Source organism: Streptomyces sp. NPDC014734 (assembly GCF_043083325.1).
GTDB lineage: Bacteria > Actinomycetota > Actinomycetes > Streptomycetales > Streptomycetaceae > Streptomyces.
On record NZ_JBIBYN010000019.1, the window covers coordinates 109,524 to 197,246 of the forward strand.

The window sequence follows — 87,723 nt, forward strand, 5'->3', positions numbered from 1 at the left end:
GACGCCGAGCCCGCGCTCGCCACCTCCTGGAAGCGCGACGACGACCGCACCTGGACGTTCACCCTGCGCGACGCCACGTTCCAGGACGGCGGCAGACTGGCGGCCTCCGACGTCGTGCGCTCGCTGGGCGCCGCCGAGTCGGCGTCGCCCAGGCCGCGGGTCCTCAGCGACACCCGGCTCACCGCCACGGCCCCCGACGCCCGGACCGTCCGGATCGTCACCGCCGCCCCCGACCCGCTGCTGCCCCAGCGCCTCGCCAACCCCTCCCTCACGATCCTCTCCGCCGCCGCGTACGCGGGCGGCAAGGTGAACCCCGCCGGGCACGCCACCGGCCCGTTCACCCTGACGAAGGTCGGCGGCGCGGTCAGCGCGACCCTGGAGCGCAACGACGCCTACTGGGGTGCCAGGGCCAAGGCGCCCGGCGTCGACGTGAAGTTCGTCGCCGACGGCACCGCCCGCGCCAACGCCCTGCGCACCAAGGCCGTCGACGTCGCCGAGTACGTCCCCATCTCGCAGGCACCCGTCCTGGGCGACGGGCTCGTCCACGAATTCCCCTCCGCCCGCACCAACGGCCTCTCCCTCAACACCGCGCGCGGGGTCTTCGCCGACCCGGCGATGCGTGCCGCCGCCCGCGAGGCCATCGACTCCGAGGCCCTGGTCAAGGGCGTCTACGAGGGCCGCGCCGACAGCGCGCGGGGCCTGCTCGGCCCCGGCGTGCCCTGGGCCGCCGCCGACCGCACCGCCCCCGTGAACCGGGCGAAGGCCGCGAGCGAGGACCAGGTGGCGAAGACGAAGGAGATCGTCCTCGCCACCTACACCAACCGGCCCGAACTGCCCGAGGTCGCCACCGTCGTCCAGCAGCAGCTCACCGCCCGCGGTTTCACCGTCAAGCAGGTCGTGCGCGACTACGCCCAGCTGGAGGCCGACGCGCTCGCGGGCAAGTACGACGCGTTCATCCAGGCCCGCAACACCATCCTGGACACCGCCGACCCCGTCTCCTACCTCGCGTCCGACTTCACCTGCGACGGCAGCTTCAACATCTCCCAGCTCTGCGACAAGAACGTCGACGCCGCCGTCGCCAAGGCCGCCGGGACCGCCGACACCGGCGCCCGGCACCACGCCGAGATGGCCGCCGAGGCCCGTGTGCTGGGCACCGACGCCCTCGTTCCGCTGCTCCACGAACGCTTCACCCAGGGCTACGACGACAGCCGCGTCCGGGGCGTCGCGCTCGACCCGATGGAACGCACCCTGATCACCGCCGACACCCGCGTCGGGTGACCGGGTGAAGTACCTGGCCGGGCGGCTCGGCACGCTGCTCGCGGCCGTCGTCGCCGTCGGGCTGCTGCCCCGGCTGACCCGCACCGACCCGGCGCTGACGATCCTGCACGCCCGGTACGCCGACCGCCCGCCGACCCCCGAGACCCTCGACGCGATCCGCGCCGAGACCGGGCTCGACGGCGGCCCCCTCCACGTCCTGGGCGGTTGGTTCGGCGGGCTGTTCCGCGGCGACCTCGGCACCTCCTGGGTCTCCGGGCAACCCGTCGCCCCCGACGCCACGGCCGCGCTCGGCGTCTCCCTCACCCTGATGGGCGCCTCGCTCGCCGTCGCCCTGCTCCTCGCCGCCGTGCTCGCCGCGGGCACCCTGAGGCGCGGGGCACGGCGCCGGATCGTCACCGCGCGGGCCGGGGCGGTGGCCGCCGTTCTCGCCGCGCTGCCGGAATTCCTCCTCGCCGCCGTGCTCGCCACCGTCGTCGCCGTGCAACTCGGCGCGCTCCCGGCGATCGGCTGGGGCACCCCCGACCAGGCGGTACTGCCCGCGCTCGCCATGGGCATCCCGGCGGGCGCCCTGCTCGGCCGGCTGCTGGACGACGCGCTGCCCGCCGCGTTCGCCGAACCCTGGGCGCGGGCCGCCGCCGCGGGCGGACTGCCCGGACACCGCGTGGCCCTGCACGCCCTGCGCCGTACCCTGCCCGGACTGCTGCCCCAACTCGGCCTGATCGTCGTCGGCCTCACCGGCGGCGCCGTCGCCGTCGAGACGCTGTTCGCCGTCCCGGGGCTCGGCGGCACGGCGCTGAGCGCGGCCCTCGCGCAGGACCTCCCGGTGCTCCAGGCCTGTGTCCTGCTCCTGCTGCTCCTCGGCGTCGTCGCGGGCGCCGCCGCCCGCCTGGCCACCCGTACCCTGCTCGGGCCCGCCCTGCGCGACGGGGCGCTTCCCGCACTCGTCCCGCCGAACCTGCCCGCCCGACGGCTCCTCGCCCTCGGCGCGGTGGTCCTGGCCGCCCTGTTCGTCGCGGTGACCGTCGCCGGACTGCTGCGCGACCCGCTCCACGTCGACGCCGCCGCCCGCCTCGCCGGACCGTCCGCCGCGCATCCCCTCGGCACGGATTCCCTCGGCCGAGACGTCCTCGCCCGGCTCGGCCACGGCGCGGCCCGCACCGTCCTCACCGCGGTCGCGGTCGGCGCCGCCACCCTGGTCCTGGGCCTGGTCCTCGGCACGCTACGGGCCGGGGCCGTCACCGAGACCGCCAACGCGCTGCCCGCGATCCTCACCGGACTCGTCGTCGCGGGCGCCGTCGGGCCCGGTCCCCGGGGCGCCGCCGCGGCCGTCACCGCCGTCGCCTGGGCCCCGCTCGCCGCCCACACCGCGGCCCTGTACGCGCAGGAGCGGGCCGCCCCGCACATCGCGGCGGCCCGCTCGCTGGGCGCCGGCCGGTGGCACCTGGCCCGCCGCCACCTGCTGCCCGCCGTGGTCCCTCCGGTGCTGCGTCACGCGGTGCTGCGCGTCCCCGCCGTCGCGCTGGCCCTTGCCTCCCTCGGCTTCCTCGGCCTGGGCACGCAGGCACCGGCGCCGGAGTGGGGCCGGATGCTGTCGGAGAACATGCCGTACGCGGAACGGGCCCCCTGGGCCGTCCTCGCCCCCGCCGCCGCGCTCGCCGCCCTCGGTGCCCTGGCCGTCCTCACGGCGGCGGCGGTACGCGGCCGTGCCCGGCGAGGCGCCGCGTGAACACCCCAGCCGAAGCAGCCAAGGCAGCCACCCCGACCACCCCGACCACAGCAACCACCGCAACCGCACCAACCACCGCAGCCAAGGCAGCCAAGGAAACCAAGGAAACCGCACCAACCACAGCAACACGGGGCGCCCCCGGCACCTCCGGCGCCCCCGGTGCGGCCGGCAAGGCCGGAACCACCCCCTACCTCCGCCTCCTCACCGCCACCCAGTTCGCCTTCAACATCGGCTTCTACGCCGTGCTGCCCTACCTCGCCACCCACCTCGGCGCCGGTCTCGGCATGGCCGGCTGGCTCGTCGGCCTCGTCCTCGGACTGCGCACCTTCAGCCAGCAGGGCCTGTTCGTCGTCGGCGGTGCCCTCACCGACCGGTACGGTCCCCGCCCCGTCGTCCTCGCCGGGTGCGTCCTGCGGATCGTGGGCTTCGGCTGGCTCGCCCTCGCCGACTCCACCGTGACCGTCGTCGCCGCCGTCGTACTCATCGGATTCGCCGCCGCGCTGTTCTCACCGGCCGTGGAGTCCGAGACCGCCCGCGAGGCGGTCCGGCACGAACGGGACACCGGCACCCCGCGCGCCCAGGTGCTCGCCGTGTTCTCCGCCGCCGGGCAGGCCGGCGCCTTCATCGGCCCGCTGCTCGGCTCGCTGCTCCTGCTCCTCGACGCCGGATTCCGGGCGGCGTGCCTCGCGGGCGCGCTGGTCTTCGTCGGGGTCCTCGCCGGACACGCCCGGCTGATGCCGCGCCGGGCCCCCGCCGTCCGTCCGGACGACCGGTCCCGCCGCTCCCTGCGCGAGCCCCTGTGCGAGGTGTTCGGCAACGGCCCCTTCCTCGTGCTCTGCCTCGCATACAGCAGCTACCTGATCGCGTACAACCAGCTCTATCTGTCCCTCCCCGACGAGGTGGAGCGGGCCACCGGCTCGCAGGCCGCCCTCGGCTGGCTCTTCGCGCTCTCCTCGCTCCTGGTGGTCTGTGCCCAGCTTCCGCTGACCCGCTGGTCCGCGCGCCGCATCACCCCGCGCACCGCGCTGGTCACCGGCCTGGCGGTGGTCGCCACCGGTTTCGCCGCCGTGCCGCTCACCCCCGGCGGCCCCGCCGGACTGCTGCCCGGCGCCGTGCTCGTCGTCCTGCTCACCGCCGGGCAGATGCTGCTGGTGCCGGCCGCGCGCGGCCTCGTGCCGGACCTGGTCGACGACCGGCGCCTCGGCCTGGCCACCGGAGCGATGTCGTCCGTCTCCGGGGTCGCCGTACTCGGCGGCAGCGCCGCCACCGGGGCCCTGCTGGACGCACCCGCGCCGGTCCGCTGGGCGGCCCTCGCCGCCGTACCGCTCACGGGCGCCGTTCTCGCCGCGTTCCTCCGTACGGGCCGCGACCGGAAGCAGTTCCTCCGTACGGACCGGTGACCGGTGACCGGTGCGGGAAGTGATTCCTCCGTACGGGCCGGTACGGGGACCGGTTCCTCCGTACGGGCCGCAGCGGGAAGCAGGAGGAGGGAGAGTGGGTTGGGATACGCACAGGAGCACCACCGACCCCCATCCGGAGGACGCAACGCCATGACCGCCGCACTCTCCGACGAACTGAAGGCGCTTCTCGACACGCCGGTCTTCGTCACCGTCGCCACCATTCAGCCGGACGGCAGCCCGCAGCTCTCCCCGGTGTGGGTGAAGCGCGACGGCGACGACATCCTCATCTCCACGACCGTCGGCCGCCGCAAGGAGCGCAACCTGCGTCGTGACCCGCGGGTCTCCGTCGTCGTGCAGCCCTTCGCCGCCCCGTACACCTACGCCGAGATCCGCGGCAGCGCCACGCTCGGCACCGAGGGCGGGCAGGAGCTGATCGACGAGCTGTCCGTGAAGTACACCGGCAAGAAGTACGCGGAGTTCAACGCGGCGGCGGCCGACGACGACGAGCGCGTCGTCGTCCGGATCACCCCGCGCAAGGTCGTCGGACGCATCTGAGGAACCCCCGGCGCACACCGCTTCCCACGAAGTAGTCCCCGCGATCCCCAGAGGGGTCGCGGGGCACTGGTGCGCGCCCACTACCCTTGTGGCGTGACTATTCGCCTGTACGACACCAGCGCCCGGCAGATCCGTGACTTCGTCCCGCTCACGGCGGGTTGTGTCTCGATCTACCTCTGTGGTGCGACCGTCCAGGCAGCCCCGCACATCGGGCACATCCGGTCCGGGCTGAACTTCGACATCATGCGCCGTTGGTTCGAGTACCGCGGCTATGACGTCACATTCATCCGGAACGTCACCGACATCGACGACAAGATCATCGCGAAGTCGGCCGAGCAGGGACGCCCGTGGTGGTCCATCGGGTACGAGAACGAGCGGGCGTTCAACGCCGGATACGACACGCTGGGCTGCCTCCCGGTCACGTACGAACCGCGCGCGACCGGGCACATCACCGAGATGATCGAGATGATGCGCGGTCTGATCGAACGCGGTCACGCCTACGCGGCCGACGGCAACGTCTACTTCGACGTGCGTTCCTTCCCCGGCTATCTGGAGCTCTCCAACCAGGACCTGGACGATCTGCGCCAGCCGTCCGGCGAGGGCGAGACCGGCAAGCGCGACCAGCGCGACTTCGCCATGTGGAAGGCGTCCAAGCCGGGCGAGCCGAGCTGGGAGACCCCCTGGGGCCGCGGCAGGCCCGGCTGGCACCTTGAGTGCTCCGCGATGGCGCACAAGTACCTCGGTACCGCCTTCGACATCCACGGCGGCGGCATCGACCTGGTCTTCCCGCACCACGAGAACGAGATCGCCCAGGCCAAGGCGTACGGCGACGAGTTCGCGAAGTACTGGGTGCACAACGGCTGGGTCACCATGTCCGGCGAGAAGATGTCGAAGTCGCTGGGCAACTCCGTGCTGGTCAGCGAGATGGTCAAGGCGTGGCGCCCGATCGTGCTGCGCTACTACCTCGGTACTCCGCACTACCGGTCGATGATCGAGTACAGCGAGGAGGCCCTGCGCGAGGCCGAGTCCGCCTTCGCGCGGATCGAGGGCTTCGTGCAGCGCGTCATCGAGAAGGCGGGCGGCGAGGTCGCCCCGGCCGACGAGGTGCCGCCGGCCTTCGCCGAGGCGATGGACGACGACCTGGGCGTCCCGCAGGCGCTCGCGATCGTCCACACCACGGTCCGGCAGGGCAATTCCGCGCTGGCCGCCGACGACAAGGAGGCCGCCGTCGCCAGGCTCGCGGAGGTCCGGGCCATGCTCGGTGTCCTCGGGCTCGACCCGCTGGCCCCGCACTGGGCCGGCGAGGCCGACCGGGGCGAGGACCTGCACGGGGTCGTGGACACGCTCGTCCGCCTGGTCCTGGACCAGCGCGAGGCGGCCCGCGCCCGCAAGGACTGGCCCGCCGCCGACGCCATCCGCGATCAGCTCGGCCAGTCCGGGCTGGTCATCGAGGACAGCCCGTCCGGCCCGCGCTGGACTCTCGGCCCGCGCCAGTAGGCCGCCCGTGTGCCGTCCGGCGTCCCGGGCGGCACACTTCATATACGTACGCATGTCTGAGCAGCAACGAAACAGGTAGGTCATGGCCGGGAACAGCCAGCGCAGGAACCGCCGCACGTCCAACAAGAAGGGCGCGCAGGTCGGCAGCGGTGGGCAGCGACGCCGTGGCCTGGAGGGCAAGGGCCCGACACCGCCCGCCTCCGCCCGCAAGGGGCACGCGAAGAACCGGATCGCCAACGCCCAGGCCAAGCAGGCCGCCCGCCGCCGCCCCGCCCCGCGCCGCGGCGGCGCCAAGGGCACCTCCGAGATGGTCGTCGGCCGCAACCCGGTCTACGAGGCGCTGCGCGACGGCGTCCCCGCGACGACCCTGTACGTCCAGCAGTACATCGACAACGACGAGCGGGTCCGCGAGGCGCTCCAGCTGGCCGGCGAGCGCGGCAACATCAACCTGATGGAGGCCCCGCGCGCCGAGCTGGACCGGATGACGAACGGCCTGAACCACCAGGGCCTCGTCCTCCAGGTTCCGCCGTACGAGTACGCGCACCCGGAGGACCTGACCGCCGCCGCGTACGACAACGGCGAGGAACCGCTGATCGTCGCACTCGACGGTGTCACCGACCCGCGCAACCTGGGCGCCATCGTCCGTTCCGTCTCGGCGTTCGGCGGCCACGGCGTGGTCGTGCCGGAGCGGCGCGCGGCCGGGATGACGGCGGGGGCCTGGAAGTCCTCGGCGGGCACCGCCGCCCGTACCCCGGTCTCCCGGGTGACCAACCTGACCCGTGCCCTGGAGGGTTACCAGAAGGCCGGTCTCACGGTCGTCGGGCTCGCCGCCGACGGCGAGCACACCGTCGAGGACCTGGAGGCGCTCGGCGGCCCGGTCGTCGTCGTCATCGGCAGCGAGGGCAAGGGCCTGGGCAGGCTCGTCGGCGAGACCTGCGACTACCGGGTCCGCATCACGATGCCGGGCGGCGCCGAGTCGCTGAACGCCGGAGTCGCGGCCGGGATCGTGCTCTACGAGGCCGCGCGGCGCCGGGCCTGAGGCGGTTTCGGCGGGGGCCGGGACTCTTTCGGCGGGAGGCTGAGGCTCTTTCGGCGGGGCCGTCCGGCCCCGCCGGACCGGCCCGGCCACCGTTGACGGGTCTCGGACACATCGGGCCCGTCAAGGCAGTGTCCTAACCACTCGTCACTCGGTTAGATGAGTGTGGACACCAGAACGCCTCGGTTCGACGAACTACCCGCCCTGAGCATGACCAAGGTGGACTGCGACCCAGCGCAGGTCATCGTCAACCACGCCAGCTTCCGGGTGCAGCTCGCGCCCGGCCAGCGCGCACGGCTGCGCGGGCTGGCCCCCGCGGGCGTGCCCAGGATCCCCGCCATGAGCCGCCCCGCCGGAGTGGGCCGCGGCCGGCGCGCGCCCGTCGTGTGGAGCGGCAGGTCCGCTCCCGGTGATCCCGGCGCCACCGGACTCCTCCAGGCCGTGCGGGACTCCACCGTGGGCCGACAGGCCACCGCGTACGACGCCTTCGACGCCTCCTTCGAACGCTACGCCGACCGGCCCGGCGACTCCGGTCGCCCCGGTTCGTCCGGCCGCGAGTTCGACGGCGGCCCCGGCACGGTCGGGACCCAGCTCATCGAGTGCCTGGAGGAGACCCAGCCCAACCCCGTGGTCACCGGGCCCCAGCGGCCGGGCCGCCACGGTGACGGCCCCCTGCTGCCGCCGATGCGCCGGGCGGTCGGCGCTTACGACCCGGTCGACCCCGGGCCGTACGACCGCGACGTGTCCGGGTACGGGGGTGCGGGCGGGGACGCGTACGGGGACGCGTACGGGGAGAACGCGCACGACGACACCGAGGCCAGGGACCGGCGCCAGGGCGGCGACGCCGTGCGGCACGCGTACTACCCCGGGCGCCGTATGAACCTCGGCGTGGTGCTGCTGCCGCTGCGGGTCTTTCTCGGCTTCATCTCCATCTACGCCGGCATGGGCAAGCTGTGCGACCCGCTGTACTTCGACGGCGGCGAGCGCGGCTCCATGGTGAAGTGGCTGAACTCGCTGCACCCCTGGGCGATGGCCGAGCCGCTGCGCGAATTCGCGCTCTCGCACCCCGTGGGCGCCGGGCTCACCGTCGCCTTCCTCCAGGTCGTCGTCGGTGTGCTCACCGTCCTCGGTCTGTGGCAGCGCGTCGCCGCCTTCGTCGGGGCGCTGCTCTCCGCCGCCCTGCTCGTCACCGTCAGCTGGCGCAGCGTCGCCGTCTACGACGCGCCCGACATCATCTACCTCGCCGCCTGGAGTCCACTGGTCATCGCGGGCGCCCCCGTGTACTCCCTCGACGGGCGGCTGGCCGGCGAGGCGTGGCGGACGCTCGGTCCGCGCTCCCCGATCTGGGACCTCCGCCGCCGGGTGCTGCGCCGGGGTTCGGCCGTCGCCACCGTGGTCGTCGGCCTGACCCTGCTGGTGGGTTCGATGCTCGGCGGCGCGGTGCGCTCGTCCGGGGTCGTGACCGTGCCGGGGCCGAACTCCAACCCGACGAACCAGCTTCCCGGTTCCCCGCTGCCGGAGGAGTCCCGCAGTGGTGGGGCCTCCCGAACCCCCGAGGGACACCGCCCGTCGCCGTCCAGCAGCGGCGCCGCCGCCTCCCCGACCGCGGGGGCGTCCACGCCGCCCACCGGCTCCGGGCGCGAGCCGGGTCAGTCGGCGGCCGGTGCCGGGCAGCCCAGCGAGACCCAGGGCACCGTCCAGCAGGTTCCGCGTCAGACGACCCCGCAGCAGCCCCCGTCCAGCGGCTCCGGCCCGAGTTCCTCGGGTTCCACGGGCACCGGAGGGGGCCCCACGGGCGGCGGCTCGGACGACGGCGACTCGACGCCCGGTGATACGTCCGGTGCCGGGCAGAACCCGATCGGCGGGCTGCTCGGCTGAGCGACCCGCCCGCCGCTCACGGCGTGGGGGCGGCCACCGGAATACGACCGGTGACCGCCCCCACGCGCGTCCGGGGCTGTCCGCCCGACGACCGTCGGATTCCTGATGGCCGTCGGGTTTCCGATGCCCGTCGGGGTTCTGGTGGCCGCCGGGTTCCTAATGACCGTCGAGTTCCTTGGCGGCCTCGGTCAGGTCCTTCGCCGTGTCGATGGCCCGCCAGTACGCCCCGTGCGGAAGCGGGTATCCGGCGAGCCTGCGTTCACGGGCGAGCTTCGGGAACGTCGTACGTTCGTGGTCGCCGAGATCCGGCAGCAGGGTGGTGAAGGCCGGGGAGAAGACATAGACGCCGGCGTTGATCAGGTACGGCGACGGCGGCGCCTCGATGAAGTCGGTGATGTGGCCGAACGCGTCCGTCTCGACCGCACCCCACGGGATGCGGGGGCGGGCCAGGGCCAGGGTGGCGGTCGCGTCGCGTTCCGCGTGGAAGGCGGCCATCTCGCGGAGCGAGAAGCGGGTCCAGATGTCGCCGTTGGTGGCGTACCAGGGCTGGCCCGGATCGGGCAGCCGGGCGGCGGCGTACTTCAGCCCACCGCCGCGGCCCAGGGGCTCGGTCTCCACGACGGTCGTCACGTCCAGCGGCAGCACCGCCGCGTCGAGCCACTCCTGAAGCACCTCGGCCAGATGACCGCACGACACCACGACATCGGTCACGCCCTCGGCGGCCAGCCAGGAAAGCTGATGGCCGATGATCGGCGTCCCGGTTCCCGGGATTTCGACCATCGGCTTGGGGCGGTCATCGGTGTACGGGCGCAGCCGCGATCCCTGGCCACCTGCCAGGATCACGGCCTGCGTCGGATACGTATGCATACCAGGCACGATAGGTGGTGCCCGGTGGTGTGGTGTTCGGTGCTTGTGGTGTCCGGCCCGGTGCTCTGCGGCCCGGTGGTGTGCGCCGGTGGTGTGCGGGCCGATGGTATGCGCCGGTGTCGTGCGGGCCGGGGGTGTCCGGCCCGGTGGTGTGCGGGCCGACGGGTCAGCTGAACTGTGCGACGCCCGAGGCGAACGACGTGTCGCAGACGGGGCGGGAGAACCGGTGGGCGCGCGTCGGGCCGTAGTGCTCGACCGCCGCACGACCCAGCGCCTTCGCGATCGACATGCAGTGCCGGGCGAGCGAGGGGCGGCCCTCGACGGAGCGCTGGAGGTCCGTCAGCGCGACGCCCGGGTCCTTCTCCCGGAGCTCCAGGAGCAGACGGTCGCGGAGCACGTCCTGCGGAGTGCGCGTCTCGGCACGCTTCGAGACGTCCTGGGCCGACGCGGCCAGGACCTGCGGCTCGGAGTCGCGCGATGCCCACGGCACGCTGGTGACGGCGAGGGTTCCGGAGAGGACCATCACGACGGGCAGTACGAGGGCGAGGGATCGGCCGATGCGGCGAGCGGTGTGGGTCACGCAGCGAGCGTAGCGGGCAGTAATGACGAGGCGACACCTTGTCACCCTTCAGGGGGACGGTTCTGGGGTGTTTTTCGAATTCCGCGTTGACGCCGAGCGGTGGTGCGCCCGGGACGGAAGCGAAAACACCACCCCACGACTTCAAACCCGGAGCCGGTCCCGTGGCATGCGAACGGCCCCGCACGAGGAACGTGCGGGGCCGGTCGTGGTGCCGAGGTGCGCGGGCGTCAGCTGCTGAGGCGCGCACCCGTCGAGGTGGAGAAGACGTGCAGCTCGTCCGGGCGGGGCACGACGTGCAGCTCGGAGCCCTTCTCCGGGACGGCGCGGCCGCCGACGCGGACGACCAGGTCCTTGTCCTCGCCACCGACCTGCGCGGAGCCGTAGACGTAGCCGTCGGCGCCGAGCTCCTCGACGACGTTGACCGCGACGGCCAGACCGGCCGGAGCGTCGGTGCTGTCCTTCGAGAGGGCCTTCGCGGCGGCGCCGCCGTGCTCGACGATGTCGAAGTGCTCGGGGCGGATGCCGATCGTGACGGTCGTGTCGCCCTTCTCCGCGGCGGCCGAGAGCGCCTCGCGGGAGACCGGGACGACGCTGTTGCCGAACTTCACGCCGCCGTCGGTGATCGGGACCTCGACCAGGTTCATGGCCGGGGAGCCGATGAAGCCGGCCACGAAGAGGTTCGACGGCTTGTCGTACATGTTGCGCGGGGAGTCGACCTGCTGGAGGAGGCCGTCCTTGAGGACCGCGACACGGTCGCCCATGGTCAGGGCCTCGACCTGGTCGTGCGTGACGTACACGGTCGTGATGCCCAGGCGGCGCGTGAGCGAGGCGATCTGCGTACGGGTGGAGACACGGAGCTTGGCGTCGAGGTTCGACAGCGGCTCGTCCATGAGGAAGACCTGCGGCTCACGCACGATGGCGCGGCCCATCGCGACACGCTGGCGCTGACCACCGGAGAGCGCCTTCGGCTTGCGGTCCAGGTACTCGGTGAGGTCCAGCATCTTGGCGGCCTCTTCGACCTTCGCCCGGATCTCGGCCTTGTTCACACCGGCGATCTTGAGCGCGAAGCCCATGTTGTCCGCGACGGTCATGTGCGGGTAGAGCGCGTAGTTCTGGAACACCATGGCGATGTCCCGGTCCTTCGGCGGCAGGTGCGTGACATCGCGGTCGCCGATGCGGATGGCGCCGCCGTTGACGTCCTCAAGACCCGCGAGCATGCGCAGGGAGGTCGACTTGCCACAACCGGAAGGACCGACGAGGACGAGGAACTCACCGTCCGCGATGTCGATCTCCAGCTGGTCCACGGCCGGCTTCGTGGAGCCGGGGTAGACGCGGGACGCCTTGTCGAACGTGACACTGGCCATGCTGAATCTTCTCCTCCACCGGCAGGAACGTGCCGGACGATCCGAGTAGGGAGTGGAGTGGTCTGGTCCACTTGGGTGAATCCCCAGCGACGCTACCTGGACATCCGGAATCTGTCAGCAGTTCGAGGGGTGGGAAAATCCAGGACCGGGCACGGCGCGGTGTTGGTTACACTGCTCCGGCACGCCTCCTTAGCTCAGCTGGCCAGAGCAACGCACTTGTAATGCGTAGGTCGTCGGTTCGAATCCGACAGGGGGCTCCGCGGGAAGCCCAGGTCAGATCTCGTCTGACCTGGGCTTCTTTCGTTCAGCGGACGCGGCGGCGACGGCGGGAGCGGGCCGCGCGGGCGTCCGTGGTCTCAGTTCTAGTCTCAGTTGGGGCTTCGGCCAGGGGGCCTGCGGCGGCAGTACGAAGACCTTGCCCATACGCCGCATCGCATCCTTTGCGGTGGGCGATCGACGCACGTGGCAGCGGTTTTTCACGGCAGTGCCGGCAGTCGCGGACCTCCTGTCATCCGTTCGGGTTCAGTCGGCTGCCATCGGTTTCGGTCCTGTTGCCCCTGACCAGGATCCGTCCGGTGACGCCTCCTCGGGCGTTCTGACCTTCCAGGAAAAGGGCGGTTCGTATGACCACAGCAGATGGAGAGCCGATCGCGTCGATCACGGACGCGACACTCGCCGACATCGCCGCCAACGGCATGTGGCGCAGCGGCGGCCTGGACATCAACCCGTCGGTTCTCACTGTTGCCAGGGCTCTGCTCGCGGCGGTGCGGGGGACCGCGCTGGCCGGCACGCTCCCCGAGGAGCTGCAGGAGCTGGTGAACCGTGTCCTGCGGGAGGCCGGGATCACCTTCCCGCGCGTTGCCGTGACGGAGGAGATCTCCCTCTCCGCGTTCGCGATCAAGCAGAAGACCTCGGAGCCGCGCCCGGTGGTGATCGTGCCCGCCGGGTGGAACCCGTACGGCTGGATGCCGTTCATGGCCGGCTACCTCGCGCTGGCGGCGCGCGGATACCACGTGCTGGCCTACACCCCGCGGGGAATCGGTAAGCCGGACCTGCCGTACACGTCCGAGGGGTTCATCAACATCGCCGGGCCGGACGACTGGGCGGACGGCTCGCGCGTGATCGACCATGCCGAAGAGCAGTTCGGGCCGAGCAGGGTGGGGTTCCTGGGCCTGTCCTACGGCTCCGGGATCAGCCAGCTGGTCGCCGCGCACGACCCGAAGAACCGGGTCGCCGCCGTGGCCGCGCTCAGCACCTGGGGCAATCTGGCCACCAGCCTCTACGACAACGGCACCCGGCACGAGGCGGCCGTGCAGACACTGATCGACTTCACCGGCGACACGGAGGACAAGAAGTTCGACGAGGAGACGCGGCAGATCCTCCGTGACTTCCGGGACGGCCGGAACATGGAGCGCGTGGTGGCCTGGGGCACCGAGCGTTCCCCGGAGACCTACGTGGACACCACCAACGCGCGGGGCATCCCGACCTTCTACTCGAACACCTGGCACGAGAGCCTGTTCCCGGTCGGCGAGGCGGTCGCCACCTTCGAGAAGATCACCGCCCCCAAGCACCTGAACCTGTGGATCGGCGACCACGGTGCCCCGGAAGGCGCCGGCATCACCGGCCTGGCGACGGGCATGCCCTTCCCTGGCCTGCTGACCCCGATGCGGGAGGCCTACGCCTGGCTGGACCATTTCCTGCTCGGGAAGGCCGACGAGGTGCCGGACTGGCCGGTGGTCAACAGCCAGGTCATGTTCACCTACGAGACCGCCCCGGCCGTCATCGGCCGACGGATCACCGTTCCGGCGCGGCGTGAACCGCTCCGCTCCTGGGCCGGGGCCACCACCGGCAGCGAGTCCTGGTACCTGAGTGGCGATGGCAGCAACGACGTCAACGGAGGCAACGGGGGCAACGGCGACGGGGCCCTGTCCGACAAGCCGTCCACGGGTTGGAGCCGAGCCTTCACCGCCGGATACGAGACCGCCGCCACCGCCATGGACGACATCATGGATACCGGGCAGAAGGAGTGGTTCGGCAACCCCAAGAGCTACGAGCCGGCCGACTTCGAGCGGAACCGACTGCTGCTCTGGTCCACCGAGGCACTGGCGGGCGGCCGTCGGATCCGCGGTGCCGCCACCGTCCGGCTCGCGGTCCGGTCCGACGAGGCAGACGCCGCGACCCTCGTCGCCTACCTCTTCGACGTGGACGCGGACGACAGCGCCCGGCTCATCACCCACGAGCCCTTCACCGTCACGGACCTGCGCCCCGATACGGACCGGACCGTCAACTGGACGCTCCAGCCCGCCGCCTACGACCTGCCCGACGGACACCGCCTCGCCCTGGTCGTCAACAGCCGCGACAAGCTGTACGCGTTCACCGGCAAGAAGGACAGCGCCACCACCATCACCTCCCTGACCGGGGAAGAAGCTGTCCTGGAGCTGCCGCTCGGCTGAGCGGGCCGCCTACGTGACCGGTCGGATGAAATGGGGTCCGGCGGTGTCGCCCAGTACCGGCCGATGAACTCGCGGGCCCTCGTCACACGTAGGCCGTCGGTTCGCATCGGGCGAGGGGAAGCGGAGGGGGCTCGACGGGAAGCCCAGGTCGGATGCGCTCTGACCTGGGCCTCTTTCGTTCGGCGGACGCGGCTGCGGTGCGTGTGTCCGCCAGGGGCGACGGGGCGGCCCCCACCCTCGGCAGAGCGGCGGGACGCCGTGGGCACGGATCCCCGCGACATGGCCGTCGCCGGTGCGGGGCGGGCGGTCCTCAGCCCCGGGCGGAACGGAAGCGCCTGACCGTCGAGGCCGCGCCCGTGACGAGGACGATGAGCGCGACGGCGTCGTAGAACGCGTTCGGAGCCGTCCAGTCCCGGTTGAAGTCGGTGAGGAAGTCCTGGTCGAGGAGCGCCTGGTGGTGCAGCAGCCAGGCGAGGGGCAGCGTGACCGCGGCCTGGGCGGCGGCGTACCAGCCGGCCGTCCGGACCGTCCAGCCGCGCGTGGCGATCCGTACTGTCTCGACGATCACGAGGCCGGTGAGCCCGGCCAGGACCGGCCAGATCCAGCCGGACCACAGGCCGGGGTCGAGGATCTGCATGTGCTCGCCCGTCCTGCCGGCGCCGCTCGCCCGGTACGGCTCCGTGACGTGCTGCCAGACGATCGCTCCGGCCAGCAGGGCGTGCCAGATCACCGAGACGCGGGCCCTCGCACTGCTCGTGTCCTGTCGCCGGGGTTCGGGCAGGTCGTCGGGGGTCCAGGGCCTGGTGCCCGCAGCCTTGAGCCCGTTTCTGCCCCGGCCCCTCTCGACCAGGGCGAACACCAGGGTCGGCCAGGCGATCATCTGGCCGCCGACCACGACCACTGTGCCGATCCCGGCGCCGATGGCCGAGCCGAGGCCCCTGTCGTCGGCTATGTCGAGCAGCACCGTGATCACGGTGACCACCGGTAACACGGTCGACAGCAGCAGCGTCACCAGCCGCACGTAGGCCGGGTAGAACTCGGCCCCGATCAGTGCGAGTGGTCGGCCCGCGTACCGGGCGGCCTGACGGATCGGGTCGCCCATCTCCGTCAGCACCGCACGCTCCACGGCGTCGGTACGGGGACCGGCTTCGGTACGGGGACCGGCTTCGGCACGGGGACCGGCGTCGGTGTCGGCCGAGTTCCGTGCTTCGATGGTGTCGGCGATCGTGGTGCGCAACTCGTCGGCCATGTCGTCGCGTTGGTCGGCCGGAACGCGCCGGACGACCTCCTGCACATAGCGTTCGGTCAGCGAGGTCGTACTCATCCGTTCTCCTTGGTGAGTCGTGCGATCGAGGTGACGAGGTCCTGCCACTCGCGTACGAGTCCGGCCTGTACCTGAGTGCCCTGCGGGCTCACCCGGTAGAACTTCCGGGGCCGCGACTCATCGGTGTTCCACTCGCTGGTGAGCAGGCCCTGTTTCTCCAGTCGGCGCAGCAGCGGATAGAGCGTGTTGCCGTCGACGGTGACCCCGGCGTCGTTCAGCGTCACCAGGAGCGCGTAGCCGTACTGCGGTGTCCGGAGCAGCGTCAGGCAGGCCAGTACGACCGTGCCGCGACGCAGTTCCTGGGCCTGGGCCTGGACCAGGGTCGGTTCTTCGGTAGGCACGAACCGCACGATAGTGTGTGGCACACAGTGATGTCACGTGCCTCGGTCAGGTGTCTCGGTCGTGGACGAGGGGTGCCTCGTCCCGCCCCGGAGGCGATCGGACGGGCCGTCGACGAGAAGAGGTCAGGCCCAGAGGGCGTGGGCGAGTGCCGCGCCGGTGAACGCGGCCCCGAGTCCGGCCGCCACGCTCATCCCGACGTTGATCGCCGCGTAGAAACGCGCCCCGTCCTCGGCCAGGCGCAGCGTCTCGTAGGAGAAGGTCGAATACGTCGTCAGGGCCCCGCACAGGCCGGTGCCGAGCAGGAGCTGCGTGTGGGAGGAGGCTGCCCCGGCGGCGGCAGCGCCGGTGACCAGTCCGAGGATGAGGCAGCCCACGACGTTGACGGTGAAGGTGCCCCAGGGGAAGAGGCTGTCGTGCCGGGACTGGACGGTGCGGTCGGTGAGGTAGCGCAGCGGGGCTCCGACCATGGCGCCCGCGATCACGAGCAGCCAGTTCACCGTTCCCCCTTGTCACGGCCGGTGTAGCGGATGACTTCGCAGTCGTCGAGGATGACCAGGCCCTGCGCGACGAGTTCGTCGAGCTGGGGCAGGAAGGCCCGGATCCGTTCCTCGGTGTCCACGATCACGACGGCGACCGGCAGGTCCTCGCTCAGGGACAGCAACCGGACCGTGTGGATCAGGGAGGACGCCCCGAACCCCTCGATGCCGCGGAAGACGGAGGCGCCGGCCAGACCGGCGCGGCGGGCGCGGTGGACGATCTCGGTGTAGACGGGTTTGTGGTGCCACATGTCCGTCTCGCCGACGAACACGGTCACGCGCAGTGCGGAACCGGTGAGCCTCATGGCTGCCTCCAGGTGAGGACGCGGCGCGTCGCCGCGACCGCGGTCCAGACGGCTGCCAGGGCGGCGAACACGGTGAGGACCAGGTAGGCCAGGCCGGTACCCGTCTCCCGCCCGTCCACCAGGCGTTGGATGTCGACGGCGTAGGTGGAGAAGGTGGTGAAGCCGCCGAGAACACCGGTGCCGAAGAAGGGGCGTACCAGCCGGTGTGCCGCCCAGACGTCGGTGATCACCACCATGAAGACGCCGATGACCGCGCAGCCGACGGTGTTGACGATCAGGGTCGTCCAGGGGAAGGCGCCGGACGCGGTGGGCCACAGCAGCGATGCCCCGTAGCGTGCGGTCGCGCCGACCGCGCCGCCGAGTGCGACGACCGCGATCACCGGCCCCTGACGCAGTCGTGCGGGTCCGTGCGGGTGGGGGACGCGGACACCGGCGTCGGGATCAACGGTGTCGGGATCAACGGTGTCGGCGTCGGGGTCGGCGGGGCCGCGATCGGGATCGGCAGGGCCGGGGCCGGGATCGGGATCGGCGGGGTCGGCACGGCCGATGGGTTCGTCGGGGTCGACGGGTTCGTTCAGCATCGGGGTCCGGGGCTCTTCCACGTGCGTCTCCTACTCGCCGGGCACGGGACCGTACGGGAACGTACGGCGCGCGTCGCAAGTAGGGACCGTTGGCGGCGTCGTCGCCGCGGTTCGGGTACGGCGGGCCCCACCGCCGTGCGATGACCGCGAGGCCACCGCTGAGACCAGGTTACCGGGTGCCGCCGCCGGTAACCTCCCGGGCCGTACGAGGGGGGCGCCGCGAGGTGGCGGGGTTCACGCGCGGGTGCCGGTCGGTCCGGTGCCTCCGGCGCTCGCGTCCCGGGCGAGGGCGCGTTCGCGGGATGCCTCGATCTCCGCGTAGGCCGAGTCCCGGCCCTCCCAGTGGGATCCCTCGACGGACTTGCCGGGTTCGAGGTCCTTGTAGACCTCGAAGAAGTGGGTGATCTCCAGCTTGTCGAACGTGGGGATGTCGTCGATGTCCTGCACGGCGGCGTGGCGCGGATCGTGGGCGGGGACGCAGAGGACCTTTTCGTCGGGCCCTTTCTCGTCCCGCATGATGAACACACCGACGGCCCGGCACTCGATGGTGCAGCCGGGGAACGTCGGTTCGCCGACCAGGACGAGGGCATCGAGCGGGTCGCCGTCGCGGCCCAGTGTTCCCTCGATGTAGCCGTAGTCCGCCGGGTACTTGGTGGACGTGAACAGCATCCGGTCCAGCCGGATGCGGTGCAGCGTGTGGTCCATCTCGTACTTGTTGCGGGATCCCCGGGGGATCTCCACCACCACGTCGAACTCCATGACCGCCTCCTGGGCCGTGCCGGCCGTGATCGTACGGGGTGTGCCGGGCGTGCGCACCGGTTCTCACGGTCGCGGCACGACGGCCGGGGCCCGTCGGGGCCGGCGGTCCGGGTCGTGCCGGGGTGAGCGCCGTCGCCGGCACGCGAGGCGCACGTTTCCGGTGTGCGCCCCCGTACATCGTCGGCCGCCCCCGGGTTCCCGGCAGCGCGGCAGGGGCGGGGTACGCCCGATCGGGGCAAGCGAGCGGTCCCGCGCGCCCGGACCGACGGGAAGCGGGCAGCCGGCGGACGGGAAACGCCGGGGGCGGGGACGGTTGAGGTGCGGGGGACGGTTGGGGGCGGGAAGGGGCGAGGGGTGGGGCCGTCGCCCCCGGAGCCGGTCGGCGGGCCGTGGGCGGTGACCGGTGGTCGGTGGTCGTCGAGGACGGTGCCGTCATGACAGATCGGGGCGGCCCAGCCAGGCAGGCCGCACGGGTACCCCGTCCGCGTCCCGTTCCACATGCTGTTCCGCGGGAGGGGCCGCGGGGCGGCCCGTACCACGTCGGGCGGGCGGCGGTACGTCGGCGGACCCGGCCACGGGTTCCGGTTCCCGCGCCGGTTCGGGCTCGGGCTCGGGCTCGGGTTCCGGCGCGTCGCTGTCCTCCAGGAGCTCCGCCACCGTGAACCGGGTGCTGAACGATCGCCAGGCGCCGTCGAGCACCAGGAGGAAGCCGTCGTCCTTCCGGAAGAGCCGACGCCGCTTCGGGCTCCAGGGGTGATCCGGCGTATGGTTCCGGGCGCGTCGCTCCAGTTCCAGCAGGGCTTCCTCCCGCGTTCCGTCCACGTGCGCGAGCACGTACGCCTCGGTGTGCTTGCGCTCGGCGGAACCCACGGTCGTCTCCATGACCAGTCCCCAGGTCGTCATGCGCCCCCCATCTCTACTTCTCTTCGTTCTTTTCTTCCTCCCGCGGCCGGTCTTCTTCCTTCCGCGGTCGCGGGGCCGGTCTTCCGGGTTCCGGAAGTCTTCCCGGTGCCGGAACCGCGGTGTGCCTTTATGTCGTCCTTACGCGCGCGGGTCACCGCGCGGGACTGTACCGAGTGCCGCGCGTGCCCTGTCGCACACCCCGGATCCAAGGAGCAGCATGAGTGTCCATGACAGCACGCAGGCCCTGAGCGCCGAACCGGAAGACGGCGCCCTCGTGCGGCGGCGCGGTCCTCGTCGGGCTCTTCGGAGGTGCTCGAAGGCGGCGCTGCTCGTCGCGCTCGTCGTCGGGGCCGCCACGGCCTGCAACGGGACGGACTCCTCGGCGTCCGGCGGCCACAAGGCCAAGGAATGGAAGGTCGGCGACTGCGCCGGGCCCGACGAGAAGGAGTCGAAGGACGCCTACCAGGCCCTGGACTGCGACGACTCCAAGGCGACGATCAAGGCCCTGGAGATCAAGAGCGGTGCCATCTTCGCCGATTCGATCCAGTGCCCGGCCGGGACGGACGTGATCATCTCGGTGAAGGTGTCCTTCGGGTCCAGTGCCAGCGCCGGCATACCCAGCAAGACCGTCTGCGGCCGGAATCTGACCGGCGACCACCCCGGTGACGCGGGGGCGGGCGGCGGCCAGTTGGTGAAGGGCGACTGTGTGGACGACAACGCCAAGGAAGTGCCCTGCGGCAGCGGGGGCAGTGGCGTGCACAAGGTGCTCGCCCTGACGAAGAAGGCCGAGGAGTGCCCCTCCGGCACCGACAACCCGATCGAGCTGTTCCCGAGCCCCGGCCGGCCGTACGACGCGATCTGCACCACCAAGGCGTGAACGGGCCGCCGGTGGGCCTGGGTTCCGGTGGCTGTCGCAACACCCCGGCTCAGGGGATGCGACGGACTTCAGGATCCGGAACCGGGCCGATGCCCGGGGCATCGCCCCGCGGGCGGAGAGCCTGCCCCGGGCCGGTAGCGGCATCGGCACTCAAGTGCCCCGCCTGAAAGTCGGGTTATCCGTTTGATCGCCCTGTTGGCGTGAGCCGTCATTCGGATGCGTACGCCGGATGTAGGGCGGCGGCCGGACACGGAACGTGTCACGTCCGGTCGCCGCCCCGCATCCCTACCTTTCCGGGCATGAGACCGAGACATTTCCGTGCCACGGGCGGAAGCCGTGCGCCCAGCAGGCTGAGCCGGTTGACGGCGGGCGGGATCGGCGTCCTCGCCCTGGTCGCGGCCGGGCTGGGGCTGCCGGGCCAGACGGCCGCCGCTCAGCCCGCGGGCGTGCCACTGGTGGACGAGACGTTCACCGGGGCCGAGGCGAACGCCGAGTTCGAGGCGTTCGGCCCCGCCTGCCTGACCGGTGCGCCCCAGGCTCCCGCCCCCGGCCCCGGCACCCATCCGCTCACCGGCTGCCCGTCCGGCGCGACCGGCCCGGTCCCACCGGACGACGCCGCCCCGCACGGCTACCTGCGACTGACGGACGCGTCCAACGACCAGTCCGCGGCGGTGCTGTACAACCACGCGCTTCCGGCCAACCAGGGGCTGGTCACCACCTTCGATCAGTGGCAGTACGGCGGCACGACCAATCCGCCGGCCGACGGCATCTCGTTCTTCCTCATCGACGGGGCCGCCTCGCTGACCGCGCCCGGAGCCTTCGGCGGCAGTCTCGGTTACGCGCAGAAGCTTCCCGACGACGACCCGAACGCCACGTTCCTGCCGGGCGTCGACCACGGCTACCTGGGCGTCGGCCTGGACGTGCTCGGCAACTACTTCGGGGACTGGGAGCACCGCGGCAACGGCTGCGCCACCCGTTCCCCGGCCGGCACGTCCTTCCACATCCCGGCGCCCGGTCCGAACATGGTGACGCTGCGGGGCCCGGGCAACGGCACCGAGGGCTACTGCTTCCTCACCGCGACGACCAGCAACTTCTCGACGACGGGGCCCTGGCCCTCCACTCTGCCGGGACAGTTGCAGGGGCCCACGACGTCCCTGCCCCCGGGCTCCACCCCCGAGGAGGCCGAGGCGCTGCTGGAGCCGTCGCGCCGCACGGTGACCGTCGAGGTGTCCCCGTCGCCCGACCCGGTGGTCACGGTCTCGATCGACTTCCACGACGGCCACGGCGTCCAGCAGGTCCTGTCGACCCCGGCGCCACAACCGGTGCCCACCAGCTACAAGTTCGGCTTCGCGGCGTCGACCGGCCTGTTCACCGACGTCCACCTGATCCGGAACGTCAGCGTCCATCCGGCGGCTCCGCTGCCTCAGCTCAACCTGGTCAAGCAGGTTTCGCTGGACCCGCCGCTGCCGACTCCGCTGACGCCGGGCACGGAGGTGCCCTACGAGTACGTGGTCACCAACAGCGGCAACGTTCCGCTGACGGACGTGCGGGTGGCCGACGACCGGGTCACCGGCATCAGATGCCCGCAGACCACACTCGGAGTCGGCGAGACGATGACCTGCACCGGCAGATACACCGTCACCGAAGCGGACGCGCAACGGGGTTCGGTGACGAACGCCGCCACCGCACACGGGCAGGCCGATGGAACGCCGGTCGTCTCGCCCCCGGACGAGGTCACTCTCCCCGTGCAGTCCGGCCCCGGGATCCGGCTGGAGAAGTCGGCCGACGAGAGCCGCGTGTACGTGCCCGGTGACGAGGTGACGTACACGTACACCGTCACCAACACCGGCCCCCAGGAGCTGACGGACCTCACCGTCACCGACGACCACGTGAACGACGTGCGCTGCGAGACGACCACCCTCGCACCGGCCGGGCAGCCCGGCGACAGCACCACCTGCACCGGCACGTACACGATCACCGACGCCGACGCGCAACTCGGCTCGGTGACGAACACCGCCACCGCACACGGCCGGTCGGGCGGAACACCGGTCGTGTCGCCACCGGACGACGTGACCCTGGTCGTCGTCTCCGAACCGGCGCTGCGCCTGGAGAAGTCGGCCGACGACAGCCGGCCGTACCGGGTCGGTGACGAGGTGACGTACACGTACACCGTCACCAACATCGGAGACGGGCCGTTGACCGACATCGGCGTGACCGACGACCTGGTGACGCAGGTGACCTGCCGGGACACGACGCTCGCCCCCGGCGCCACCACCACCTGTACGGGTACGTACACCGTCACCGCGGCCGACGCCGCGCGGGGCAGGATCGTCAACGTGGCCGTCGCGCACGGACGGTCCGGCCGCACGGACATCCAGTCGGAGCCCGACGACGTCACCCTCCGGGTCGAGGGCACGCAGGCGCTGAGCCTGAGGAAGTCGGTGGACGACTCGCGCCGCTACGCGGTGGGCGACGAGGTGACGTACACGTACACCGTCACCAACACCGGCACCACGGAACTGACCGGCATCACGGTGACCGACGACCGTGTGACGGGTGTGACCTGTAGGGCGACCACCCTCGCACCCGGTGCCAGTACCACCTGCACCGGCACGTACACCGTCACCCGCGCCGACGCGGAACACGGCAAGGTCACCAACACCGCGGTGGCCACGGCCGAGGGCGGTACCGTTCGGTCTCCTCGGGCCCAGGCACACATCGATGTCGAGAAGAAGCAGCCGTGTCACGGGAAGCACTGCTCCAAGCCGAAGCCCGAGCCGTGTCATGGGAAGCACTGCTCGAAGCCGAAGCCCGAGCCGTGTCACGGGAAGCACTGCTCCAAGCCCAGGCCCAAGCCCGAGCCGTGTCACGGGAAGCACTGCTCCAAGCCCAGGCCCAAGCCCGAGCCGTGCCACGGGAAGAGCGCCTGCCACGTTGAGTGAGGTGACTCCCTCAGGCTGACCGTTCGGTTCACGGCCCCCGTCACCACCCGGTGGCGGGGGCCGTTCCGGCTGCCCGCGCCGCCGGGTCAGTGCCGGCCGGCCAGCCGGTCCGCGGCCTTCGCCACGGGGTCGGTGCCGGGCCGGGACGAGGTGAGTTCCCTGCGGTCGGCGCCGCGGTAGGCGGCATACATGCTGTGCACGCCGAGCCAGCGGAAGGGTTCCGGTTCCCACTTGCGGACCTTGTGGTTCACCCACGGCAGCGTGGTCAGTTCGGTGGGGCCGGACTGGCCGGAGTCCTGCTGGATCAGGTCACGGAGGGTGCGGGCGGCGAGGTTGGTGGTGGCGACGCCGGAGCCGACGTAGCCACCGGCCCAGCCGAGACCGGTGGTGCGGTCGAGGGCGACGGTGGCGCACCAGTCGCGGGGGACGCCGAGGACACCCGACCAGGCGTGGTCGATGCGGACGCCCGCCGTGACGGGGAAGAGGCGGACGAGGATGTCGCGCAGTGCCTCGATGGTCGCGCGCTGGGTGCGTCCGTCGTTGTCGGTGGCCGAGCCGAAACGGTACGGGACGCCGCGCCCGCCGAGCGCGATGCGGTTGTCGGCGGTGCGCTGGGCGTACATGTAGGCGTGGGCCATGTCGCCGAGGGTCTCGCGGCCCTCCCAGCCGATGGCGTCCCAGACGGACGGGGGAAGCGGTTCGGTGGCGATCATCGAGGAGTTCATGGGGAGCCAGGTGCGTCTCTGGCCCTTGAGGTTGGCGGTGAAGCCCTCGGTGCACCGCAGGACGTACGGGGCGCGGACGGTGCCGTACGGGGTGCGGGCATGCTTGGGCTCGATGGCGGTGACGGGCGTCGACTCGTGGATGGTGACGCCGAGCGCCTCGACCGTCGCGGCCAGGCCCTTGACGAGTTTGACCGGGTGCAGGCGCGCGCCGTGCGGGGTCCAGGTGGAACCGACGGCTCCGGTGACGTTGACACGTGCACATGTCTCGCGTGCGCCGTGCAGTACACGGTCCGTCTCGCCGAAGGCGATCTCGACCGAGTGGAAGTCCTTGAGACGAGCCAACTGGGCCGGGGTGTAGGCGACTTCGAGGACTCCGCCCTGATGGATGTCGGCGTCGATGTCCTCCTCGCCGGCGATGCGCACGACCTCGTCGACGGTGTCGTTCATCGCCTGCTGGAGCCGGACGGCGGCCTCGTGGCCGTGGAGCTTGGCGTACCGGTCGCGCCCGGCGATGCCGTTGTAGAGCCAGCCGCCGTTGCGGCCGGAGGCGCCGTAGCCGCAGAACTTGGCTTCGAGGACGGTGATGTTGAGGAAGGGGACGGCCTTCTTGAGGTAGTACGCCGTCCACAGCCCGGTGTAACCGCCGCCCACGATGCAGACGTCGGCGGTGCTGTCGCCGGGCAGCGGCTCCCGGGCGGGGGGTGTGCCCCGGTCCGCGTACCAGAAGGATATGCCGCCGTTGACGGTGCTGACGGTGCTCATGCTGCCCCTGCTTCGTCCGGTGTGAAGGCCAGTGGTGACGTCTGGATGTGGTGATGTGGGGGGTGTGGTGATGTGGGGGTGGTTGTGGGGCGTCGGGGTGGGCGGGGCGGGCGGTGACGTGTGTGTCGCCGGTTCCTCCCCGGGTTTTCTCTGGAGCGGGACGTTACTGCGCCGGAGGCAATTTCGTCCTGTGCCGGTTCCGGCGCACGGGCCGCGACCGGGCGGCCGCGGCCCGGCCCCGGTGGTCGGGCCGGTCCCGGGTCAGCGGGTAGCAGGCGAGGCCGATGAGTACGGCGGTGAAGTGTCCGAGGTCGGTGAAGGAGCGACCGGTGATGAGCGGGACGCCGTAGAAGACGAGGACGGCGAAGAGGTACACGTACCGCCAGAGCGCCGGAACCCGGTAGGTGAGGACGGCGACGACCCCCGCGAGCGCGTAGCTGATTCCGATGTCGAGCGTGTTGGCCGCGGACTGCTGTACGTATCCGTGCCGGATGGCCCAGGCCAGGACGCCCTCGCTGAAGAGGGAGGCGAGGACGTGCGCGGCGACGACCACGACGAGCCAGCGCAGGGTGCCGAGCCAGTGTTCGGCGCGGGCGTGGAAAACGGTGTAGAGCACGGCGCACGGGAGCCACCGGCCGCCGTCGATCCAGAAGGCGCTGGCGATCAGGACGCGTACGGGGTCCTGGGAGAGCTCATGGATGTTGGTGGACCGCTGACGCAGGAAGTCCTCCTCGAAGTCGGGTGACATCTGGTGGACGATCACGGTGGTGACGAAGAGCGCGGTCAGCCAGAGGTACGTGCCGGGCGCGCTGCGGATCCATGAGCCGATGCCGCGGAGCCGTGAACCGGTGCTGTCGGCCGACCGGGCGGGCGGGGCGGGGCTGCTGGGGGGCATATCCGATTGACGCACGGTTCTAGGATTGTCCGCGTGATCGACATTCCGGACGCACTGATCGCCACTCAGTCCAAGTACAACGGGGCGGCCGGGCGGGCCTTCCTCGCGGCACTGCCGGGGCGGGCGGCCGAGTTCCTGGAGCGGTGGGGTCTCCGGCGCGACGGTGCGGCGTTCCACGGGGTGTGCGCACTGGTGCTTCCGGTGGTGCGGGTGGCGGACGGCCGCCGTGCGGCTCTGAAGCTTCAGCCGGTGGACGAGGAGACGGTGGGGGAGCCGGTCGCGCTGCGGGCGTGGGGTGAGGCGGGCGCGGGGGCCGTGGCCCTGCTCGACCATGACGCGGCGACGGGGACGTTGCTGCTGGAGCGGCTGGACGGGCGGCGATCACTGGAGGAGGTGGCGGACGGGCGGGCGGCGGTGCGGGTCCTGGCCGAGGTCCTTGCCGGGCTGTCGTCCGTGCCCGCTCCGGCGGGGTGCGGGCTGCGGCGGCTGGAGGATGTGGTGGCGCGGATGGCGGCCCGGGCACCGGGGGCGATGTCGGCGCTGGCGGACGCGGAGGAGCGCCGGCTGCTGGCGGACTGCGCGGCGGCGGTGCGGGAGGTCGCGGCGGAACCGGGGGACCGGCTGCTGCACTGGGACCTGCACTACGGGAACGTGCTGGCCGGTGCGGAGGGCGCGGCGGGCGGGGAGGACGGGAGTGGCGGGGAGGGGGAGACCGGTGGTCTGGATCACCGGGAGCGATGGGTGGCCATCGATCCGAAGCCACTGGCCGGTGATCCGGGATTCGAGCTGCTTCCGGCGCTGGTCAATCGGTTCGACGCCGGGGCCGTGCGGTGGCGGTTCGACCTGATGACCGAGGCGCTGGGCCTGGACCGGGAGCGGGCGCGGGCCTGGACCCTGGGACGGCTGCTGCAGAACGGGCTCTGGTCGGTCGAGGACGGGGAGCGGCGACTGGAGCCGGAGCAGGTGGAGATCGCCCGGCGACTGCTGGGACGGGGGTAGCCCACCGGGGCCGCTGCTGGCGGCCTCCCCGACGCTGCTGACGGCCTCCCCGGTGACGGTCCGTGGCAGCCGCGGTGTTCCGGTACCGCCGCCTCGGACCCGGAGGCGCAGGGCTCACTCCGTGCCCGTCGTTCCGCGGCCATTACGCTGCCCGCATGATCCGTACCGCCGTCCCTGACGATGTCCCCGCCATCCACGCCATGATTCGTGAGCTGGCCGACTACGAGAAGGCCCTGCACGAGGCGCAGGCCACCGAGGAGCAGTTGCGCGAGGCGCTGTTCGGCGACCGGCCCGCCGCATATGCGCACATCGCCGAGTCGGACGACGACGGCGAGGTGGTGGGCTTCGCGCTGTGGTTCCTGAACTTCTCCACCTGGCGCGGGGTGCACGGCATCTATCTGGAGGACCTGTACGTACGGCCGGAGCGGCGGGGCGGCGGGCACGGGAAGGCGCTGCTGACCGAACTGGCGCGGATCTGCGCGGCGCGCGGCTACCAGCGCCTGGAGTGGTCGGTGCTGGACTGGAACGCCCCGTCCATCGCGTTCTACGAGTCCTTGGGGGCCCGCCCGCAGGAGGAGTGGACGGTGTACCGGCTGACGGACGAGGCGCTGGCGGAGCTCGGCGCGCGGTAGGACCCGGCCCGGTCCTGCCGGGCCGTGCACCGCCGCCCGTTGTCAGTGCTGTGGGACACCATGGGCCCATGGCGCAGAACAGCAGGAAGAAGAAGGACACCGTGGCGGCGGCGCGGCGGCCCGAGGTGCGACTGCCTTCGCTGGTTCCGTACGACGGCGGGGGCCTGGCGCCGGACGGGGATTACGACGGCCTGCGCTTCGACGGGACGGACCTCGTGGACGAGTCGGGCCCGGGGGCCCGGTTCATGGACTGCGCGCTGGACGGCTGCGCCCTGGACCGCGCGGATCTGGGCAATGCCCGTTTCATCGACTCGGTGCTGACCGGCGTGCGGGGGGTGGGTACGGACCTCGCGGGTGCGTCGCTGCGCGATGTGGAGGTGGTGGACGCGAGGCTGGGCGGGGTGCAGTTGCACGGCGCGGTGCTGGAGCGGGTGCTGGTGCGCGGCGGGAAGATCGATTACCTGAATCTGCGGAAGGCGCGGCTCAAGGACGTGGTGTTCGAGGGCTGTGTGCTGTCCGAACCGGACTTCGGAGGGGCACAGCTGGTGCGGGTGGAGTTCCGTGACTGCGTGCTGAGACGTGCCGACTTCAGTTCCGCCCGGATGGAGTCGGTGGACCTGCGGGCGGTCGCCGAGCTGGACATCGCCCGGGGCGTGGAGCGGTTGTCGGGAGCGGTGATCAGCCCGTCCCAGCTGATGGAGCTGGCACCGGCGTTCGCTGCGCAGATCGGGGTCCGGGTGGAGGCGTAGCCGGGGGAGCGGGACCCGGAGGTGCGCGCCGAGAGAGAGGGGCGGGTCAGACGCGGGGGAAACGGGCCTGGAGGTCCCAGATCGCGGGGTTGTCGGCGAGCCCGTCGTGCAGGTCGGCCAGGTCCGCGATCAGGTCGTGCAGGAAATCGCGGGCCTCGCGGCGCAGCAGCGAGTGGCTGAAGGTGAGCGGGGGTTCGTCGCCGGGCATCCAGTCGGCCTCGATGTCCACCCAGCCGAAGCGGCGCTCGAAGTACATCAGGTCGGACGACTCGGTGAAGTCCAGCTCGGCGTACTGCCGCCGGTGCGAGCGGCTGCCGCGCGGGTCCTGGTCGAGCTGCTCGACGATGTCGCACAGCGCCCACGCGAAGTCGAGCACCGGCACCCATCCCCAGGCTGTGGACAGTTCGCGGTCCGCCTTGGTGTCCGCGAGGTAGACGTCCCCGGAGAACAGGTCGTGGCGCAGGGCGTGGACGTCCGCGCCGCGGTAGTCGGTCTGCGGTGGATCGGGGAAGCGCCTGGAGAGGGAGTAGCCGATGTCGAGCACGGTTCGATGGTCCCACGTCCACGGGGCCGTCAACGCCGGGGTGGCCGACGACCCCGATCGGGTGGTCGAGGTGGGAGAACCCGCCTCTGGCATATGCCAAACGCATAGCTTCTTGTGCATGGTCAGTTCACCTCACGAAGCGCAGCATCGGATCTTCCAGGAGAACCCGACGCTGTTCACCAGTGCTTTCCGGGCGCTGGGCGTGCCCTTCCCGGAACCGGTCGCCGTCTCGCTCATGGACACGGACCTGACCGAGATGCGTCCCGTCGAACGACATGTGGACACGCTGTTGCGGATCGATGTCGCGGGTGGCAGCTGCTACTTACTCGCGATCGAGGCGCAGGGCAGGAAGGACCCCGAGAAGCGGAGCAGCTGGGCGTACTACCTGGCTCACCTGTACGCGAAGTTCCGGTACCCGCCGGTGCTGCTGGTCGTCTGCCGGGACAAGGCGACCGCCGAATGGGCGGCCGAGCCGATTCGCATCGGGCTGAAGAAGCACCCGAGCCTCGCCGTGTTCCCCCTGGTTCTGGGACCGCACAACGTTCCCGTCGTGACGGATGCCGCACGGGCCGCCGAGGACATTCCCATGGCGGTGTTCTCGGCGATCACACATGGTAACGATCGGGACATCGCTGCCATACTGAAGGCCCTGGCCGTGGCGCTTGAGACCACGGACGCCGATGCTGCGGCGATCTTCGCCGAATTCACCGAGGCCGGTCTGGGTGACACTCCGGCCCGCGAGATCTGGAGGACATTGATGAGCACGAGTCTCAGCCACTTCCGCGGCATCGTCGCCGAGAGCTTCCGCGACGAGGGACGCGACGAGGGACGCGAACAGGGACGCGAACAGGGACGCCAGGAGGGCGTCGCGAAGGAGCGTGCCCAGAGCGTGCTGCGGATGCTGGACCGGCGGGGTGTGGCGGTGAGCGACGCCGTCCGGGAGCAGATCGGCTCGTGCCGTGATCTGCGGACGCTCGACCTCTGGGTCGACCGGGCGTTCACGGTGAAGACCACCGACGAACTCCTCGACGACGCCCGGGACTGATACCGATGTCCGCCCGGGACTGATACCGATGTCCGCCCGGAGTTGATACCGATGTCCGCCCGGGGTTGATGCCGACGTCCGCCCGGGGTTGGACCGGCCCGGGACCGGACCGCCCCGGGCCGGGTCACGGCAGCAGCCGCTGTTCCTTCGCCACGGCGACGGCGCCCGCGCGGGTGTCGACGCCGAGTTTGTCGTAGATGCGGCCCAGGTGGGTCTTGACCGTGGCCTCGCTGATGAACAGGGCGCGGGCGATGTCCCGGTTGCCCAGGCCGTGGGAGAGCTGGCCCAGGATGTCCAGTTCGCGTTCGGTGAGGGTGGGCCGGGGACTGCGCATCCGGGCCATGACGCGGCTGGCCACGGGCGGGGACAGCGTGGTGCGGCCCCGGGCGGCCGAGCGGATGGCGGCGAAGAGTTCCTCCGGCCGTTCGGCCTTCAGCAGGTAGCCGGTGGCGCCCGCCTCGATGGCGCGGGTGATGTCGGCGTCCGTGTCGTACGTGGTGAGGACCAGTACGTGGACGCCGGTGGTGGAGATCCGGCGGGTGGCCTCGGCCCCGTCGATGCCCTCGCCCAGCTGGAGATCCATCAGAACGACGTCCGGGGCGAGTCTGGCGGCCAGGGCGATGGCCTCCTCGCCGCTGCCGGCCTCGCCGACGACCTCGATGTCCGGTTCGCTGCCGAGGAGGGCGAGCAGCCCGGCACGTACCACCACGTGGTCGTCGCAGAGCAGGATGCGGACGGGTGGCGTCGCGTTCAGGCGAAGTCCTTCGGGGCCGTTCATACGAAGTCCTCCGGGGCGGGGTCGGACGTGGGCGCGGAGGCGGGCGCACGGGCGGGCGCCGGGGCGAGGGGGACGGCGGCGGACAGCACCGTACCCTCGCCCGGCGTCGACTCGATCGTCAGCGTGCCGCCGAGCTGCCGCAGCCTGGCCCGCATCGCGGGCAGCCCGTGACCGCGTACGCCCGCGGTGCGTTCGGTGCTCCCGGCCGACACGAAGCCCTGCCCGTTGTCGGCGATATCGAGGACGACCCGGTCGTCGAGATGGGTGAGCGTCAGCGCGGCCTCCGTCGCGTGCGCGTGCTCCTTCACGTTGGCCAGTGCCCCCTGCGCGATGCGCAGAAGGGCGGACCGCACACGGTCGGGCAGCGCGCCGTGCTGTTCCCCCTCCACGTGGCAGCGGACGGTGAGTCGCCCCTGTGCCTGCGCCGTCTCGCGGGTGGCCAGCGCGTGCAGGGCCGCCTCAAGGCCGCCGCCCTCCGCGAGGTCGGCCGGAGCCAGGTCGTGGACGAACCGGCGGGCCTCGGCGAGATTGCGCTCGGCGATGCCCGCCGCCGTACGGACGTGGCGGCGGGCGGTCGCCGGGTCGCCGTCCCAGGTGCGGTCGGCGGCCTGGAGCAGCATCTGCTGACTGGACAGCCCCTGGGCGAGGGTGTCGTGGATCTCCATCGAGAGCCGCTGGCGTTCGGCGAGGGTGCCCTCGCGGCGCTCGGTGGCGGCCAGCTCGCGGCGGGTGCGCAGCAGGTCGCCGATCAGTTCGCGCTGCCGTTCGGACAGTTCGCGCTGGCGGACGGCCTGGCGTCGCATATGGACGAAGACCGCCGTCGCGACCGCGGCCACGGCGGGCGGGGCCAGTACGAGGTTCGGGTCGAAGCCGCCGGCCAGGCGTAGTTGTGCGGCGACGACGAGAAGAGTCAGCAGGGTGACGAGCGCGAGCGCGGCACGCGGCGGCAGGATCCGCAGCCCGGTGTAGAAGAGCGGGACCGCGCACCACGCGAAGCTCGGCGCGAGGACGACCAGCACCATCCACACGGCGACCAGCACCCCCAGCCACACCAGGCTGCGTGGCGTCGGACGCGAACCGAGCACCGGCCCGAGCACGTAGAGCACGGCAAGGGCGGCCGACAGCGCGATGATCCACGGGGTACGGGCCTCGCCCGGGTGCCGCAGCAGGAAGCGGGCGAGCGAGGCGCCGAGCAGCATGAAGAACGCGGCATGCATCAGGAGCATGAGCCAACGGGCGTCCGGGTCGCCGAAGCCGTTCGCCCCGCGCGCGTCGGCGACGGCATCCGCTGCCCATGCGTCGAGCCTTCCGCCGGACTGCTCGTCGGCGGGGCCGGGTGCCGGCTGAGTCCGGTGCTCCTCCTCCACTTCGCGCCCCTCGCTGCTCATCGTCACGTCGACGCTCTTGACCTGCACAGACACACCCATGGTCACCCCGGGCTCTCCCACCCGCATCAACCGATCGGCTGATGGTGCCGTCGGCCGACCCGCGCGCGGGGTCGAGCCGGTCCGTCGACCGTGCGACACCGGAATCGGCAGCAGGATCGATGGCAGAGCGCGAGGAACTCGTCCACTGCCGTCGAATCCACCGAAACACGATTCTCCGCAGAATCCGGTTGCCTATTCAATCCGGTTTGTCATCGAATCCGGTTCTCCGTCGACTTCTTTTTCTTCGGAGAATTCCGAATGCGTCGGCATGCGAGTTCAACGAATCCCGAATGCGTAGAAGGAGTCCACCATGAAGCAGAAGCTGTCGCTGCGTGCCCGTGTCCTGACCGGCGCCGTCGCCGTGGCCGCCGTCGGCGCCGGAACCTTCGGTGTCATGTCCGCCAGCGCCTCCACCCCGGCCGCTGCCCCGGCTGCCGCCGTCAAGGCCGACACCTCGAACCGGAACCTCCAGCAGACCACCCACCTGACCGTGGCCGCCGCCACCAAGGCCGCGCAGGCCACCCTCGACGCCGCGAAGAAGGAGAACCAGCGGGTCTCCGTCGCCGTCGTCGACCGCAACGGCAACACCATCGTCACACTGCGCGGCGACGGTGCCGGTCCGCAGTCCTACGAGGCCGCGGAGAAGAAGGCGTTCACCGCCGTTTCCTGGAACGCGCCCACCTCCGAGCTGGCCAAGCGGCTGGAGCAGGCCCCGACGCTCAAGGACATCCCTGGCACTCTGTTCCTCGCGGGCGGCGCCCCGGTCCAGGCCAAGGGCGCCCCGGTGGCGGCCATCGGCGTTGCCGGTGCCCCCAGCGGCGATCTCGACGAGAAGTTCGCGCGGGCAGGAGTCGCCGCCCTCGCCCGGTAGACGCAACACCCCACGTCGCAGCAGAACACCCCGGGGCCTGTCCGGCCCGCGGACCCGAAAGGATCAGCCGGACAGCCGGACAGCCGGACAGCCGGACAGCCGGACAGGCCCCAGCGCACCAGGAGCAGGCCCCAGCGCACCAGGAGTTGACATGAACGCCTTCGACCGCCGACTGCTCGACGCCGCACGTACGGGTGACACCGACGGGGTGCGGACCGCGATCGAGAGCGGCGCCCGCGTCGACTGCCGGGACGAGGAATTGCGTACCCCGCTGCTCCTCGCGGTCCACGGTGACCACGTCGGGGCGGCCCGGCTGCTGGTCGGCGCGGGTGCGGACCCGGATGCCCAGGACCGGCGCGAGGACAGCCCCTGGCTGTCGACCGGGGTGACCGGCAGCGTCCGGATGCTGCGCGTGCTCCTGCCGGCCGACCCGGACCTGAAGCTCCCCAACCGGTTCGGCGGCACCGCGCTCATCCCGGCGAGCGAGCGCGGTCACGTCGCCTACGTACGGGAACTGCTCCGGACCACGGACATCGACGTCGACCACGTCAACCGGCTCGGCTGGACGGCTTTGCTGGAAGCCGTGATCCTCGGCGACGGAGGCCGCACCCACCAGGAAGTCGTCGAACTCCTGCTGGCGGCCGGGGCGGACCCGGACCTCCCGGACGGCGACGGCGTCACCGCGCTGACGCACGCCGAACGTCGGGGCTTCGCGGAGATTGCCGCGCTGCTGAGGAGCGCCCGGTGAGCGGCCCCCGACCGCCGGAGGCGGACCGTCCGGTGACAGCGCGTTCGTCGGTGAAGACGGCCCGAACAGCCGCAGCCGCCCGAACAGTCGCAGCCGCCCGAACAGTCGCAGCAGCCCGGGCCGTGAAGACGGCCCGGGTGGTGACGGCCGTCGCCGCCGCGGCCGTGCTCGCGGGCTGCGCCACCGGCACACAGGTCGATACGCAGTCCGGCGCACAGGCCGATACGCGGCCCGGCACGGCGAACCCCACCTCGCCGGCCGGTCCGCCGTCCTCCGCGCCCACCCCGCACGGCACCCTTCTGGTCGCCGACTTCGGCGCCGACACCGTGACGTTCGTCGACCCGGAACCGGGGCACCGCCGGCACGTGCTCGGCTCGGTCGAGGTCGGCACCGCCCCGTACGGTCTGGTCGTCGGTGACGACGGGCTGGCATGGGTGACGACCGCCGAGGGCGTCGCGGTCGTCGACACCGCGACCCGCACCCGCCTCGCACGCATCCCCTACCGGACCGGGACCGGACCTGCCACGACCGGTGAGTACCGGGGCGGTGGCATGGGGATCGCCCTCGCCCCCGACGGCCGCCGGGTCTACGTCGGCGTCAACGTGCCCGGCGGCAACGGCGTCCTGGAGATCGTCGACACCGCGACCCGCGAGATCACCGGTACCGTGCAGGTGGGGCGGCGCCCCTTCGACGTGGACGTCTCGGCGGACGGCGCCGAGGTGTACGCCACCGGCCACGACTCCTTCGACGTCACGGCGGTCGACACCCGCACCCTCGGGACCCGCCGGTACGAGGTGGCCCCGTACGGCACCGAGGGCGGTCTCGGGTCCTGGCTGAAGCCGCACTACACCGTCGTCCGTCCCACCGACGGCAGGCTGCTGCTGCCGTTCGAGGGGGAACGGCTCGTCGTCCTCGATCCGCGCAGCGGAAGGTCGACGATCGAGCCGATGACCGCCAACACCCATCAGCACGGTGCGGCGATCACGCCCGACGGCACTCTGCTCGTCGTCGGTACCGGCCCGATCGTCTCCGACGACCGGGGCCCGTCCCTGACCGTCCGCGAACCGGACGGCTCCGAGCGCGTCGTGCCGCTGGACGGTCCGCACGAGGACGTGACCGTCTCCGAGGACGGCCGTACGGCGTACGTCACCCAGGGCTTCACCCGCGACGGGTACGGGAACGGCGTCACCGTCGTCGACCTCACCGGGAAGCGGCCCCCGGCCGAGGTGCCCGCCGGTACCCGCCCGCTCGGCATCGCCGTTCTCTGACCGCGGGCGTTCCCGTGCTCCGGCATACGGCGCATTCGGCCACCCCATATCCACGGAACAGTCCCTAGGATCGCGGGTGTGGATCAGCGAACACGTGTACGCCGCACGGCGGGCTCCGCCGCCCTCGCCCTGCTGGTTCTGGCGGTCTCCACCGGCTGTTCGGGCGGTGTCCGGGGTACCCCCGGTGCCTCCGGTCTGCGCGATCCGTACTTTCCGAAGCTCGGCAACGGCGGCTACGACGTCACGCACTACGACCTCGTGCTCGACGTCGACCCGCAGGCGCACCGGCTGCGCGGCACCGCCACCGTCACCGCACGCGCCACCCAGGACCTCAGCGCCTTCAACCTGGATCTCGCCGGGCTCACCGTGCAGACCGCGACCGTCGACGGCCGCCGGGCCGCCGTCAACCGGGCCGGTCACGAGCTGACGCTGCGGCCCGCGACCGAGGACGGCGAACCGCTCCGCAAGGGCGACACGTTCCGCACGGTCATCCGCTACTCCGGTTCCCCCGAGACCCTCACCGACCCCGACACCTCGGAGGAGGGCTGGCTGTGGACGGCGGACGGGGCGGTCGGGCTCGGTGAGCCGACCGGTTCCATGGCCTGGTTCCCCGGCAACAACCACCCGAGCGACAAGGCGACGTACGACATCACCGTCACCGTCCCCCGGGGCCTGACAGCCGTCTCCAACGGGGAACTGGCGTCCCGCACCACCGCCGCGGACGGCTCCGGCACCTACCACTGGCACGTCGCCGAACCGATGGCGAGCTATCTCGCCACGGTGGCCGTCGGCCGCTTCGCAACGAAGGCGTCGACAACTCCGGACGGCATCAAGGTGTTCACCGCGGCCGACACGACGGTTGCGGCACAGAGCGCGCCGGTCCTGGCCCGGGTGCCCGAGATCGTGAAGTGGGAGGCGGAACACTTCGGCCCGTACCCGTTCTCCGCCACCGGGGCGATCGTCGGGCGGGACGGGGACGCCGGCTACGCGCTGGAGACCCAGAACCGTCCGTTCTTCCCCGGGCCGCCGAATGCCGGACTGCTGGTCCACGAGATGGCGCACCAGTGGTTCGGGAACTCCGTCACGCCGAAGAGCTGGCGGGACATGTGGCTCAACGAGGGCTTCGCGACCTACGCGGAGTGGCTGTGGGAGGAGGACAAGGAGGGCCGTCCGGTCGAGGAACGGTTCGACGACGCCTTCGACGAGGACGCCAACTGGGCCTTTCCGCCGTCCGATCCGCCCACCGCCGCGGACATCTCACGGGCGCCGGTGTACGGGCGCGGCGCGATGGTGGTCCACAAGATCCGGCAGGCCGTCGGGGACGACCGGCGCTTCTACGCGCTCGTCAGGGGCTGGACGAAGGCCCACCGGCACGGCAACGCGTCGACCGCGGACTTCACCGCCTATGTGGAGCGGACGACCGGCAAGGACCTGACCGGGCTGTGGGACACCTGGTTGTACGGGAGGAGCCGGCCCGCCTCGAAGGGCTGACGACCGGCTCCCGTGGTGTTCCGCACCGCGTTTCCCGCTGCGTTCTGCGCCGCGTTCCGCGTAGCGTGTCCCCGCTCGCTCCGGGGGTGTTACTTCACGTTGACGCCGTCCCAGGCGGCGTCGACGGCCTTGAGCTCGGTGCTGTCGGCCCCGTACAGGTCGGTCGCGGCCTTCTCGGTCGCCGAGCGGGCGTCCGCGTAGTCGGTGCCCGACGTCATGTACTCGGAGAGCGCCTTGTACCAGATCTGCACGGCCTTGTCCCGGCCGATGCCGGTGACGGTGGAGCCGTCGGCGGTCGGGGAGTCGTAGTCGACGCCGTTGATCGTCTTCTTGCCGCTGCCCTCGGACAGCAGGTAGAAGAAGTGGTTGGCGACACCGGAGGAGTAGTGGACGTCCAGGCCGCCGACGCTGCTGTCCCAGTAGTCGGCGGAGGCACCGTCCTTGCTGGGCTCGTCCATGTAGCGCAGCGGCGTGCCGTCGCCGTTGATGTCGATCTCCTCGCCGATGAGGTAGTCGCCGACGTCGGTGCTGTTGTCGGCGGCGAACTCGACGGCGGTGCCGAGGATGTCGCTGGTCGCCTCGTTCAGGCCACCGGACTCGCCGTAGTAGTCGAGGTTGGCGGTGGACGAGGTCAGGCCGTGGCTCATCTCGTGGCCGGCGACGTCGAGAGCGGTGAGGGCGCTCTTGTTGTCGGCGCCGTCGCCGTACGTCATGCAGAAGCAGCTGTCGTCCCAGAACGCGTTGACGTAGGCGTTGCCGTAGTGGACCCGCGAGTACGCGGCCTTGCCGTCACCGGCGATGCCGTCGCGGCCGAACGCCGACTTGTAGAAGTCCCAGGTCTGCGCGGCACCGTAGGCGGCGTCGACGGCGGCGGTCTGGCGGTCGTTGCCGGTGCCGTCGCCCCAGGTGTCGTCGTCGTCCGTGACCAGCGAACCGGTGCCGCTCTGGCCCTGGTTGAGGTCGTACGTCTTGTGGCCGCCGCGGTCGCCGTCGGTCAGCTCGTAGCCGGAACCGGTCTTGGTGGTGCTCAGGTCGACCTTGCCGCTGTACTGGCTGTTGCCGATACCGGTCTCGATCGCTTCGTAGCGGCGGAGTTCCTTGCCGGTGGTGGCGTCGGTGATGATGTGCATCCGGCTCGGCGTGCCGTCCTTCTGCACGCCGGTCCGCACCGATTCGAAGGCGAGGACGGGCTTGCCGCCGCTCGCCCAGATCACCTTGCGGGCGCTCGCCGCGGTCTTGATCTTCGCCGTGGTCGACGGGACGGAGATCGTGGCCTCGGTCGCCTTGGTGACGCCCTTGAGCTTTCCGTTGCGGGCGGTGTGGGTGACGAGGTCGCCGCCGAGGACCGGGAGGCCCGCGAAGGTGCGCTCGTAGCGGGTGTGGACGGTGCCGTCCGTGTCCTTGATCACGTCACGGACGATCAGCTTCTCCTGCCCGCCGAGGCCGAGCGACGCGGCGGCCGAGACGGTGTCGGCCTGGGCCGACTCGATGGCGGCGGTGCGCTGTGAGGCAGTGTTCGCGCCGAGGGCGACGGCGCTGCGAGTGGCGGAGGAGGTGTCATTTCCCTTGTCCGGGGCGGCGCTTGCCGAGCCGGACTGGACGCCTACGACGACCATCGCGGCCACGGCGGCCAGGGCAGCGGCGCGACGGGTGTTCATGTGGGGGGTCATGCGTTCTCCGTTGCTCGTTCCGTGGGGGGTTACGAGCGGAGAGCGTGCCACCGAATGGCCAAGGTTGACGGTGCACTAACAAATGCCTCACATTTTTTTGACTACTTCTTGTCCGACTGGGGTTCATTCGTGTTCGTTATTCGGCGGAGTGTGCACGATACGAAGATCGTGTGTGCATGACGCGCGACAGGAACGAGCGCGGGCCGGGACCGGCCCCCGGTCATGCCCCTGGCGCCGGACCCGGTCGCACCCCAGTTACGGCCCCAGTTACGGCCCCAGTTACGGCCCCCGGTCACACCTCCGGCTCGGCCCCGCCCCCCGGATTCGGCGCGCGCCGACTGCGGCGGACGTGCGGGAGCCCCCGGCCGCAGGACGTACGGCCGGGGGCTCCCGGGTGAGCATGGGCCCGCCGGGCCCGGGGCGTCAGAGGTTGACGCCGAAGTCCTGGGCGATACCGGCCAGGCCCGAGGCGTAACCCTGGCCGACCGCGCGGAACTTCCACTCGGCGCCATTGCGGTAGAGCTCGCCGAAGACCATGGCGGTCTCGGTGGCGGCGTCCTCGCTCAGGTCGTAACGGGCGATCTCCGTGCCGCCGGCCTGGTTGATGATGCGGATGAACGCGTTGCGCACCTGGCCGAAGTTCTGGCTGCGGCTCTCGGCGTCGTAGATCGAGACCGGGAAGACGATCTTGTCGACCTCGGCCGCCAGGCCCGCCAGGTTGACGTTGATCTGCTCGTCGTCGCCCTCGCCCTGGCCCGTGACGTTGTCACCGGTGTGGACGATGGTCTGGTCCGGCGTCGACTTGTTGTTGAAGAAGACGAAGTGGCCGTCGGAGACGACCTTTCCGGCCGCGTCGACCGCGATCGCCGAGGCGTCGAGGTCGAAGTCGGTGCCGGTGGTGGTGCGGACGTCCCAGCCGAGGCCGACCGTGACGGCGGTCAGGCCAGGGGCCTCCTTGGTGAGCGAGACGTTGCCGCCCTTGGACAGGCTTACAGCCATGGGAAGTCCCTTTCATCGTCGGGTGCGGGCTTCATGCCATCACGAAGCTACCGTCACTCGTCATAACGCGAGCAGGGGACCGGGAGGTTCCTGCTCCCTTTACTTTCTTTACCGAAGTCGCGCGCCCGGCCCCGGGACGGCCCGCATGGCGCGGTCCCCCGCGCGGCAGACGGATGAAGCCCCGCGCCGCAGACGGACGGAGCTGCGCGCCGCAGAGGAACGAAGCCCCGCGCGGCAGCCGAATCGGGCCCCGTGCGGCAAAAGAAGGTGACGAACACCCTGTGGGCCGGGGAACATGGATGCCATGTCCGGGCCCTATGTCATCCGTGGTTCGGTCTCCGTGCCGGAGGCCGAGCTCATGTGGCGTTTCTCGCGCTCCTCCGGCCCCGGCGGACAGCACGTCAACACCAGCGACTCCCAGGTGGAGCTCCGTTTCGACCTCGCGGCGACCGAGGCGCTTCCGGAGGTGTGGAAGGAGCGGGCGCTCCAGCGGCTGGAGAGCAGGCTCGTGGCCGGCGTCGTCGCGGTACGGGCGTCCGAGCACCGTTCCCAGTGGCGCAACCGGGAGACGGCTCTCGTCCGGCTCGCCTCGCTGCTGGCCGAGGCCACCGCGCCACCCCCCAAGCCGCGCCGCAGGACCAGGATCCCGCGCGGCATCAACGAGCGCCGTCTGCGCGAGAAGAAACAGCGCGGCGAGACGAAGCGCGGCCGTTCCGGCCGCGATTGGTGACCGCTTCCCAGCCCCGACCCGCGCCCTGCCCCGACCCGCGCCCTGCCCCGACCCGCGCCCTGCCCCGACCCGCGCCATGTCCGGGCCCGTACCGATTCGGGCCCGCCCCGATCCGGGCCCCGCCCGGGCCCGCCCCGATCCGCCCCGCGCCGTCTCACCCCAGTTGCCGGTACCGGCCCCGGAAGTACATCAGCGGTGTCCCCTCCCCGCTGGGCAGGGACGCGCTCAGCACCCGGCCGATCACCAGCATGTGATCGCCCGCCGGGACCCGCTGCTCGGTACGGCACTCCAGCGTGGCCAGCGCACCGCCGACCAGGGGAGCGCGGGTGAACTCGCCCCTCCGGTAGGGGATGTCCTCGAACAGCAGCCGGTCGCTGATCCGGCCCTTCATCGCGAACCGCCCGGCGATGTGCCGCTGGCTCTCGGCGAGCACGGAGACCGCCCACAGCGGCTGCTCCGCCAGCAGGTCGTCCATCCGTGAGTCGTTGCGCAGGCTCACCATGACCAGTGGCGGATCCAGCGACACCGACATGAAGGCGGTCGCCGTCATCCCGACGTCCTCGCCGAGTCCGTTCTCGTCGAGCGGTGGTTCCTCGGCCGTGACCAGCACGACTCCGGCGGCCAGCCGGGACAGGGCGGCACGGAACTCATCGTTGCTCACCCCCTCAGCATGGGGGACGGAAGCGGTACGCGGGGAGGGGGACTTTGTCTGCAACACACCGGCACGCTAGCCGCGCCCGGTGTCCCGGGGCATCGGGCCAGGGGCCGAACCTGGTCCTAGGACCTCGTGCCCACGACGGGGCGGGGTGGTCACACAGCGTGGCGAGCGGCAGCGTGACGAGTGGCGGCGTGGCGAGTAGTGGTGGCGTGGGCGGTATGGCTGATTCCGGATTTGCGTTCAATAAAGAACGGGCCGCTCGGTATGGAAAGCCCAGTCCCTTTACCATCTGTTGTGACTTGAGTCACAGAGAGCAATTATTGCTGACCCTGTGTACCGGCGGCACAGCTCACTGTGATTCAGTGGCCGTGACACTTCATTAAGTAAGTCATCTAAGCCGTCTAAGTCATCCAAGTGGGTCATCCACGTACGTCATCAAGTACGCCGATATGAACCTGGAGTGCTGTCGAGGTCTCGGGGAGTGCGAACAATGGAGGCCGAGTCGGAGCCGTACGTCCGTCTTGCGGCGCTGCGCCAGCTTCACCAGGCCGTGGCCGACCTCAATACGGCACGGAGCCTGGCCGACACACTGCAGACCGTGGCCGACGGAATCGTCACCGGGCTCGGCTACGGGCTGGCCTGTGTGAACCTGGTCCGTTCCGACGGGGATCTCGTCGTCGCCGCGTTCGCCGGAAACAGTGCCGCGGAAGCCTTGATCACCGGCCGCGTCGGTTCACGCTCCTCCTGGGAGCGCCGGCTGTCCATGGGTGAGGACTGGGGGCGGCTCCGCTTCATCCCGCACACCGACGGCTGGGTCCTTCTCGACGACGACGTGCCGCAGTGGCACACCGACGGGCCCGAGCCCCGCTTCGAGGACGAGTGGCACCCCGAGGACCGTCTCTACGCCCCGATGCACGTTTCGGGCGGCGGATGCGACCTGCTGGGCGTCATATCCGTCGACCGTCCGCGCAACGGACGCCGCCCCGGTGCCTGGGGCCGTGAGGCGCTCCAGATGTACGCCTCCCAGGCGGCCATTGCGATCAGCAACGCCCGGCTCAGAGCAAACATGCAACGTGCCCTGGTCCGTCTTGAGCGGGAACAGCAGGCGCTGCGGGCCAGCGAGGAGTCCTTCCGCCAGGCCTTCGAGTACGCGCCCAGCGGCATGGCCATCGCCGAGATGGGCGGCGACCAGCACGGCAGGCTGCTGCGGACCAACGACGCCCTGTGCCGGTTGCTGGGGCGTCCCGCGTCCGTGCTCCGCCGCTACTCCTTCGCCGATCTCGTGCACCCCGAGGACATCGGCACGCTGCTGCGGACCTCGGCCGAGGGCGGCCGGGCCGAACTGCGACTGGGGCGGCGGGACGGCAGCTACCTGTGGGTCTCGCTGCGCAATTCCGTCGTCGCCGACACCACGGACGGTCCGCGCTTCCTGCTCACCCACGTCGAGGACATAGAGGAGCGGAAGCGGCACGAGCTGAATCTCGCGCACCGTGCCTCGCACGACGCGCTCACCGGTCTGCCGAACAGCGCGGAGTTGCGGTCCCGGCTCGGTGCCCGGCTCTGCGAGCGTCCGCACTCGGTCGCCGCCACCGCGGTCGAGACGCTGGACGCGGCCTATGCGGAAGCCGACGATCCGGACGCTCGGGCGCACGGCTACGAGGTGGACCCCGCGGTGGGCAGCCCGTACGACCACCATGTGCACGCCGTCGCACCGGACACCGAGCAGGACGACGGGGCGAAGGGGCTCGCGGTCCTCTTCTGCGACCTCGACGGCTTCAAGTCCATCAACGACCGCTTCGGTCACCACACCGGCGACGCCGTGCTGATCGAGGTCGCCCGCCGCCTCAGCATGTGCGTCCGGGACGGCGACACCGTCGCGCGGCTCGGCGGTGACGAGTTCGTGGTCCTCGCCGACGGGCTCGGCGCCGCGGACGCCGCCGATCTTGCCGTCCGCCTCCGCAACGCGATCATCCCGCCGATCCGGGTCGACGGCCGGGCGGTGCGCGTCGGGGCGAGCTTCGGCATCGGCTGGGCCTCCTGCGGCATGACCGCGGAGGAGGTACTGGCCTCCGCCGATCAGCGCATGTACGTGGAGAAGCGGTCACGGTCGAAGGTTCACCGCCGGGCGGGCTGATGTTCACGACGGCGCTGTACCTCTGCGTACCACTGCCCCGGTGCGGTTCCAGGACGTGCGACGGCAATTCTTGGTGTGGTCCGTTCGAGGTAGGCTCGGCCGGTCGGCCACGGCTGGCACTATTCGGCGACGGCTGGCGAGATGGTGAGGAGTGACCAGGGATGACGGCCGGTAACAACGGCGCAAACACGCCCGATGACGACGATCCGTTCGGCTACCTGTACGAGGACGGTCAGGCAGCCGGCGCCCAGTCGCCGCGGCAGGGCGGTTACGGCTACCCCCCGGTGGCCCCGCAGCCCGGTGTGCCCCGGACCTCGTACAACCAGGTGCGGGCCGTCGGCGAGCGCCAGTACGGACAGCAGGTGCCGCACCAGCAGCCCTACGGGCAGCAGGGGCCGCAGCAGCCCTATGGGCAGCAGGCGCCCCAGCAGCAGCCCTACGGCGGGCCGAACGCCCAGTACGCGGCCCCGGAGACGTACCCCGGTGGCGCTCCGCACGCACAGTCCCCGCAGCAGCCCGGCCGCGGTCCCGGCAAGGGCGGCCCGAACACCAAGGGCCTGCTGATCGGTGCGGTGGCCGTGGTGCTGGTGGTGTGCATCGGCATCGGTGCCGCGCTGCTCTCGGACCGGGACAAGAAGAAGGACGAGAAGAAGGACGAGGCGGGCACGTCGCAGGGGTCCTCCGGGCAGGTCGAGGAGTCCACGAAGCCCGAGGAGTCCGCCAGCCCCGAGGCCCAGGCCGAGCTGCCCAAGCAGGACGCGGCGACGCTGAAGCTCGGCGGCCCCGCCACCGTGGAGCAGTCGATCAAGGGCGCGCAGGGTCCCAACGGCTCGTACGTCGCGGGCTTCAACGCGGTCGGGGCGTCCGTGACCTGGAAGGCGCAGATGCAGGACGGCGGCAAGTACCGCCTGACGGTGCGCTACGCGATTCCCGCCAAGGACGCCAACGCCACGCTGACGGTCAACGGCAAGCCGAACTCGCAGCCCATCGGGCTCAAGAACTTCGTGCATTCCTCGGACCCGAACTGGGAGAAGAACTGGCAGACCACCTGGGCGCCGGTCGATCTGAGCAAGGGCGAGAACGAGATCAGCATCTCGTGCCAGGACGGAAACCAGTGCGACGTGGTCCTCGACTGGCTGGAGGTCACGCCCGACGGCGGCTGAGCCCGTACGGTGCCTGAGCCCGCACGGTGACCACAGGAAAGAGGGTCCCGTTGCCGCACACCCCGGGGTGTGCGGCAACGGGGCCCACGTACGGGGGGGGCCGCCGGGGCCCGTGGGCGCGGTGGGGGGGGCGCCCCCCGGGGGGCCCCCCCGGGGGGGGGGGCCCGGGCCCCCCCCCCGGGGGGGGGGGCCCCCCGGGGACCCTCTTCCGTGGAGTACGGCCGGAGCCAGTTCAGCCCATCAGGGCCAGGAAGCCGGCCACCGTCGCGGCCATCGCCTCGCGGCCCGGCGCGATGTACTTCCTCGGGTCCACGCTCTTGGCGTCCCCGGCCAGGTACTCCCGTACCGCGCCGGTGAAGGCGGTGTTCAGCGCCGTGCCCACGTTGATCTTGACCATGCCGGAGGCGACGGCCCGGCGGATCTCGTCGTCCGGGACACCGCTGGAGCCGTGCAGCACCAGCGGGACCGGGACCGCGTCGCGCAGTCGCCCGATCAGCTCGTGGTCCAGGGCGGCGGTCCGCTCGGTCATGGCGTGCGAGGAGCCGACCGCGACGGCGAGCGCGTCCACGCCGGTGTCACGGACGTACGCGGCGGCCTCGGCCGGGTCGGTGCGGACGCCGGGGGCGTGGGCGTCGAGCGGGGGCTCGCCCTCCTTGCCGCCGACCTTGCCGAGTTCGGCCTCGATCCAGATGCCGCGCTCCCGGCCCCAGGCCACCGCCTCGGCGGTGACCCGCACGTTCTCCTCGTATCCGAGCTTGGAGGCGTCGAACATCACCGAGCCGAAGCCCTCCGCCTCGGCCCGGTGCAGCAGGTCCACGGACTCGACGTGGTCGAGGTGGAGCGCGAGCGGGGCGCCGGAGGCGCGGGCGACGGCGGCAGCGGCGGCGGCGACGGGGGAGAGCCGGCCACCGTGGAACTTCACGGCGTTCTCGGAGATCTGCAGGATGGCGGGCGCTCCGGCGCGCTCCGCGCCGGCCGCGATGGCCTCCGCGTGTTCCAGCGTGATCACATTGAAGGCGGCGATTCCGCGTCCCTCGGCCTGGGCGGCGGAGACGAGTTCACCGGTGCTGACGAGCGGCATGCTGACCTCTGTTGCTTCTGTTGCTTCTGTTGCTTCTGTTGCTTTGTTGTTTCTGCTGTTTCTGCTGCTTCTGGGCCGGTGGTGGGGCGGCGGCTCAGGCCACCCGGGGGTGTTCCTCGACGCCGACGCCGGGCAGCAGTTCCTCGTACGCCGCCCGGTCGAAGTCACCGGCCGTCGGGGAGAGCACGGTCGCCGTCGACAGTGCCACCGCCCGCCGAAGCCGGTCCGGCCAGCCGAGCCCCTCGACGAGGCCGGACAGCAGCCCGGCCACCGCGGAGTCGCCCGCCCCGGTCGGATTGCCCCGGACCCGGTCCGGCGGGGACGCCTGCCAGACGCCGTCCGGGGTGACCGCGAGCATGCCGTCCGGACCCAGCGACGCGACGACCCCGTGCGCGCCCCGGCGGCGGGCGTCGCGAGTGGCGCGCAGCGGGTCGCGGGAGCCGGTGAGCTGGGCGAGTTCGTCGGCGTTCGGCTTGATCAGGTCGGGGCGGGCGGCGATGCCGCGGCGCAGCGGTTCGCCGCTGGTGTCCAGGAGCACCGGGACGCCGGCCGCGCGGGCCGGGCGGATCAGCTCGGCGTAGGCGCCGACGTGGATGCCGGGCGGCAGGCTGCCGCAGAGGGCGACGGCATCGACCTCGGCGAGGAGTTCCTCGTACCGGTCGAGGAAGGCGGACCACTCGTCGGCGCTGATGAGCGGGCCGGGTTCGTTGAGCTGGGTGGTGTCGCCGGTGGTCCGGTCGACGACGGCGATCGTGCGACGCGTGTTCCCGGCGACGGTGACCAGGGCGTCGATGATCGGTGCGGGGGCGGTGCGTGGGGCGGGGGAGGCGTGCGGGGCGGGTGCGGAGCCGGTGGGTATCGCGCGGTCGTCCTCCCCGCCCGGCACGACGGCGGTTTCGGGCCGGGGCCCCGGCCTTGTGGTGTCGGCCTCGGGGCCGTTCGCCCCCGCGCCCCGCGACCGAGTATCCGACGACCGGGCGTCCTGTGACCGGGCGTCCCGCGTCGGTAGGTCGGCCAGCAGTTCGCGCAGCACCGCTCCGGTGGAGCCGCCCGCGAAGCCGGTGACCACCGTCTCGTGGCCGAGTGCGGCGAGGACCCGGGCCACGTTGAGGCCCTTGCCCCCGGGGCGCTCGGAGATGTCGCTGACGCGGTGGCTGGCGTGCGGGACGAGTTCCGGGACGCCGTACGTCAGGTCGAGTGCCGTATTCAGTGTGACCGTGAGGATCACCGCGGCCGCTCCCTCGATCCCTGCTCTGGAGCACGATCCCTCGGGATGGAACGCGCTTTCTCTGCCTGTTGCCGGGCGTACGCGCCGCCCGTTTCCGGGACGATCATGTCAAAGAGACGACGGTCGGCCCAGACCTCCGGACCAACCGCCGTCTCTTCGTTACGTATTCGACTCACCGTCAACAAAGGGTGGAACCTTCGCGTAAGGGGCGGAATCATCCCTCGATGGGGTGAATCAGCCGATCTGCGGCTCGACGATCCATTCGCCCTTGCGCATGACGCCCTTGAGCCGGAAGTCCGCGTCCAGGACCACCAGGTCGGCGTCCTTGCCCGGTTCCAGCGAGCCGACCCGGTCGTACAGGCCGAGCAGCCGGGCCGGGTTGGCGGAGATGGACTGCACGACGTCGTCGACGGGGATCCTGTCGATGGTCACGGCCCGGTGGAACGCGGTGTCCAGGGTGAGTGTGGAGCCCGCGATCGAGTTGCCCTCGACCAGCCGTGCCACGCTGTCCTTGACCTCGACCGCGAGCGGGCCGAGCTGGTAGAGGCCGTCGCCGAAGCCCGCCGCGTCCATGGCGTCGGTGATCAGCGCGACCCGGTGCGCGCCCGCGTGGTGGTAGGCGAGCTCCAGGGCGGCGGGGTGCAGGTGCGTGCCGTCGTTGATCAGCTCGACGGTGACCCGCTCGTCCTCCAGGAGCGCGGCGATCGGGCCGGGGGCGCGGTGGGCGAGCGGCGGCATCGCGTTGTACAGGTGCGTGGCGACGGTGGCGCCCGCGTCGATCGCCTCGACGGTCTGCTCGTACGTGGCGTCGGTGTGGCCGATCGCGGCGATGACGCCGTGCTCGGCGAGCAGCCGCACCGAATCGATGCCGCCGGGGAGCTCGGTGGCCAGGGTGAACATCTTCGCCGTGCCGCGCGCCGCGTCCATCAGCTTGCGGACCTCGGCCGGGTCGGGGTCGCGCAGCAGGTCCTCGCTGTGCGCGCCCTTGCGGCACGGGGAGATGAAGGGGCCCTCGAAGTGGATGCCGGCCAGATCGCCCTGTTCGACGAGTTCCGACAGGACACCGGCCCGGTGGGCGAGGAAGTCCATCTCGCCGGTGACCGTGGAGGCGACCAGGGTGGTGGTGCCGTGCTCGCGGTGGGTGCGGACGCCGGTGAGGACCTCGTCCACGGTGCCGCCGGTGAAGGACGCGCCGCCGCCGCCGTGGTTGTGCATGTCGACGAAGCCAGGGACCAGCCAGTGGCCGCTCAGGTCGACGGTCGGGGCGCCCTCCGGGGCCGAACCGGCGATCCGGGTGCCCTCGACGATCACCCGGCCGTTCTCGACCGTCCCGGTGGGAAGCACCACACGGGCACCTGCGAGAACTGTGCTGTCTGCGCGTCCGGCCATCAGGCGGATACCTCCGTGTCGAGTAGATCCCAGGCGAGCAGCCCCGCGCCCAGGCATCCGGCGGTGTCCCCGAGGGCTGCCGGGACGATGTGGGGCAGCTTCTGGAACGTGACGCGTTCCTCGACGGCCGCACGCAGTGGTGTGAACAGGGTCTCCCCCGCCTCGGCGAGCCCGCCACCGATGATCAGCATGCGGGGGTCGAGCAGCGTCAGGGCGGTGACCAGCCCGGCGGCCAGCGCGTCGACGGCGTTCCGCCAGACCTCCAGGGCCACCGGATCGCCCGATTCGACGGCCTTCGCGCAGTCCGCCGCGTCCGCCGTCGGGTCCCCGGAGGCGGCGGCCCAGGCTCGGGTCACCGCGGAGGCCGACGCCAGGGTCTCCAGGCAGCCGCGCTGGCCGCAGCCGCAGTCGGGGCCGTCCGGGCGGACCACGATGTGGCCGATCTCGCCCGCGTAGCCGTGCGCCCCGGCCTCGATGGTGCCGGCGATGCCGATGGCCCCGGCGATGCCGGTACCCAGCGGGATGAAGAGGAAGCGGTCGGCGCCCTTGCCCGCACCGATCCGGCCCTCGGCGAGCCCGCCGGTGCGCACGTCGTGTCCGAGTGCGACGGGGACGCCGCCGAGCCGCTCGCCGAGCAGCCGTCGCATCGGCACGTCCCGCCAGCCCAGGTTCGAGGCGTAGACCGCGATCCCGTTCTCGGCGTCGACGATTCCGGGCACGGCGACACCGGCCGCCTGTGCGCTCTCGCCGAGGTGTTCCTCGCCGTATGCCCGCAGGTCCGCGGCGAAGGAGAGGATGGACTCCACGACGGCCTCGGGGCCGCGCTCCCTGCCGGTGGCCCGCCGCGCCTCGTGCAACAAGGTGCCGTCGGCCCCGACCAGTGCGGCCTTCATTCCGGTGCCGCCCACATCGAGGGCGATGACGTGTTTCACGGGAAACAGTCTCGCCCGAGTGACCCCGATAGGTCTAGTCCACTCTGTCGGTTTGTTGCGGTTCTATACAAAATCGTGTCCGCAGGATGTTCGCACACCCTTCCCCGGGGCGTTGCCGGACGGTCCCGAGGTCACCCGGCCCGGCCCCCGGCGACCGGTTTGCGGCCGACCGGCCCGGACCGGCCCCGGCCCGCCCGGTCCCGCGCCCGGAGCGGCCCTCGCGGAGTGACCCGTGCCACCGGACCTGGACCGTGTCGGCGGCATCGCGGTGCCGGTGCCTTCGGCGCCTTCCGCGAAGCGGGCGATCTTGAGGAAGCCCTTCCTGCGGAGTGTGCCGCCGTGCCGATCGCCCGGACCCGTTGTCGCGCGTGCGGAACTCCACCTACGCCCAAACCCCAACTCCCTCTCAAATAAACGGATTTCGTGGCGCCGACGGGGGTGCTGCCGTACCGTCGGACCATGAGAATCGGGCGGTGCTTGTCGACGGTGGCGGTCCTGGGTGGCCTGCTGGTGAGCGGGTGCACCTCGTCGGGCGGGGAGGCGAGCCCTGCTGCTCCGAGTGCCTCCGGTGACGAGTTCGAACCCTCCTACATGCAGCAGATCATGGACTCCCGGCTGAACCGGGGGGTCTCCGAGCTGGGCGAGGGCGTCGTCCACCGCCCCGAGCCGAACCGGCCCCTGGGCATCTCACCCTGCCGACTGGTGGAGCTGGACGGTGATGTGCGCATCACCGACAAGGGGGCCAGCACGCGCAAGGCGGTGCCCGTGCCGGCCCTGTACGAACTGCGGTCGGAGCGCTCCAAACCCGGATTCAGTGTCAGCATTTACCTTCTGCCCCGGAAAACCGACACGTCCAAACTGCTCGCCACGGTGCTCACGGCGGCCCGCGGCTGCGGCCCTCGCACCGCCAACGCCCCGGCATCCACCGTCTCCCGTTCCAGGACACCGGTCACTACCGGCGCGCAGATCACCGCGGGCAAGCATGGCCCGGGGGTGGCCGTCCTCAGCGACGCCCGGCATCGGGCGGCGGCACCGTCACCCGGGCCCGACTGGACTATCGGGCCGGACGGGAAGCTCACCCCCGTCGGTGGGCTGCCCGCTGCGTCGAGCCCGCCGCTCACGCCGACCGACACGTCCCTGGAGTACGGCCAGGCGCTGGTCTACGGCACGAACGGCCGCTTTCTCGTCGAGGTGCTCAAGGTCGCCGAGAACGGGTCGCTGGACCCGACCCCTGCACCCGGCGCGCAGCCGAGCGGCCCGGCGTACAGCAAGGCGCGGGAAATCCTCGACACCGTACTGACCGGCTTCCAGGGCGTCCCCGAGTAGGCGCCGAGTCCGGTGCGGCCCATCACGGCGATCCTCTCGCGCGACGGAGCCGGTCTCGACCACTGGGGACGGCCCGGCGGCCGGACCACGACCGGATGCCGAAGTTCCGTTTAAATCAGCGAGGTTGGGCGTCGGTGCAGGTCACGGCGGTGTCCCGATGACGCAACCGGGCGAGGGCACGGGCTCGTTGCGAAAGCGATAGGTCTTTGGTGTAGACCTTCGACGACCGACCGGGAAGGATCGCTGCTCATTCGGAGGGCTCCACGAGATCGGACTGGGCTGTGCGGCAGCGTTACTTGAGACGGATCGCGGCTGTGGCCGCGCTGGGACTGACGGCAGTGCTCGCGGGATGCGGCGGTGGTAGCGGCGGCTCGGGGAACGTCACGCTCCGGCTCGTCGCGGCGGACTACGGCACCAGCCCGGCCAACAGCTCCAAGAAGTACTGGGACGCGCTCGTGAAGAGCTTCGAGGCGTCCCACCCCGGTATCAAGATCGACGTCAGCGTCTACTCGTGGACCGACATCGACCGCGAGGTCGCCGAGATGGTGAAGAAGGGGCAGGCCCCCGACATCGCCCAGATCGGTTCGTACGCCGACTATGCGAAGGCCGGGAAGCTCTACCGTGCCGACGAACTGCTGTCCATACGCACCCAGGCCAACTTCCTCCCCCGCCTCACCGACGTGGGCCGTGTGAACCTGACCCAGTACGGGCTGCCGTTCGTCGCCAGTACCCGGCTGCTCTTCTACAACAAGGACCTGTTCGCCGAGGCCGGCCTGACCGCCCCGAAGACCTGGGACGACATCCGCGACGACGCGACGGCGCTCAAGCAGCACGGAGTGAAGTACCCCTTCGCGCTGCCGCTCGGCCCGGAGGAGTCGCAGGCCGAGACCATGATGTGGCTGCTGAGCAGGGGCGGCGGCTACATCGACGACTCCGGTTCGTACGGGTTGGACGCTGCCGAGAACGTCGAGACGTTCGACTGGCTGAAGAAGAACCTCGTCGGCAAGGGCCTCGTGGGACCCGTCGCGCCCGGCTCATTCGACCGGGCCAAGGCCTTCGAGGCGTTCACGCACGGTGACGTCGGCATGCTGAACGGTCACCCGACGCTGATGCGTGAGGCGAAGAAGAACGGGGTCTCCGTCGGCATGGTGCCGCTGCCCGGCGTCGACGGCCCCGGCAGGAGCCCGATGGGCGTCGCCGACTGGATCATGGGCTTCAAGCAGCGCGGCCACCGGGTGCAGACGGGCAAGTTCCTGGAGTACCTCTTCACCGACAAGAACGTCATCGACTTCGTCGACGCGTACGACCTGCTGCCGGTCACCAGCAGTGCCTCGGCGGTGATGGAGTCCGATACCAAGCACAAGCCGCTGCGGAAGTTCCTGGCCGCGCTGCCCGACGCGGAGTTCTATCCGTACAACAAGACGTCCTGGGCCCGGACCAGCGAGTCGATCAAGGAGAACATCGGCAAGGCGGTCGAGCCGGGCGGGAGCCCCGCGACCGTGCTGGGCCGTATAGCCCGGGAAGCGGCGGCGGCGGAGGCGGCGAAGTAGCTGAGGCCGACGGGACCGTGGTACCCCGCGGGACCGTCGGACCTGCGGGACCGGTGGGGGAGCAGTGGGGGAGCAGTGGGAGCGGACCCGCTTGGTGGGGGAGCGGGGCGAGGGCGGGCCGTCCTTCGGCCGGCCGGGTGGCGGCCGTCCGGCCGGGCGATATGTTGGCTGATATGACCACCCCCGCACCCGGACCGGACGACCCGACCGGCCCCGATGCCCCGACCGACTCCGACAGTCCGACCGACTCCGATGCCCCGACCGGTCCCGACAGTCCGGCCGACCAGGTAGCCCCATCAGCCCCGGCGCCCCCGTCGGGCCCGGCTTCCCCGGCCGCCGGCCTCTCCGACCGCGACCGCGCCGTGCTCGCCGTCGAACGGCGGTCGTGGACCGGTCCCGGGGCGAAGGAACGGGCGATCCGCGAACAACTCGGCATCTCGCCCACGCGCTACTACCAGGTCCTGAACGCGCTCCTCGACGACCGTCGCGCGCTGGAGGAGGACCCGGTGACGGTGAACCGCCTGCGCCGCGTCCGGGACGCGCGTCGCGGACGGCGCTGACGGACCAGATCCATCGAAGCCGCCATACGCGCGGTTTCACGGTCCTGCCCAACGCCCTGCTGCAGGACCGGTGGTTGTCCTGCACCGCACGCGGCCTGCTGGCCGATCTCCTCTCCCGTCCCGACGGCTGGTCGGAGGACGGACGGCGCATGGCCGACACCAGCACCCAGGGCCGCCGCGGTCGCGAAGGCGCTGTGTGAACTGACGGCCCTCGGCTACTACAGGGTCGCCAAGCACCGCCGTGACGACGGGACGTTCCCCAGCGAGCCCCACGTCTACGACACCCCGCAGCCGACTCATCCCGTTCCGGGTGCCACCCGTCCGGGCTCCGGTGTGCCGACCGCCGATGGACATGGCGCCCACCCCGTAAAGAACCGCGGGAAAGAACCCTCCCTCCCCGACCGCCGACCGGGGGACGCCGCAGCCTGCGAGGGCAGGCATCCCGCAGGGGTGGGCGGACGGTCGACGACGTCCACGGCACAGGCGAAACCCGTGGGCGATCCGGCACCGGGGACTCTGCGCCCCCTGTGCGGCGGGTCGGGACGATTCCCTTCGCCCCGACGACGGCAACGCCGACCACCTCGACCGGGCGGGGGCCACCGCGCGGGGACGGGCCAAGGTCAGAGCCGCCCTGCTGGTCGGCCGCACCGACTCCTCCGCCGTCGTCGCAGTCCGACCGGCCCCGCGACGCGCTGTTGGTCGGACGGCCTCCGGCCTCGCACCGCGTCTGCGCGCCTCTCCACCGTGCCTACCGAACGCGTGCCTACCGAACCGGGCACGGCAGTGCCGGACTGGAACGGTTCGGGGAGCACATCACCAGAGCGAGCGAGTGGAACTGCGTGCCCGTGAGGTAGTGGCCCAGGGATACGTCCCCGCCTCGGACCAGCTGTTCCGCAGCGGCCCTGACCAGCAGCACCAGCCGGGCTGATCTCCCGTTCCGTTTCAACGGCGAACCGGGGTGCGTACGCCGCAAGTTGTGTACCTGGAAGAAGTCCTGAAACTACACCAGATGATCACGCTTTTTTATGGCATTCTGGTTCCCCCCTGCCTCTTCCTCCCGGCCTCGACGAGGGGAAGATTCAAGATGGCCCAGGGGTGTTCTATCGGTACCAGAAGGGTGTTTTTGGCCCCCCGTACCTTCGTTCGGCGACAAAATCAAGCAGGAAAGAGCATCGCAATGAGTCGGCCAGACCCCGAACGGCGGGACCCGAACAACGACCCGGATCCCGTGCAGGTCCTTGGGAATGTGATATTGGGGATCGGGCAACTGCTCTCAAGGATTCCGAAATGGATTAAGAGCGGCGCCGGCATGCTGACGCTTCTTTCGCTTTTCATGCTCGGGGTTGGCGGCGTTGGCGGACATTTCTTGGGCTCACTTCTTAGTTCTACGAGTTCTGCGAGTTCTACAGAAATAAGCTTCATCGAGAATGCTAAAATTACCAATTTTCGCGAGAAGAATCGACCCCAAACCGGGGAGAATCAGCACTTAGTCTACGTATCTTTCCCCGACCCTCGACAGAGGGGTGACTGTGATGGGGAGTGCACGGAGGCGCTGGTGCGCATAACGGAAGGATTTAGGGGGTGTGAAGAGGGTACGTGCAGTGCTGAGTTGAAAAACGTTGATCAGCCAGATTTGAAAAGCGGTGCCGCCTCCCATATTGAGAACGTTCTCAGTAAAGGAAAAGGCGAGCTGTTTGACCTAGTGGTATCTGGGGTTCGGATCAACAGGGAAAGCGAATATCCTAATATAATACTTTTCCGTCCGAGTGGTAGCCGGGAGTGAGCTTTTCCCGGTGACGGTGAGGTGTGTCAGCCTCCGCTGGACAATCCGGGGTCAAGCTCGCTCCTTCATCCTTGTCGGTCTCAAATGATCAAAAAGGGCGCAGCTCGACTACGCGAAGCCCTGCCCCCGGATCCTCCGGCCACGAAGCGCCCGTGGAACAGCTATCCCATGAAGCAGGTATTGCGTAATTGTCTGGTGATTCGCATGGAAACCGCCGATGCTTCCGTGGTCGTTCGGGCATGCCTTCGGACTGGAAATGGGATCGAGATCGGCTCGGACATTACGTGTGCCCGGCGGACGACGCCTCCCCGAGAGGCGGTCCCGCGCAACAGTCCGACCCAGGGCGCCCAGTAAGCGGATGCGGGGTCCACATCACGTTGGCCGGTGCGCCTCCAGTGCTCGAAGTTCTTGGCTTCGTCGCCCACCCCGTACGAGTCGCGCATCTCCAGACGCACCGCCGAGTGCCGGGCTGCTGCCAGCAACTCGGCAAAGATCGGTTCCTTCTGCGACATCGCACGCCTTCCCCGGCGTCGGCACCATTCGGGTCGGAATCCGGATCAGTGCCTCGTGGGGCGGAACGCCCAGTATCTGGACAGCGGCCGCTACTGGCGAGACCAGATGCCCGGTCAGGCTCTGTGGACTCGGGAGTGCAGATGCATGTCGTGCCAGCCGTCGGCGTGGAGCAGCGCCCGGCGTCGTACGCCTTCCAGGGCAAAGCCAGTCTTCTCCGCGATGCGACAGGATGCGACGTTCACCGTTGAGTGGCTGAGTTCGAGTCGGTTGAAGCCGGCTTCTTCCAGTGCCCAGCTCGCCACTTGGGCCACTGCCCGGGAGCAGACCCCCTTGCCACGAGCCTCCGGGGTCGTCCAGTAGGAGATCTCTGCTTGGCCTCCGGTCATGATGACGGACTGGAGGGAGACCCGTCCGAGAAGCGCGCCGGTGCCGGCATCGACCACGGCCCAGTGGCAGGCGGTCTCAGTCTCCCAGCCACGTCGCCACTGTTTGATCCACTCTTGGGCTTCGTCTTCGGAGTCCGCCTTGCGCAGGTGCCAGCGCTGGATCGCCTGGTCCTGGAAAGCACGGGTGACGGCGGCTGCGTCGAGTGGCAGCCACGGCCGCAGCAACAAGTCGTCGTCTATCGGCAGCGCCGGCTGGGCAGAGGCGTTGAGGGCGCCGGGGGACATGACTGGAGTGACCAGGGAAGGCATGGTCGACATCATGGCAAGTGCGGCCCTGTGCCTGTGGGCAATCGTCCAGACGTGCGGGGCAGGAGCGTCAGGGGACGCTCCGCTGGTAGGCCCACATCTCGGCCATCTGACCGTTGTTGAGGCGGATCAACCAGATGAGATACGTGTCGATGATGCCGGGGTGGCTTTCGTGGCCGACGCCGCCGATCACTGAAAGCAGGTCGTCGGTGCCGAGGATCGTGTCGATGTGGAAGCGGAGTCCCGGTCGGCCGGCGCGGATACGCGTGACGCTGCGTCCGGACTGCTGCGGGATCAGTCCGGCGAACGGCGCTGTCCGGGACGGCTTCGACGCCGTGATCACACAAGTCACGCCGAGATCATTTCCCCGAGGCCGGCGGCTGCGGCGCGGCTGGAACGTGCGGGCTCAGCACGCCGTCGCTGTCCGAACCCCAAAGGCGACAAGCACGGCTCCCGCCAGACGACTCATCCCGCGCCGGAATCGAGGTGTGTCGATGGCCGTGCGCGCGACTGCGACCACCGAAGCCCAGAAGAGCAGCCACACCAGTACAACCACTATGTGCGCGACCGCGAGCGTGGCGATCTGCGGCGCGATGGAGCGGCTGGAGGTCAGGAACTGCGGTACCAGGGTGAGATAGACGGACGCTGCTTTCGGATTGAGGACGTTGGACCACAACCCCTGGCCGAAGCATCCGAGTTGAGCCCATGGCAGGCGCCATCGCCTGCGTGCCGCCGGTTCGACACCTCGACGCGCCGAACGCCACATCGCCACGCCCAGCCAGATGAGATAGATGCCGCCCACGAGCTTCACCACGGTGAGCGCGCGAGCCGACGACATGACCAGGGCGGACAGTCCCACCGCGGCAAAGGCCGCATGGACCAGGAGCCCGCATGCCGAGCCCAGGGCGGCGCGTACGCCGTCGGACCGCGAGCCTGCGATCACCTGCTGCGTGACCAGCGTGAAACTCGTACCGGGAATCAATGTCAGGGGTGTGACTGCAGCCACGAAGCCGAGTACCAGATGCCACCGCACGCAACGAGCCTACGCAACAGGCAGGCGCCAAAACTCCGGTTGCCCGGACCAGTTCGACGTACGGCCCAGGGCAGGTTGCCGTTCACGGCAGAAGCAACAACAATCCTGGCGCCCGCCGCCCAAGAACTGTCCCGTCGGGCGCGTGCACCGTCGCCAAAGCCCGATTCCGCGCACGCGGTTCCTCCAGCTCTGCATGCAACCCCAGGGTGTTGGGGGAACCGCAGTACGTGCGGGTGTAGCTCAGACCGCCTTGACGGACTCGACGAACGAGGTCCAGGCGGACGCGCTGACGACCAGCGCTGGGCCTTCGGGGCGCTTGGAGTCGCGGACGGGGACGAGGCCGGGGGCGCCGTCCGCGACTTCGAGGCAGTTGCCGACGCCTGCCGAACCGTCGATCTCCTTGCGCGTAGCCACGCTTGATCACCTTTCACGCCGTGCGGTGCGGGAGCGGAAAACCCTTTGGCGTTAGAACGTCACGCGGCAGTGTGTGAGGTGTTCGTCACAGCAGGCAACGAAAGATGGACTCGGACTGCCCCGAGTGCGAGGAAGGGCGCGTGCACACTGCACTCACCGACCCCGCCGGTCCGGGGCGGCGGTGGGCCGCTTCTCCTGGGCTCACGTGCGCCGGACGGCGGTCACGAACAGTGTGTCCGCGCTGCCCGGCGAGTGGGTCGTCGACGGCAGCCTGTCGACGCTGATCCGGGTGAACCCGGACTCGGCCAGCATGTTTGTCCAGACCCGTTCCTGAAGCACCCAGCGGCGCATCGTGGTCGCCTCCCCGTCCGGGGTCCTCGCCGGGATGTCGGCGGACACGACGTCAGGTTCCGCGGGCGCGCCGCCCAGGTAGTGGGCGAGCGTGGAGAACAGCAGCCGGCCGCCGGGACGCAGTGCGGCGGCCACGAACGGAAGCAGCTCGGACGGATCGGTGAAGTCGACCGCGCCGAAGACGCTGTACAGCACGTCGTACGTGTCGGCCACCGTCCGCAGATGCTGTACGACGTCGGACCGGACGATGCGCAGGCGCGGTGCGAGATGCCCGAACAGGTCGTCGGCCATGACGTGCTGCGCGGGTGAGGCATCGACGGCATCGACTCGGGCGGGGGCGTGATAGGTGGCGAGGTGGGCGGCATGCCGGGCGGCTCCGGAGCCGAGGTCCCCGACGACCTCGCCCGTGATGCCACCCAGTACCTCGGGGCCCGGGCCGGGGCCGTCGTCCTGACTCCAGAGCCAGCGGAAGGTGCGGGGGACGGTGCGGTCCTGCCGGGCGCGGGCGCGGCCGTAGTGGTGCCAGAGGTCCGGAGTGTTCGTCACCCGCGTCATCCTGGTGGGTGCGGCCCGGCACCGGACGCGAAGAGCGGATCGGACCGGTCGTCTCGGGCCGGTCGTCGGGTCGGGGCCACCGGGGAGCCGCCCCGTCCCGCCCCGCCGCTATAGGCTCGCCCCATGGGCAGCAACCCGCACGCATCCGCGCCGAGCGAGACCCCGTCCGAGTTCCCCACTCCCACCACCGCGTCCGGCCGCGAGGCCCTTGCCGCGATCCTCGCGCGCCCGGACCGTGCCGTCGTCGCGCTCGACTTCGACGGCACACTCGCCGACATCGTCCCGGACCCCGATCAGGCCCGCGCCCATCCCGGCGCCGTTCCCGCGCTCGCCGCGCTCGCGCCGAAGGTGGCCTCCGTCGCCGTGATCACGGGGCGACCGGCCGGGGTCGCGGTCCGGCACGGCGGCTTCGCCGGAGTGCCGGGGCTCGACCACCTCGTCGTCCTCGGCGCGTACGGCGCCGAACGCTGGGACGCCGTCTCCGGCACCGTCCAGGCCCCCGCCCCGCACCCCGGCGTTGCCGCCGTCCGCGCCGAACTGCCGGGCGTGCTCGACAGGTTCGGGGCCTGGCAGGGCACCTGGATCGAGGAGAAGGGCCGGGCGCTCGCCGTCCACACCCGCCGCGCCGACGACCCGCAGGGCGCCTTCGAGGCGCTGCGCGAACCGCTCGACGAACTCGCCGCCCGGCACGGTCTGGTCGTCGAACCCGGCCGACTCGTCCTGGAGCTGCGCCCGCCGGGCATGGACAAGGGCGTGGCGCTGGAGAGGTACCTGCGGGAGGTCGACGCCGAGTCGGTCCTGTACGCGGGCGACGACCTGGGCGACCTCGCCGCGTACGCCGCCGTCGAGAAGTTGCGCTCCGCAGGCCCTGACGGCATTCCCGGTCTGCTGGTGTGCAGCGGCAGCGCCGAGGTCACCGAGTTGGCCGAACGGGCCGACCTGCTGCTGGACGGACCGTCCGGCGTCGTCCGCTACCTGGCGGCCCTCGCCGAACGCCTCTGAGGGATCACCGATTCAGTAGGATTTCCGACCATGGTGGACGTCGGGGTGAGGCAGCTACGAAGGAGCCGGGACAGGCTGGAGCGCAGGGCCGAGACGGCCCAGGACGAAGGTGATCCGCAGACGGCCGGTCTGATGCTCTTCTACAGCGCGGAATGCGGACTGAAGGCCGAGATCCTGGCCATGAGCGGGAGCCGGGACACCTCCCAGCTCCCCGGCCACCTGCGCAATCACGATCTGCGCGCGCTGGCGAAGGAGCTGCGGTTGTCCGCTCCGGTCCAGACCGGGCTGACTCCCTGTCGGCGGAAGGCCGTGCACGGCGGCACGGGGCAGGGGGCCGGGCAGCCCGCCCCCGTCGATCCGCCGAGTCTTCATCAGGCATGGCGGTACGGCGCGGACCTGAACCCGCAGGACGAGGCGCGGGCTCTGGAGGCGTTGCGTACGTTGATCGCGGGGTCCAGGACGGGAGGGGAGTGACGATGGTGGAAAGCTACGGGGCTTCCGAGGCGGTCAATCTGTTCACCTGGGTCGACATCGACGAGCGTTTGTCCACCGAGGCGGCGGCAGGGCACTGGCCGGACTGGTTGGTGGAGGCCGACGCCTGGTGGGACGGCCTGGAGCTGACGGTTCGCGCCGGTACCGAGGAGCCGGACGTCCGCCGATGGCTGGACAAGGTTTTCGGCACGGGATCGGCTCTCGGCGAGCCGGGGGAGCCGGTTCTCGCACTGGACCGTCCGGCCGGGATGGAAGCGACCGGGCTGCCGGTGACGCTGGTCGCCGACACGGAGTACGTGCGCAGTCGTCGTGACCCGCGGCTGATGGAACGTCGCATCACCGCCGAGCTGGCCGACTTCATGGAGCGGCCCGCGCGGGATTCGTTCGCTTCCGACGTGCAGATGCTGGCCTTCCACTCCTTCAAGGGGGGAGCGGGGCGCACCGTGCACGCCGTCGCGCTGGCCGACGAACTGGCACGGCGAGGGCGACGGGTCCTGCTCGTGGACGGAGACCTGGAGGCACCCGGCATCACCTGGATGTACCAGGCGCAGGGCGGAGCGTGCGACGTCGCCTACGAGGACGTGCTCGCGCTGTTGCACGGCACGTCGCGAGGCGGACAGCAGGAGGCGATCGCCATCGCCGCCCCCTACCTGGCGAATCAGGAGGTGGCGCGTCATCGTGGCGGAGGCGTCCTGGTCGTCCTCCCGGCGAGCAGGAGGCTCCGGCTGGGCCCACCCCGCATCGAGCCCGCCCACCTGATCACGAAGGACCGTCCTGCCTACTTTCTGACCGAGTCGCTGGCCGAACTCGCCGCGGCGGCAGGTCTGGACACCGTTCTCGTCGACCTGCGTGCCGGTGCCTCGGAACTCTCCGCCCCCGTATTGCTGGACCCGCGGATACAGCGCGTATTCGTCACGACGCTGAGCAGTCAGTCCCTGGAGGGGACGGAGCACCTCATCTGCCAGCTCGGCAACAAGGCCCCCTGCCTGGAGGGGCGGGATCCGGCCCCGGCAGCCGTCGTGACCCAGTACCGGCTCGACGCCCACACCGCGGAGGCGGAGCAGGCCAAGGCCCGTCTGACGGCGTCGCTGGAACGCTTCACCGCCAGGTATCAGGACCTGTCGCAAGGCTCGGACCGCGGTGACGTCGATGAGGCCGACACCGGTGGTGTCGATGCGTTCGTCCGGGCGGAGCCACTGCTCAGCCCGTTCCGCGAGGAACTGCTCGCACTGCCCCGGAGCTGGGACGACGTGATCGACGTCGTGCGGCGATGCGGCGTGGGCGAACTGGTGGGGAAGCTGGTCCCGGAGCTTCCGGTGCCCTTGGCGGCCGACGGACTCCCGCCGGAGGGCGAGGGCAGCCTGGAGGAGCGCCGGAGGGCGCTGTACGAGAGAGCCCGCTCCTTGGTCTTCGCGGAGCGGAGCGGTCTCGACAGCGGTCTCGGGTTCCTGTCGACGGAGCCTCTGCGACGATTGGTGGGCGACCACCGTACGAGTCTGCCGGTGGCGGTCGTCGTCGGCGCGAAGGGCTCGGGGAAGACCTTCACCTACGCACGGCTGTGCGCGGCGGGACGCTGGGCCGCCTTCGCCGAACACGCGCAGGAGTCGGTCCAGGCCGACGCACCGGTGGTCCCCGTCCTCGACCCGGGAAACATGGACCAGTACGGTTCCGGATCCTCGTCCGAGGGGCCGCAGACACTGAGGGACCGCGCGGCCGGGGGACAGGGCGCACGACCGGACGACATCCGCTCGCTCCTCCAGGACGCGTTGGACAGCGAGCGCCGGGAGGACCAGCGGTTCTGGCGTGCGACCTGGCTGCGATGCATGGCCGTGGCGGCCGACGGGCCCCACGCGCTGGAAGCGGACGCCGAGAACGTGCTGATGCGCCGCAACCTGTCGAACCCTGTTCTCTTCGTGTTCGACGGGCTGGAGGACTTCTTCCAGGACCTCGAATCCGACGCGCAGGCCAAGCGCATCGCGCTGCGCACGCTGTTCACGGATGTGCCGGACTGGTTCCGCATGATGCGTGCCCGGCGACTGGGACTGGTGATCTTTGCCCGCAAGGACCTGGTCCGCTACTCGCTGCGTCAGAACGTCGGTCAGTTCCTCGACCGGTACGACCCGTACGAACTGCGTTGGGACGCGCACGAGGCCCTGCGTCTCGCCCTCTGGGTGGCGACGACGGCCGACGCGGTCCACCGGCCGGAGGAGGAACTGGCCCTGATGGCTCCGGACACGGTGACGCAGGCCCTGATTCCGGTCTGGGGCGCGAAACTCGGCCGGGACAACTCACGGGAGGCGTGGACCGAACGGTGGGTTCCCGCCGCTCTCGCCGACTTCAACGAGCAAGTGCAGGCCCGTGACGTCGTTCGCTTCCTCCGGGACGCGGCGGAACTGTCCGTGAACGACGAGGACTGGCAGGACCGGCTGCTCAGTCCGTCAGCACTGCGCTCGGCGCTGGTGCGGGGCAGCACCGAGAAGCTGAAGGAGCTGCAACAGGAGAACCCGAGCCTCGGGAATCTGCTGCGGTCGGTCGGTTCCAGGGCCGACGAAGTGATGATGCCCTTCGAGGCGGAGGCCGTGGGTCTCGACGCCAACGACATCGTGACGCTGGAGGAGGCCGGGGCCCTGGCCAGGGACAACGACGGGCGCTACCGCCTGCCGGAGATCTACCGGCACGCACTCGGTTTCCGGACCAAGGGACGGGCCCGGGTGGTGCGGGGCTGAGAGCCTGCCGGGAGCCCCTGACCGGCGTGTCAGCCCCGTTCGCGTCAGGCCCGTGGGCGCCGAGTCAGTCCCGCAGCGCGTCCAATTGGTCCAGGAACCACTGCTGCGGCGGCAGCGCGACCGCCGCCGCGGCCAGGCGTTCGGTGCGCGCGGACCGTTCGTCGTCCGCCATCGTCAGCGCCTCGTGCAGCGCCTGCGCCGTCGCTGACACGTCGTACGGGTTCACCACGACCGCGTCGCTGCCCAGCTCCTCGTACGCGCCCGCCTCCCGGGACAGCACCAGGGCGCAGCCGCGGTCCGAGACGACCGGGACCTCCTTGGCGACCAGGTTCATGCCGTCGCGGATCGGGTTGACGAGGGCCACGTCGGCCAGCCGGTACGCGGCCAGCGAGCGGGCGAAGTCGTCCTTGACGTGCAGGACGACGGGGGTCCAGGTGGCCGTGCCGTACGCCTCGTTGATGTCGGCGGCGACCCGCCGGACCTCGGCGGTGTAGTCGCGGTATACGGCGAGGTCCTGCCGGGACGGGTAGGCGAAGGCGACGTGGACGACCCGTTCGCGCCATTCGGGCCGCTCGTCGAGGAGTGCGCGGTACGCGAACAGGCCGCGCACGATGTTCTTGGACAGTTCCGTCCGGTCCACCCGGACGATCGTCCTCCGCCCGGGGCCGATCTGCTCGCGCAGCGCCGCCAGTCGCTCGTCCACGTCCGCCTCGTGCGCGCGTCTGCGCAGGAAGCCCGCGTCCGCGCCGAGCCCGTGCACCCCGATCCGGGTGTCCCCGGTGCCGCCCAGGATCTCCGCGCAGCAGCCGGTGAAGGCGTCCGCCCAGCGACGGGTGAGGAAGGCGGCCCGGTCGGCACCCAGGATGCCGCGCAGCAACTGTTCGGCGATGTCGTCGGGGAGCAGGCGGAAGTAGTCGACGGGCGCCCACGGGGTGTGCGAGAAGTGGCCGATGCGCAGGTCGGGGCGGAGCGCCCGGAGCATGCCGGGCACCAGGGCCAGGTGGTAGTCCTGCACCAGGACCGCCGCCCCCTGCCCGGCCTCCTCGGCGAGCGCCTCGGCGAAGGCCCGGTTGTACGTCTCGAACGACGCCCACTGCCGCCGGAACTCCGCGTCGAAGACCGGCTCCAGCGGGGTCTGGTAGAGCATGTGGTGGACGAACCAGAGCACCGAGTTCGCGATCCCGTTGTACGCGTCCGCGTGGACGGCGGCGTCGATGTCGAGCATCCGCACGCCCGGCTCGCCGACCCCGCGCCGGACCGCCTCCCGGTCCCCGTCGCCGAGCGCCGCGCACACCCAGAGCTTGTCGTCGACCGCGCTCAGCCCGGAGACGAGCCCGCCCCCGCCGCGCCTGGTGTCGAGCGAACCGTCCGTGGTGAGGGTGTACGACACCGGGCCGCGGTTGGAGGCGACGAGGACCTGCGCGGAGGACCGGGTCCGGGGCCGGGCGGCGGGCTGGGCTGCGTGCTCGGAGACCATGTTGCGGAATCTAGCCCGATCACGAACCGCCCAAACGTGCGAAGTCCGGCCGGGCCCGGCGGGCCCGGCCCGATGGAGGGCGCCCGACGGGGTCATGCCGTGCGGTGGGCGACGGGGCGGGCTGCGAGACGTGCCACAAGGTGGGCTGCGAGGCGGGCTGCGGGGCTGACGACGAGGTCACGCGGCGTGGCGGGTGAGGTACTCCTCGATCTCGCGCATCGGGGGCCGTTCCTCGGTGTCGACCGGGTGGGTACGCGGCACGAAGCCGTGGTCGCCGCGCTCGAACTGGGTGAGCGAGGGGCGGACCAAATGGCCACGGGACAGCCGGAGTTGGGCGGTCCGGTAGATCGCGGCGGCCATCCGGCCGAGCGCCTGGCCGTCCTGGTGGCGGTGCCTGCGCACCCCCACGTCGACCTGGGCGAGCGCGTCGAGGCCCACCGTGTGCAGGGCGTCGACGAGAAGGCCCAGCTCCACCCCGTACCCGACGGGGAAGGGCAACTGTTCGAGCAGGGAGCGGCGGGCGGCGTACTCGCCGCCGAGCGGCTGGACGAAACCGGCGAGCCGCGGCCAGTGCAGATTGAGCAGCGGGCGGGCCACCAGTTCGGTGACGCGGCCCCCCTGGGCGGCGGCCCGGCTGGTGGTGAGATCGGAAGCGCCACCGGGGGCGCCCCGGGAGACGCCTTCGGAAACGGCTTCGGGAGCGTCGCCGAACGGCCGGTCGTACATCGCCTTGACGAACTGCACGTCCGGTTCGGTCAGCAGTGGGCCGACGATGCCGGAGACGAAGTCCGCCGAGAAGTCCCTCAGGTCGGCGTCGACGAAGCAGACGATGTCCCCGCCGGTCACCAGCAGTGACCGCCACAGCACCTCGCCCTTGCCGGGCACGGCGGGTATGCGCGGGAGTATGTCGTCCCGGTGGACCACCCGGGCCCCGGCCTCCCGGGCCACCTTCGAGGTGTTGTCCGTGGAGCCGGAGTCGATGACCACGAGTTCGTCGACCAGCCGTACCCTCTCCATCAGCTCGCGCCGGATCGTCGTGACGATCTCGCCGACGGTCGCCTCCTCGTTCAGCGCAGGCAGGACGACACTCACGCTCCCGCGTCGCGGGTCCTTCGCCTTGGCCGCCAGGAGGCGTTCCAGCGGGCGGTCGGCGGCTGACCAGGAACGCCTGGTCAGCCAGCGTTCGGCCTCTTCCAGCACGGTCGATACTCCCTGTATGTGATCCATCTCGCGGTTCGGACGACTATCTCAACAGTCCGGGGCTTCGGTTAGAGTCTTGAACAACGCGGACGACCGTCGCATGTCGGGGTCGGTCCGCCGACAAATGCCTGGACCATGTGTTCCAGTGCCACAGCGCTCATCCAGAGGGACTGAGGGAACGGCCCGTTGAAGTCCCGGCAACCCTCCTGCCGACCGCGAGGTCACGGTGGGGAAGGTGCCAATTCCGTCTTGCGGCGAAACGCGTCGCAAGGAAGATGAGGAGAAAGGGCCTCCGCCATCATGGCCGTGCAGACTGCCGCAGCAGACACCGCTTCTTCCGCCGGTGCCTCCCCCGTCGACCTGGGCCCCGCCGCGGCGCTTTCCTGCCGCGAATGCGGCGAGCGATTCGAACTCGGCCCCATTTTCGCCTGCGCGTCCTGTTTCGGGCCGCTCGAAGTGGCGTACGACCTGCCGACCGGTTCCCCCGAGGAGCTGAGGAAGCGCATCGAGGCCGGACCGAACACCATCTGGCGCTACGCGCCGCTGCTGCCGGTCCCCGCCGACGTCGCGGACAAGCCCAACATCAACCCCGGCTTCACCAAGCTGGTCAAGGCCGACAACCTGGCCCGTGAGCTGGGTGTCACCGGTGGCCTGTACGTCAAGGACGACTCCGGCAACCCGACGCACTCCTTCAAGGACCGCGTCGTCGCCATCGCCGTCGAGGCCGCCCGCGCCTTCGGCTTCACCACCCTCTCCTGCTCCTCCACCGGCAACCTCGCCGGTGCGGTGGGTGCCGCCGCGGCCCGCGCCGGCTTCCGCTCCTGCGTGTTCATCCCGCACGACCTGGAACAGGGCAAGGTCGTCATGGCCGCGGTGTACGGCGGTGAGCTGGTCGGCATCGAGGGCAACTACGACGACGTCAACCGCTTCTGCTCGGAGCTCATCGGCGACCCGCTCGGCGAGGGCTGGGGCTTCGTCAACGTCAACCTCCGCCCGTACTACGGCGAGGGCTCCAAGACCCTGGCGTACGAGATCTGCGAGCAGCTCGGCTGGCGGCTGCCCGACCAGATCGTCATCCCGATCGCGTCCGGCTCCCAGCTGACGAAGATCGACAAGGGGCTCCAGGAGCTGATCAAGCTGGGCCTGGTCGAGGACAAGCCGTACAAGATCTTCGGCGCCCAGGCCGAGGGCTGCTCCCCGGTCTCCACCGCGTTCAAGGCCGGTCTCGACGTCGTCCGGCCGCAGAAGCCGAACACCATCGCCAAGTCCCTGGCGATCGGCAACCCGGCCGACGGCCCGTACGTCCTGGACATCGCCCGCCGCACCGGCGGCGCCGTCGAGGACGTCGACGACGAGCAGGTCGTCGACGCGATCAAGCTGCTGGCGCGCACCGAGGGCATCTTCGCCGAGACCGCGGGCGGGGTGACGGTCGGCGTGACGAAGAAGCTGATCGAGAACGGTGTGCTCGACCCGTCGCTGACCACCGTCGTCCTCAACACCGGGGACGGCCTCAAGACGCTGGACGCGGTGGCCGCCACCTCGCAGGCGACCGCGACGATCCGCCCGAGCCTGGACGCGTTCCGCGCCGCCGGCCTCGCCTCCGCCTGATCCTCCCGAGACCGAAGAAAGGCATCCGCCATGAGCGTCAAGGTCCGTATCCCCACCATCCTCCGCACCTACACCGGCGGCCGGGCCGAGGTTCCGGCCGACGGCGAGAATCTCTCCCAGGTCATCGCCTCCCTGGAGCAGAACCACCCGGGCATCGCCGCCCGCGTCCTGGACGACCAGGGCAAGCTGCGCCGCTTCGTGAACGTCTACGTCAACGACGACGACGTGCGCTTCGAGAGCGGGCTGGAGACGGCGACGCCGGACGGCGCCGGCATCTCGATCATCCCCGCCGTCGCGGGCGGCTGCTGACGCTCCCGGGCCTTCGTCGGACGACCCTCCGTCCGCCCGCTGCCGGACGGCTGTCAGGCGGCGGGCGGACGGCCGTCGGGCGGTTTCACGGTGTTATCGAATTGCCCCCTCCGGAACAAACGGAGGGGGCAATTCTGCATGGTTGAGCGCGGTAGAGTGTGGGAAGTCCCCCAGCTTCGCGTGCCGCCCGCCCCATGAGATTGCGCCCGGTCACGACAAGAAGTGGCCAATGTGCTCGATCTTCATGTGCCATAAGTCACTTTTGCCCGGCCCGACTTGCCCCGGAACCTTGTGAATCCTTCATATCCGGGCGATCAGTCGTGCCCGGAATTCTCGTCTGATTGACCTGTTGCAGAGGGCAGTTGGGCAGATACATTCAGCCGCGGTCGACGCGTTCCGGCGCACACACACCCTCTCCTGTCGGAGGGTGGGTTCTGACCCGGGTCCGCGAAGTGCGGTCCTGCGCAAGGGCCAGTAATAGGGGAGTTAGGCATGGCTCAGGGCACCGTCAAGTGGTTCAACGCGGAGAAGGGGTACGGCTTCATCGCGGTCGACGGTGGTGCGGATGTTTTCGTCCACTACAGCGCGATCCAGATGGACGGCTACCGCACCCTCGAAGAGGGTCAGCGAGTTGAGTTCGAGATCTCGCAGGGCCAGAAGGGGCCGCAGGCGGACATGGTCAAGCTCGCCGTCGGCTGAGTTCGGCGCGGTCGGCCAACAACGACACCACTCACGCACGGAGGGCCCGTACCCCGGGGACACCCAGGGGTACGGGCCCTCCGCGCGTGCGCCCGCGGCCGGGGCGGTCGGGAGGGGTGTCCGGGGCCGGGAGGAGGAGGGGCGGAGTTCCGTCGTCGGACCGTCGGCCCCGAGCCAACCTTCCCCGAGGACGCTTGCACTCTCGGGGGTCGAGTGCTAATCATTGCGTTAGCACTCTCCAGGTGAGAGTGACAGAACTTGGACCGGGCCGGTGAGGCCCGCAGGTCCGGTGGGGCAAGGAACCACCGGCACGCAGGCCGTCCGTCGCGGGCGCCACTCGGTCCGGAGAAATCCACCCCTGTCCGGGAGGACCACTTCACATGGCCAAGATCATCGCGTTCGACGAGGAGGCCCGGCGCGGTCTCGAGCGCGGCATGAACCAGCTCGCCGACGCCGTCAAGGTCACCCTTGGCCCCAAGGGTCGCAACGTCGTCCTTGAGAAGAAGTGGGGCGCCCCCACGATCACCAACGATGGTGTGTCCATCGCCAAGGAGATCGAGCTGGAGGACCCGTACGAGAAGATCGGTGCGGAGCTGGTCAAGGAGGTCGCCAAGAAGACGGACGACGTCGCCGGCGACGGTACGACCACCGCCACCGTTCTCGCCCAGGCGCTCGTCCGCGAGGGCCTTCGCAACGTCGCCGCGGGTGCCAACCCGATGGCTCTCAAGCGGGGCATCGAGAAGGCCGTCGAGGCCGTCTCCGCCGCCCTCCTGGAGCAGGCCAAGGACGTGGAGACCAAGGAGCAGATCGCTTCCACGGCCTCCATCTCCGCCGCCGACACCCAGATCGGCGAGCTGATCGCCGAGGCCATGGACAAGGTCGGCAAGGAAGGCGTCATCACCGTCGAGGAGTCCCAGACCTTCGGTCTGGAGCTGGAGCTCACCGAGGGTATGCGCTTCGACAAGGGCTACATCTCGGCGTACTTCGCCACCGACATGGAGCGTATGGAGGCGTCGCTCGACGACCCGTACATCCTCATCGTCAACTCGAAGATCAGCAACGTGAAGGACCTCCTTCCGCTGCTGGAGAAGGTCATGCAGTCCGGCAAGCCGCTGCTGATCATCGCCGAGGACGTCGAGGGCGAGGCCCTGTCGACCCTGGTCGTCAACAAGATCCGCGGCACCTTCAAGTCCGTCGCCGTCAAGGCCCCGGGCTTCGGCGACCGCCGCAAGGCCATGCTCGGTGACATCGCCATCCTCACCGGTGGCCAGGTCATCTCCGAGGAGGTCGGCCTCAAGCTGGAGAACGCCGGTCTCGACCTGCTCGGCCGCGCCCGCAAGGTCGTCATCACCAAGGACGAGACGACGATCGTCGACGGCGCCGGTGACAGCGACCAGGTTCAGGGCCGCGTCAACCAGATCCGTGCCGAGATCGAGAACTCCGACTCGGACTACGACCGCGAGAAGCTCCAGGAGCGCCTCGCGAAGCTCGCCGGCGGCGTGGCGGTCATCAAGGCCGGTGCCGCGACCGAGGTCGAGCTGAAGGAGCGCAAGCACCGCATCGAGGACGCGGTGCGCAACGCCAAGGCCGCCGTCGAGGAGGGCATCGTCGCCGGTGGTGGCGTGGCTCTGCTCCAGGCCTCGGCCGTCTTCGAGAAGCTGGAGCTCTCGGGTGACGAGGCGACCGGCGCCAACGCCGTCAAGCTGGCCCTGGAGGCCCCGCTCAAGCAGATCGCCGTCAACGGTGGCCTGGAGGGTGGCGTCGTCGTCGAGAAGGTGCGCAACCTGGCCGTCGGCCACGGTCTGAACGCCGCGACCGGCGAGTACGTCGACATGATCGCCGAGGGCATCCTCGACCCGGCGAAGGTCACGCGTTCCGCCCTGCAGAACGCCGCGTCCATCGCCGCGCTGTTCCTGACCACCGAGGCCGTCATCGCCGACAAGCCGGAGAAGGCCGCCGCGGCCGCTCCGGGCGGCATGCCGGGCGGTGACATGGACTTCTGATCCCTCGGGATCGGTAGTTCGGTCGGGCGACAGCCGGACTGTCGCGCAGGCCCCTGGGACCCTTTCCGGTCCCGGGGGCCTGCGCCGTTCTCGGGGGCCTGCGCCGTTCTCGGCACGCGCGTCCGTGTCGGTGTCGGCGTTCGTGTCGGTGTCGTGCCGGGCTGAGGGAGCCGGTCGTGCCGGGCCACGGGAGCCCGGTCGTGCCGGTATGGGGAGCCGGTCGGATCGGGTTACGGGAGCCGGTCGATGATCCAGGTGGAGAGTTCCTCCGTGACCAGGCTGTGGCCCTCGTTGCGGGCGGCGAGCGTGAACTCGTCGAGTCCGCTGTCCTCCGGCGGGAGCGCGGAGACATCCGCGTACAGCGCCTCGTCCGTGTCCGGGTCGCGGACGTCGACCGCGCTGACGGACGGCACGAAGCAGTGCGAGCGGATACGGACGTCGGTCTTGAACCCGAGTGCCGGACCGAGTGCGTTGAGACCGTCGGCGAGGATGCCGAAGCCTTCCAGCGAACCACCCGGGGCGCCGTCCAGGGACGGAAGGCCGCGCGTGCGCACCTCGTGTGACTTCAGCGTCGCCACCCGCAGTTTCGCGGCGCGTTCGTCGTCGCCCGGCGCCTGGGTGTGGAGCTCGGTGCCGCAGACCGACGCACCCTTGCCCTCCAGGGCCAGTTCACCGGCCGGCACGTCGCTTCCGGTGCCGTCGCCCGTGCCGTTGGCGACCCCGATCAGCCGCGGCCTGCGCGGCCACCCGCCGACCCGTCGCAGCTCGGCGAGGAACGTGGCGCGCTCGGCGCTCTGCCCCGGTGTCCCGTTCCACTCCTCGATGTGCCGCCACAGCAACTGGCGGGCGACCGGGCTGTTGATCTGGTCGGAGAACCGGCTGTCGAGGTCCCTCACGTAGTGCGCGAACGCCTGGAGGCCGATCGGGATCCAGGCGCCGCGGTGCGGGCTGTCATAGGAGAAATACAGCGCCGTACGGTGATCCTCGCGCCGGTGCTCCAGCGTGGCCAGGGCGTGCCGGGCGACCAGGCCGCCCGTGCTGAACCCGCCGACGGCCAGGGGCGTGTCGCCCTCCTGTTCCGTGGCCGCCCGCATGATCGCGGCCTGTACGGTCCTTGAATTGTCCAGAACGGACGCACTGCGTTCGTGGAAGCCGACGAGGACGACATCGTGGCCCCGACGCCGCAACTGGCTGATGAGCGGGTAGTCGCCGAACTCCATGACCTCCCAGGCGAAGTCCAGGCTGCTCGGCCCCGTGTGGAACCCGTCGGCGACGATCACGGGCCGTACGAGGCCCCGGTTCCCCTCGCCGTGATACACCCAGGCGGTGCCGCCCGGCAGGTCCCATACGGTCCTGGGCAGCAGCGGAAGCGCACCGCGCGGCTCGGCGTCCCGGCGGAGGCCGGGGATCAGAGTGATGGGGGGGTTGCTCTGAAGCGCCGAGGCGATCTGCTCGCGGGTCGGTTCGGACACAGGTTGTTCCCCTTTTGGGCCGGTTCATTGCGACAGGCGCCATCGTGAACACGGGGAGTAGTCGCCGTGCCGGGGAAGTGGATCAAACCACTCGCAGGTGGGAGCAGGTTTCGGCCATGCGGGGGTGTGATGGGTGCGCGGTCCGGTGCGGTCAGCGGACGGAGTCCTTGAGCGCGTCCGTGTCGGGGGTGAAGCCGACCGGCTTCGGGAGGGGACGGCCGCGCCGCATGGCGAACGAGCGGCATGCTCATCGGCATTTCCCTTCCGGCGGGGCCATCGCGGCCCGTACCTCGCTCATCCGGTCGCGTACGCGCGGTGCGGGGACGGCCCAGGCCGGTCCGGCGGGTGCGTCGGTGGGACGGTTGCCCCGGCAGGGGGCGCAGCGGCCACCGACGAGGGCTTCGGGCCTGCCGGGGGCGCGGCATTCACCGCATTCGATGGTGCGCGGCACCGCGTGGTACGCGGTCGGAGTGATCCGTTCGGGTGGCATTTTGTCGGTGAGCCGCCGGCGGACGAGTCCGGCGGCGTGGTGGACGGGGGTGGGGAGTCCGTCGGTGAGGGCGTGCAGGATGTGGATCTCTGCGGCGCCGCGCTCGAACCACTCGGCGACCAGCGGTTCCAGTCGTGCGCAGTCGGCCGCCGACAGGGTGAGCGAGGGAACGGAGCGCCCGAGCGCGGCCAGCAGCACGAACGCCCGTGACCGGGTGGGGCGTCGACGCTGTTCCGGCGGTACGTCGCCGTTGGCGAACGCCGCCCACCAGGCGTCGTCGCGGGCGGTGCGGGAGAAGAACGTGCGGGTCACCCAGAGCAGGGCGTGGTCATGGGCGACGCACTCGCTGCCGCGTCGCAGATGCCCGGCGTCCTGAATGCGGTTGAGTGCGGTCCGCAGCGCGCACTGTCCGTACGGCAGCACCTTGGCCAGCGTCTTCACGGAGATGTCGGCGCCGTCGGGCAACTGGTCGAGGTAGGCGGCGATGCTCGCTTCGCGGGGCGGCAGGTGGCTGAAGTCGCGCTCGGTGCGCGGGAGTTGGGAGGGGGCCGTGCGCTTGCCGTAACCCGGGTTGGCCATCGGGTGCGGCTGCGGGGGCGCGGGGAGAGGTGCGTGCGGCGGGCGCGGGGCGCCACTAAGCTGGCTGACAGCCACGGATCGGATTTCCTTCGTTCGTCGATCGTGTTGGTCAGGCCCCTGTTCGGTGTTCCCGCACCGGCAGGGGTCGTTTTGTTGTGTCGTTCCGCACGCTAGAGCGTCGCCACGGTCCGTGGCAAACCGGTCACATCGGGTCAACTGGCGGGGTGGGGAGGGTGGGTGGGGAGTGGCCCACCACCCATTCCTCTGAAAGAGCGCTCGGACGACGAGGCTTGAGCCCCGGAGGCGGTGTGAGTGCTGTGGGGCGGCGGGTGGCAGACGCTGCCGGAGCGGGCGGCGGCGCTGGAGATGTACGGGGAGCTCGACCGGCTCGGCGCACCCGGTGTCACCGCCTGGCCGGAAGGGATGGAGTGCCCGCTGCTGCTCGTCCGGGCGGGACGGGGGCATCCGCCGAGGCCGGGGGCGGAGCGGTTCGACGACCTGCTCGCCCGGTTCGCGCGGGAACTCTCCGAAGAGCTGGCCGTGCTCGCCCGTACCCGGCCGTCGGTCTCCGTCATCCGGATCGACGCCGCCCATCCCATGGTGCTGGAGGTGCCCGAGGCGGTCGCGGATCTGGTCGATCGCTTCGTCCGGGGGCTGCCCGGCCGAGGAAACGGGCGGTGCGGGGCGATGCTCCGCGAGCCGCCCGTGCCCGGAATGTCGTTCCGGGCACGGGCGGTCGTGGTGTGGGGGAGCGGGAGGGTGAGGCGGGGCTCAGTCGCGGCGGGGGCCGACGACCGTGTCTCCCTCGTGCACCGTGATCGCCAGGGCCGGGCAGATGTCGGCGGCGTCCAGAACCCGCTCGTCCGGCTCGATCCCGTCCGCGACCGCGCGGGCGTGCTCCCGTCCGGCCTGTCGGCCGTCCAGCGTGAACACCTCGGGGACGGTCCCGGCGCACATGCCGGAGCCCTGGCAGAGATCCGGGTCGACGCGTACGTGCCAACTGGTCACCGGGTCACCAGCCGATCGGCATGACACGCGGGCCGCGTACCAGCATCTCGGTCTTCCACGTCACGTCGTCCGCCAGCCGCAGCCCCGGGAAGCGGGTGATCAGGGCGCTCAGCGCCTCCTGGAGTTCCAGCCGGGCCAGCGGGGCGCCGAGGCAGTGGTGGACGCCGTGGCCGAATCCCAGGTGCTGGTTGCTCTCGCGGGCGACGTTCAGCACGCCCGGGGCGGTGAAGCGCAGCGCGTCGCGGTTGGCGGCGCCGACGGCGACCAGGACCGGGCTGCCGGCCCGCACGAGCGTGCCGCCGACCTCGATGTCCTCGGTGGCGTAACGGGGCTGACCGGCGCCGCTGCCGAGCGGCACGAAGCGCAGCAGCTCCTCCACCGCGTTGGGGACGAGTCCGGGCTCGGCCCTCAGCCGTTCGAGCTGGTCCGGGTGGTCCAGCAGGGTGAGGACGAAGTTGGGGATCTGGGACGCCGTGGTCTCGTGACCGGCGACCAGGATGCCGACGCACAGGTCGACGAGTTCGAGCTCCGAGAGCCGGTCGCCGCCGTCGCGGGCCTCGATCAGGGCCGTCATCAGGTCGTCCTGCGGGGCCTTGCGGTGCTGGGCTATCAACTCGGCCATGTAGGCGCGCAGTTCGTCGCGATTGCGCTCGAACTCCTCCGCCGTGAGGGAGCTGGTGGACAGCGCGGCGTCGCTCCACACCCGGAACTTGGGCCGGTCCTCGGTGGGGACGCCCAGCATCCGGCAGATCACCGCCACCGGCAGCGGCAGCGCGAACAGATCCACCAGATCGGCGGGTTGACCGGCCGCCTCCATGGCGTCCAGCAGCTCGGCCGTCAACTCGCGTACCTGCGGGCGCAGTTTCTCGACCTGCCGGACCGTGAAGGCCTTCGCGACCAGCGAGCGCAGCCGGGTGTGGTCGGGCGGGTCCATGCCGAGAATGCCGCCGTCGCGCTGGCCCTCGGACTGCCTCGGCTCGTCGTGCGAGGCGGCCACGGCCCGGCTGAAGCGCTGGTCGCCGAGGACGAGGCGGGCATCGGCGTAGCGGGTCACGAGCCAGGCGGGCTCGCCGTACGGCATCTGTACGCGTAACAGGCCCGTCCGGTCGCGTACGCGCTCGTACTCCTCCGCGAGGCCCAGACCCTCCGCTGTGTTGAAGGGGTAGGCGACGGGTGCGGCTTCTGCTGTGGTCACTGCGGCCTCCGTATGTAAGCAGCTGCTTACAACGTTAGGAGTGCCCGTACGGCCGGTCAACGACGCCTTCCGGCCGTTTACGGCTTCGGCGGACCGCTATTCTTACGGGCCGCTCCGAGAGGAAGGCCGCCATGGAGTCCGCCCCCGCCCTGCCGTCCCAAGAGCGCCGCCGGGACGCGGCGGCCACCCGTCGGCGACTGCTGGAGGCGGGCCGTGACCTGTTCGCCGAGCACGGCTACGAGAGGACGACGGTCCGGACCATCGCGGAACGGGCCGGGGTCAACCAGGCGTTGCTGTTCCGGTACTTCGGGTCCAAACAGGGGCTTCTCACCGAGGTCCTGGCCCAGGGCGGGCTGGAACAGCTGCGCTCGACACCGCCCGAGGAACTCTTCGAGGCGGCCCTGCGCTCGATGCTGACCCGCAGCGCGGTCGGGGCGGGCGATCGCACCCTGGAGGTCTATCTCCGCTCCATCGGCCGGGGTGACGAGACGGCCGGAACCCTGCGTGAGCTGGGCGAGGAGTACCAGAAGGCACTGTCCGGGCTCTCCGGTACGGCGGACGGCCCGCTGCGGGCGGATCTGGCCATGGCGTGGCTGCTCGGAATCGGGATGATGCGGACGGTCGTGGCCCGTGAACCGCTGGCCGACGCCGATCCGGACGAGGTGTGCCGTCTGGTGCTGGGCGCGCTCGGTCATCTCTGGGCGGCGCCGGAGCGGGGCTGCCCGGAGGAGTCGGGGGAGCCGGGGGAGCGGGTGCAGGAGCACTGATCGTGTACATCGACCGGCGGCAGGTGCCGTCACCCGCGATCACCGGGCCGGGGCCTCGTGCCTCCCGGCCAGATCCCTTGCCAGCCGGACGATACGGGCGCGGGCGGCCTGCGGCGTGATCACTTCGATGTGATCGCCGAACTGGAGGAGCTGGCGAACCGACTCGATGTCGGGGTAGCGGACGACGACGGTGCACCATTCCCCCTCGGCGCCGGAGACCTTCTGGATGCGATTGCCGAGGATGCGCCGTGCGAGATCGAGCCGACTTGCTCGGAGGCGGGCGGTCACACTCACCTGTCCGGGCGACTCCGTGCGTTCCTTCAGCGCGGCCCACACCGTGCGCAGCGTCTGCCCCGGGCGGAGCGCAGCCGGTGTCTCCAGTGACTCGAAAGCCGGCAGCCGCTCCAGGGCGAACAATCTGCCGTTGCTCCGGTCATCGGCGACGAGATACCAGCGCCCCGCCTTCATCACGAGACCGTACGGGTCGACTACGCGCGTTGTGGCCCGCCCCTCCGCGCTGCGCCGGTACTCAACGCGCATCCGACGCCCGTGACGCAGTGCTGATGCCAGGTCGGCGATGTCCACGCCCGCCGCCGGATCCGCGAACCACGCGGCGCTGTCAACCAGGATCACGTCCGCCAGGCGCGCAACCCGCTGAGTCCCGGATGTTGTGGCCTGGCGGGCGGCGATCTTGCGGGCGGCGGTCTCATGTGCCGTGGTCAGTCCCAGGCGCTCCAACTGCTCGCCACCCAAACCGAGGACGGACAGGGCCTCCAGCTCCCTCGGTTCGAGGTGGGAAGCGTTCAGCCGCGCACCGGGAAGAAGGACGATTCCGCCGCTCCTGCCACGTTCGGCGTAGACGGGCACACCTGCCGTCGAGAGCGCTTCGACGTCCCGCAGCACGGTCCGCCTGGACACCTCCATGCGCTCCGCGAGCTCGGTGGTGGTGATGCGCCTGCGCGCCTGCAGGAGCAGCAGCAGGTGCAGCAACCTCGAAGCCTTCACGGCGGCCGATTCTCCCATAAAAGATGACAGGATCTGTCGTCATTTCGGGGGCAACTGGTGCTGTACAGAATCCCTCGACCGAAGGAGCGCTCCGTGCCCGCACCCAACCTGTTCCTGGTCTATGTCCGTGACGCGGAGGCTGCCACCGCCTTCTACGGCGACCTGTTCGAGATCGAACCGACCTTCACCAGTCCCCGATACGTGGCCTTCGAGGTTGCCCCTGGCGTCCTGTTCGCGCTGTGGACCGGCCGCAACGAGCACGCGGTACCGGGCACCGCCCGCACGAGCGAGGTGGGGCTGATGGTGCCCGGCCCGGCGGCCGCCGTCGACGAGACCTTCTCGAAATGGACGGCGAAGGGCGTCCAGGCCGTGGAGGAGCCGCACGACGACGTCTTCGGCCGCACGTTCGTGGTCACGGACCCCGACGGCAACCTCATTCGGGTCTCCCCGGTGGACTGACCCGCACGAACCCGCACCATGCCCGCCCCGACGGCGAACGACGGGATGGTGCGGTGGTGGTGCGGGCTCGTGTTACCGGTGGCCGCGCTCGAAGGTGGCGAAGGCCGCCTCCTGACGCCACTCGGTCGCCGCCTTCGGGTTGTCGGCGAGGTAGCGGGCGCAGCGCGTACCCGGCTGTCCGACGCCCGGCCGGTCGGCGTGGCAGGCGGCGACCATGCGGTAGCCGGACGGCGCGGAACCGGTGACCCACAGGCTGCGGCCGTCACGGAAGGCGTACTCCAGCGAGGCGCGGGCCAGGTCCTTCAGTTCGGTGTAGCGCAGGCCGTACGTCTTCGCGGCGTACTGGTACTCATGGCTGATGTCGATCCGCGAGACCCCCGGGTCGTCGGTGGCCAGGACCACCGGGACGCCGTAGTGACGGTAGGCGTTGAACGGGTGCTCGGCCCCCGAGACGCCGAGGATCTGCTTGTTGCTGCTGAACGGCACCTCGACCGCGATGTTGCGCCGGGCCATCGTCCTGGCGAGCTGCTGCCAGTTGTCCTCGTGGACCAGGTCCACCCCGTGCCCGATGCGTTCGGCCCCGGCGACGAGCACCGCCTCGCGGATGTGGAACCGCAGGTCCTCCGGCTTGACCAGGCCGGGGGCCAGCTCCCCGGCGTGGAGCGTGAGGTGGGCGCCCGGATAGAGGCCGCGCAGGTACTTCAGCATCCGCATCTGGAGGCTGTAGTTCTCCAGCGAGCTGTCCCAGTCCTCCGGCTGCACGAGGTTGACCGCGACGAACCTCGGGTCGCGCTCGGCCAGCCGCATGCCGACCGCCATCTGCGTGAAGACCCGGGCCGGTGTGCTGCCCCGGGACACCTGGGAGATCCAGCGGACGGGAAGGCGGCAGCCGGGGTCGGGGCGGGAGGTGTCGCAGTGCGCGGCGGCCCGGAAGTCGGCGTCGGCGTCGTCGGCCTCCTTGACCGCCTCGTCCACGACCCGGTCGAGCTGCCCGCCGGCCATCAGCTTCCGGTGGAACGCGGCGAAGTCGGGGTCGTAACCCACCTTCTCGGACAGGGCCTTGGAGCTGTCCGAGGCGGGCGTGACCAGTGTCTCCAAGTAGAACTGGTTCTGCTCGGCCACGGTGTTGGCCACATTGGCGAGAAGCTTGCCCCGGTCCCAGGTGGCCATGCCGAACTTGTCGAACGTGTCGAAGAAGTGGTCGTGCCCGGACTCGTTGGCCGGGAAGTCCTGCATCGACCAGGCCCGGATGATCTCCTGCCGGAACGCGGCGTCGGTCCGCGCGTCGGCGGCCGGTCGCTTGCCGGGCCCGCACGGCGGGGCCACGGCCGTCATCTTCGCATCGATGCACAGGCCCTTCTCACCCGCGAGCTTGATCAGGAACTCGGTCCTGGCCGCGCCCGACAGGTGGTTGTGGAGGTCACCCCCCTTGGGCAACGCCTTGAAGAACGACTTCAGTTGGCCGGGCCGGTTCCGCAACGAGTCGAGGTACGCGGAGGTCCGGCGCTCGGCCGGGGTCACGGCGCGGGGCGAGGACGGCGCGGCGGCGGGGCGCGGCTGTGTCTCCCCCGCAGAGGTCGCGGCGGCGGCCGGAACTGCCGGGAGCAGGGACAGCGCGGTGAGCGCGGCGAGCCCGGCGGGCAGAAGTGACTTGGGACGGTGAGCCGTCCGGTTCGATGAGATCACGGCGGAATGATCGCCCCCGGCGAAGACGTTTCTCACCGAAATTGCATGTATGGCCGAAAACTCCCACCCGATCGTGTACGTGCGGGCATCCGTCGGCGAGTCATCGGATGCGTGGGCGTGCATGCGCTGCTGTCAGCGCGTGCAGCAGCACCCACTGGCGGACGCCCCGAGCCGGCGATCCGGGAGAGCTCTCGGCGCAACCGCCGCAGCGGACGGCGTGCGGGCTCCCATGCCCATCTCCCCGTCGAGGACGGCGTCCTGTCGGTATGCGTGTGCCGGAACGACCCCGGCGCACGTGAACCCCGGGACGCGGCATCCGGTGCGAACCGGGTCTCTCTGTTTCCCCGGGAGCCCCGTCAGCCGCCCACCGCGACGGACGGCGGATCCGGCCGGGCCGCCGGAGCGGGAACGGCGCGAGATCGCCCCCGGCCTCGTGCCGCCGACCGAGGGCCGGGCCTGAGTGTCCGGTCGTAGAATCCCGGTCATGGGCAGCAACTTCTCCTGATCAGGGTGCCGGAACCGCAGTCGTCCGCCCGGCGGCGCCGGGCTCCCCGGCGTGCCCGCGCGCCCGACCCAGGAGAGACACCCACCATGACCATGCGCCCCAGCTCCTCCGCCTGCCCCGCCCTGGACCACCGCATCGCCCGGCTGCGGCAGATCGCACGGGCCGACGATCGTCTCGAAGGCGTTCTGCTCTACGGGTCCTGGACCCTCGGCGAGGCCGATGTCCACTCGGACATCGAGGCGTACCTCTATGTCCGCGACGACCTGCTCGCCGACTTCGACGGCCCTGCCTTTCTCGGACAACTCGCCCCGCTCGCACTGGCGTACACCAACATGTACGGCATCCTCGCCGTGGTCTTCGACGACCTGATGCGCGGCGAGTTCCACCTCACCGCCGCCGGCCCCGGGATCGACGAGGTGCCCACCTGGCGGGGGATGGTGCACCTGCCCCGTCCCGAGGACGCCGTCCTGCTGGACCGGACGGGCCGACTGCGCCGGGCGGCAGGCCAGTTGGCGGAGTTCCGCCCGCCGGAGCCGGCCGCCACGGCCCAGCGGCTGATCGACGAACTGACGAACTGGACCCTCATGCTCGCCCACGTCCTGGCGCGCGGCGAGATCGCGCGCGCCCACAACCTGCTGCACGCCGTGGTGGCACCGCAGCAACTCCAGCTCTGCCGTCTGCTGCGCGGCTCCACCGCACACTGGCTCACCCCCAGCCGGGCGCTGGAACAGGACCTGCCCGCCGCGGACCGCGACCGTTACACCGCGACCACTGCGGTCGCCCGCGAACCGGACGTACGCGAGGCGGCGCGCGCAGGTTGGGGCTGGAGCCGGGAACTCGCGGCCGAGGCGGCCGGGCGCTGGCCCGTGTCCGTCCCGCGCGCGCTGCACGACGAGATCGGCGACCTGCTGAACGGTTCGCGCCGGGCCTGAACGGGCTGCGGCGGTCTCCGGATCCGTTGCGGCGAGCCTTGGGCTTAGGCATGACAACTCCCTGTGACACACGTGCGGTTGTGGGTTCTGCGCCTCTTCCTGGCCGACCGCGCGTTGGACACGCTGGGTATGCATTGCCATTACGCAGAGTGGAAAGGTATGGATCATGACGACGATCGAACGGCGCGAAGTGGCGGAGGGGAAAGTGCGGGCGGCGGAGGACGCGGTGGCGCGTTTGAAGGAGGGCTTTTCCGAGGCGGGGATCACGTTGCCGTCGTTGAGGGTCGACCCGGTGTCGTGCGCGGGAAGCGATCCGGCGCCGCTGATCGACCTCGGCCGGTGCAACCTCGACACGGCGTTGCGGTTGAGTGCCGTGCTGGAGGCGGAGGGGAAGGCCAGGACATGACGGCTGAGGGGTTCGAACCGGGGGTGCCCGAGCCCGGGGCGTTCGCGGTGGACACCCGGGACGGCAGGGTGGGGCGTGTCCTGGGGCGCGTCGGACCCTACGTGCGATTGCGGGTGCCCGGCGGCGGGGCGGAGTGGGACTGTCCGCCCGATCTCGTGCGGGCGGCGCCGCCGGGGCTGGCGCTGCGGGCGCGGGTGACGGAGATCAACCGGGAGGGGCGGCTGCCGCGCTGAGGGCGGAAGGCCGCACCGATGGCCCGGGCCGGCACCGTCGAGGAAGCGCCCCGGGCAGAAGGGGTGGGCGACCCGTCACCCGGCCCCCGCGAGGTGTTTCGCGATCCGCCCCGCGAGGTGTTTCGCGGGCTGCCCCGCCGGTCGACCCGCGGGAGCCGATCGTGGTGGGCGGCGTGGATACGAGGACGAGGGTGGCACCCGGTGTGGGGGTGCCGCCCTCGTCCGTGCCCGGGGGCCGGGACTCCTGCACGGGGTCAGACCCCGGCGGGTTCCTTCGTCGGGGTGTCCGGGCCGGGCGTCGGGGAGGCGGGGCCGCCCGGCACCGGGGACGGGGCGCCCGCCGGTTCCTGCGCGACGTTGAACTCCGCCAGCAGGTCCTTGCCGAAACCGAAGAAGTACGTGGCGAGGAAACCGGCCAGATAGCCGACCAGGAGGCCGCCGCCGTAGATCGCGGCCGTGGTGCCCAGGCCGTGGTTGCCGTCGAGGAGCGGGAACAGGGCCCAGCCGGAGGGGCCGATGGCCGTGGAGCCGACCTTGTCGCCGAGCTGGTTGAACAGTCCGACGAAGCCGCCGCCGAACGCCCCGCCGACGCATGCCGTGACGAACGGGCGGCCCAGCGGGAGGCTGACACCGTAGATCAGCGGTTCGCCGACGCCGAGCAGACCGGCCGGGAGCGCGGACTTGATGGTGCGGCGGATCGATCCGTTGCGGGGCAGCCGGAGGTAGACCGCCACGGCCGCACCGACCTGCCCGGCGCCCGCCATCGCGAGGATCGGCAGCAGGACCGTGAAGCCCTGCTGCTCGATCAGGGTGGTGTGGATCGGGATCAGCGCCTGATGCAGGCCCAGCATCACCAGCGGCAGGAAGAGACCGCCCAGCACGAAGCCCGCGCCCGCGCCACCGTTGGACAGCAGCCAGTCGGCGAACGAGCCGATCGCGGTGGACACCTCACCGGCCACGTACATCAGCCCGAAGATCGTCACCAGGCCGGAGACCAGGACCGTGAGCGTCGGGGTGACCAGGACGTCCAGCGCCTCGGGCACCCAGCGGCGGCACCACTTCTCCACGTACACCGCGAGCACCGCCGCGCCGAGCGCGCCCAGCACACCACCCTGGCCGGGGGCGAGCTTCTGCCCGAACGCCTCGATGTTCGCGACGCCGGGGAAGACGATGATCGCCGCGACCGCACCGCCGAGGATCGGCGTGCCACCGAATTCCTTGGCGGTGTTGAACCCGACGAACACGGCGATCAGTGCCATGAAGCCGGACGCCATCGCGGCGAGTGCGGGCGTGACCGAGGTCAGCCAGCCCAGATTCACCAGCAGGCCGTTGAGACCGGCGATGATGCCGCAGCCGATGAGCGCCGGGATCAGCGGGACGAAGATGTTCGCGATCCGGCGCAGGAACAGCTTGAACGGGGTGGCGTTCTTCGCCTTCCGCGCCGCCTTGATCGCCGCGCCCTGGGCGGCCAGTTCCGCCGCCGAAGCGGAAGCGGAAGGGGATCCCGACGCGGAGCCGGACGCCGAGGTGGATGCGGGCGCGGTGGCCTCGGCAGGAGCCGGAACAGAGGATTCCGACCGGCCCTCCTCCACCAGCCGTTCGAACTCCGGCGTGACCCGGGCGACGGTGCCCGGTCCGAGGACGATCTGGTACGTGTCGTCCTCGACCACGCCCATGACGGCCGGTATGGCCTTCAGGGCCTCGTCGTCGACGAGTGAGCGGTCGTGCAGACCCAGCCGGAGCCGGGTCATGCAGTGGGCGACGGAGCCGACGTTCGCGGCGCCACCGACGAGCGGAAGGATCGCGGCGGCTGTGGCGCGGTTCTTGTCTTCTGGTGCCATGGTGCGTGGTGCCTTGCTGTGCGGGTGGTGCGGGGAGCCGGCAGTGCCGGTGGTGTGCGTGGTGCGTGTACTGCCCGGCGTCGCGCGCGGCGTTGCGCGTGGTGCCGGTGGATCAGGTGGATCAGGTGGTGGGACGGGGGGCGGCGGCGAGAGCGGCGCGGAGGTGCCCGTCGGACGAGGCGAGGAGGCTTTCGGCGGTGGGGCCGTCGACCTGGCCGAGGATGGTGAGGATGGCGCTCTTCACCTCACCGCCCGTCGCTGCGAGGGCGGCCTCGATCTCCGCGTCGGACGCGCCGGTGGCGAGCGAGACGATCCGGCGGGAACGGGCGCGCAACTTCTCGTTGGAGGCACGGACGTCGACCATCAGGTTCCCGTACGTCTTGCCGAGCCGGATCATCGTGATCGTCGAGATCATGTTGAGGACGAGCTTCTGCGCCGTTCCCGCCTTGAGCCGGGTGGAGCCGGTGAGCAGCTCCGGACCGACGACGACCTCGATGCCGTGCTCGGCGGCGGCGCCCAGCGCCGAGCCCGCGTTGCAGGACAGGCCGATGGTCAGCGCGCCCTTGGTGCGGGCGTGCTCGACGGCGCCGATCGCATACGGCGTACGGCCGGAGGCGGAGATGCCGACCACGGTGTCGTCGGCGGTGAGCCCCAGGGCGTCCAGATCGGCGGCGGCCAACTCCTTGCTGTCCTCGGCGCCCTCGACGGCCTTGACCATCGCGGACGGGCCGCCCGCGATCAGCCCGACGACCTGGGACGGATCGGTGTTGAACGTGGGCGGGCACTCGCTGGCGTCCAGTACGCCGAGCCGGCCCGCGGTGCCCGCGCCCGCGTAGATCAGACGGCCGCCGCGGGCCATGCGCTGTGCGGTGCCGTCGATCGCGGCGGCGATCTCGGGCAGCCGGGCGCCGACGGCGACCGGGACGGACTGGTCCTCGCCGTTCATGATCCGGGCTATGTCGAGCGTGCCCATCCGGTCGATCTCGGCAAGTTCGGGGCGGAACGCCTCGGTGGTGAGCGTTTCGAGCTGGGCGCGCAGCCGACCGTATCCGTCGGGGGTGGTGGAGTCGGCGCCCGTGCGGTCGTCGTCGGTCGTGGAGGTCATGGAGGAAGGCTCTGCTTTCTCGGTCGCGTACGGTTCCGCGGGTGCGGGTGCGGGTGCGGGTGCGGGTGCGGGTGCGGGTGCGGGTGCGGTGAGGGGTGCTGCGGCGCGGGTCGAATCGGGTCGGGTCGAATCGGGTCGGGTCAGCGGGGGCGCGGGGTGTGGCGGTGCGCGAGTGCCTCGTAGGAGGCGGCGAGGGCGGGGGCGGCCTGTTCGTAGGTGCGCTGCGCGACGCCTATGAACAGGCAGTCGACGACCAGCAGCTGACTCGTACGGCTCGACATCGCGGCGGGCCTCAGCTCGCTCTCCCGCGCGGTGGACGTGGTGAGTACGTGGTCGGCGTATTGCGTCACGGGGCCGTCGGGGCGGCCGGTGATCGCTACCGTCGTCGCACCGTGGTCGAACGCGACCCTCAGCGGCTCGATGACGTCGACGGTGGAGCCGGAGTGCGTGATCGCGATGGCGACGTCGCCGGAGCGGAGCTGTACGGCGTTGGTCACCGCGAGGTGCGGGTCCGTGTGGGAGTGCGCGATCAGACCGATCCTTGCCAGTTTCTGCGCCAGGTCCTGGCCGACCAGGGAGGAGGCGCCCACGCCGTAGATGTCGATGCGGCGGGCCGTGGAGGCTGCGGCCACGGCGGCGCCGAGCTGGACCGTGTCGAGACCGGCCGCCGTGTCGGCGAGGGTCTGCTGCTCGTCGTACGCAAGTTTGGCGACCACGTCGGCGATCGGGTCGTCGACCGCTATGTCGGCGGTGACGGACGGGGCCCGGCCCGACTGCTGATGGGCGGCGAGTCCGGCGAGGGCCAGACGCAGATCGCGGTATCCGGGGTATCCGAGGAGGCGGGCCGTGCGGACGACCGTCGCCTCGCTGGTGCCGGTGAGCTCGGCGAGACCGGTGACCGTGAGGGCGGCGCATCCGGCGGGGTCACCGGCGACGGCCTCGGCGACTCGCTGCATGGAACGGGTCATGGACGGTGCGAGCGTTCGGACCTTGGCCGCGAGAGCCGCCGGGGCGGGCGGGGAGTCAGCGCTGAAACTTTCCTTCAGGTCATTGGTCACCTTTGGAAGATATTTTCAACCGGGGTGTCCGTCAACCCCCCTTTGGGCCCCATGTCCGGATGTCCGGATGTCCGGAATCGTGTGGCGGATCGCCGCGGACCGCCACAGGCGGCGCGGACAGCGCGGGACCGGGCGTGAGAAACCGGTTCGCGGGCGGGGTGACAATGGCCCCATGGAGATGAATCCCCTGGAACAGGCGTTGCACACGGCCCGGGCTCTGGTCATGGCGGATCTCGCCGCGGGCGATGTCGCCGACGCCGGGATCGTCTCGCTGGTCGAGGACGCGGTGACCCATCGCCGCTGGTGGGTCGAGCAGTGGCCGGAGGGCGCCTCGTTCGTCGTCGGACTTGTCGCTCAGGACGTGCAGGACGCGCTGCTCGAACGGTACGGGCGCTGGCCGCTCTGCCCGGTCTGCGACATGGGCGACCCGCACGCCCTGGACGTCGAGCCGGAACTGGGCCCGGACCCGCACTGGGTGTGCACCAAGGCCGCCGTCGCGGTCGCGCCTGTCGGTTCGCTGAACGGGATACCGCGCCGGTGACGGTCTACATCGACCCACCGCAGTGGCCGGGGCACGGGCGACTCTGGTCGCACCTGGTCAGCGACGTGTCCTTCGAGGAACTGCACGCCTTCGCCGAGTCCGTCGGCTGCCCGCGCCGTGCGTTCGAGCGGGACCACTACGACGTACCGGAGGCACGGTACGAGGACGCGGTGCGCGCCGGGGCGAAGGAGATCGGCTCCAAGGAACTCGTCCGTCGGCTCACGGAGGCCGGACTGCGTCGGCCCAAGGGACGCCCGGCGCCCGGGCCCGTCGGCGCCCCGGCGCCCGGACTCGCCGTCGAGCGGCGGTACCGCTGACGAGAACGCGAGAACGGGTGCCGGGTGGTCGTGCCGGTTGCGTGACCGTGCCGGTCGTGCGGGTTGTGCCGGTCGTGTCGGCTGCGATGAGCATGTCGACCGGGTGGACCGCGGTGGTCGTGGCGGGGATCAGACGGTGCCGGTGCCGGTGGCGCCGGCCGGTGCGTACGTCTCCGGCGTCCTGCTGGATTCGGAGGCAGGCACGGACGCGGATTCGGACACGGAGGCGGATCCGGCGGACGGTGCCGGGGAGGCCGCCGCGGCGGGCGAGCCGGTCACTCGCCGCGAGGTGCCCCTGTTCTGGAGCCTCAACGAGCACACCACGGCCACCAGGGCCAGCACGGTCATGGCCGCGCCCGCCCACGCGGTCGCCGCGTAGCCGAAGTCCGCGTCGATCACCGCGCCGCCCAGCCAGGGGCCGCCGGTGTTGCCCAGATTGAACGCGGCCGTCGTCGTCGCGCCGGCCAGGGTCGGGGCGGCGCCCGCGACATTGAACATCCGGGCGTTCAGCGCCGGGGCCGTGTAGAACGCCGACACACCCAGCAGGAACGAGAGCGCGACCGCGGCCACCTGGTACGAGGAGAGCAGTGCCAGCGCGATCAGGAACACCGTCGAGGCCGCGATACCGCTCATCAGCACCCCGAAGAGATGCGCGTCCGCGACCCGGCCGCCGATCGTCGTGCCGACCAGCGCGCCGATTCCGAACAGCGCGAGCACCGTCGGCACCCAGCCGGAGTCCAGGCCCGCGACGTCGGTCAGCAGCGGGGCCAGATAGCTGAACGCGCAGAAGACGCCGCCCGCGGCGAGTGCCGTGACCACGATCGACAGCCAGACCTGGCGGTCCCGGTAGATGCTCATCTCCTGCTTGAGCTGCGGCTTCTGTTCCGGTACGGGGATGCGCGGAATCAGGGTCGTCACACCGACGAGGGCCACCGCGGACGCCGCGCCGACGGCCCAGAACGCCGAGCGCCAGCCGAAATTCTCGCCGAGCAGGGCCCCCAGGGGCACCCCCAGCACGTTGGCGATCGACAGACCGCCGATCATCACGGCCATGGCGCGGGCCCGCGCGTTCACCGGCACCATCGCGATGGCGACCGCCGCACCGACCGCCCAGAACCCGGCGCAGGCGAAGGCGCTCACGACCCGGGACACGAAGAGCACCTCGTACGTCGGGGCCAGCGCGCCCGCGACCTGTCCGAGGCCGAAGACGGAGATCAGGGAGATGAGGGTGGTGCGGCGCGGCAGCCGCAGCGTGGCCACGGCGAGCAGCGGGGCGCCGATCACCATGCCGATCGCGAAGGCGGATATGAGGAGTCCGGCCCGCGGAATGGACACGTTCATGTCGTCGGCGATGGGCGGCAGAAGCCCGGAGAGCATGAATTCGCTGGTGCCGAGGGCGAAGACCGAGAGACCGAGTATGTAGACGGCCAGAGGCATACGGGAACGTGGGGCGGCAGAGTCGGGCATGACAGCTGACAACGGTGCCCGCCGCCGCAGGATTCCCACCGCTTGTCGTATTTACGCAGTTGTCACATTCCCGCCGCGTCCGGCGCCCCGGTGCTTTCCCCGTACGTCGTTCGACGACCGGACTCAGTGGCTGAGCAGCTCCCACTCGGTCAGCAGGTTCTGCCGGGCCCGGGGCTCCCACCTCTCCGCCCCGAGCGGGGTGCGGAACAGCCCGGGCAGGTCGAGTAGTTGACGCAGTACGGTCGCCCGGCCCTCGCGGAACGCGTCGTCGGGCACGAAGCCGTACTCCTCACGCACCTGGGCCGCGTACGCGGCGTACTCCCTGGGCGGCGCCGCGAGGATCGCCAGATCGGCATCGCACAGCACCTCGCCGTCGGCGTCCCCCTCCGCCGGGTCGTGCGTGACGGTGAGCCGGACGAGCCGGGCCACCTCGGCGGTGACCTCGGCCGGTACGCCCGCCTCCGGCAGCGCGCGTTCGGCGAGGGCGGCGCTGCGCTCCTCGTTCTCGGACCGGTCGGGCCGGTACACCGCGTCGTGGAACCAGGCGGCCAGGCGTACGGCGTCCACGTCGGTCGCGTACCCGGCGAGCGTGTCGACGTGGTCGAGGACCGCGATCAGGTGCGCGGTGGTGTGGTAGTGCCGTTGCGGCTCGGCCCAGCGTGCCAGCAGGTTGTCCGCGTACGGCAGCGGATCGGGGCCGGGAGCTCCGCGCCGGGCCCCGACGAGCGCCGCCCGCCAACGACGGCGGAGGGAGTCCTCGGCATCGGCCGCCCCATGAGCCCCGGCCGCCTCACCGGCGACTGATCGGTCACTGCTTCCGCGCGAGCTGTCGGTCATGGCACGACCCTACGGGCTGTCCCGCCGGGTCGTCCGGGAACGTTCCGGGACACGGGGCACGGGACACGGGACACGGGGCACGGCCGTGGTTTCACGGGCGGCCCCCCTCGGTGAAAGGACTTGGCCCGGTACGGGCGGCCCTGAAGAATGACGGCCATGCAGATCCGACGAGCTGAGCCCGACGATGCCCCGGCGGTCGCCGCCGTCCACGTACGTTCCTGGCGGGTCGCCTTCGCGGGTCTCGTTCCGCGACATCACCTCGATGCCATGGACCCACGCCGCGACGAGCCAGGATGGGCGGCACGTATCGCACAGGCGCGATGGCCGACGTCGGGCGTGCTGGTGGCCGAAACCGAGGCGGGGGTCGTCGGGTTCGCCGGCTTCGGGCCGTCCGACGAGGCCAGCGGCACCGGGGAGACCGGCACCGGGGAGATCGGCACGCTGTACGCGCTGCCCGAGGTCTGGGGCACCGGGGTCGGCAGGCAGTTGATGGAAGCCACGCTCGAAACCCTCGAACAGGCCGACTGCACACGGGCCGCTCTGTGGGTCCTGGAGGACAACACGCGCGCTCGGCGCTTCTACGAAGCGGCGGGCTGGCACCCGGACGGCACGGCTGTGGTGGACACCACCGGCGGGGCCTCGCTCAACAAACTGCGCTACTGCCGCTCTCTCGGCCGGTCGCAGTCCCGGAAGGCCGGGCAACGCCCCGTCGGCCGGGACGACATGGAGACGGCGTGACGGTTGTGAGGTGCGGCGGCGTGACGGCGTGAGGTGTGGCGGTGCGACGACGGGCCCGTCGTGTTCCGCGGTACCAGTTCCGCGGAACACGACGGGCCCTCGAACTCCCGGGTGCGGTGCTACGCCGCCGCCTTGAACCCGCGCAGTCGCAGGGAGTTGCCGACCACGAAGACCGACGAGAACGCCATCGCGGCACCGGCGATCATCGGGTTGAGCAGCCCGGCCGCGGCGAGCGGCAGTGCGGCCACGTTGTAGGCGAAGGCCCAGAACAGGTTCGTGCGAATGGTGCCGAGGGTCTTCCGTGACAGCCGGATGGCGTCCGCCGCGGCCCGCAGGTCCCCGCGTACCAGCGTCAGGTCCCCGGCCTCGATCGCGGCGTCCGTGCCGGTGCCCATCGCCAGGCCCAGATCGGCCTGGGCGAGCGCCGCCGCGTCGTTCACGCCGTCACCGACCATGGCGACCGAACGGCCCTGCGCCTGGAGCTTCTTGACGACGTCGACCTTGTCCTCCGGCATGACCTCCGCGTACACCTTCTCGATTCCGACCTCGGCGGCGACCGCCTCGGCCACCGCCCGGTTGTCGCCGGTCAGCAGGATCGGGGTCAGGCCGAGGGCGCGGAGCCGGGTGATGGCCTCGGCGCTGGTGTCCTTGACGGCGTCGGCGACTTC

At 71.0% G+C, this 87,723-nt stretch carries 83 protein-coding genes, 1 tRNA gene and 1 riboswitch (1 of these 85 cut by a window edge); of the genes, 42 read left to right on the forward strand and 42 right to left on the reverse strand.

Annotation, left to right across the window (positions count from 1 at the left end; genetic code table 11):
* From ACF1CT_RS26860 to ACF1CT_RS26890, 7 genes are all read left to right on the forward strand, one after another.
* Positions 1–1,278, forward strand: partial view of an ABC transporter substrate-binding protein gene (locus ACF1CT_RS26860; RefSeq protein ID WP_391786527.1) — the 3' portion only. Its footprint begins 237 nt before the window's first position; the window shows 1,278 of its 1,515 coding nt (coding positions 238–1,515); its start codon lies off the left edge, out of view; the stop codon is at positions 1,276–1,278.
* 4 nt (positions 1,279–1,282) lie between these two features.
* Positions 1,283–3,004: an ABC transporter permease subunit gene (locus ACF1CT_RS26865; protein ID WP_391786528.1), complete on the forward strand. Its 1,722-nt coding sequence runs from the start codon at positions 1,283–1,285 to the stop codon at positions 3,002–3,004.
* Entirely contained in the window at positions 3,001–4,404 is a 1,404-nt protein-coding gene (locus tag ACF1CT_RS26870; RefSeq protein ID WP_391786529.1) for an MDR family MFS transporter, read from the forward strand. Before ACF1CT_RS26865 ends, ACF1CT_RS26870 begins: the two co-directional genes overlap by 4 nt.
* 150 nt (positions 4,405–4,554) lie before the next feature.
* The gene (locus tag ACF1CT_RS26875; RefSeq protein ID WP_391786530.1) at positions 4,555–4,959 is read left to right on the forward strand and encodes a PPOX class F420-dependent oxidoreductase; all 405 of its coding nucleotides are present in this window, start codon (positions 4,555–4,557) and stop codon (positions 4,957–4,959) included.
* A 93-nt stretch (positions 4,960–5,052) separates the two neighbouring features.
* Entirely contained in the window at positions 5,053–6,456 is a 1,404-nt protein-coding gene (gene cysS / locus ACF1CT_RS26880; RefSeq protein ID WP_391786531.1) for a cysteine--tRNA ligase, read from the forward strand.
* Positions 6,457–6,538: 82 nt separating this feature from the next.
* On the forward strand, positions 6,539–7,495 hold the full coding sequence (gene rlmB, locus ACF1CT_RS26885) for a 23S rRNA (guanosine(2251)-2'-O)-methyltransferase RlmB (protein WP_391786532.1): 957 nt from the start codon (positions 6,539–6,541) through the stop codon (positions 7,493–7,495).
* Positions 7,496–7,651: 156 nt separating this feature from the next.
* Complete coding sequence (locus ACF1CT_RS26890; RefSeq protein WP_391786533.1) at positions 7,652–9,370, forward strand: DoxX family membrane protein; 1,719 nt, start codon at positions 7,652–7,654, stop codon at positions 9,368–9,370.
* 156 nt (positions 9,371–9,526) lie between these two features.
* On the opposite strand, the gene ACF1CT_RS26895 is transcribed toward ACF1CT_RS26890, so the two are convergent.
* The 3 genes from ACF1CT_RS26895 to ACF1CT_RS26905 all read right to left on the reverse strand — a co-directional run bounded on the left by ACF1CT_RS26895 (position 9,527) and on the right by ACF1CT_RS26905 (position 12,181).
* Positions 9,527–10,237, reverse strand: a complete 711-nt coding sequence (locus tag ACF1CT_RS26895; protein WP_391786534.1) for an NDP-sugar synthase — start codon at positions 10,235–10,237, stop codon at positions 9,527–9,529.
* 166 nt (positions 10,238–10,403) lie between these two features.
* A complete protein-coding gene (locus ACF1CT_RS26900) occupies positions 10,404–10,817 on the reverse strand; it encodes a hypothetical protein (RefSeq protein ID WP_391786535.1) in 414 nt (137 codons plus the stop codon).
* Positions 10,818–11,044: 227 nt separating this feature from the next.
* On the reverse strand, positions 11,045–12,181 hold the full coding sequence (locus ACF1CT_RS26905; protein WP_391786536.1) for an ABC transporter ATP-binding protein: 1,137 nt from the start codon (positions 12,179–12,181) through the stop codon (positions 11,045–11,047).
* 183 nt (positions 12,182–12,364) lie between these two features.
* Between ACF1CT_RS26905 and ACF1CT_RS26910 the strand changes: the two genes are divergently transcribed.
* Together ACF1CT_RS26910 and ACF1CT_RS26915 are read left to right on the forward strand one after the other, a co-directional pair.
* Positions 12,365–12,438: transfer RNA gene (locus tag ACF1CT_RS26910), tRNA-Thr, on the forward strand.
* Between the two features lie 366 nt (positions 12,439–12,804).
* Entirely contained in the window at positions 12,805–14,634 is a 1,830-nt protein-coding gene (locus tag ACF1CT_RS26915) for a CocE/NonD family hydrolase (protein ID WP_391786537.1), read from the forward strand.
* Positions 14,635–14,944: 310 nt separating this feature from the next.
* On the opposite strand, the gene ACF1CT_RS26920 is transcribed toward ACF1CT_RS26915, so the two are convergent.
* From ACF1CT_RS26920 to ACF1CT_RS26950, 7 genes are all read right to left on the reverse strand, one after another.
* Positions 14,945–15,958 carry a hypothetical protein gene (locus tag ACF1CT_RS26920; RefSeq protein ID WP_391786538.1) on the reverse strand — a complete coding sequence of 338 codons (1,014 nt, stop codon included), beginning with the start codon at positions 15,956–15,958 and terminating at the stop codon, positions 14,945–14,947.
* Positions 15,955–16,299 carry a PadR family transcriptional regulator gene (locus tag ACF1CT_RS26925; RefSeq protein ID WP_391786539.1) on the reverse strand — a complete coding sequence of 115 codons (345 nt, stop codon included), beginning with the start codon at positions 16,297–16,299 and terminating at the stop codon, positions 15,955–15,957. Before ACF1CT_RS26925 ends, ACF1CT_RS26920 begins: the two co-directional genes overlap by 4 nt.
* A 123-nt stretch (positions 16,300–16,422) precedes the next feature.
* Positions 16,423–16,797 (reverse strand): fluoride efflux transporter CrcB, encoded by a 375-nt coding sequence (gene crcB / locus ACF1CT_RS26930; RefSeq protein WP_391786540.1) that lies wholly within the window; start codon positions 16,795–16,797, stop codon positions 16,423–16,425.
* On the reverse strand, positions 16,794–17,141 hold the full coding sequence (locus ACF1CT_RS26935; RefSeq protein WP_391786541.1) for a DUF190 domain-containing protein: 348 nt from the start codon (positions 17,139–17,141) through the stop codon (positions 16,794–16,796). The genes crcB (ACF1CT_RS26930) and ACF1CT_RS26935 overlap by 4 nt, the downstream gene beginning before the upstream one ends.
* Positions 17,138–17,536 carry a fluoride efflux transporter CrcB gene (crcB, locus tag ACF1CT_RS26940; RefSeq protein ID WP_391786604.1) on the reverse strand — a complete coding sequence of 133 codons (399 nt, stop codon included), beginning with the start codon at positions 17,534–17,536 and terminating at the stop codon, positions 17,138–17,140. Before crcB (ACF1CT_RS26940) ends, ACF1CT_RS26935 begins: the two co-directional genes overlap by 4 nt.
* A gap of 420 nt (positions 17,537–17,956) precedes the next feature.
* On the reverse strand, positions 17,957–18,481 hold the full coding sequence (locus ACF1CT_RS26945; RefSeq protein WP_391786542.1) for an inorganic diphosphatase: 525 nt from the start codon (positions 18,479–18,481) through the stop codon (positions 17,957–17,959).
* A 432-nt stretch (positions 18,482–18,913) separates the two neighbouring features.
* On the reverse strand, positions 18,914–19,384 hold the full coding sequence (locus ACF1CT_RS26950; protein ID WP_391786543.1) for a hypothetical protein: 471 nt from the start codon (positions 19,382–19,384) through the stop codon (positions 18,914–18,916).
* A gap of 217 nt (positions 19,385–19,601) precedes the next feature.
* Between ACF1CT_RS26950 and ACF1CT_RS26955 the strand changes: the two genes are divergently transcribed.
* Both ACF1CT_RS26955 and ACF1CT_RS26960 read left to right on the forward strand, forming a co-directional pair.
* Positions 19,602–20,261, forward strand: a complete 660-nt coding sequence (locus tag ACF1CT_RS26955; protein WP_391786544.1) for a hypothetical protein — start codon at positions 19,602–19,604, stop codon at positions 20,259–20,261.
* 299 nt (positions 20,262–20,560) lie between these two features.
* The gene (locus ACF1CT_RS26960; RefSeq protein ID WP_391786545.1) at positions 20,561–23,203 is read left to right on the forward strand and encodes a hypothetical protein; all 2,643 of its coding nucleotides are present in this window, start codon (positions 20,561–20,563) and stop codon (positions 23,201–23,203) included.
* Between the two features lie 86 nt (positions 23,204–23,289).
* On the opposite strand, the gene ACF1CT_RS26965 is transcribed toward ACF1CT_RS26960, so the two are convergent.
* Both ACF1CT_RS26965 and ACF1CT_RS26970 read right to left on the reverse strand, forming a co-directional pair.
* On the reverse strand, positions 23,290–24,690 hold the full coding sequence (locus ACF1CT_RS26965) for an NAD(P)/FAD-dependent oxidoreductase (RefSeq protein WP_391786546.1): 1,401 nt from the start codon (positions 24,688–24,690) through the stop codon (positions 23,290–23,292).
* A gap of 163 nt (positions 24,691–24,853) precedes the next feature.
* Positions 24,854–25,585, reverse strand: coding sequence for a rhomboid-like protein (locus ACF1CT_RS26970; RefSeq protein WP_391786547.1), 732 nt, complete (start codon positions 25,583–25,585; stop codon positions 24,854–24,856).
* A 24-nt stretch (positions 25,586–25,609) separates the two neighbouring features.
* Between ACF1CT_RS26970 and ACF1CT_RS26975 the strand changes: the two genes are divergently transcribed.
* From ACF1CT_RS26975 to ACF1CT_RS26985, 3 genes are all read left to right on the forward strand, one after another.
* Complete coding sequence (locus ACF1CT_RS26975; protein ID WP_391786605.1) at positions 25,610–26,584, forward strand: aminoglycoside phosphotransferase family protein; 975 nt, start codon at positions 25,610–25,612, stop codon at positions 26,582–26,584.
* A 155-nt stretch (positions 26,585–26,739) separates the two neighbouring features.
* Positions 26,740–27,216, forward strand: a complete 477-nt coding sequence (locus ACF1CT_RS26980) for a GNAT family N-acetyltransferase (RefSeq protein WP_391786548.1) — start codon at positions 26,740–26,742, stop codon at positions 27,214–27,216.
* A gap of 68 nt (positions 27,217–27,284) precedes the next feature.
* Positions 27,285–27,965, forward strand: coding sequence for a pentapeptide repeat-containing protein (locus tag ACF1CT_RS26985; RefSeq protein WP_391786549.1), 681 nt, complete (start codon positions 27,285–27,287; stop codon positions 27,963–27,965).
* Positions 27,966–28,011: 46 nt separating this feature from the next.
* Here ACF1CT_RS26985 and ACF1CT_RS26990 read toward each other — a convergent pair whose 3' ends face one another.
* The gene (locus ACF1CT_RS26990; protein WP_391786550.1) at positions 28,012–28,509 is read right to left on the reverse strand and encodes a hypothetical protein; all 498 of its coding nucleotides are present in this window, start codon (positions 28,507–28,509) and stop codon (positions 28,012–28,014) included.
* 118 nt (positions 28,510–28,627) lie between these two features.
* Between ACF1CT_RS26990 and ACF1CT_RS26995 the strand changes: the two genes are divergently transcribed.
* Positions 28,628–29,554, forward strand: a complete 927-nt coding sequence (locus ACF1CT_RS26995; RefSeq protein WP_391786551.1) for a hypothetical protein — start codon at positions 28,628–28,630, stop codon at positions 29,552–29,554.
* Positions 29,555–29,678: 124 nt separating this feature from the next.
* On the opposite strand, the gene ACF1CT_RS27000 is transcribed toward ACF1CT_RS26995, so the two are convergent.
* Entirely contained in the window at positions 29,679–30,332 is a 654-nt protein-coding gene (locus tag ACF1CT_RS27000; RefSeq protein WP_391786552.1) for a response regulator, read from the reverse strand.
* Complete coding sequence (locus ACF1CT_RS27005) at positions 30,329–31,720, reverse strand: sensor histidine kinase (protein ID WP_391786606.1); 1,392 nt, start codon at positions 31,718–31,720, stop codon at positions 30,329–30,331. Before ACF1CT_RS27005 ends, ACF1CT_RS27000 begins: the two co-directional genes overlap by 4 nt.
* 349 nt (positions 31,721–32,069) lie before the next feature.
* On the opposite strand from ACF1CT_RS27005, the gene ACF1CT_RS27010 reads away from it, so the two are divergent.
* The 4 genes from ACF1CT_RS27010 (at position 32,070) to ACF1CT_RS27025 (ending at position 36,137) form a co-directional block, all read left to right on the forward strand.
* Positions 32,070–32,630 carry a heme-binding protein gene (locus tag ACF1CT_RS27010; protein WP_391786553.1) on the forward strand — a complete coding sequence of 187 codons (561 nt, stop codon included), beginning with the start codon at positions 32,070–32,072 and terminating at the stop codon, positions 32,628–32,630.
* 151 nt (positions 32,631–32,781) lie between these two features.
* Positions 32,782–33,378: an ankyrin repeat domain-containing protein gene (locus ACF1CT_RS27015; RefSeq protein ID WP_391786554.1), complete on the forward strand. Its 597-nt coding sequence runs from the start codon at positions 32,782–32,784 to the stop codon at positions 33,376–33,378.
* A gap of 122 nt (positions 33,379–33,500) precedes the next feature.
* Entirely contained in the window at positions 33,501–34,646 is a 1,146-nt protein-coding gene (locus ACF1CT_RS27020) for a YncE family protein (RefSeq protein WP_391786555.1), read from the forward strand.
* 78 nt (positions 34,647–34,724) lie between these two features.
* Positions 34,725–36,137, forward strand: a complete 1,413-nt coding sequence (locus tag ACF1CT_RS27025; RefSeq protein WP_391786556.1) for a M1 family metallopeptidase — start codon at positions 34,725–34,727, stop codon at positions 36,135–36,137.
* An 89-nt stretch (positions 36,138–36,226) separates the two neighbouring features.
* Here ACF1CT_RS27025 and ACF1CT_RS27030 read toward each other — a convergent pair whose 3' ends face one another.
* Complete coding sequence (locus ACF1CT_RS27030; protein ID WP_391786557.1) at positions 36,227–37,807, reverse strand: M4 family metallopeptidase; 1,581 nt, start codon at positions 37,805–37,807, stop codon at positions 36,227–36,229.
* A 423-nt stretch (positions 37,808–38,230) separates the two neighbouring features.
* Positions 38,231–38,806, reverse strand: a complete 576-nt coding sequence (locus ACF1CT_RS27035) for a TerD family protein (protein WP_391786558.1) — start codon at positions 38,804–38,806, stop codon at positions 38,231–38,233.
* Positions 38,807–39,101: 295 nt separating this feature from the next.
* Between ACF1CT_RS27035 and arfB the strand changes: the two genes are divergently transcribed.
* A complete protein-coding gene (gene arfB, locus ACF1CT_RS27040) occupies positions 39,102–39,536 on the forward strand; it encodes an alternative ribosome rescue aminoacyl-tRNA hydrolase ArfB (protein WP_391786559.1) in 435 nt (144 codons plus the stop codon).
* Positions 39,537–39,690: 154 nt separating this feature from the next.
* On the opposite strand, the gene ACF1CT_RS27045 is transcribed toward arfB, so the two are convergent.
* Entirely contained in the window at positions 39,691–40,197 is a 507-nt protein-coding gene (locus tag ACF1CT_RS27045) for a flavin reductase family protein (RefSeq protein ID WP_391786560.1), read from the reverse strand.
* Between the two features lie 487 nt (positions 40,198–40,684).
* Here ACF1CT_RS27045 and cdgB point away from each other — a divergent pair, with 487 nt between their 5' ends.
* The gene (cdgB, locus tag ACF1CT_RS27050; protein WP_391786561.1) at positions 40,685–42,328 is read left to right on the forward strand and encodes a diguanylate cyclase CdgB; all 1,644 of its coding nucleotides are present in this window, start codon (positions 40,685–40,687) and stop codon (positions 42,326–42,328) included.
* A gap of 161 nt (positions 42,329–42,489) precedes the next feature.
* Positions 42,490–43,491 carry a CBM35 domain-containing protein gene (locus tag ACF1CT_RS27055; RefSeq protein ID WP_391786562.1) on the forward strand — a complete coding sequence of 334 codons (1,002 nt, stop codon included), beginning with the start codon at positions 42,490–42,492 and terminating at the stop codon, positions 43,489–43,491.
* 232 nt (positions 43,492–43,723) lie between these two features.
* Here the strand turns inward: ACF1CT_RS27055 and ACF1CT_RS27060 are convergent, their stop codons facing one another.
* The 4 genes from ACF1CT_RS27060 to ACF1CT_RS27075 form a co-directional block, all read right to left on the reverse strand.
* Complete coding sequence (locus ACF1CT_RS27060; protein WP_391786563.1) at positions 43,724–44,572, reverse strand: ketose-bisphosphate aldolase; 849 nt, start codon at positions 44,570–44,572, stop codon at positions 43,724–43,726.
* Between the two features lie 94 nt (positions 44,573–44,666).
* Entirely contained in the window at positions 44,667–45,800 is a 1,134-nt protein-coding gene (locus ACF1CT_RS27065; protein WP_391786564.1) for a 1-phosphofructokinase family hexose kinase, read from the reverse strand.
* A gap of 234 nt (positions 45,801–46,034) precedes the next feature.
* Positions 46,035–47,189 carry an N-acetylglucosamine-6-phosphate deacetylase gene (nagA, locus tag ACF1CT_RS27070; RefSeq protein ID WP_391786565.1) on the reverse strand — a complete coding sequence of 385 codons (1,155 nt, stop codon included), beginning with the start codon at positions 47,187–47,189 and terminating at the stop codon, positions 46,035–46,037.
* Positions 47,189–48,121: an ROK family protein gene (locus ACF1CT_RS27075; RefSeq protein ID WP_391786566.1), complete on the reverse strand. Its 933-nt coding sequence runs from the start codon at positions 48,119–48,121 to the stop codon at positions 47,189–47,191. The genes nagA and ACF1CT_RS27075 overlap by 1 nt, the downstream gene beginning before the upstream one ends.
* Before the next feature lie 459 nt (positions 48,122–48,580).
* Here ACF1CT_RS27075 and ACF1CT_RS27080 point away from each other — a divergent pair, with 459 nt between their 5' ends.
* The 5 genes from ACF1CT_RS27080 to ACF1CT_RS27100 all read left to right on the forward strand — a co-directional run bounded on the left by ACF1CT_RS27080 (position 48,581) and on the right by ACF1CT_RS27100 (position 53,340).
* Positions 48,581–49,447 carry a hypothetical protein gene (locus ACF1CT_RS27080; RefSeq protein WP_391786567.1) on the forward strand — a complete coding sequence of 289 codons (867 nt, stop codon included), beginning with the start codon at positions 48,581–48,583 and terminating at the stop codon, positions 49,445–49,447.
* Between the two features lie 305 nt (positions 49,448–49,752).
* Positions 49,753–50,997 (forward strand): ABC transporter substrate-binding protein, encoded by a 1,245-nt coding sequence (locus ACF1CT_RS27085; protein WP_391786607.1) that lies wholly within the window; start codon positions 49,753–49,755, stop codon positions 50,995–50,997.
* A gap of 173 nt (positions 50,998–51,170) precedes the next feature.
* Positions 51,171–51,557: a DUF3263 domain-containing protein gene (locus ACF1CT_RS27090; protein ID WP_391786568.1), complete on the forward strand. Its 387-nt coding sequence runs from the start codon at positions 51,171–51,173 to the stop codon at positions 51,555–51,557.
* A 74-nt stretch (positions 51,558–51,631) separates the two neighbouring features.
* Positions 51,632–51,757 carry a hypothetical protein gene (locus ACF1CT_RS27095; protein ID WP_391786569.1) on the forward strand — a complete coding sequence of 42 codons (126 nt, stop codon included), beginning with the start codon at positions 51,632–51,634 and terminating at the stop codon, positions 51,755–51,757.
* Positions 51,758–52,533: 776 nt separating this feature from the next.
* On the forward strand, positions 52,534–53,340 hold the full coding sequence (locus tag ACF1CT_RS27100; protein WP_391786570.1) for a hypothetical protein: 807 nt from the start codon (positions 52,534–52,536) through the stop codon (positions 53,338–53,340).
* 161 nt (positions 53,341–53,501) lie between these two features.
* On the opposite strand, the gene ACF1CT_RS27105 is transcribed toward ACF1CT_RS27100, so the two are convergent.
* The 6 genes from ACF1CT_RS27105 to ACF1CT_RS27130 form a co-directional block, all read right to left on the reverse strand.
* Complete coding sequence (locus ACF1CT_RS27105) at positions 53,502–53,852, reverse strand: DUF6879 family protein (protein ID WP_391786571.1); 351 nt, start codon at positions 53,850–53,852, stop codon at positions 53,502–53,504.
* A gap of 114 nt (positions 53,853–53,966) precedes the next feature.
* Complete coding sequence (locus ACF1CT_RS27110; RefSeq protein WP_391786572.1) at positions 53,967–54,548, reverse strand: GNAT family N-acetyltransferase; 582 nt, start codon at positions 54,546–54,548, stop codon at positions 53,967–53,969.
* Between the two features lie 67 nt (positions 54,549–54,615).
* On the reverse strand, positions 54,616–54,897 hold the full coding sequence (locus tag ACF1CT_RS27115) for a hypothetical protein (RefSeq protein WP_391786573.1): 282 nt from the start codon (positions 54,895–54,897) through the stop codon (positions 54,616–54,618).
* Positions 54,898–54,951: 54 nt separating this feature from the next.
* Positions 54,952–55,578 carry a LysE family translocator gene (locus ACF1CT_RS27120; protein WP_391786574.1) on the reverse strand — a complete coding sequence of 209 codons (627 nt, stop codon included), beginning with the start codon at positions 55,576–55,578 and terminating at the stop codon, positions 54,952–54,954.
* A 240-nt stretch (positions 55,579–55,818) separates the two neighbouring features.
* Positions 55,819–55,992: a DUF397 domain-containing protein gene (locus ACF1CT_RS27125; RefSeq protein WP_391786575.1), complete on the reverse strand. Its 174-nt coding sequence runs from the start codon at positions 55,990–55,992 to the stop codon at positions 55,819–55,821.
* A gap of 201 nt (positions 55,993–56,193) precedes the next feature.
* The gene (locus tag ACF1CT_RS27130; RefSeq protein ID WP_391786576.1) at positions 56,194–56,889 is read right to left on the reverse strand and encodes a class I SAM-dependent methyltransferase; all 696 of its coding nucleotides are present in this window, start codon (positions 56,887–56,889) and stop codon (positions 56,194–56,196) included.
* A gap of 132 nt (positions 56,890–57,021) precedes the next feature.
* On the opposite strand from ACF1CT_RS27130, the gene otsB reads away from it, so the two are divergent.
* The 3 genes from otsB to ACF1CT_RS27145 are packed head-to-tail and all read left to right on the forward strand — an operon-like array spanning position 57,022 to position 61,118.
* Positions 57,022–57,900, forward strand: a complete 879-nt coding sequence (otsB, locus tag ACF1CT_RS27135) for a trehalose-phosphatase (protein WP_391786577.1) — start codon at positions 57,022–57,024, stop codon at positions 57,898–57,900.
* A 30-nt stretch (positions 57,901–57,930) separates the two neighbouring features.
* Positions 57,931–58,374 carry a hypothetical protein gene (locus ACF1CT_RS27140; RefSeq protein WP_391786578.1) on the forward strand — a complete coding sequence of 148 codons (444 nt, stop codon included), beginning with the start codon at positions 57,931–57,933 and terminating at the stop codon, positions 58,372–58,374.
* A gap of 2 nt (positions 58,375–58,376) precedes the next feature.
* Complete coding sequence (locus ACF1CT_RS27145) at positions 58,377–61,118, forward strand: KGGVGR-motif variant AAA ATPase (RefSeq protein ID WP_391786579.1); 2,742 nt, start codon at positions 58,377–58,379, stop codon at positions 61,116–61,118.
* A 64-nt stretch (positions 61,119–61,182) separates the two neighbouring features.
* Here ACF1CT_RS27145 and ACF1CT_RS27150 read toward each other — a convergent pair whose 3' ends face one another.
* Positions 61,183–62,595: a trehalose-6-phosphate synthase gene (locus tag ACF1CT_RS27150; RefSeq protein WP_391786580.1), complete on the reverse strand. Its 1,413-nt coding sequence runs from the start codon at positions 62,593–62,595 to the stop codon at positions 61,183–61,185.
* Positions 62,596–62,772: 177 nt separating this feature from the next.
* Positions 62,773–63,795, reverse strand: coding sequence for a glucosyl-3-phosphoglycerate synthase (locus tag ACF1CT_RS27155; RefSeq protein ID WP_391786608.1), 1,023 nt, complete (start codon positions 63,793–63,795; stop codon positions 62,773–62,775).
* A 154-nt stretch (positions 63,796–63,949) separates the two neighbouring features.
* Positions 63,950–64,077, forward strand: a riboswitch (SAM riboswitch).
* 18 nt (positions 64,078–64,095) lie between these two features.
* On the opposite strand from ACF1CT_RS27155, the gene thrC reads away from it, so the two are divergent.
* From thrC to groL, 4 genes are all read left to right on the forward strand, one after another.
* Positions 64,096–65,403 carry a threonine synthase gene (gene thrC, locus ACF1CT_RS27160; RefSeq protein ID WP_391786581.1) on the forward strand — a complete coding sequence of 436 codons (1,308 nt, stop codon included), beginning with the start codon at positions 64,096–64,098 and terminating at the stop codon, positions 65,401–65,403.
* Between the two features lie 30 nt (positions 65,404–65,433).
* Complete coding sequence (locus ACF1CT_RS27165) at positions 65,434–65,712, forward strand: MoaD/ThiS family protein (protein ID WP_391786582.1); 279 nt, start codon at positions 65,434–65,436, stop codon at positions 65,710–65,712.
* Positions 65,713–66,204: 492 nt separating this feature from the next.
* Positions 66,205–66,411, forward strand: a complete 207-nt coding sequence (locus ACF1CT_RS27170; protein WP_003967346.1) for a cold-shock protein — start codon at positions 66,205–66,207, stop codon at positions 66,409–66,411.
* Positions 66,412–66,791: 380 nt separating this feature from the next.
* The gene (gene groL / locus ACF1CT_RS27175; protein ID WP_352280049.1) at positions 66,792–68,414 is read left to right on the forward strand and encodes a chaperonin GroEL; all 1,623 of its coding nucleotides are present in this window, start codon (positions 66,792–66,794) and stop codon (positions 68,412–68,414) included.
* A gap of 230 nt (positions 68,415–68,644) precedes the next feature.
* Here groL and ACF1CT_RS27180 read toward each other — a convergent pair whose 3' ends face one another.
* The 4 genes from ACF1CT_RS27180 to ACF1CT_RS27195 all read right to left on the reverse strand — a co-directional run bounded on the left by ACF1CT_RS27180 (position 68,645) and on the right by ACF1CT_RS27195 (position 73,158).
* A complete protein-coding gene (locus ACF1CT_RS27180; protein ID WP_391786583.1) occupies positions 68,645–69,886 on the reverse strand; it encodes an esterase/lipase family protein in 1,242 nt (413 codons plus the stop codon).
* Between the two features lie 247 nt (positions 69,887–70,133).
* Positions 70,134–71,030 (reverse strand): hypothetical protein, encoded by an 897-nt coding sequence (locus tag ACF1CT_RS27185; RefSeq protein WP_391786584.1) that lies wholly within the window; start codon positions 71,028–71,030, stop codon positions 70,134–70,136.
* A gap of 696 nt (positions 71,031–71,726) precedes the next feature.
* A complete protein-coding gene (locus tag ACF1CT_RS27190) occupies positions 71,727–71,912 on the reverse strand; it encodes a ferredoxin (RefSeq protein WP_391786609.1) in 186 nt (61 codons plus the stop codon).
* A gap of 55 nt (positions 71,913–71,967) precedes the next feature.
* Complete coding sequence (locus tag ACF1CT_RS27195; protein WP_391786585.1) at positions 71,968–73,158, reverse strand: cytochrome P450; 1,191 nt, start codon at positions 73,156–73,158, stop codon at positions 71,968–71,970.
* Between the two features lie 131 nt (positions 73,159–73,289).
* Here ACF1CT_RS27195 and ACF1CT_RS27200 point away from each other — a divergent pair, with 131 nt between their 5' ends.
* Positions 73,290–73,925, forward strand: a complete 636-nt coding sequence (locus tag ACF1CT_RS27200; RefSeq protein WP_391786586.1) for a TetR family transcriptional regulator — start codon at positions 73,290–73,292, stop codon at positions 73,923–73,925.
* Positions 73,926–73,964: 39 nt separating this feature from the next.
* Here the strand turns inward: ACF1CT_RS27200 and ACF1CT_RS27205 are convergent, their stop codons facing one another.
* Positions 73,965–74,930, reverse strand: coding sequence for a helix-turn-helix transcriptional regulator (locus ACF1CT_RS27205; RefSeq protein ID WP_391786587.1), 966 nt, complete (start codon positions 74,928–74,930; stop codon positions 73,965–73,967).
* Positions 74,931–75,023: 93 nt separating this feature from the next.
* Between ACF1CT_RS27205 and ACF1CT_RS27210 the strand changes: the two genes are divergently transcribed.
* The gene (locus tag ACF1CT_RS27210; RefSeq protein ID WP_391786588.1) at positions 75,024–75,389 is read left to right on the forward strand and encodes a VOC family protein; all 366 of its coding nucleotides are present in this window, start codon (positions 75,024–75,026) and stop codon (positions 75,387–75,389) included.
* Positions 75,390–75,461: 72 nt separating this feature from the next.
* Here the strand turns inward: ACF1CT_RS27210 and ACF1CT_RS27215 are convergent, their stop codons facing one another.
* Positions 75,462–77,075 carry an adenosine deaminase gene (locus ACF1CT_RS27215; protein ID WP_391786589.1) on the reverse strand — a complete coding sequence of 538 codons (1,614 nt, stop codon included), beginning with the start codon at positions 77,073–77,075 and terminating at the stop codon, positions 75,462–75,464.
* Between the two features lie 591 nt (positions 77,076–77,666).
* Between ACF1CT_RS27215 and ACF1CT_RS27220 the strand changes: the two genes are divergently transcribed.
* The 3 genes from ACF1CT_RS27220 to ACF1CT_RS27230 all read left to right on the forward strand — a co-directional run bounded on the left by ACF1CT_RS27220 (position 77,667) and on the right by ACF1CT_RS27230 (position 79,151).
* Positions 77,667–78,512, forward strand: a complete 846-nt coding sequence (locus tag ACF1CT_RS27220) for a nucleotidyltransferase domain-containing protein (RefSeq protein ID WP_391786590.1) — start codon at positions 77,667–77,669, stop codon at positions 78,510–78,512.
* A 166-nt stretch (positions 78,513–78,678) separates the two neighbouring features.
* Positions 78,679–78,918 carry a hypothetical protein gene (locus tag ACF1CT_RS27225; protein WP_391786591.1) on the forward strand — a complete coding sequence of 80 codons (240 nt, stop codon included), beginning with the start codon at positions 78,679–78,681 and terminating at the stop codon, positions 78,916–78,918.
* The gene (locus ACF1CT_RS27230; protein ID WP_391786592.1) at positions 78,915–79,151 is read left to right on the forward strand and encodes a hypothetical protein; all 237 of its coding nucleotides are present in this window, start codon (positions 78,915–78,917) and stop codon (positions 79,149–79,151) included. The genes ACF1CT_RS27225 and ACF1CT_RS27230 overlap by 4 nt, the downstream gene beginning before the upstream one ends.
* Positions 79,152–79,405: 254 nt before the next feature.
* On the opposite strand, the gene ACF1CT_RS27235 is transcribed toward ACF1CT_RS27230, so the two are convergent.
* The 3 genes from ACF1CT_RS27235 to ACF1CT_RS27245 form a co-directional block, all read right to left on the reverse strand.
* A complete protein-coding gene (locus ACF1CT_RS27235; protein WP_391786593.1) occupies positions 79,406–80,992 on the reverse strand; it encodes a PTS transporter subunit EIIC in 1,587 nt (528 codons plus the stop codon).
* A gap of 121 nt (positions 80,993–81,113) precedes the next feature.
* Entirely contained in the window at positions 81,114–82,097 is a 984-nt protein-coding gene (gene murQ / locus ACF1CT_RS27240) for an N-acetylmuramic acid 6-phosphate etherase (protein WP_391786594.1), read from the reverse strand.
* A gap of 140 nt (positions 82,098–82,237) precedes the next feature.
* Positions 82,238–83,155: a MurR/RpiR family transcriptional regulator gene (locus ACF1CT_RS27245; protein ID WP_391786595.1), complete on the reverse strand. Its 918-nt coding sequence runs from the start codon at positions 83,153–83,155 to the stop codon at positions 82,238–82,240.
* Between the two features lie 172 nt (positions 83,156–83,327).
* Between ACF1CT_RS27245 and ACF1CT_RS27250 the strand changes: the two genes are divergently transcribed.
* Together ACF1CT_RS27250 and ACF1CT_RS27255 are read left to right on the forward strand one after the other, a co-directional pair.
* Complete coding sequence (locus tag ACF1CT_RS27250) at positions 83,328–83,696, forward strand: hypothetical protein (protein WP_391786596.1); 369 nt, start codon at positions 83,328–83,330, stop codon at positions 83,694–83,696.
* Positions 83,693–84,013, forward strand: a complete 321-nt coding sequence (locus tag ACF1CT_RS27255) for a DUF4031 domain-containing protein (protein WP_391786597.1) — start codon at positions 83,693–83,695, stop codon at positions 84,011–84,013. The genes ACF1CT_RS27250 and ACF1CT_RS27255 overlap by 4 nt, the downstream gene beginning before the upstream one ends.
* A gap of 129 nt (positions 84,014–84,142) precedes the next feature.
* Here ACF1CT_RS27255 and ACF1CT_RS27260 read toward each other — a convergent pair whose 3' ends face one another.
* Together ACF1CT_RS27260 and ACF1CT_RS27265 are read right to left on the reverse strand one after the other, a co-directional pair.
* Complete coding sequence (locus ACF1CT_RS27260) at positions 84,143–85,450, reverse strand: Cmx/CmrA family chloramphenicol efflux MFS transporter (protein ID WP_391786598.1); 1,308 nt, start codon at positions 85,448–85,450, stop codon at positions 84,143–84,145.
* Between the two features lie 153 nt (positions 85,451–85,603).
* A complete protein-coding gene (locus tag ACF1CT_RS27265) occupies positions 85,604–86,317 on the reverse strand; it encodes a hypothetical protein (RefSeq protein WP_391786599.1) in 714 nt (237 codons plus the stop codon).
* A gap of 156 nt (positions 86,318–86,473) precedes the next feature.
* Between ACF1CT_RS27265 and ACF1CT_RS27270 the strand changes: the two genes are divergently transcribed.
* Positions 86,474–87,055 carry a GNAT family N-acetyltransferase gene (locus ACF1CT_RS27270; RefSeq protein ID WP_391786600.1) on the forward strand — a complete coding sequence of 194 codons (582 nt, stop codon included), beginning with the start codon at positions 86,474–86,476 and terminating at the stop codon, positions 87,053–87,055.
* 119 nt (positions 87,056–87,174) lie between these two features.
* Here ACF1CT_RS27270 and ACF1CT_RS27275 read toward each other — a convergent pair.
* Positions 87,175–87,723: HAD-IC family P-type ATPase (locus tag ACF1CT_RS27275; RefSeq protein ID WP_391786601.1), on the reverse strand; the 549-nt coding region annotated here is incomplete at its 5' end.

Bases quoted from the DNA above. Each gene is read 5' to 3' on its own strand.
- rlmB (WP_391786532.1), top strand. From the start codon at position 6,539: ATGGCCGGGAACAGCCAGCGCAGGAACCGCCGCACGTCCAACAAGAAG.
- ACF1CT_RS26985 (WP_391786549.1), top strand. From the start codon at position 27,285: ATGGCGCAGAACAGCAGGAAGAAGAAGGACACCGTGGCGGCGGCGCGG.
- nagA (WP_391786565.1), bottom strand. From the start codon at position 47,189: ATGGCCGGACGCGCAGACAGCACAGTTCTCGCAGGTGCCCGTGTGGTG.
- ACF1CT_RS26945 (WP_391786542.1), bottom strand. From the start codon at position 18,481: ATGGAGTTCGACGTGGTGGTGGAGATCCCCCGGGGATCCCGCAACAAG.
- ACF1CT_RS26895 (WP_391786534.1), bottom strand. From the start codon at position 10,237: ATGCATACGTATCCGACGCAGGCCGTGATCCTGGCAGGTGGCCAGGGA.
- ACF1CT_RS26950 (WP_391786543.1), bottom strand. From the start codon at position 19,384: ATGACGACCTGGGGACTGGTCATGGAGACGACCGTGGGTTCCGCCGAG.
- ACF1CT_RS27060 (WP_391786563.1), bottom strand. From the start codon at position 44,572: ATGCCGCTCGTCAGCACCGGTGAACTCGTCTCCGCCGCCCAGGCCGAG.
- cdgB (WP_391786561.1), top strand. From the start codon at position 40,685: ATGGAGGCCGAGTCGGAGCCGTACGTCCGTCTTGCGGCGCTGCGCCAG.
- ACF1CT_RS27035 (WP_391786558.1), bottom strand. From the start codon at position 38,806: ATGGCTGTAAGCCTGTCCAAGGGCGGCAACGTCTCGCTCACCAAGGAG.
- arfB (WP_391786559.1), top strand. From the start codon at position 39,102: ATGGATGCCATGTCCGGGCCCTATGTCATCCGTGGTTCGGTCTCCGTG.
- ACF1CT_RS26960 (WP_391786545.1), top strand. From the start codon at position 20,561: ATGAGACCGAGACATTTCCGTGCCACGGGCGGAAGCCGTGCGCCCAGC.
- ACF1CT_RS27265 (WP_391786599.1), bottom strand. From the start codon at position 86,317: ATGACCGACAGCTCGCGCGGAAGCAGTGACCGATCAGTCGCCGGTGAG.
- thrC (WP_391786581.1), top strand. From the start codon at position 64,096: ATGGCCGTGCAGACTGCCGCAGCAGACACCGCTTCTTCCGCCGGTGCC.
- ACF1CT_RS27140 (WP_391786578.1), top strand. From the start codon at position 57,931: ATGGTGGACGTCGGGGTGAGGCAGCTACGAAGGAGCCGGGACAGGCTG.
- ACF1CT_RS26920 (WP_391786538.1), bottom strand. From the start codon at position 15,958: ATGAGTACGACCTCGCTGACCGAACGCTATGTGCAGGAGGTCGTCCGG.
- murQ (WP_391786594.1), bottom strand. From the start codon at position 82,097: ATGACCTCCACGACCGACGACGACCGCACGGGCGCCGACTCCACCACC.
- ACF1CT_RS27250 (WP_391786596.1), top strand. From the start codon at position 83,328: ATGGAGATGAATCCCCTGGAACAGGCGTTGCACACGGCCCGGGCTCTG.
- ACF1CT_RS27200 (WP_391786586.1), top strand. From the start codon at position 73,290: ATGGAGTCCGCCCCCGCCCTGCCGTCCCAAGAGCGCCGCCGGGACGCG.
- ACF1CT_RS26995 (WP_391786551.1), top strand. From the start codon at position 28,628: ATGGTCAGTTCACCTCACGAAGCGCAGCATCGGATCTTCCAGGAGAAC.
- ACF1CT_RS27220 (WP_391786590.1), top strand. From the start codon at position 77,667: ATGACCATGCGCCCCAGCTCCTCCGCCTGCCCCGCCCTGGACCACCGC.
- ACF1CT_RS27105 (WP_391786571.1), bottom strand. From the start codon at position 53,852: ATGTCGCAGAAGGAACCGATCTTTGCCGAGTTGCTGGCAGCAGCCCGG.
- ACF1CT_RS27010 (WP_391786553.1), top strand. From the start codon at position 32,070: ATGAAGCAGAAGCTGTCGCTGCGTGCCCGTGTCCTGACCGGCGCCGTC.
- ACF1CT_RS27090 (WP_391786568.1), top strand. From the start codon at position 51,171: ATGACCACCCCCGCACCCGGACCGGACGACCCGACCGGCCCCGATGCC.
- ACF1CT_RS27030 (WP_391786557.1), bottom strand. From the start codon at position 37,807: ATGACCCCCCACATGAACACCCGTCGCGCCGCTGCCCTGGCCGCCGTG.
- ACF1CT_RS27015 (WP_391786554.1), top strand. From the start codon at position 32,782: ATGAACGCCTTCGACCGCCGACTGCTCGACGCCGCACGTACGGGTGAC.
- ACF1CT_RS27110 (WP_391786572.1), bottom strand. From the start codon at position 54,548: ATGCCTTCCCTGGTCACTCCAGTCATGTCCCCCGGCGCCCTCAACGCC.
- ACF1CT_RS27235 (WP_391786593.1), bottom strand. From the start codon at position 80,992: ATGGCACCAGAAGACAAGAACCGCGCCACAGCCGCCGCGATCCTTCCG.
- ACF1CT_RS26875 (WP_391786530.1), top strand. From the start codon at position 4,555: ATGACCGCCGCACTCTCCGACGAACTGAAGGCGCTTCTCGACACGCCG.
- ACF1CT_RS27190 (WP_391786609.1), bottom strand. From the start codon at position 71,912: ATGTGCGCCGGGACCGTCCCCGAGGTGTTCACGCTGGACGGCCGACAG.
- ACF1CT_RS27230 (WP_391786592.1), top strand. From the start codon at position 78,915: ATGACGGCTGAGGGGTTCGAACCGGGGGTGCCCGAGCCCGGGGCGTTC.
- ACF1CT_RS26905 (WP_391786536.1), bottom strand. From the start codon at position 12,181: ATGGCCAGTGTCACGTTCGACAAGGCGTCCCGCGTCTACCCCGGCTCC.
- otsB (WP_391786577.1), top strand. From the start codon at position 57,022: ATGGGCAGCAACCCGCACGCATCCGCGCCGAGCGAGACCCCGTCCGAG.
- ACF1CT_RS27150 (WP_391786580.1), bottom strand. From the start codon at position 62,595: ATGGTCTCCGAGCACGCAGCCCAGCCCGCCGCCCGGCCCCGGACCCGG.
- ACF1CT_RS26915 (WP_391786537.1), top strand. From the start codon at position 12,805: ATGACCACAGCAGATGGAGAGCCGATCGCGTCGATCACGGACGCGACA.
- ACF1CT_RS27080 (WP_391786567.1), top strand. From the start codon at position 48,581: ATGAGAATCGGGCGGTGCTTGTCGACGGTGGCGGTCCTGGGTGGCCTG.
- ACF1CT_RS27270 (WP_391786600.1), top strand. From the start codon at position 86,474: ATGCAGATCCGACGAGCTGAGCCCGACGATGCCCCGGCGGTCGCCGCC.
- ACF1CT_RS27145 (WP_391786579.1), top strand. From the start codon at position 58,377: ATGGTGGAAAGCTACGGGGCTTCCGAGGCGGTCAATCTGTTCACCTGG.
- ACF1CT_RS27055 (WP_391786562.1), top strand. From the start codon at position 42,490: ATGACGGCCGGTAACAACGGCGCAAACACGCCCGATGACGACGATCCG.
- ACF1CT_RS27165 (WP_391786582.1), top strand. From the start codon at position 65,434: ATGAGCGTCAAGGTCCGTATCCCCACCATCCTCCGCACCTACACCGGC.
- ACF1CT_RS26955 (WP_391786544.1), top strand. From the start codon at position 19,602: ATGAGTGTCCATGACAGCACGCAGGCCCTGAGCGCCGAACCGGAAGAC.
- ACF1CT_RS27260 (WP_391786598.1), bottom strand. From the start codon at position 85,450: ATGCCTCTGGCCGTCTACATACTCGGTCTCTCGGTCTTCGCCCTCGGC.
- ACF1CT_RS27000 (WP_391786552.1), bottom strand. From the start codon at position 30,332: ATGAACGGCCCCGAAGGACTTCGCCTGAACGCGACGCCACCCGTCCGC.
- ACF1CT_RS26980 (WP_391786548.1), top strand. From the start codon at position 26,740: ATGATCCGTACCGCCGTCCCTGACGATGTCCCCGCCATCCACGCCATG.
- ACF1CT_RS27170 (WP_003967346.1), top strand. From the start codon at position 66,205: ATGGCTCAGGGCACCGTCAAGTGGTTCAACGCGGAGAAGGGGTACGGC.
- ACF1CT_RS26935 (WP_391786541.1), bottom strand. From the start codon at position 17,141: ATGAGGCTCACCGGTTCCGCACTGCGCGTGACCGTGTTCGTCGGCGAG.
- ACF1CT_RS26965 (WP_391786546.1), bottom strand. From the start codon at position 24,690: ATGAGCACCGTCAGCACCGTCAACGGCGGCATATCCTTCTGGTACGCG.
- ACF1CT_RS26970 (WP_391786547.1), bottom strand. From the start codon at position 25,585: ATGCCCCCCAGCAGCCCCGCCCCGCCCGCCCGGTCGGCCGACAGCACC.
- ACF1CT_RS27005 (WP_391786606.1), bottom strand. From the start codon at position 31,720: ATGAGCAGCGAGGGGCGCGAAGTGGAGGAGGAGCACCGGACTCAGCCG.
- ACF1CT_RS26890 (WP_391786533.1), top strand. From the start codon at position 7,652: ATGAGTGTGGACACCAGAACGCCTCGGTTCGACGAACTACCCGCCCTG.
- ACF1CT_RS27225 (WP_391786591.1), top strand. From the start codon at position 78,679: ATGACGACGATCGAACGGCGCGAAGTGGCGGAGGGGAAAGTGCGGGCG.
- groL (WP_352280049.1), top strand. From the start codon at position 66,792: ATGGCCAAGATCATCGCGTTCGACGAGGAGGCCCGGCGCGGTCTCGAG.